The organism is Mycolicibacterium sp. XJ870, assembly GCF_053483975.1.
In genome coordinates this window covers 1-113,497 of the sequence record NZ_JBEFTI010000005.1, presented here as the reverse complement: position 1 = coordinate 113,497, position 113,497 = coordinate 1, and the positions used below count along the sequence as shown (strand labels likewise).

Sequence of the window (113,497 nt, the reverse complement as noted above, 5' to 3'; positions counted from 1 at the left end):
CACTCTCAGGCCAGCCGGGAGACGCCGATCGGGCGGGACGCCTCGAGCCGTTGCTTGATCTCGAAGGCCATCGTCTTGCCGGACACCCGGCGGCGGTGATTCATCTTGGCCAGGTCCATCCGCGCGAGCTGGTGCGCTGTCACACCCGCGGGCTCGGCATGCAGGAAGTAATGCAGGATGACCCCGTCGAGCATTTCCTCCAGCCAGATCTCCATCGTGCCGGTCAACGCCCCGGTAACCGCCCAGCGCTGCCCCTTGTCCGCCCGGTCCTCGACGACCGCCAGCCCGAGGTCGGGCCACCATCGCCGCCAACTAGCGGTATCGGCCACCGCCTCACCCACCGCGACCGGATCGGCGGCAACGAAGGTTTCGTCAGCGATCTGAATGCTGTTCATCGCCGAATAGCTTCACATATGCGCCGCCATCGGCGTACCCGGGCCGACTAGGCTGACCCGCAAAGCCACTACACCAAGCCTGGAGGGCAGGATCGTGCGTGAGTACATCCGTGAATACAGCGTGCCCGCATCATTTGCCGTCGGCGAGCGCGACAACATCGTCAGCTCGGTGTACGCCCATGAAGCTGACGACCCTGCCCATGTGATCTTCCGCCGGCTCGTCGATGGATCCTGGACCGACGTGACGTGCGCCCAGGCTGCCGACCAAATTCGTTCAACGGCACTGGGTCTGATCGCCGAAGGGGTTCAGCCCGGCGACCGCGTTGCGATCCTGTCGGCCACCCGTTACGAATGGCCCATCATCGACTTGGCGATCCTGTCGGTCGGCGCGGTAACTGTGCCGATCTACGAAACCTCCGCGGCCGAACAGGTGCGTTTCGTGCTCGAAAATTCCGCCGCGGCGGTGGTGTTCGCCGAGACCGACGCGCACGCCGACAAGGTCGAACAGCTCAACCTGCCCGGGCTCAAGGTGTTCACGGTCGACGGCGGGCGAACGCCTGCCCTGGAAGCGCTGGCAGAGGCGGGGCGCTCCGTCGACCGCTCCGAGCTTGAAGCGCGGCTGGCCGGAATCAAATCCGCTGATCCGGCGACGTTGATCTACACCTCGGGCACGACCGGACAGCCCAAGGGCTGCCAGCTGACCCATTCGAATCTGCTCTACGAGATCCGTGGCGCCAAGGCGTGCTTCCCCGACCAGCTGGCCAAGGGCGAGCGGATGCTGGTGTTCCTGCCACTGGCCCACGTGTTGGCCCGGGCCATCACCATCGCAGCGTTCGCCAACAAGGTCACGCTCGGTTTCACCAGCGACATCAAGAACCTGGTTCCGATCTTCGGGGTGTTCAAGCCGACGCTCGTGGTGTCGGTTCCGCGCGTGTTCGAGAAGGTGTACAACACCGCCGAGCAGAACGCCCGCAACGACGGCAAGGGCAAGATTTTCCAGATCGCTGCCGACACCGCGATCGAGTGGAGCCGCGCGCAGGACCAAAAGGGCACAGCAGGCCTGCTGCTGAGGGCCAAGCACGCGGTGTTCGACCGTCTGGTCTACGGCAAGCTGCGCGCCGCGCTGGGCGGCGAGTGCCGGGCGGCGATCTCCGGCGGCGCACCCCTGGGCGAACGGCTCGGGCATTTCTACCGCGGGGTCGGCCTGTCCATCTACGAGGGTTACGGGCTCACCGAGACCAGCGCCGCGATCACCGTGAACCGGGTCGACGACCTCAAGGTCGGCTCGGTCGGAAAGCTGGTGCCCGGCAACAGCATGCGCCTCGCCGACGATGGCGAGCTGCTGGTCAAGGGCGGCGTGGTGTTCGACGGGTACTGGAACAACGAGTCCGAGACGAAGGCGGTGATCGACGATGACGGCTGGTTCCATACCGGCGATCTGGGCGCCATCGACGATGACGGCTTCCTGACCATCGTCGGGCGTAAGAAGGAGATCATCGTGACCGCGGGCGGCAAGAACGTCGCCCCCGCGTTGCTCGAAGACCGGCTGCGGGCACACCCGTTGATCAGCCAGGCCATGTGCGTCGGCGACAAACAACCGTTCATCGCCGCGCTTATCACCATCGATCCGGAAGCCTTCGACGGGTGGAAGGAACGGAACGGAAAGAACGGCAACGCCTCGGTGGCCGACCTGGCCGAGGATCCGGATCTGACCGCAGAGGTCGACCTGGCGGTCAAGGACGCCAACCAGGCGGTGTCGAATGCCGAGGCAATCCGAAAGTTTCGGATCCTGCCGGTGGACTTCACCGAGGACACCGGCGAGCTCACCCCCACGCTGAAGGTCAAGCGCAAGGTGGTGGCCGAGAAGTTCGCCGCCGATATCGCTGCGCTCTACGGCTAGCGCGCCGCCAACAGTTCGGCGAGGCGGGCCCCTTTGGCCCGCCACTGCCAGTTGTCCACCGCCCAGTGCCGGCCCGCCACGCCCATGGCAGCAGCCCGGCCGGGGTCGGCGAGCAGATCCGCTACTCCCGTCGCGACAGCGTCGACATCGGTGCCGTCGACGACCGTGCCGGTCTTCCCGTCGAGCACGGTCTCCGGTGCACCTCCGGACATGCCCGCCACCACCGGCACCCCGCACGCCGAGGCCTCCAGGTACACGATGCCGAGGCCCTCGACGTCGAGTCCCGCACCGCGGGTGCGGCACGGCATGGCGAACACATCGGCCATCGCATGGTGTGCTGGCAGTTCCGCTGCGGGCACCCCGCCAGTGAACACGACGTGCTCGACCACGCCGTGGTGTTCGGCCAAGCGTTGCAACGTCGCCAGATACGGACCTCCGCCGACGATGGCCAGCGCGGTGTCGGGGACTTTCCGGCGGATCGCCGGCAGTGCCCGGATCAGCATGTCCTGTCCCTTGCGCGGCACCAGCCGCGACAGACACACCACCACCGGCCGGTCCCCCAGCCGATAGCGGTCGCGTAGCCGCGCGCGGGCCACCGGATCTGGCACGAACTTGTCGGTGTCCACCCCGGGCGGAAGGTGTTCCAGCGCGGCGTCGGGGCCGAACGCGGACGCGAACCTGCCGCGGGTGTAGCGGCTGACGAACGTGATCACGTCGGCGTCGTCACCGATGCGGCGCAGTGCGCTGCGCGCCACCGGCAGCATCGACCAGCCCACCTCGTGGCCGTGAGTGCTGGCCACCACGCGGGTTGCCCCGGCACGACGCGCCAGCGGGGCCAGTAGGGCAAGCGGCGCGGCCGCTCCGAACCACACCGTCTCGATGCCGTGCTCGCCGATGAGCCGGTGCATGCGGGCGGCGACGGTCGGCTCGGGCAGCATCAGGGTGCTGCGGTGCCGGACGATCCGGTAGCCCGCCTGCTCGTCGTACGCATCTGAGTTCTTCCACTTCGGCGCGTACACCGTGAGCTCGTGGGTTCCGGATCGGCTCAATTCACCGACGAGTGCCTCCAGGTAAGACTGGATGCCTCCGCGGCGCGGTGGAAAGTCGTTGGTGACCAACAAAACCCGCGTCATCGCACCGTCTCTTTACCCATCGGCGATCAGGCTAGCTTCTCAGCCACAGCCGCCAACCGGCGACTACCGCGTCGAGATCTGCGCCCAATGTGTCACGCACGGCGGTCGCCACGTCGGGATGGCCGAATCCGCACGCCCGCAGGTACAGCTCGCGCAGCTTCGGAGCACCGTAGACCTCGGCGACGTAGCGGCTGAACCACCAGGCCCGGTCGTAGGCCAACGACCGCGCGGCGCCCGGGCTGTCTAGGTCGGTATCGGTGGGCAGCTGTCCGAGTGCATCGGCCTGCTCCGGAGCGTCGGCAGGTGGGCGGCCGACGTAGTCGGCCACGCCCTCGGTGAGCCACCGGGGTGCATCCGCGGCCGTCTGCGATCTGGCAGCGTAGTGGAAAAGCTCGTGGCGCAGCACAATTCGTAGTGCGGCCGGGCTCATGCCGGCCGCCCCGGGAGCAAACATGATGCGGTCCGCCGTGGTGGTCGCAGCGATGTCTTCGACTCCGCCTGCAAGGACTCGGAACTGGTCAGCCGACCCGGCGACCGCGATCACGATGTCGCGTGGCCAGTCCGGGCCCCAGAATGCCGTCACCGCCTCGACAGCGCCGGGCAGCTCGGTGCGGATGCGGTCCAGTAGCGCAGCGCTGTGTTGACCGCCCAGCGCGACGAGTTGCGCGCTGCGCCCGTCGGGCAGCGCCATCGAGGTGTCCGGGGTCGCCGAGACCGTCGCGGTGCCAGGATTCACGTCCGGCGCAGTGGGCGGCGGCTGCGGCATGGCCAGCAGCGCCGCAGCGACGCCGATTTCGGCCAGCAGCACTACGGCAAGAACCGGGCGCCGGTAACCCGTCGGGTCAGTACCGGCGGACGTTGTAGATCGGCGCATTGTTGACCGGGGCGACCCGAACCGGGGTGCCATAGGTCGACGCATGCACCATCATCCCGTCGCCGATGTAGATGCCGACGTGCGAGGCGTCCGAGTAGTAGGTCACCACGTCACCGGGCTGCATCTGATCCGACGAGACCGGCTGACCGCCACGGGCCATCGCCTGGCTGGAGTGCGGCAACGAGATGCCGGCGTGCTGGAACGACCACATCACCAGACCCGAGCAGTCGAAGGCGCTGGGGCCCGACCCTCCCCATGAGTACGGTGAGCCGATCCGGCTCAGTGCGGCCTGGATGACGGTGCCGGAATGGCCGTTGGGCGAGCCACCCGGAATCGAGGCCTCGGGCGGGGCGATGTCACCGGGCGGAATGCCGTTCGGCGGGGCCGCCAACACGCCCGGATCATTGGCTGGTGGCAACGCACCCGGCGCCGGTGCCGGTGGGGCGGGTGGGGCAGCCGCGAGCGCCTCGCGCTGACCCGGCGTCAGCGCCTGGTACTGCGACTTGACGATCGAGATCTGAACTTGTAGTTGACTTTGCTTGGATTGCAGATCGGCGCGCACTGCGGCGGCCTGCTCGGCCGCTGTCTTGGCGTCGGCGGCCGATTTCGCCGATGCCTGCTCGGCGGCGGCGGCCTTCGCACCGACCGACCGGAAGTTGTGCATCTGCGCGGACATCTCGGTGGCCATCACCCGCTGCACCGCGAGTTGCTCGATCAGATTCTGCGGAGAATCCGCGGTCAGGATCGCGTCCACGCCGGAGGTGCGACCCCCCATGTACTGCGCGGCAGCAACTTTGTTCACCGAGGTCTGGAATGTTGCCAGCTGAGACTTGGCGAGATCTGCTGCAGCCTGGTCATCTGCGAGCTTCTTCTCGGCTGCTTCCTGTGCTGCCAGCTTGTTGTTGAGATCCAGCTGCGCGGAGTGCATGGCCTCGGTGGTCTGCTCGGCCTGCCGCGACAACTCATTGAGCTTTGCCAGCGCGTCCGCGGCGGGATCCGCCTGCACACTGCCCGCCAGAAGCCCGGAGAACAAGGCCAGGCTCGCTATTGCACCTACTACGGGTCGCTTGAAACGACTTGCGGGCCGGTGCGCGCGGGCATGCCTCAAGTTTTCGTCCTCACAACGGGAGTTAGCGAGCCGCCTAGAAACCGCTCTTAGGTCTCAGATAGGTTACGAAACGGCATCGGGCTTGTCCAACAGGAGCTGCAAATTTAACAGCCGCGCGGGAATATTTTCCTGTGGCGCAAGCATTACGTGTCGTCAGGCGACCCCCGATTTACCGTTCCGGTGAACCGGCACGAGCCGAAGCCGCGGCGCCAACCCCACGTCAGCGAGCACTTCCAGGGCCCGACGCTCGTCATCCAGCAACTTTTCGGGTACGCCGAGCAACACGCTGACGACACAGTCCTGACAGCCCGGTCCGCGGACCGCGCAATCGTCGCAGTCGATGGTCACGCTGCCCGGGTCCGGTTCCGCACCGCGGGAATACTGCCCATGTCTCATCTTGACCGTCCTCTCGATCGGTTTGCCCGCACGGTATCGACGAGGACCGACAAGCGTGTCGACCCGAAGGTGTCGGTGGCTGTCCCTACCGTCATCACCCATGGGCGACGTCGGGCAACTGGCCTTGGATTTCGGCTCAGCTCTGGACGCCGTATCCCTCGCCGACACCACCTTCGTGGTGGTGGACCTCGAAACCACCGGCGGGCGGGCGACCGCGGCGCAGCCGGGTGGCCCGCATGACGCCATCACAGAGATCGGTGCGGTCAAGATCCGCGGCGGCGAGGTGCTGGGTGAGCTGGCCACCCTTGTGGACCCGGGACGTGCCATCCCGCCCCAGATCGTCGAGCTGACCGGGATCACCACGGCGATGGTGCGTGACGCGCCGAAGATCGACGCCGTCCTACCCGCTTTTCTTGAGTTCTCCCGGGGTGCGGTGTTGGTGGCCCACAACGCCGGATTCGACATCGGTTTCCTGCGGGCCGCAGCGCAGCGGGCTGAGGTCACGTGGCCGAGGCCGCCGGTGCTCTGCACGGTGCGACTGGCGCGGCGGGTGCTCACGCGCGACGAGGCGCCAAGTGTCCGGCTTGCGGCGTTGGCGCGGCTGTTCGGCGCCTCGACGACCCCGACCCACCGGGCGCTCGACGATGCCAGGGCCACTGTCGACGTTTTGCATGGGCTGATCGAACGGGTCGGCAACCAAGGCATCCACACGTTCGCGGACCTGCGGTCGTATCTGCCCGACACCACCCCGGCTCAGCGCCGCAACCGGACACTGGCCGACCGGCTGCCCAACCGGCCTGGGGTGTACCTGTTCCGCGGGCCGTCCGACGAGGTGCTCTACGTCGGAACCGCTGTCGATCTGCGACGTCGCGTCCGGCAGTACTTCACCGGCGCCGACCCCCGGGCCCGGATGAAGGAGATGGCATCGCTGGCCACCGCGGTCGACCACGTCGAGTGCGCACACGAGCTGGAAGCCGGGGTGCGCGAGCTGCGGCTGCTGGCCGCCCACGCGCCGCCGTACAACCGGCGCTCCAAATCCCCCCGACGGTGGTGGTGGGTGGCGCTGACCGACGAGGCGTTCCCGCGGCTGTCCACCGTGCGAAACCCCAAGCACCGCACCGCGATCGGGCCGTTCTCCGCCCGGTCGGACGCGGTGGACACAGCGGCCCTCCTGGCCCGGTTCACCGGAGTGCGTACCTGCACGGGCAGGCTCGGCGTCGCCGCGGCGCATCACTGCCCAGAACGTGAGCTCTCCCCGTGCCCGGCGCCACAAGGCGTCGGCGCCGACGACTACGCGGTGGCCATCCGGCGCGCCACCGCGTTGATCGACGGCACCGACAACTCGGTGCTGGCAGCGGTACTGGCCCACATCGCGGAGCTGGCCGCGGCCAGCCGGTACGAGACCGCCGCCCGCCTACGCGATCACGCCGCCGTGGCGATCGAGGCACTGTGGCGCGGGCAGCGGCTTGCTGCCCTTGCCGCGCTGCCCGAGTTGGTGACGGCGCGAGGTGACGGCAACGGGGGCTGGCGCTTTTCGGTGATCCGCCACGGGCAGCTGGCCGCCGCGGGCACGGCGAGCCGGGGCGTGCCGCCCATGCCGGTCGTCGACGCGCTCTGCGCCGCCGCACAGGTGGTGCTGCCCACTCAGGGACCACTCGGCGGGGCACTCGTCGAGGAGACCGCGCTCATTGCGCGCTGGCTGGCTCAGCCGGGTGTGCGCATCGTGCGATCGAGCATCGGCTACGCCACGCCGGTTGGCGCCGCAGGCCGTTACGCGCAGTGGGCGGCGACGGCACGGTCGGCCCGGCTGGCCGCCCAACAGGAGACACGCTCAGAGTTGCTGACCGAGCCGCACCCAACGCGCGAGGAGCTGTTCGGCCGCACCGGAATCGATGGCCTCGGCGGCGCGCGCCAGACCAGACTCCCAGGCCGGCGTCCACTGGGCGTCGCTGGCTAGGCCTGCGTGCGCAACCATCGCCCCTGCTGCGTTGAGCACCACCGCATCGCGTACCGGACCCTTGGCGCCGCTGAGCACCGCACGCGCCTCGGCAGCGTTGGCCGCGGCGTCACCGCCGACCAGTTCACTGATCTCGGCCCGCCCGAAGCCGAACGCCGCGGGGTCGAACGTCAGCCGCTCCATCGTGCCGGCCTGGACGCGCCAGATCGTGCTGGTGGTCGTGGTGGTCAGCTCGTCGAGACCGTCGTCGCCGTGTACCACCAGCACGCTGGAACCGCGCGCGGCGAAAACACCGGCCATCACCTCGGCCAGGTCGGCCCAGGCGCAGCCGATCAGCCCGGCCCGCGGTGCCGCCGGATTGGTCAGCGGCCCAAGCAGATTGAAGACCGTCGGCACCCCGATTTCGCGGCGCACCACCGAGGCGTGCCGGTAGGACGGGTGGAACTGCGGCGCGAACGCAAAACCGATACCGACCTCGGCGACACTGCGGGCAACCTCGTCGGGACCGAGATCGATCCGCACCCCGAGCGCCTCCAGGGTGTCGGCACCACCCGACAGCGATGACGCCGCGCGGTTGCCGTGCTTGACCACCGGCACCCCACAGGCGGCCACCACGATCGCCGCCATTGTGGAAAGGTTCACCGTGTTGGCACCGTCGCCGCCGGTGCCGACGATATCGACGGTGTCGGTGCCGATCTGGTCGGTCGGTACGCGGCGGGCGTGCGACAGCATGATGTCGGCCAACTCCCGAACCTCGGACGACGTCGGGCGTTTCATCTTCATGGCCACCGCGAACCCGGCGATCTGGGCAGGGGTGGCGACACCGGTCATGATCTGGTCCATCGCCCAGGCCGCGTGGCCGTTGGGCAGGCTCTGTTCGGTGGTCAGCCGACCCAAAATGCGCGGCCACGACGGTGCCGCGTCGGGCCGGGAGGGAGACGGGGACAGCTGCGATGATCCGGATGCCACCGCCGAATGCTATCCCCCGGCGGACATCCCGTTCCGGATCCGTCCCTAAGAGAATCCGGCCAATTGCTCGACCCGGGTGGAGTTCGACAACTACAAAGCGTCATACTTGCGGATGTGACGAGCGCTGTAGGGACCTCGGGAACCGCCATCACGTCGCGTGTTCATTCGCTGAACCGACCGAACATGGTCAGTGTCGGCACCATCGTGTGGCTTTCCAGTGAACTCATGTTCTTTGCTGGGCTGTTCGCGATGTACTTCACCGCACGCGCCCAGGCTGCTGGGGACTGGCCGCCCGAGCCAACCGAACTCAATTTGGCCCTTGCCGTACCGGTGACGCTGGTCCTCATCGCGTCGTCGTTCACCTGTCAGATGGGAGTGTTCGCTGCCGAGCGCGGCGACGTCTTCGGCCTGCGCAGGTGGTACGTCATCACGTTCCTGATGGGCCTGTTCTTCGTGCTTGGCCAGGGCTACGAGTACCTGCATCTGGTCGAACACGGCACCACGATTCCGGGCAGCGCCTACGGATCGGTCTTCTATCTGGCGACCGGATTCCACGGACTGCACGTGATCGGCGGCCTGATCGCCTTCATCTTCCTGTTGGCCCGCACGAAGATGAGCAAGTTCACGCCGGCGCAGGCCACCGCGGCGATAGTCGTCTCGTACTACTGGCACTTCGTCGACATCGTCTGGATTGCGCTGTTCGCCACCATCTACTTCGTCAGGTGAGAAGGGGTTCAATGACCAGCAAGTCGCGCCGTCGGCTACGTCGGCGATTGTCGGCAGGGTTACTGCTGCTGATCGGACTGGCATTCGCGGGTGGTGTTGCGGCCACGCTGACGCCGACACCGCAGGTTGCCGTGGCCGATGAGTCGCAGTCGGCACTGCTGCGCACCGGCAAGCAGCTGTTCGAGACGTCATGCGTCTCCTGCCACGGTGCGAATCTGCAGGGTGTGGGTGATCGCGGCCCCAGCCTGATCGGTACCGGTGAGGCCGCGGTCTACTTCCAGGTCTCGACCGGCCGGATGCCCGCGATGCGCGGCGAGGCGCAGGCACCCGCGAAGCCCGAGCATTTCGACGAGTCGCAGATCGACGCGCTCGGCGCCTATGTGCAGGCCAACGGTGGCGGCCCCACCGTGATCCGCGACGAGCACGGCGCAGTGGCCCAGGAGTCGTTGATCGGCTCCGACGTGGCCCGCGGCGGTGACCTGTTCCGGCTCAACTGCGCGTCCTGCCACAACTTCACCGGCAAGGGTGGCGCGCTGTCCTCCGGCAAGTACGCACCCGACCTCGGCGACGCCAACCCGGCGCAGATCTACACCGCGATGCTGACCGGGCCGCAGAACATGCCGAAGTTCTCCGACCGGCAGCTCTCGCCGGAGGAGAAGAAGGACATCGTCGCCTACGTCCGCGAATCGGCCGAGACGCCCAGCTACGGCGGCTACGGGCTCGGCGGCTTCGGGCCCGCGCCCGAGGGCATGGCGATGTGGATTATCGGAATGGTTGCCGCCATCGGCGTGGCGATGTGGATCGGGGCCCGAGCATGAGCCAGGAAAGCCCAGACATGAAGGGCACCGACACCCCGGGCCAGCTCGGCGAACCTGGCCAGCCGAGCGACGCCCAGCTCGCCTCGATGTCGCGCGAAGAACTGGTCGAGCTCGGCGGCAAGATCGACGGTGTCGAGACCATCTTCAAGGAGCCGCGCTGGCCGGTGCCGGGCACCAAGGCCGAGAAGCGCAGCGAGCGACTGGTTTCGTACTGGCTTCTGCTGGGCGGGCTTTCGGGACTCGCACTCCTGCTGGTGTTCATCTTCTGGCCGTGGGAATACCAGCCCTTCGGTTCTGAAGGAGAGTTCCTGTACTCCCTGGCCACCCCGCTGTACGGCCTCACGTTCGGGTTGTCGGTGCTGGCCATCGGCGTCGGCGCGGTGCTGTTCCAGAAGCGGTTCATCCCCGAGGAGATCTCGGTCCAGGATCGCCATGACGGGCGCTCCCCCGAGTTGCACCGCCAGACCGTCGCCGCCAACCTGACCGACGCACTCGAGGGCTCAACCGTCAAGCGCCGCAAGATGATCGGCTTGTCGCTGGGTATCGGGCTCGGCGCGTTCGGGGCCGGCACGCTCGTGGCGTTCATCGGCGGTCTGATCAAGAACCCGTGGAAGCCCGTGGTGCCCACCGCCGACGGCATGAAGGCAGAGCTGTGGACCTCGGGCTGGACGCCGCGATTCCACGGCGAGACGATCTACCTGGCGCGCGCGACCGGCAACACGATCGGCGCACCGCTGGTCAAGATGCGGCCCGAAGACCTCGACGCAGGCGGTATGGAGACCGTGTTCCCGTGGCGCGAGTCCGACGGCGACGGAACCACCTACGAGTCTCAGCATCACCTGACCGATATCTCCATGGGCGTGCGCAACCCGGTCATGCTGATCCGCATCAAGCCGGCCGACATGCACAAGGTGGTCAAGCGTAAGGGCCAGGAGAGCTTCAACTTCGGCGAACTGTTCGCGTTCACCAAGGTCTGCTCGCACCTGGGTTGCCCGTCTTCGCTTTACGAGCAGCAGACCTACCGCATCCTCTGCCCGTGCCACCAGTCCCAGTTCGACGCCTTGCATTTCGCAAAGCCCATATTCGGTCCGGCTGCGCGCGCGTTGGCGCAGCTGCCCATCACCATCGATAAAGACGGGTATCTGGTCGCCAACGGCGACTTCGTCGAGCCCGTCGGACCGGCATTCTGGGAGCGCAGATCATGAGCCCTGACCTCGCCAAGATGGCAGCCGCGCAAGGCGATGCGATCGATTCGCGGTACCACCCGTCAGCCGCGGTACGCCGGCAGCTGAACAAGGTGTTCCCCACCCACTGGTCATTCCTGTTGGGTGAGATCGCCCTGTACAGCTTCATCGTGCTGTTGATCACCGGTGTGTGGCTGACGTTGTTCTTCGACCCCTCGATGGCGCACGTCACCTATGACGGTGTGTACCAGCCACTTCGGGGCGTGCAGATGTCGCGGGCCTACGAGACAGCGCTGGACATCAGCTTCGAGGTGCGCGGCGGTCTGTTCGTTCGCCAGGTACATCACTGGGCCGCCCTGATGTTCGCCGCCTCGATCATGGTGCACCTGGCCCGCATCTTCTTCACCGGCGCGTTCCGGCGCCCGCGTGAGGCCAACTGGGTGATCGGCTCGCTGCTGCTGATCCTGGCCATGTTCGAAGGTTACTTCGGCTACTCGCTGCCCGACGATCTGCTCTCGGGCATCGGCCTGCGTGCCGCGCTGTCCTCGATCTCGCTGGGCATGCCAGTGATCGGAACCTGGTTGCACTGGGCGCTGTTCGGCGGGGACTTCCCCGGCCAGATCCTGATCCCACGCCTGTACGCGCTGCACATCCTGCTGATCCCAGGCATCATCCTGGCGCTCATCGCCGCGCATCTTGCGCTGGTGTGGTTCCAGAAGCACACCCAGTTCCCGGGACCCGGCCGCACCGAGACCAACGTGGTCGGCGTGCGCGTCATGCCGGTGTTCGCCGTCAAGTCCGGTGCGTTCTTCGCGCTGATCACCGGCGTGCTGGGGCTGATGGGTGGTCTGCTGACGATCAACCCGATCTGGAATCTCGGTCCGTACAAACCTTCTCAGGTGTCGGCGGGTAGCCAGCCGGACTTCTACATGATGTGGACGGAAGGTCTGGCGCGTATTTGGCCGGCGTGGGAGTTCTACCCGTTCGGCCGCTACACGATTCCCGCGTCGACCTGGGTCGCGGTGATCATGGGTCTGATCTTCGTGCTGCTGATCGCCTACCCGTTCATCGAGAAGAAGGTCAGCGGCGACGACGCGCACCACAACCTGTTGCAGCGCCCGCGTGATGCACCGGTGCGCACCGCGATCGGTGCGATGGCCATCGCGTTCTACATGGTGCTGACCCTGGCGGCCATGAACGACATCATCGCGCTGAAGTTCCACATCTCGCTCAACGCGACGACGTGGATCGGCCGTATCGGCATGGTGGTGCTGCCGGCGATCGTCTACTACGTGACCTACCGGTGGGCGATCTCGCTGCAGCGCAGCGACCGCGCAGTGCTGGAGCACGGCATCGAGACCGGCATCATCAAGCGTCTGCCCCACGGCGCCTACGTCGAGCTGCATCAGCCGCTGGGACCGGTCGACGACCACGGTCACCCGATCCCGCTGGAGTACCAGGGCGCTGCCCTGCCGAAGCGGATGAACAAGCTCGGCTCGGGTGGCGAGCCCGGCAGCGGCAGCTTCCTGTTCGCCGATCCGACCGTGGAACACGAGGCGCTCACCGAGGCGGCACATGCGTCCGAACGCAAGGCGCTCACCGCACTCAAGGAGCACCAGGACCGTATCCATGAGGACGGGGAGACCAACGGTCATCACTGACCGCTCCCCCTGGCTTCACCCGATCGCCGCAGCCTCTCAAGAGAGGTTGCGGCGATCGGCTTTTGGGCTGGTGTTCGCCTCGGTTTGGTCCGACCGCCACCGAGATTGCATTCAGGGACAAATCCGGCGCCGCTTTTGTCCCTGAATGCAATCTCGGTGGCGGAGCGCGCCTCTGCGGCTACGCAAGTAACGCCATGGCGATTTTCGACGGCCGACAGCACCGTGGCGTTACTCACGCGAAGCGGCGGTCGAATATGTTGCAATCGTGACGTCGTTCTTCACCTCAGGTGGATCCGGTGCGTTGGTGCCGGAGAAAACCTCGGTAAGCGTATGGTCGGATACTCAGCTCGGCGGATACGCGGTCTGTGGAGCGCTGGCCCGCCAGATTGAACTGGACACTGCCACTGAAGGATTCATTCCGGCGCGCCTGACGGTTGATCTCTTCGCACCCGTGCGAACTGAGCCGCTAACCGTGAACTCATCCACCGTCCGCCGCGGGCGCCGGATCATCATGGTGGACGCCACCGTGACGCAGTCAGGTGAACCGCGCGCACGTGCCACTGCCATCTACATGCCCAAAACCGCAGATCCGCACGGAGACTTATGGCACAGCGCTGACCGGCCCCCTACCCCACCAGCAAAGAATGCCGAACCCGGTCCACCGCTGATCAAGAGCGGCCACGACGACTGGACCACCGACTTCGCCGCCGGCAACAATGCCGAGCGCAAGGCGATCTGGCAGAACTTTCCGCCCATTGTCGACGACGAACCACTCACGGCGTTTCAGAGCGCCGCCCTGATCGCCGAGAACACCAGCCTCGTCTGCAACTGGGGAACCCACGGTCCAGGATTCATCAATACCGACACCACGCTCATGCTGGCCCGCCTGCCCATCGGCCCGGGGATCGGCCTGCACGCCGACGATCATCTCAGCTGCAACGGCGTCGCAGTTGGCACGGCAACGCTATTCGATCGTCACGGCCCCGCCGGCAAATGTAGCGTCACAGCGCTCGCCAATGCCCGACGGCAACGCAACCTCGGCTGAAGAGCTAGGCAGACACCTGATCGAGCTGACGCAACGCCAGCACAGGCAAAGCGACCATGCCGACGGTGATCAGGCCGGCAACGCCGTACAGGCACCAGGCGACCACATCGCTGTCGGTGGCCATCAGGTAGGTCGCCAGTCCGATGGCGGCCGTGGCCACGCCGATCGCACACGTCATCGCGAGCGTGAAGCGCAGCCACACCTCCTCGACCGCGGCAGCGGCTCTGTCGTAGCCGAAGCGACTCGGCGGCGCCGGGCGCCGGGCGGGCGAACGGACCGGCTGCCGGTTATCCGCCTGGGCCCGTGCCCGCAGCAACAGCGGCACGGCAGCGACAATCACCACGACCGAGATTCCGATGACGGTGTAGAGCAGCCACGGCGTGTCTGCGGACTCCGCGCCCTGCGAATTCCCACGGGCCAGGTCCAAAAGCGCCACGACAGCGGCCACCGCTGCCCCCAGGGCGCACAGCCAGGCGACCGCGCCCGCACCGAGCAGAATCCGCTCGGTCCTGTCGAGTTCGGTGATCGGCCCGGTCATCAGCAGGCAGTCTGCGCTGAGTTGTTGGCATTGGACGACAGCACAGTCCCGTCGCTCGCGGTGATGGAGCAGTTCAACCTGCTCACCAGGAACAAGCTGGACGCCTCGACCGAACCGACGTCCGAGTTCGAGATCGGCGTCATCGTGAACGTCCACGGGATGTAGACGTTGCGCAGCGTGCGGCGGTTACCGTTCCCGTCGACGTAGGTGATCGTGATGATGTCGCCCGGCGCCTTGGTTCCGGTCACCGAGTAGGTGACCTGCCGCGGGCCGGCCTGCGTCGTCGTGGTCGGCGGTGCTGTCGTGGTGGCCGGTGGAGGCGGTGGCGCCTCGCCGCCAGGAGGGGGTGGTGGCGGAGGCGGCGGCTCGGTGATCGTCACGGTCTCCGGAGGCGGCGGCGGCGGCTCAACCGAGGTCGGCGGAGGCGGCGGAGGCGCGGGCGGTGTCGTCGTGGTGATCTCGTCCTGCACCGGCGGCAACGACGACGTCGTGCTCGGCTGGGGCGTCGCCAGGTTGGCGGTCTCGTCGTCGCGGGTTACCAACACGGCAACCGAGGCCACGAGCGCAATCGCGGCGAGGATGGCGGTGACACCGACGACCCAAGGCCAACGCGGTGGCGGCGGCTGATCAACCAGCTCGGTGGCCGGGTCGTAGCTGTCGTAGTCGTACAGTCCCGGATCGCCCGGCACGTACGGCCCGCTGCTGAACTGTTCGGACTCGGGCGCGGAGTACGCCTGCGAGTAGAACTCAGTCTCGCCGGTGGCCGGATCTGTTCCGGCGACCTGCGTGGGTTCCTCGGGTACTGAATGCTTCCCGGGTTGCTGATCCGGCAAATCCGAACCGGCGGCATCCGGTCCTGGGGGATTCGGCCCGCTCATCTACGCCTATCCTTCTCGACTGCTTCGCTGCCACGCGGGACGGTCGATGCCGTTTGCGGATGACAGTGCCACGGCAACATTACCGAACCCGCCGGCGTCAGTGAGTCCGGCGGTCCGGGTGTCGAGCGAACTGGTGTCCCGATCGTGACCTTGAACGGGTGGCGGTCGATCATCGTCCCCGATGCGGTCAGTGCTTCTCGGGGCCCCAGTAGTACTCGAAGACCAAGCCGCCTGCCGAAACCAGCACAAAGCATATTCCGGCCACGAGCAGCCACGGCAGCCACAGTGCGGCGCCCACGGCAGCGGTGGAGAAGGACAGCGCGATCAGGATCGGCCACCAGCTGTGCGGGGCGTAGAAGCCCAGTTCGCCGGCGCCGTCGCTGATCTCGGCGTCCTCGTAGTCCTCGGGGCGGGTGTCGAGACGACGCGCCACGAACCGGAAGAACGTACCGGTGAGCAGGGTCAGACCAGTGGTCAGCACCAACGCGGTGGTACCTGCCCACTCGACGCCGCCCTTGGCGAACATCGCGGTCAGCACGCCGTACACGACCGCGGACAGCGCGAAGAACGCCGTGAGGATCTCGAACAGCCGGGCTTCAATGTGCATGAGTGTCCCTACTTGCTCGCCTGCGGTGCCATTTCACCGCGTCGGGTATCGAACGGCCGTGTGGTGGTCGCCAGCGGATCCTGGTTGATCGCCTGCAGCGCTTCGGCATTGGTCCTGCCCGCAGTGCGCTGGTCGATGTATGCCTTGAAGTCGTTGGGCTCCACCACGCGCACCTCGAAGTTCATCATCGAGTGGTAGGTGCCGCACATCTCGGTGCAGCGCCCGACGAACGCTCCGGTCTCCTCGATCTTGCTGACCTGGAAGATGTGGTCGGAGTTGTTGGCCTCCGGGTTCGGCATCACGTCGCGCTTGAACAGGAACTCCGGAACCCAGAAGCCGTGGATCACATCGGCGGAGTTGAGCTGGAATTCGATGCGCTTGCCGACCGGCAGCACCAGCACCGGGATCTCGGTGGACGAGCCCAGTGTCTCGATCTTGTCGAAGTTCAGGTAGGTGCGGTCCTCGGGGTTCATGCCGCTCACCGCGCCGACCTGCTCCTGACCGTGCGCGTCCTCACCCTCCGGCGCCGACGCCATCGCGGCCTTGCGCTCGGGATCGGCACCGTCGTAGTTGAACGTGCCGTCGGAGTAGGCGATCTTCTGGTAGCCGAACTTCCAGTTCCACTGGAAGGCAGTCACATCGATGACGACCTCGGGGTTGGGCTCCTTGTGCAGCATGCGCTCCTGCACCACCACGGTGAAGTAGAACAGCACCGAGATGATCAGGAACGGGATGACCGTCAGCACGAGTTCCAGCGGCATGTTGTAGCCGAACTGGCGCGGTAGCTCGGTGTCCGTCTTCTTCTTCCGGTGGAACGCGCTGGCCCAGAAGATCAGTGCCCACACGATGGCGCCCACGACGAACGACGCGATCACCGAGCCGATCCACAGCTCGCGATTGAGTTTGCCCTCGGGGGTGATGCCCTCCGGCCAGCCCAGCGCCAATGCGTCGGACCAGCTGCAGCCGCTCAGCAATAGCGCCGAGCCACCCAGGACCAAGGACAACAACACCACCCGGAGCCCGCGAGGTGTCACGTTGGCGCCTCCTAGAAGTCGGTATGTCACGACCGCGAGCGGCCGGTCACTTCAGCGAATACTACGCAGCGTAGACCACGCCGGTGGGCACGAGCGAAGTGACCGGGCAATGGGCCATACTGGCGCGGTGTGCGGACTGCTGGCCCTGGTAACTGACCCGTCGAGACCCGCCCAGGACGATGCCTCTCCGAGCACCGAATCCCGGCTGGCCAGTGAGGTGGCCGACGCCTCGCACCTGATGCGTCACCGTGGCCCCGACGAGCCGGGAACCTGGTCGGCCGGCGAGGCGGTACTGGGCTTCAACCGGCTGTCGATCATCGACATCGCGCACAGCCATCAGCCCCTGCACTGGGGTCCCGCCGACGCGCCGGATCGCTACATGCTCGTGTTCAACGGCGAGATCTACAACTACGTCGAACTAAGGGCAGAACTGAAGGCCGAATTCGGTGCGGTGTTCCACACCGACGGCGACGGCGAGGCCATCGTCGCGGCATACCACCACTGGGGCGCCGACGCACTGCGCCGGCTGCGCGGCATGTTTGCCTTCGCGTTGTGGGACACCGTGGAGCAGGAGTTGTTCTGCGCACGCGATCCCTTCGGCATCAAGCCGCTGTTCATGGCAACCGGGCCGGGCGGCACCGCGGTAGGCAGCGAGAAGAAGTGCCTGCTGGAGCTGTCCGCGACGCTGGGCCTGGACCTCACGATCGACGAGCGGGCAGTGCAGCACTACACGGTGCTGCAATACGTCCCCGAGCCGGAGACGTTGCACCGGGGCATCCGCCGGCTGGAGTCGGGCAGTTATGCCCGCATCCGGCCGGGAACGCCTCCCGCGGTGACGCGCTACTTCGTGCCGAAATTCGGCGCTGTGCCGTTCAAGCCGGGCTCCGAACAGTCCCGCTACGACGAGATCACCGCTGCACTGGAGGATTCGGTCGCCAAGCACATGCGCGCCGACGTCACCGTCGGCGCTTTCCTGTCCGGCGGTATCGATTCGACGGCGATCGCGGCGCTCGCGATGCGCCACAACCCGCGGCTCATCACGTTCACGACCGGATTCGAGCGAGAGGGATTCTCGGAGGTCGACGTCGCGGTGGCGTCGGCCGAGGCGATCGGCGCCCGCCACATCACGAAGGTGGTAAGCCAGGCGGAGTTCGTCGAGGCGCTGCCCGAGATCGTCTGGTACCTGGACGAACCGGTCGCAGATCCGGCGCTGGTGCCGCTGTTCTTCATCGCCCGTGAAGCCCGCAAGCACGTCAAGGTGGTGCTGTCCGGCGAGGGTGCCGACGAGTTGTTCGGCGGCTACACGATCTATCGCGAGCCGCTGTCGCTGAAGCCCTTCGACTATCTCCCCCGGCCGGTCCGCAAATCGCTGGGCAAGGCGTCGCGGCCGCTGCCGGAGGGCATGCGCGGCAAGAGCCTGCTGCACCGCGGCTCGCTGACACTCGAAGAGCGCTATTACGGCAATGCCCGCAGCTTCTCCGACGACCAACTGCGCGCCGTGTTGCCGCGGTTCCGTCCGGAGTGGACGCACACCGATGTCACCGCACCCGTGTACGCCGCGTCGCAGGGCACCGATCCGGTGGCCCGCATGCAGCACATCGACCTGTTCACCTGGTTGCGCGGCGACATCCTGGTCAAGGCCGACAAGATGACCATGGCCAATTCGCTGGAGTTGCGGGTGCCGTTCCTGGACCCCGAGGTGTTCGCGGTGGCCTCGCGGTTGCCGGTCGATCAGAAGATCACCCGCTCGACGACCAAGTACGCGCTGCGCCGTGCGCTGGAGCCGATCGTGCCCGCGCATGTGCTCAATCGCCCGAAGCTGGGTTTCCCGGTGCCGATCCGGCACTGGCTGCGTGCCGGGGAGTTGATGGACTGGGCCTACGCGATGGTCGGCAAGTCAGCGGCGGGCGACCTGGTGGATCTGACCGCGGTACGCACCATGCTCGATGAGCACCGCGCCGGCGTCAGCGATCACAGCCGCCGGCTGTGGACCGTGCTGATCTTCATGCTGTGGCATGCGATCTTCGTCGAACACAGTGTGACGCCACAGATCAAGGAGCCGCACTACCCCGTGCAGCTCTAGGCGGCTCGCTAGCTCAGAGCTTCGGCGATCTCCGCACCGGCGTCGTCGCCGTAAGCATCGGTGAGTCGGCGCACGGCCTCGGCGCCGTCCCAGGTCCATTCCTGCGGCCCCGGCGCCTCCAGCACCAGGACGGCGACCAACGACGCGAGCTGAGCCGAACGTTCCAGGCTCAGCCCCGCGCTGCGGCCGGTCAGGAAGCCGGCCCGGAACGCGTCGCCGATTCCGGTCGGATCTTCCTTGTGGGTCTCGGGTACGACGTCGACGTGGACGAACGTGCCGTCGCGTCCGACGATGTCGACGCCCTTCTCGCCGAGCGTGGTGACCCGCAGCTCGATCTGCTGCATCACCTCGGCCTCCGACCACCCGGATTTCTGCAGAAGCAGATCCCACTCGTAGTCATTGGTGAACAGGTAGGTGGCGCCGTCGATCAGCTTGCGGATCTCATCGCCGGACAGTCGTGCCAGCTGCTGCGACGGATCGGCCGCGAAGGCCAGTCCGAGCTTTCGGCACTCCTCGGTGTGCAGGAACATCGCTTCGGGGTCGTTGGCTCCGACGATCACCAGTTCCGGAGCACCGTTGCGGCCGACCAGCTCGGCCAGCGAGATGTCGCGTGCCTCGGACATGGCGCCCGGGTAGAACGACGCGATCTGGGCCATGTCCTCGTCGGTGGTGCAGACGAACCGCGCGGTGTAGGCGGACGGCGAGACGAGCACGCTGTCGCAGTTCACGCCGTGCGAGGTCAGCCAGCCGCGGTATTCGTCGAAGTCCTTGCCTACCGCGCCGACCAACGTCACGTCGCCGCCGAGCAGGCCGATCGCGTACGCCATGTTTCCCGCGACGCCGCCGCGGTGGATGACCAGATCGTCGACCAGGAAGCTCAGCGAAACCTTCTGGAGATGATCTGCCAGCAGTTGTTCGGAGAACTTGCCGGGAAACTTCATCAGATGGTCGGTCGCGATGGACCCGGTAACTGCAATGGTCACGGAGCGTTGCCCTTCATTTCGTTAAGTCGTCTAGGTAATGCTACCCACGGGGTTGCGCTAACCTGCGTATAACCGTATGCCCGGTCACCGTAGACGTGTGACCCACCTCCAGATCACCCGGGGAGCGCCATTTGATGACTGGTTCCTACCAGTACCCCGAATCGGTTCCCTCCCAGCAGTATCCGGAGCAGGTGCCATCCGCGTATCCCGGGATGCTGCCACCCCCGGTGCCGTATCAGAAGCGTCGCCGCTGGCCCAAGATCGTCGCGGCTCTTGCCGCCGTAGCCGTGCTGGCCGCAGTGATCAGCGTGGTGGTCGTCATGGGACGCAGCGGCAGCGTCCAACCCGGGGTGATCTCCAACGAACGGGCGCAGGCTGCGATCCAGGAGTACCTGACGGCGCTGACGGACGGCGACGACGAGACGGTCGCCCGTCACACGTTGTGCGGATTGTTCGATGCCGTGAAGGAACGCAAGACCGATATGGCGGTGGCCGGCCTGGCCAGCGACGCTTTCCGCAAGCAGTTCAGCCGCGCGGAGGTGGCCGGCATCGACAAGATCGTGCCGTGGTCCACCACTCAGGCTCAGGTGCTGTTCACGATGCGGGTGGCGCCGGCCAGCGGCTCGGCACGCGGCCAGCGCGCACCGAATGAAGAACAACAGGGTGTCGCCCAGCTTCTGGTCGAGCGCAACGGCCAGACCGAGAACGTGCTGGTGTGCTCGTACGTGCTGCGAACCGGCGGTCAGTACTGACGGGCAGCACCGACCGCCCGCGCGTCAGTTGAAGGAATCGCCGCAGGCGCAGGACCCGGTGGCGTTCGGGTTGTCGATCGTGAAGCCCTGCTTCTCGATGGTGTCGACGAAGTCGATGGTGGCGCCCTGCACGTACGGCGCGCTCATCCGGTCGACGGTCAGCCGGACACCGCTGAACTCGGCGTTGAGGTCACCGTCGAGAGTGCGATCGTCGAAGAACAGGTTGTAACGCAGACCGGCACAACCGCCCGGCTGGACGGCGATGCGCAACGCCAGGTCGTCGCGGCCCTCCTGGTCCAGCAGCGCCTTCGCCTTGGCCGCGGCAGCGTCCGACAGGGTCACACCGTGGGTTTCGGTGGTGGTCGCGTCCTGAACAGTCATTGCTCTCCCTAAGCGTGATGCCGAAGTACTTGAGGACACTCGGGCATATTCGGTGGCATACCCGCGCATCCACTAACTCAACGGTACCTTGTTCCGCCGCTATTCCCGACTTATCCACAGGCCGGGGCATGTGGGCTGGGCGTGCGTGACGGGCAGTAACCTGGCGGGCGTGAAACTGCTGGGCCGTAAGAACGACGACGAGGGCGAGCGCCCCAACGACCTCGAGGCCAACCCCGACGGCACCAGCCTCGGCGGCGCCACTGCCCCGAAGGGTAGGCCGACTCCCAAGCGCAGCGAGGCGGCCAAGCGGCGCGGACCCGTCGCGCCTGCCCCGCTGACCGCCGCGGAGGCCCGCAAGCGCCGCAAGGAGATGCGCGGCCCCAAGTTGAGCCGCGAAGAGCGCAAGGCCGAGCGCCTGAGCCGGCGCTCCGAGATGGCCGGTCGCCGGGAGAAGATGATGGCCGGCGAGGACGCGTACCTGCTGCCCCGCGACAAGGGCCCGGTGCGCCGGTACGCCCGCGACATCGTCGACTCTCGCCGCAACGTGCTGGGCCTGTTCATGCCCGCCGCGCTGACGATGATCTTCTTCATGCTGGCGTTGCCTGCGGTGCAGTTCCAGCAGATTCTGTCCTACGCGATGCTGCTCCTGGTGCTGGTGATGGTGCTCGACGGCGTCGTCCTCGGCCGCAAGGTGAACCGGATGGTCGACGAGAAGTTCCCCGACAACATCGAAAGCGGTTGGAAACTGGGCTTTTACGCGGCCAGCCGGGCGTCTCAGCTGCGCCGGATGCGGGCCCCGCGGCCGATGGTCAACCGCGGCGACAAAGTCAACTGACCGCGCCGGTGCGCATTCTGGTGCTCGGTGGAATCCGGTCGGGCAAATCACAGTGGGCCGAGTCGGCGGTGCGCGATGCCGCCGGCGACACCACCCCCGTGCGCTATCTGGCCACCGGCCCGGCCGCCGACAGCGATCCGGCCTGGGCGGCTCGGGTGGCCGCCCATCGGGCCCGCCGCACCGCGCACTGGCACACCGTGGAGACCACGGATCTGGCCGCGGACCTACCCGCTGACCCGGCCACCCCGACACTGGTCGACGACATCGGCGGCTGGTTGACCGCGACGCTGGACCGCCGCGGCGGTTGGGCGGGCGCTTCGGTGAGCGATGACGTCGCCGCGCTGGTGGACGCCGTCGGCGCGTTCGCCGCTCCCCTGGTGCTGGTCAGCCCCGAGGTCGGGCTCACCGTGGTGCCCGCCACCGAGGCCGGGCGTCGGTTCGCCGACGAGCTGGGCACGGTCAACCAGCGGCTGGCAGAGGTGTGCGACCGGGTGGTGCTCGTGGTGGCCGGCCAGCCGCTGACCGTCAAGGAGCCGTCATGACCGAACTCGTGTTCGCCCCGGTGACGCCGCCGGATGCGGAGGTGGCTGTGGCGGCGCGGGAGCGTCAGAACAGGCTGACCAAGCCACCGGGTTCACTCGGTCGGCTCGAAGATCTGTCGGTCTGGGCTGCCGCGTGCCAGGGCGTCTGTCCGCCTCGGCAGCTGACCCGGCCGCGGGTCGTGGTCTTCGCCGGTGATCACGGCGTCACTTCGGCTGGGGTGTCGGCGTTTCCGCCGGCGGTCACCGGTCAGATGGTGGCCAACTTCGATGCCGGCGGCGCCGCCATCAACGTGCTGGCCGAGGTCGCGGGCGCCACGGTGCGCGTCGTCGACGTCTCGGTCGACTCCGCTGAACCGCTCTCCCCGGCGATCGGCGCCCACAAGGTGCGGCGCAGTTCCGGCAACATCGCGATCGAGGACGCGCTGAGTACCGACGAGGTGACAGCCGCGGTGGCTGCCGGTCGCCTGATCGCCGACGAGGAGGTCGACGCGGGTGCCGATCTGCTGATCGCGGGCGATATGGGGATCGGCAACACCACCGCGGCAACCACCCTGATCGCCGCGCTCACCGGAACAGAGCCCGTCGCGGCCGTCGGCCGGGGCACCGGCATCGACGATCTCGGCTGGATGCGCAAGACCAGTGCGGTACGCGACGCGCTGTACCGGGCTCGCGGCGTCACCGAAGATCCGCTCGGCCTGCTCCGGGTGTGCGGCGGTGCCGACCTGGCCGCGATGGCCGGATTCTGTGCCCAGGCTGCGTTGCGGCGCACCCCGGTGCTGCTCGACGGCGTGGTGGTGGCCGCGGCAGCACTGGTGGCCGATCGTCTGGCGCCCGGCGCGCGGGCGTGGTGGCAGGCCGGTCACAGGTCGACCGAGCCCGCACACAGCCTTGCGCTGACACAACTGGACTTGGATCCGATCGTCGATCTGGGAATGCGCCTGGGCGAGGGCACCGGGGCCGTGGTGGCGTTGCCGATCGTGCGTGCCGCGATCGCCACACTGTGCTCGATGGCGACTTTCGATGAGGCCGGCATTACCGAAACATCACCGTGATCCGTTCCCTCGCAGGCTCTTTCGCGTTCGGCACGGTGTTGCCGGTGCGGTCGTCTGCGGGCTTGGGCCGTGGCGCGCTGACGGCACTGCCTGTCGTGGGCGTTGCGCTCGGAGCGCTGGCCGCCGCGGCGGTGTGGGCGGGCCAGTGGGCGTTCTCTGCAAGCAGTCCGCTGCCGGGGGTGTTGGCTGTCGCGGCGCTGCTGCTGGCCACCCGCGGCCTGCACATCGACGGGTTCTGCGACACCGTGGACGGCCTGGGCTGCTACGGCCCGCCGGAGCGGGCCTTGGCGGTGATGCGCGACGGTTCAGCAGGACCGTTCGGTGTGGCGGCGGTCGTGGTGACGATAGCCATTCAGGCACTGGCGTTCTCGGAGCTCAGTCCCGTCGCGATCGTCACCGCGGTGGCGGCAGGCCGGGTCGCTGCAGTGGCGGCCTGCCGGCGGTCGGTCCCGGCGGCGCCCGGCAGTTCGCTGGGCGCCTTGGTGGCCGGGAGCCAGCCGGTCTTCGTCGTAGCGGCGTGGGTGGCGGCGCTGGCCGCGCTGGCGGCCTTCGCCGGTCCGCGGCTGTGGCAGGGCCCGGTCGTGGTGCTCGTTGCGGTGGGCTGTTCGGTGGTGCTGGTAGCGCACTGTGTGCGCCGGTTCGGCGGCATCACCGGTGACGTGCTGGGTGCAGCCGTCGAGGTGACGACGACGGTGGCCGCACTCGGACTTGCGATCGGTTAGTTCAGCCGGGCCATCCAGCCGTGCGTGTCGGCGAACGTGCCGCGCTGGATGCCGGTCAGGGTGTCGCGCAGCGCCATGGTGATCTCGCCGGGTTGGCCGTCGGCGATGGTGAATTCACCGTCGCCGTGCTTGACGTGTGACACCGGGGTGATCACTGCGGCCGTCCCGCACGCGAACACCTCGGTGATCTCCCCCGCGGCGGCCTTCTTCTGCCACTCGTCGACGTCGATCTTGCGTTCCTCTACCGCGAATCCGGCGTCGGTTGCCAACTGCAGCAAGGAATCCCGGGTGATGCCCGGCAACAGCGAGCCGGACAGCTCCGGGGTGACCAGCCGGGCGGAACCACCGCTGCCGAACACGAAGAACAGGTTCATCCCGCCCATCTCTTCGACATACCGGCGCTCGATGGCGTCCAGCCACACCACCTGATCGCATCCGTTGTCGGCGGCCTGCGCCTGCGCCAACAGTGACGCCGCATAGTTACCGCCGAACTTGGCCGCGCCGGTGCCGCCGGGCGAGGCGCGCACGTACTCGTGCGAGAGCCACACGCTCACCGGCTTGATACCGCCCTTGAAGTACGCCCCCGCCGGCGATCCGATGGCCAGGTAGCGGTACTCGTTGGCCGGCCGCACGCCGAGCCCGGGTTCGGTGGCGATGATAAATGGCCGCAGATACAGCGATTCCTCGCCGCCGGCCGCGGGCACCCACTTCTCGTCGACCGCGATCAGCTGACGCAGCGATTCGATGAACGTGTCCTCGGGAAGTTCCGGGATCGCCAGCCGTCGCGCCGAAGACCGCAGCCGCGCCGCATTGGCCTCCGGCCGGAACGACACGATCGAGCCGTCGGCCCACCGGTATGCCTTCAGCCCCTCGAAGACTTCCTGCGCATAGTGCAGCACGATGGCCGAGGGGTCGAGTTCGATCGGGCCGTACGGAATCACCTTCGCGTCGTGCCAGCCCTGGCCTTCGGTGTAGTCGATGGCCACCATGTGGTCGGTGTGGTATTTGCCGAAGCCGGGGTTCGCCAGGATCGATTCGCGTACCTCATCGGTCGCCGGATTCGCGTTGGCAGAAACCGTGAACTCGAGTGGGCCGCTAGTCATACAGCGATTGTATAGGCCGAGGCTAACGAGTTTTCGGGGCCACGAAGGGGGGCTTGACGACCTCGCATTCGACCGCTCTGCCACGCACGTCCACGGTGACGCGGTCACCGTCGGCGACCTCGTGGGCGGTGTCGATCAGCGCCAGCGCGATGCCGACTTTCAAGGTGGGCGAGAAGGTTCCCGACGTGGTGATGCCAACCGGGGTGTCGCCGTCCAACACCGCGAGGTCGGCGCGCAGCACACCGCGGCCCACGGCTTTGAGCCCACGCAAGACGCGGGCAGGCCCGGCCGCCTTCTCGGCCATCAGCGCGTCGCGTCCCCAGAACGCATCCTTGCGCCAACCGATCGCCCAGCCGCAGCGAGCCTGCAGCGGTGAGATGTCCAGGGACAATTCATGGCCGTGCAAGGGGTAGCCCATCTCGGTGCGCAACGTGTCACGGGCGCCCAGCCCGGCGGGTTCCCCGCCGGCGACCCGCACCGCGTGCACCAGCGCGTCGAACACCACCGGAGCGCGGTCCCAGGCCGGAAGCAGCTCGTAACCATGCTCACCGGTGTAGCCGGTGCGACACACGCGCACCCGAGTCGATTCCCCGGTCGCTGCGCTCCTGCCCGCCGCAGCACCCTCGAATTCCGCGTCCGCGTATCCCATGTAATCCATGTCCGTGGGCAGACCGAGCGCGTCGAGCACCTCGGTCGATTTTGGCCCCTGCACGGCCAGCACGGCATACGAGCGGTGCTCGTCGGTGATGGTCAGACCTGCTGGCGCATGCTTTTGCAGTTCGGCCACGACCGCCGCGGTGTTGGCGGCGTTGGGCACCAGGAAGATCTCGTCGTCGGAGACGTAGTAGGCGATCAGGTCGTCGATCACGCCGCCAGATTCGTTGCAGCACAAGGTGTATTGCGCCTTGCCCGGCCCGATCCGGTTGAGATCGTTGGTGAGTGCGGAGTTGACGTACGCGGCCGCTCCCGGTCCGCGCACCAGGGCCTTGCCGAGGTGGCTGACATCGAACAGGCCGACGGTGTTGCGGGTCGCGGCGTGTTCGGTGACGGTCCCCGCATAGGACACCGGCATCAGCCAGCCGCCGAACTCGGCGAAGCTGGCTCCCAGCTCGCGGTGGTGGTCTTCCAGCGGTCCGTGCAGCAGCTCGCCCATGGCGATCCACCTTAATCCGGCCGCCTGCGCTGGCAGACTCGGGTAGATGGTCGATTTCGATGCGCTGGAGGCGGCCGGGATCGCCGACGCGCGCCGGCGGGCGGCGCTCCTCGAATACCTCGACGGCCTGGGCTTCACTGCTGAGGAGATGGTGGACGCCGAGCGGCACGGCCGGTTGTTCGGTCTGGCAGGCGACTCGTTGCAGCGGTCCGGCCCGCCGACCTATAGCTTGCAGACGGCGGCCGAAGCGCTGGAACTGCCAATCGACGACGTCATGCGGTTCTGGGCCGTCCTCGGCCTCACGGTCAGCGACCCCGATCAGCTGACGCTGAGTCAGGCCGACGTCGATGCCCTGACGACCTGCGTCGCGATGAGGACCGGACTTGGCGATGACGCCGCGGCCGGTCTACTGCGGGTCATCGGTGCATCCATGGCCCGACTCGCCGAGGCCGAATCGGCGGTGGTCCGCGCCGGTAAGCCCGACATCTGGATCAGCCACAGTCACGACGAGCTCACCACGGCGCGGGCCTATCGCGGGGTCGCAGCGCTCATCCCCCGGATAGGTCGCCTGATCGACGCTGTGCACCGCCACCACCTGGCCGGCGCCCGAACCTACTTCGAGGGGATTCAGCCCAACCCGTCGGAAAGCGTGGTGTGTGGTGTCGGCTTCGCCGACCTCTCCGGTTTCACCGCGCTGACCCAGCTGCTCACCCCGGCCGAGTTGTCGAGCCTGCTCAACGAGTTCGGCGCCACCGTCACCGATGTGGTCCAGTCCGACGGCGGCCGGGTGGTGAAGTTCATCGGCGACGCGGTGATGTGGGTGAGCGCCACCCCGCAGCTGTTGGCCCAGGCGGCGCTCGACCTCATCGAGCATCCACGGGCCCGCGAAACCGGGTTGGACGTGCGCGCCGGGCTGGCATTCGGCACCGTGCTGGCGATCAACGGCGATTACTTCGGCAGCCCCGTGAATCTCGCCGCCCGGCTGGTCTCCGCGGCAGGTCCCAGCCAGATCCTCGCCGATGCCGCGCTGCGCGACGAACTGCCCGACTGGCCGGCCGTCGCGCAGGAACCGTTGACACTCAAGGGTTTCTATGCGCCCGTCGCGGCCTTCGACCTGCATCCGCACCCCGCCGACTAGCGGTTGGCTAGTGTTGGAGCTCGTGAGCAGCGCCCCTGGCTACCAGTCCCCGTCCGTCACCGTCAGCTCGACCCTGCCCAAGCGCAAGAGCGACGCCGTCCTACTCGTCCCGGTCGTGACGGACGACGGAAACGGTGACGGCTCCCCCAGAGTGCTCGACAGCGGGGCGTTCCTGGACGCCGACGCGGTCGCCGAGATCACCGCGGGCCTGCGCGCGCTGAACGCCACCGGAGGCGAAGGCCAACTGCACCGATTGGTGGTCGGATCGTTGCCGGTCGCCAGTGTGGTGACCGTCGGCCTCGGCAAGCCGCGGGACGAGTGGCCTGCGGATCTGATCCGGCGCGCCGCCGGCGCCGCGGCCCGTTCGCTGGACAAGGTGGAAACGGTCGTGACGTCGCTGTCTGCGATTGATCTGGAAGCAGCCGTCGAGGGGTTGATCCTCGGCGCCTACCGGTTCAGCGACTTCCGCAGCGAGAAGACCGCGCCCAAGGATTGCGGCCTGACCAAGATCACCGTGTTGGCTCCCGACGCGAAGGCCGCAACCAAGAAGGCCGCCGACCGTGCCGTTGATATCGCGACCGCCGTGGCGACTGCCCGCGACTTCGTGAACACCCCGCCAAGCCACCTGTTCCCGGCCGAGTTCGCCAAGCGGGCAAAGGCTTTGGGTGAGGCAGCCGGCCTCGAGGTGGAAGTGCTGGACGAAAAGGCATTGGCGAAGGCCGGTTACGGCGGCATCGTCGGCGTCGGCCAGGGGTCCTCGCGGCCGCCACGGCTGGTGCGGCTGACCCACCGGGGCGGCAAGAGCAACTCCAAGAGGGTCGCACTGGTCGGCAAGGGCATCACGTTCGACACCGGCGGCATCTCGATCAAGCCCGCCGCCAACATGCACCACATGACCTCCGATATGGGCGGTGCCGCTGCGGTCATCGCGACCGTGGTGCTGGCCGCGGTGCGCCAGTTGCCGATCGACGTGATCGCGACCGTGCCGATGGCCGAGAACATGCCGTCGTCGACCGCACAGCGCCCCGGCGACGTGCTGACCCAGTACGGGGGCATCACGGTCGAGGTGCTCAACACCGACGCCGAGGGCCGGCTGATCCTGGCCGACGCGATCGTGCGGGCCTGCGAGGACGAGCCGGATTACGTGATCGAGACGTCCACCTTGACCGGTGCGCAGACCGTGGCGCTCGGGGCTCGCACGCCCGGCGTGATGGGCAGCGACGAGTTCCGCGACCGGGTCGCCACGCTGTCCCAGTCCGTCGGCGAAAACGGCTGGGCCATGCCGCTTCCCGAGGAACTCAAGGACGACCTCAAGTCCACGGTCGCCGATCTGGCCAACGTCAGCGGATCACGCTATGCCGGGATGCTGGTCGCGGGTACCTACCTGCGCGAGTTCGTCGCCGACGGGGTGGACTGGGCCCACATCGACATCGCCGCACCGGCGTACAACACCAGCGGGCCGTGGGGTTACACCCCCAAGGGCGGCACCGGGGTGCCCACACGGACGATGTTCGCCGTCCTGGAGGACATCGCAGAGCAGGGTTAAAGCACCTGTGAGCGGGCGGCGCGACGCATCGCCGACGGTGCTAATCGCGAAATTCCGTATGCCGCATAGGCTTCCGGCGTAACGGGCCGCAGCGCCTGATTCTTGGACACCGCCGAGAGGATGGCCTTGGCCACCTTCTCGGGGCCGTAATTTCGCGCCTGGAAAGCCTTTTTGGCCTGGGCGCGGCGTTTCTCCACCTCGGCCACCCGGTCTTCAGGAACGTCGAAGCGCGTGGTGTCCACGATGTTGGTGTCGATCACGCCCGGGCAGATTGTCGTCAAACCGATTCCGGCCGAAGCCAATTCGGCCCGCAGACAATCGGAGAACATGAACACCGCGGCCTTGCTGGTGGCGTAGGCATTCATCGACCCGGCCGGCGTGTAGGCCGCCATCGAGGCGACGTTGACCATGTGCCCGCCGCTGCCGCGTTCGACGAGTCGACGGGCAAACGACCGGCAGCAGTTGACAACTCCGCCCAAGTTGACCTCGAGCACCCGGTCGAACTGCTCGGCCGGGGTGTCGAGGAAGTTTCCGCCATGGCCGATGCCGGCGTTGTTGACCACCACGTCGGGCACCCCGTGAGTGGCGCACACCTGCTCGACGAAGCGTTCCACCGCGTCGGCGTCTGCGACGTCGAGCCCGTAGGCATGCGCGACACCACCGCGCTCGGCGATCACGGCTGCGGTCGCCTTCGCGCCTGCCTCGTCGATATCACTGACCACGACCTCGGCGCCCTGCTCGGCGAATGCCAGCGCGGTCGCCTGCCCGATGCCACTTGCCCCGCCGGTCACCGAAACCAGCATGTCGCCGAACGCTTTCCGTGGCCGGCCGATCTGCGCGCGCCGCAGCGCGCGGGCGGCGGGCGCACCCCCGAGATGGTCGACGAGTTCGGTCACCGCCTGTGCGAGGACCTGCGGATGCGACATCGGCGACCAGTGCCCGGCTTTGATATTGCGCTGCCACAGCTGCGGCGCCCACCGTGACAGATCGTCGAGCGCGCGTTGTTTGACGACGGGATCGTGGTCGCCGACGATCGTCTGAACCGGGATCGACACGTAGTGGTCGGATCTGGTCCGGCCAACTGTGCGGAACAGCGCCCGATAGATCTTCAGCGAGTTGGCGGCGTCGACGTCGAACTGCTCAGACCGGAACTTGGGCCCATCGGGGGAGTCGATGTTCTGCAGCCGGCGAGCGAGGCCGGCGCGCATCAACGCGGGTGCTATCACCGGCACCGAGAACGGAATCCAGTAACTCATCCGCGATGCCAGGCCCAGCGCGCGCACGAATCGAACAGGCCGGTACGGCCGCGCCAACGCGCCGAAGATGAAACCGCCGTAATGATCGGTGCTGGGGCCCGACACCGACGTGAACGATGCGACGCGGTCATGGGCGCCGGGCCGGCTCAGATACTCCCAGATACTGACCGAACCCCAGTCGTGGGCCAGCACGTGCACCGGCGCGCCCGGGCTCACCTCGCCGATGACGGCTTCGAAGTCGTCGGCCAGCTTTGCCATCGTGTAGGCGGAAGAGGGCTTTGGTACATCGGAAGCCCCGGCACCGCGGTTGTCGTAGCGCACGATGTTGAACCGGTCCCCCAGTTCGGCGACCACGCCGTCCCACAGGACGTGTGAGTCGGGCCAGCCGTGCGCCATCACCAGAGTCGGGCGGTCCGGATCGCCCTGCTCGTAGACCGCGATGCGGGTCCCGTCCTGACTGTCGACGAAGCGCTGCATTGGTGACCCTCCGCGAGATTGTCTGTTACGGCCAGTACCCAATACCGTAGGTATCGGTTGCACTGACTTTAGCGCTCGTCGAGTTCCTGTCGAGCGGCGCGCTGCCGTTCGATTCGGCGACGCGCATCGTAGTCCCGCATCCGCTGCGGATAGCCGACCCTCTGGACGTCGTACACCGGAATCTGCAGCCGGTCGCTGAGCCGCCGCGCGCCGGCGTCACCGCCTGCCCGGCGTCTGGTCCACTCGCCGTCGGCGGCGACCAGCACGACGGTGACGTCTGTGACGGTGGTCCTGGGTTCGATGTACGCCTCGACCCCGATGTGCTCGGCTACCCACTGCCGCAAGTACCGCAGATCGGCAGCCGGATCGTTACCGACTCCGCGCGCCGAGCCGCGGCGGCGGAACCTGTCGAACAGCCCCAACGGAACGGTCTCCTAACTGTGGAACCCCTGATTCGATAGTGCCAGAGGTCCCGGGAGACATGAGTAACCCTGAGTGAGTGCGAATCGTCGAGCAGTGAAAGGATGGTCCGGACAATCCACCTAGGTGCCGTACCCAGTGCACCTTGCTGTGGTAAGCCAGAGTTCGAGTCGTCACAAGTGACCGTCCGAGGAGTCAAAACACATGGCCATCTCCGTCCAGATGCCCGCGCTAGGTGAGAGTGTCACTGAGGGGACCGTCACCCGTTGGCTTAAACAGGAGGGCGACACGGTCGAACTCGACGAGCCGTTGCTCGAGGTGTCCACCGACAAGGTTGACACCGAGATCCCGTCACCGGCCGCGGGTGTTTTGACGAAGATCGTCGCGCAGGAGGACGACACCGTCGAGATCGGTGGCGAACTCGCCGTCATCGGCGACGCCGGCGAGGGCGCCGCAGAAACTCCCGCCGCCGAGCCGGAGGCGAAGTCCGAACCGGAACCGGAGCCGGAACCTGCCGCCACCGAGCCTGAAGCGGCCCCCGCCGAAACCGCCGAGCCCGAGCCGGCCCCGTCGTCGGAGCCGGCAGCGCAGGCTCCGGCAGCCTCCGGAGAGTCCACCTCGGTCGTGATGCCGGAGCTGGGGGAATCGGTGACCGAAGGCACCGTGACGCGGTGGCTGAAGAACGTCGGTGACAGCGTCGGCGTCGACGAACCGCTCGTGGAGGTGTCCACCGACAAGGTCGACACCGAGATCCCGTCCCCGGTCGCGGGCACCTTGCTGTCGATCACCGCGGAGGAAGACGACACCGTCGCGGTCGGCGGCGAACTGGCCAAGATCGGTGAGGCCGGAGCCGCTCCCGCGCCGGAGGCCAAGCCTGAGCCGAAACCCGAGCCCAAGCCTGAGCCGAAGCCGGAACCCAAAGCCGAACCCAAGCCTGAGCCGAAGCCGGAACCGAAACCCGAGCCAAAGCCAGAACCAAAGCCGGAACCCAAAGCCGAACCGGCCGCGCCCGCGGCGTCCACGGACGGCTCGCCCTACGTCACCCCACTGGTGCGAAAGCTCGCTTCGGAGAACGGGATTGACCTCGCCACGGTGAAGGGCACCGGGGTGGGCGGCCGGATCCGCAAGCAGGACGTGCTTGCGGCGGCCGACGCCAAGAAGGCTCCCCCGGCCGCACCGGCGGCTGCCGCACCGGCCGCGGCGCCTTCCGCCCCGGCTGCCCCCGCACCTGCGTTGGCACATCTGCGCGGCACCACTCAGAAAGCCAACCGGATCCGGCAGATCACGGCGAAGAAGACGCGAGAGTCCTTGCAGGCCACTGCGCAGTTGACGCAGACCCACGAGGTCGACATGACCAAGATCGTGGCGTTGCGGGCCAGGGCGAAGGCCGATTTCGCCGAGCGCGAGGGCGTCAACCTGACCTACCTGCCGTTCATCGCGCGCGCCGTGATCGACGCGCTGAAGGCTCACCCGAACGTCAACGCCAGCTACAACGAGGACAACAAAGAGATCACGTACTACGACGCCGAGCACCTGGGCTTCGCGGTCGACACCGATCAGGGTCTGCTCTCGCCGGTGATCCACAATGCAGGTGACCTGTCGCTGGGTGGGCTGGCTCGCGCCATCGCCGACATCGCCGCGCGCGCCCGGTCGGGCAAACTCAAGCCTGACGAGCTGGCCGGTGGCACGTTCACCATCACCAACATCGGCAGCCAGGGCGCGCTGTTCGACACCCCGATCCTGGTCCCGCCGCAGGCGGCGATGCTGGGTACCGGCGCGATCGTCAAACGGCCGCGGGTGATCGTCGACGAGTTCGGCAACGAGTCGATCGGTGTGCGGTCGGTGTGCTACCTGCCGCTGACCTACGACCACCGGCTGATCGACGGCGCCGACGCCGGACGGTTCGTGACCACCATCAAGCGCAGGCTTGAGGACGGTGCATTCGAGGCGGACCTGGGGCTTTAAGGCCTTGGCCGTCGTCGCGATCGCGGGGTCCTCTGGGCTGATCGGCTCGGCGCTGGTGTCAGCGTTGCGGGCTGCCGATCACCGCGTGTTACGGATTGTGCGCCGGGCGCCGTCGAACGGCGATGAGTTGTTCTGGAACCCCGACGCCGGTGAGTTCGACGCCGGGGCACTGCGGGGCGTCGACGTCGCGGTGAATCTCTGCGGCGTCAACGTCGGCGCGAAACGCTGGTCGGGCGCGTTCAAGCAGAGCCTGCGCGACAGCCGCATCGGCCCCACCGAGGTGTTGGCCGGCGCGGTGGCCGAGGCCGGGGTGCCGGTGCTCGTCAACGCCAGCGCCGTCGGCTATTACGGCGACACCCGCGATCACGTCACCGACGAATCAGCCACGGCCGGAAGGGGTTTCCTGGCGCAGCTGTGTCAGGACTGGGAGGCTGCCACTGCCGTGGCCACTGCGGCCGGAACCCGGGTGGTGCTGCTGCGCACCGGCTTGGTCCTGGCTCAGTCCGGCGGCATGCTCGGCCGGCTCAAACCGCTGTTCTCGTTCGGGCTTGGCGCCCGGCTGGGCAACGGCCGCCAGTATCTGCCCTGGATCAGCCTGGAGGACGAGGTTCGAGCCGTTCTCTACACGATGTGGACCGACGCGCTGGCCGGTCCGGTGAACCTCACCGGCCCGGCCCCGGTTACCAACGCCGAGTTCACCGCCGCGCTGGGCCGGGCGCTGAACCGCCCCACTCCGGTGATCGTGCCGGGTTTCGCGCTGCGCGCGGCGCTCGGCGAGTTCGCCGAGGAGGGACTGCTGGCGGGGCAGCGGGCCATTCCCGCGGTTCTGGAGCGTTTCGGTTTCAGCTTCCACCACAACACCGTGCGCGAGGCGCTCGCCTACGTCACCGCCCCCAAGGACCTCTGACGGGTACCGTCGAGACTGTGACGTCCATCCGCGCCGCACGTGCGGCAATAGAGGTACGGCGGTTGGGCACCGTCGATTACCAGACTGCTTGGCAGATGCAGCGCGAGATCGCCGACGCCCGGGTGGCCGGCGGGCCCGACACCCTGCTGTTGCTCCAGCATCCCGCCGTCTACACCGCGGGCAAGCGCACCGAGACGCACGAACGGCCCGTCTCTTTGGGGAACGGGGTCCCTGTCGTCGACACCGACCGTGGCGGCAAGATCACCTGGCACGGCCCCGGCCAACTCGTCGGCTATCCGATCATCGGGCTTACCGAACCGCTGGACGTGGTCAATTTCGTTCGGCGCCTTGAAGAATCGTTGATCACGGTGTGCGCTGACCTCGGATTGCAAACCGGCCGGGTCGAGGGCCGCTCGGGTGTGTGGGTTCGGGGCGACGACATCCGTCCCGCCCGCAAGGTCGGGGCGATCGGGATCCGGGTGTCGCGCGCGACGACGCTGCACGGCTTCGCACTCAATTGCGACTGCGACCTGTCGGCGTTCTCGTCGATCGTGCCGTGCGGCATCTCCGATGCCGGGGTGACGTCGCTGACCGCCGAACTGGGCCGCCGGGTCACCGTGGACGACGTCACCGACCGGGTCGCCGCAGCGGTGTGTGACGCGCTCGACGGACGACTGGAAGTAGCATTAACACAGTGAGTGTCGTCCCAGAAGGTCGGAAGCTGCTGCGGCTCGAGGTGCGTAACGCGCAGACTCCCATCGAGCGCAAGCCACCGTGGATCAAGACCCGCGCCAAGATGGGTCCGGAGTACACCGAACTCAAGGGCCTGGTCCGGCGCGAAGGCTTGCACACCGTGTGCGAAGAAGCCGGCTGCCCCAACATCTTCGAATGCTGGGAAGACCGGGAAGCCACGTTCTTGATCGGCGGCGAGCAGTGCACCCGTCGCTGCGACTTCTGCCAGATCGACACCGGCAAGCCCGCCGAGCTGGACCGCGACGAACCGCGCCGGGTCGCCGAGAGCGTGCAGGCCATGGGCCTGCGCTACTCGACCGTCACCGGAGTGGCCCGCGACGACCTTCCCGACGGGGGCGCCTGGCTGTACGCCGAAACCGTCCGCCAGATCAAGGCGCTCAACCCCAATACGGGTGTGGAGCTGCTCATCCCGGACTTCAACGGCATCCCCGCGCAGTTGGAGGAAGTGTTCGAGTCGCGGCCGGAAGTGTTGGCGCACAACGTCGAAACAGTGCCGCGGATCTTCAAGCGCATCCGGCCGGCGTTCCGCTATGACCGCAGCCTGGCGGTGCTGACCGCGGCCCGCAACTTCGGGCTCGTCACCAAGTCCAACCTGATCCTCGGCATGGGCGAGACGATCGACGAGGTACACACCGCACTGCGCGACCTGCACGACGCGGGCTGCGACATCGTCACCATCACCCAATACCTGCGGCCGTCACCGCGTCACCACCCGGTGGAACGCTGGGTCCATCCCGACGAGTTCGTCGAGCTCTCGGCCTACGCCGAGGGCCTCGGGTTCGCCGGTGTGCTGGCCGGACCACTCGTGCGGTCGTCCTACCGGGCGGGCAAGCTCTACGCACAGGCCGCGCGGGTTCGGTTCGCCGCTCAGCCCCCAGTATCCTGAAGTAATGGCGAAATCCCGCAATGCCGCTGAAACCAAAGCGGCAAAAGCCGAGGCGAAGGCTGCCCGTAAGGCGGCCTCCAAGCAGCGCCGCAGCCAGCTGTGGCAGGCGTTCCAGATGCAGCGCAAAGAGGACAAGCGGCTGCTGCCGTACATGATCGGCGCGTTCGTGCTGATCGTCGGCCTAGCCGTGGCCGGTGGGGTGCTCATCGGCGGGTTCACCATGTACACGCTCATCCCGCTCGGCATCGTGCTGGGCGCGCTGGTGGCGTTCATCATCTTCGGCCGCCGTGCCCAGAAGTCGGTCTACCGCAAGGCCGAGGGCCAGACCGGGGCGGCCGCCTGGGCGCTGGACAACCTTCGCGGCAAGTGGCGGGTCACCCCGGGCGTGGCGGCAACCGGACACTTCGACGCGGTGCACCGGGTGATCGGCCGGCCGGGTGTCATCTTCGTCGGTGAAGGCTCCCCTACGCGGGTCAAGCCGCTGCTCGCGCAGGAGAAGAAGCGCACAGCGCGGCTCATCGGCGACACCCCGATCTACGACGTCGTGGTCGGCAACGGCGAGGGCGAGATCCCGCTGTCGAAGCTGGAACGCCACCTGACGAAGCTGCCCGCGAACATCACCGTCAAGCAGATGGATGCACTGGAGTCACGACTGGCCGCCCTTGGCACCAAGGTCGGGCCCGCCGCGATGCCCAAGGGTCCGATGCCGGCCGCGGCGAAGATGCGCGGTGTGCAGCGGACCGTGCGTCGACGGTAGGTTTTTCCCGCCGGATGTGAACAAGATCGCGAGAATCTTCGTCAACCTCGCGATCTTCTTCACATTCGGGCGAAGCTAGCGGCGCACCACCGCGGTGTGGCTGGCCAGGTCATGCAGGCCGCGAAGATCCTTGTCGGAAACCAACGGCGGGATCACCAGGGCGACGAGCACAACCCGGATGAAGGCCCGGACGATGCCGATGCGGTCGCGGCCGTCCGCGGGCACCACCACCAACCCGAGGGCCAACTGTCCGGGGGTGAACGAGAACAGCCGCACGGCGACCGTGCCCAACACCATCCAGATCACCAGCACCGCGGTCGAGAGCATTGCCATCGAGACGAGGCCGACGGACATCGCGAGCGCTGCCAGCCCGTAAGCCATCAGCCAGTCGACGCACAGCGCTCCGATGCGACGCCCCATCCGGGCCATCGACCCGGAGCCGTTTTCCGGTAGTCCGAGACGTTCGCCCGGATACATGGCGGGAGCGTCCGGGCTGCCGTCCCCGGAGTCGAAAGGTCCGGGACCGGACAGCCAGGTCCCCATCGTGCGGCCCATGGTGACAGGATAGGCGGGATCGCACGAGTAGCTGCAGGCCGCCGGCAAAGCGGATTGCGTAACGTCGGCGCAACATGCGGTTGATGACCGCGCAACATGGTGTCCTTAGCGTCAACCCGCGGGTTACCAGTAAAGGAGAACACTCAGTGGCAGAAAAGACGCCCGACGACATCATCAAGCTGATCAAGGACGAAAACGTCGAGTACGTCGACATTCGGTTCTGCGATCTGCCCGGCGTCGTCCAGCACTTCTCGATCCCGGCATCGGCGTTCGACGAGAGCGTCTTCGAGGACGGGCTTGCGTTCGACGGCTCCTCGGTCCGCGGCTTCCAGTCGATTCACGAATCCGACATGATGTTGCTGCCCGACGCAGACACCGCACGGATCGACCCGTTCCGGGCCGCCAAGACCCTCAACCTGAACTTCTTCGTGCATGATCCGTTCACCCGTGAGGCGTACTCCCGCGACCCCCGCAACGTGGCCCGCAAGGCGGAGAACTACCTGGCCAGCACCGGTATCGCCGACACCTGCTTCTTCGGGGCCGAGGCCGAGTTCTACATCTTCGACTCGGTGAGCTTCGACTCGAAGATCAACGGCACCTTCTACGAGGTCGACTCCGAGTCGGGCTGGTGGAACACCGGTGAGCCCTACGAGGCCGACGGCAGCGCCAACCGCGGATACAAGGTCCGTCCCAAGGGCGGCTACTTCCCCGTCGCCCCGTACGACCACTACGTCGACCTGCGCGATGAGATGGCCACCAACCTGATCAACGCCGGGTTCACCCTGGAGCGCGGTCACCATGAGGTCGGCACAGCGGGCCAGGCCGAGATCAACTACAAGTTCAACACGCTGCTGCATGCGGCCGACGATGTGCTGCTGTTCAAGTACATCATCAAGAACACCGCGTGGCAGGCCGGCAAGAGCGTCACGTTCATGCCCAAGCCGCTGTTCGGTGACAACGGGTCGGGCATGCACGCCCACCAGTCGCTGTGGAAGGACGGCCAGCCGCTGTTCCACGACGAGTCCGGCTATGCCGGCCTGTCCGACACGGCCCGCCACTACATCGGCGGCATCCTGCACCACGCGCCGTCGCTGCTGGCGTTCACCAACCCGACGGTGAACTCCTACAAGCGTCTGGTGCCGGGCTACGAGGCCCCGATCAACCTGGTGTACAGCCAGCGCAACCGCAGTGCTTGCGTGCGCATTCCTATCACCGGCAACAACCCGAAGGCCAAGCGCCTCGAGTTCCGTTGCCCGGACAGCTCGGGCAACCCGTACCTGGCGTTCGCGGCGATGCTCATGGCAGGTATCGACGGCATCAAGAAGAAGATCGAGCCGCTCGCCCCGGTCGACAAGGATCTCTACGAACTGCCGCCGGACGAGGCCGCCAACATCCCGCAGGCGCCCACCTCGCTGTCCGCGGTGATCGACAAACTCGAAGAGGATCACGAGTACCTCACCGAGGGTGGCGTGTTCACCGAGGATCTGATCGAGACCTGGATCTCGTACAAGCGGGAAAACGAGATCATGCCGATCCAGATCCGGCCGCATCCGTACGAATTCGCGCTGTACTACGACGTATAAGTCGTTGTCGTCAGGGGCCGGGTGGCGTTCGCGCTGCCCGGCCCCTTTCGCATGAATGCGTGTCTACCTGGGAAAATCTGGCGGATTCCAGCGTAATGTCTGCCGCATGAACTCCCCCGTGTTGATGGGCAGGTTTCTCTTCGTAATCGCACTGACGGCAGGCTGTTTCACGAGTATGACTACATCGGCGAATGCCGAGCCGGCGCCCGGCCGGGTCGTGGTGATCACCACCGGCGGGACCATCGCGACGAGCACCGACGCCAGCGGTGTGCGCCGCCCGACGGTCGGCGGTGCAGAACTGGCCGCGGGCCTCGACGTCCAGGTCGTCGATGTGATGCAAAAGGACAGTTCACAGTTGACGCCGCCGGACTGGGACGTGATCGGAGCGGCAGCAAAGAAAGCTGTGGCAGACGGGGCTTCGGGCGTGGTGATCACCCACGGCACCGACAGCATGGAAGACACCGCGATGTGGCTGGACGTCACGTACAACGGGTCCGCGCCGATCGTGCTGACCGGGGCGCAGCGCAGTTCCGACAGTCCCGACGCCGACGGTCCGACCAACATGCGGGATGCGATCACCGTCGCGTCCAGTCCCGCCGCACGCGATCAAGGCGTGATGATTGTGTTCGCGGGTAACGTGTTTCAGGCGTTGGGCACCCACAAGGTGAACACCCAGGATCTCAACGCGTTCGGCGGCACACCACCGATGGGGTCCGTCGCCAACGACACCTTCACGCTGAACCATCCCGCGCGGCGGCCATTCGTCGGTGAGGTCTCGGCGGCCGGTGCACCACGGGTCGCCGTTGTCGCGGCTTTTCCGGGTGACGGCCCCGGCCCCATCGATGCCGCCGTCGCCGCCGGAGCGCGCGGAATCGTATTGGAGGCACTGGGATCGGGCAATGCCGGTGAGGGCGTGGTGGACGCGGTGCGCCGCCACGCGCCGGCCGGCGTGGCCTTCGGCATCTCCAGCCGCGTGCCGGCCGGGCAGGTCCTCGATGAATACGGTCCGGCTGACGACATGGTCAAAGCCGGCGCGGTGATGGTCCCCAACCTGCGGCCCAGCCAGGCGCGGGTGCTGATGATGGCGGCTCTGGCCGCCGGCCGGCCGGTGGGTGAGGTCATCAACCGCTGGGGCTGATGGACAATTGATCCCGTGCGTGTTCTGGTGCAGCGGGTGTCCACCGCGCGGGTGTCGGTCGACGGCGATGTCGTCGGCGCCATCGAACCATATTCACAGGGTCTGCTGGCCCTGGTCGGGGTGACCCACGACGACGATGTGGCCAAAGCGAAGAGAATGGCCGAAAAGCTCTGGCAGTTAAGGATTCTCGACGACGAGCGGTCTGCCTCCGATATCGGCGCGCCGATCCTGGTGATCAGTCAGTTCACGTTGTACGCCAACACCGACAAAGGCAGGCGGCCGTCGTGGAACGCCGCGGCACCCGGCCCGGTCGCCGAACCGCTGGTAGCCGAATTCACCGACGCCCTACGCGGGCTCGGGGCGACTGTGCAAACGGGGGTTTTCGGTGCGGACATGCAGGTGGAACTAGTCAATGACGGGCCGGTAACGGTGCTCCTCGAGCTGTGAGATTCCTGGGAAATTCGGCGTATGGTCGGCCCATGACGACCAACTTCGACGCTCGGCTCGCGAGTTACTCCTCCCCGGTGTTGAGCATTTTCCGCATCATGTTCGGTCTGTTGTTTGCGCTGCACGGCAGCATGAAGCTGTTCGGCTGGCCGCTGGGCGCCTCGATTCCGGTCGGCACGTGGCCGTCCTGGTGGGCAGGCCTGATCGAATTCGTCGCCGGTCTGCTCATCGCGGTCGGGTTCTTCACGCGGATAGCGGCATTCATCGCGGCGGGTCACATGGCCGTCGCCTACTTCTGGATGCACTGGCCCCCGCTCGAGGGCCCCGCAGCGAGCTTCTGGCCCTTCGACAAGGCGATGGGCGGCAACGGCGGTGAGGCGGCGATCCTGTACTGCTTCGCCTTCCTGCTGCTGGCCACCACCGGCGCGGGAACCCTGTCGGTCGACGGCCGGCGTCGCGTCGGAGCGGCCAGGACGACGACCGCGGCCAGAGCGGGCGAACCGGCCTACCGCGGCGGGCTACTCAGCCGTTTCCGTCGCCGTTAGCCGTCGAGCGCGAGGTCTTTCCGGAAGCGCTTCAAACCGTCGATCTTCTCGGCCAGTGTGGCGTCAGGGCCGGTGTAGAACATCCACGGCATGGTCAGGATGTGGGTGATCCCGCCGGCCTCGGCACGTTGGTAGTCCGCGATGGTGACCGCGTCGACCAACGGGGTCAGGACGGTGAAATCGGCCATCGACAACCCGGCTTCGGCGCGCAGTTCACGGATGCGGGCAATCGAGTCGATGGCGCGGTCGGTGGTGATGAGATCGCCGATCCACCCGTCGTTGCGGGCCGCCCTTCGCAGTGCCAGATCGGACAGGCCGCCGACCCAGATCGGGATGGGTGGCGGCGTGGGTTCCATCTCGAGCCGTGGGGCGGAGTAGAACTCGCCGCTGAACTCGGTCCACCCGGGCGACCACAGCGCCTGCATCAGTTCCAGCATTTCGTCGGTGCGACGCCCCCTGGCGTCGAAGCGCTGCCCGACGAGGTCGAATTCGTCCTTGCACCACCCGACACCGACGCCGAGATCGACGCGGCCACCGGCCAGACACGCCGCGGTGCCGATGGCTTTGGCCGTCGCGTACGGGTCGCGCATGGCGGGGATGTACACCGTGGTGGTGAACCGCAACCGCGTGGTCACCGCAGCCAGCGCACCGACCAGCACCCACGGATCGGGCCAGTGGGTGAACGGCTGCCAGCGGCGCTCGCCGTCCCGCGTGTACGGGTACGGCGTTGACAGCGTCTCCAGATTGACGATGTGGTCGGGTATGCCCATCCCGTCGTAGCCGAGATCGTCTGCAGCTTTGGCGATTTCGATTAGCTCGGAGGTATCGACGAAACCGCTGGCGACATAGAACTTCATCCGGCGTTCCGGGCCCAGGCCGGCATGATGAATACGCCTTCGGCCTCGACGGTCACCCCGTCGGCGTCACTGAGCCGGCCACGCGCGAACGTCTTGATGCCCTCGGTGCGCTCGACGAACGCGTCGGCACGCAACTCCCCCAACGGCGTTCCGCGCACATACCGGCAAGTGATGGTCCCGGTGTAGAGCGGCTTGTTCAGCCCGCCACTGGCCACCTCACCGAGGATGTGGTCGAGCACAAGCGCGCAGATGCCGCCGTGTACCCAGCCCGGTGGCCCCTCATACGCCGCGCCCAGGGCGAACTCGCTCCAGCAGGTGCCATCGGGTTGGTGGTGGATGTCCAGCGGCGGGGCCAGCGCATTGCGCGCTCCGACCACCGGATTCGCCCACACCACCGGCCGGCCCGTCTCTGCGTGCCGCATCGCCTGCGGCCGGTCGGGCTGCTCACGGCGCAGCGCCTCGGTAACCGCCTCGATCGTCTGGGTGGCGCCGGCGATGGTGGCTTCGTCGGCTCCCGAACGGATGCCGGCGTCGACGAGCTCACGCACAGCCCGCGTCAACGGCTCGTAGAGAGCCGTGAGCCGGTCATGCTCATCAGCGGCGATAACGTCGAACGTGTAATCCACGCCTCCTTATTAACACCACTAACAATGTTGGGTCGCCCCGGGGCGGTCGGCGGCCCACTCGGGTGCCGGCTCAGACGATGCCCAAACGCCCGCTCAGGCGCCGAACACGTTGCGCACCACGGCCTTCGCGCGCCGGGTCACCCGCAGGTAGTTGTCAAGGAACTCGCTGCCGTCGTCGTTGTGCCAACCGGCGGCCAACGCCACCGCATTGAGTTGACGTCCCGGACCGGGCAGCTGATCGGTGGGCTTGCCGCGCACCAGCACCAGCGCGTTGCGCGCCCGGGTCGCCGTCAGCCACGCTTGGCGCAGCAATTCGACGTCTCCCTCGGCAACCAGTTCAGCGGCTCCGATGGCGTTGAGCGACTCCAACGTCGAGGTGTTGTGCAAGGCCGGCACCTTGTGGGCGAACTTCAGCTGCAACAGCTGCACCGTCCACTCGATGTCGGCCAATCCGCCGCGCCCCAGCTTGGTGTGCGTGTTCGGATCGGCCCCCCGTGGCAGCCGCTCGTTGGAGACCCGGGCCTTGATCCGCCGGATCTCCTGCACAGTTTCGGCCGAGGCTCCTCCCGGCGGGTAGCGGGTCTTGTCGACCATGACCAGAAAGCGCTCGCCCAGCTCGAGATCGCCGGCAACCCGGTGCGCGCGAAGCAATGCCTGGATTTCCCAGGGCTGCGCCCACTGCGCGTAGTACGCCTCATAGGACGCCAGCGTCCGCACAAGGGGGCCGTTACGGCCCTCTGGCCGTAGCCCGGTGTCCACCTCCAGTGGCGGGTCGGCCCCCGGCGTGCCCAGCAGGGCCCGCACCTGTTCGGCGATACTCACCGACCACCGCACCGCGACGGATTCCTCGACGCCGGAGACCGGCTCACAGACGAACATCACGTCGGCATCGGAGCCATACCCCAGCTCGCCCCCGCCCAGCCGACCCATGCCGATCACGGCGATGCGCGCCGGCACGCCGGCGTCCGGGGTATTGGCCCGGATGACCGCGTCCAGCGCGGCCTGCAGCACCGCCACCCACACCGCGGTCAGGGCCTTGCAGACCTCGGTCACTTCGAGCATGCCCAGCACGTCGGCCGACGCGATGCGGGCCAGCTCCCGGCGGCGCAGCGTGCGCGCGGCCGCGATGCCACGGACTGGGTCGGCGTAGCGCCCGGCAGAGGCCACCAGGGACCGCGCCCCGCTGTCCGGGTCGCCGTCGAGCAGCTTGGGACCGTTCGGGCCGTCGGCGTAGAGCTGAATGACCTCTGGCGCCCGCATCAGGAGCTCCGGGATGTAGGCCGAGACGCCCAGCACCCGCATCAGCCGCTTGGCCACCGCGCCCTCGTCCCGCAGGGTGGACAGGTACCAGCGCTGCTCTTGGAGCTCTTCGCTGATCCGGCGGTACGCCAGCAGGCCGGCATCGGGATCAGGGGTATCCGACAACCAGTCGAGCAGCGTGGGCAGCAGCACCTGCTGCACGCGGCCCTTGCGTCCGGTGGCACCGGTGAGTGCGGCCAGATGGGTCAGTGCGCTCTGCGGTCCCTCGTAACCCAGTGCAGCGAGCTGACGTTCGGCGGCCTCGGCGCTCATCCCGGCCTCGATGCCCAAGGCGGGCTGGCCCACCGACTCCAGCAGTGGTTGATAGAACAGCTTGGCGTGCAGGCGGGACACCCGCATGCTCTGGCGCTTGAGTTCCTCGCGCAGCACACCTTGCGCGTCGTGCCTGCCGTCCGGGCGGATGTGCGCGGCTCGCGCCAGCCAGCGGAACGCTTCGACGTCGGTGTCGTCGGGCAACATGTGCGTGCGTTTGAGCCGCTGCAGCTGCAACCGGTGTTCGAGCAGCCGCAGGAATTCGTAGGAGGCGGTCATGTTCGCGGTGTCATCACGCCCGATGTAGCCGCCGGCGCCGAGCGCGGCGAGGGCGTCCACCGTGGAAGCCACGTGCAGCGAGTCGTCGTTGCGCCCATGCACCAATTGCAGTAGCTGCACGGCGAATTCGACGTCCCGCAATCCGCCGGTGCCGAGTTTGATCTCCCTGGACCGCACGTCGGCCGGAACCAGCTCCTCGACCCGGCGGCGCATGGACTGCACCTCCGGCACGAAATCCGCGCGCTCGCAAGCCGTCCACACCATCGGCATCAACGCCTCGACATAAGCCTTGCCCAACTCGGAATCACCCGCGGCGGGACGGGCCTTGAGCAGTGCCTGGAACTCCCAGGTCTTGGCCCAGCGCTGGTAGTACGCGATGTGGGAGTCCAGGGTCCGCACCAGCTGACCGCTCTTGCCCTCCGGACGCAGCGCGGCATCGACTTCGAAGAAGGCGTCGGCGGCGAACCGCATCATCTCGCCCGCCACCCGCGTAGCCGTCGCCAGATTGTCGTCGGCGAGATCCTCACCGACGAAGATGACGTCGACGTCGCTGACGTAATTCAGTTCGCGCGCACCGCATTTGCCCATCGCGACGACTGCGAGCCGTAGCTCGTCGCATTCACTGTCACCGCATACCGCCCGGGTGGCCACCGTCAGCGCCGCGCCCAGCGCGGCGTCGGCGAGGTCGGACAGGTGCGTACCGACGGCGACGAACGGCAGCACCGGTTCGTTTTCGACGGTCGAGGCGACATCCAGTGCGGCCAGTACAAGCAGCCTGTCCCGGTACAGGTTGCGCATCGTCGGCACTGCCGCACTTCCGCCCCTGTCGAGGTCGACGCTGCGGGCCGCCGCCCCGAAGCTCTCGCGCAACTGCGCTGCGGTCGGCAGCGCCACGTTGCCCACCAGCAGACGCCAGGATTCGGGATGGGCCACCAGGTGGTCGCCGAGCGCGAGTGACGACCCGAGTACGCCGAACAGCCGGCCGCGCAGCGCCCGATCAGTGAGCAGTTCGCGGTTCAGTTCGTCCCAATCGCTGCCGAGCGCGTCGGCCAGCCGCACCATCGCCAAAAGCGCGGCATCGGCGTCCGGGGCGCGCGACAACGACCACAACAGCTCGACGTGTGCGTCGGTGTTCCAGCCGAGACGGTCGAGTTCGGCGGGAGCCTGCGGATCGACGAGCCCGAGGCGGCCGACGCTTGGCAGCTTCGGGCGTTCGGTTGCAGGTTTGGCCACGTCCCGAAGGTTACAACGACCGGTTACAAGGAGAGATAGGTCTTCAGCTCGTACGGGGTGACGTGGCTGCGGTAGTTCTCCCACTCGGCGCGCTTGTTGCGCAGGAAGTAGTCGAACACGTGCTCCCCCAACGCTTCTGCGACCAATTCGGAGCTTTCCATGGCTTCGAGTGCGTTGCCCAGACTGGACGGCAGCTCGCGGTAACCCATCGCGCGACGTTCCTCCGGGGTGAGGCTCCAGACGTTGTCCTCGGCCTGCGGGCCCAGCACGTAGCCCTTCTCGACGCCGCGCAAGCCGGCGGCCAGCAGCACCGCGAAGGTCAGGTACGGGTTGCAAGCCGAGTCGGGGCTGCGGACCTCGACACGCCGCGACGACGCCTTGCGCGGCGTGTACATCGGCACCCGCACCAACGCCGAGCGGTTGGCGGCCCCCCACGACGCGGCAGTCGGGGCTTCCCCGCCGTGCACCAGCCGCTTGTAGGAGTTCACCCACTGGTTGGTGACCGCGCTGATCTCGCTGGCGTGCTCGAGGATGCCTGCGATGAACGACTTGGCCACATCGGAGAGCTGCAGCGGATCGTCGGGGCTGTGGAAGGCGTTTGTGTCGCCCTCGAACAAGCTCATGTGGGTGTGCATCGCCGAACCGGGATGCTCGGCGAACGGCTTTGGCATGAAGGAGGCCCGCACCCCGTCGGCGAGAGCCACCTCTTTGACGACGTATCGGAACGTCATCACGTTGTCGGCCATCGACAGCGCGTCGGCGTAGCGCAGGTCGATCTCCTGCTGCCCGGGCGCGCCCTCGTGATGGCTGAACTCCACCGAGATACCCATCTGCTCCAGCGCGTCGATGGCGTGGCGGCGGAAGTTGGGGGCAGCGTCGTGCACGGCCTGATCGAAGTAGCCGCCGTTGTCGGCCGGGATCGGCTCAGTGCCGTCGTTCGGGCCGGGCTTGAGCAGGAAGAACTCGATCTCGGGGTGCACGTAGCAGGAGAATCCGAGGTCGCTGGCCTTGGCCAGCTGCCTGCGGAGCACGTGGCGCGAGTCGGCCCAGGACGGCGAACCGTCGGGCATGGTGATGTCGCAGAACATCCGCGCGGAATGGTGGTCGCCCTTGCTCGACGTCCAGGGCAGCACCTGGAATGTCGACGGATCGGGCCGCGCGACGGTGTCGGATTCCGACACCCGCGCGAAGCCTTCGATCGAGGAGCCGTCGAATCCGATGCCCTCCTCGAACGCCCCTTCGAGTTCGGCGGGCGCGATCGCTACCGACTTGAGGTATCCGAGGACGTCGGTGAACCACAACCGAACGAACCGGATATCGCGTTCCTCCAGCGTGCGCAGCACGAATTCCTTCTGGCGGTCCATGCCCGCAGCGTAGGCACCGGCTGTTAAATCTGTGTTACAGCCCTGCTCCGTTCGATTTTCCGCGTCGCTTCGCGCCCGCACCGACGACCTAGCAGCGGAGGTTGCCGGGCGGCTGTTTGCGGTCGATGAGGAAATTCAGCACGGCAGTGTCGACGCATGCGTCACCGTTGAACACCACGGTGTGCTGGGCACCGTCGAACGAGATGAGGGCCGCATCCAATTGCCGGGCCAGGTTCACGCCCGCCTCGTACGGGGTGGCCGGATCACCGGTGGTGGAAACCACCACGACCTTGCCCGGCCCCGGCCCGCGCACCTCTCGCGGCGCCGATGTCGACGGCACCGGCCACAGCGCGCAGATGTCGCGCGGCGCGTACCCGGTGTAGGCGCCGTACGCCAGGAACGGGGCCACCTCGCGGATGCGCCGATCGGCGTCGGCCCACACTGCGGGGTCGGTGGGATACGACGAGTCGACACACCGGATCGCAGTGAACGCGTCCTGCAGGTTCTTGTAGTGCCCGGCGTCGTCGCGATTCTGATAGTCGTCGGCCAGCAGCAGGAGGTCACCCGCGTCGGTGCCGCGCTGCAACCCGAGCAGCCCGCTGGTCAGATACGGCCAGTACCGCGCCGAATACAGCGCGTTGACCGTGCCGGTGTTGGCGTCGGCATAACTGAGTCCGCGCGGGTCGGAGGTGACGGCCGGTCGCCCCACGAGCGGCTCGACGAGTTGCCGGTAGCGGCCGGCGAACTGGGCCGGGTCGGTACCCAGCGGGCAGCCCGGAGACTTTCCGCAGTCTGCGGCGTAGGAATCGAAAGCCTTTTGGAATCCGGCCATTTGGCGGATGTTCTTGGTGATCGGGTCCACGCTGGGATCGACGGCGCCGTCGAGCACCATCGCGCGCACCCGGTCACCGAACTGTTCGGCGTAGGCCGCCCCCAACTCGGTGCCGTAGGAGAACCCGAGATAGTTGATCTCGTCCTCCCCGAGCGCGGCGCGCACCGCGTCCATGTCCCTGACCGTCGACGCGGTGCCGATGTTCGCCAGGAAAGGCGCCCCCATCCGGTCCAGGCACTGCTGTGCCAGTTGGCGATACAAGCCTTCGATGTGGGCGACGCCGGCCGGGCTGTAGTCGGCCATCGGTTCGCGACGGTAGGCGTCGAACTCGGCGTCGGTGCGACAGCGCAACTGCGGGGTGGAATGTCCGACGCCGCGCGGGTCGAAGCCGACGAGATCGAACCGGCGACCGATCTCGGTGTCGGCCAGCGCGGCGCCCATACCGGCGACCGTGTCGACCGCCGATGCACCCGGTCCGCCCGGGTTCACCATCAGCACCCCTAGGCGGTCGCCCCTGGCCGGCACCCGGATGACGGCCAATTGTGCTTGCGCGGCTTGAGGATTGGCGGAATCATTCCAATCGATCGGCACCGCGACGGTGCCGCACTGTGCGGTCGGGATGGCAGAAGGATCGGCAACCCATGGCGCGCAACTGCCCCACACCGGCGAGGCCACGGCGACCGGGGTGGTCACCGGCGCCACCATCGCCGAGAGGACAAGCAGCATCCCCAACACGATTCCGCCCACCCACCGCACGGCTGACATGGTCGCACGGCCGCCGGTGCCAGGTCTGCGGCCGACGCTGACCAGAGATCGCCCGGCAACCAGACGGTGACCTTGCGGCCCTAACAGCGGGTATCGGGTCCGGGCACGGTCACGTCGACGAGGTACGTCGCGGCGATGTCGTCGACGCACTTGTCGCCCTGGAAGACCACGGTGTGCTGGGTGCCCTCGAACGTGACGAGGGTGCCGCCGAGCTGGCGGGCCAGATCCACCCCGGCCTTGTACGGAGTGGCCGGATCGTTGGTGGTCGAGACCACGAGCAGCGGTGGTAGGCCGGTCGCCGAGATCTCATGCGGGTCGCTCGATGGCGGCACCGGCCAGAACGCGCACGCGCCAAGCGGTGCGTGGCCGGTGAACTCGCCGTAGCTCATGAACGGGGCCACCTCGCGCAGCTTTCGGTCCTGCTCGACGACCGTGGCGCGATCGGTGATGGCGGGCCTGTCCATGCAGTTGACCGCGACCCGCGCGTCGGTCGAATTGTTGTAGTGGCCCTGGGCATCCCGGCCCATGTACAGGTCGGCCAGCGCGAGCATGAGGTTGCCGTCGCCGTTCTTGAGAGAGGTCAACGCATCGGTCAGATGCCGCCATAGGTTGGGCGAGTACAGCGGCAGGATCGTGCCGACGGTGGCGTCGCTGTAACTCAGCCCGCGCCCGTCCCTGGTCTTGGCAGGGTTCTCGACCAATGGGTCGATCAGGCTCTTGTACACGTCGACGGCCTTGGCCGGGTCGGTCCCCAGCGGGCAGTCCGCATTCTTGGCGCAGTCGGCGGCGTAGTCGTCGAAGGCCTTCTGGAAGGCCGCGGCCTGACGGATGCTCTCCTCCACCGGGTCCGCATTGGGATCGACAGCACCGTCGAGGATCATCGCGCGGACCTTGTCGGGGAATTCTTCGGCGTACATGGCGCCGATGCGGGTGCCGTAGGAGTAGCCCAGGTAGGTCAGCTTCTCATCGCCGAGCGCGCCCCGGATGGCGTCCAGATCCTTGGCGACGTTCTCAGTTCCGACGTTGGCCAGGAACTCCGTACCCATCTTGTCGACGCAACGCTGAACGAAGTCCTTGGTCTCCTGCTCCAGGTGGGCCACGCCTTCGGGGGTGTACTCCACCGTCGGATCGGCACGCTGCCGGTCGTTGTCCGCATCGGAGTTGCACCACACCGCCGGATTCGACGAAGCCACACCGCGCGGATCGAACCCGACGACGTCGAACCGTTCCTTCACCGGTTGCGGCAGGCTGGGCAGCAGCGACAGCGCAGACTCGACTCCCGATTCGCCGGGCCCGCCCGGGTTGATCACCAGCGACCCGATCTTCTGACCAGAGGCCGGGAAGCGGATCATCGCGATGCGCGCGACGTCGCCGTCAGGCTTGGAGTAGTCCACCGGCACCGAGAGCAGCCCGCATTCGGCTCCGTCGGGGATGTTCACCTGGTCGCCCGCGCCGCCGTTGCACGGCAACCACTGCACCGGCGTGCCCGGCCGGGGCACCGCGATGATGGCGCGCCCATCGATCACCTGGCTGCAGCCGGCCACCACCAGCACCGTCATCGCCAGCAGCGCGCCGAGCCTGATCCTGAGCCTCATGGCTCCACATGCTGCCATGACGCGACATCGCCGCTGGCTGCGCCCGGTCGAAGGAGCTCGGAGTGAAGTTACCGGGTGGCGGCAATCAACTCGTCGAGTGCGATGGCGAAGTCGTCAGCCATGTCCCACAGGTCGGGTAGCAATTCCGGGCAGGAGATGATGCCGACGTCGAGCTTGCCGGTCAAGGACATCACCGTGATGTTGAGTCCGGAGCCGTGGAAGATCGGACCGAGCGGGTACATCGCCTTCACCTCGGAGCCCAGGAAGTACAACGGCACCTGCGGCCCCGGCACGTTCGAGATGACGAGGTTGTGCACCGGCTTGGCCCCCGACAGCCGGCTGGCCGCATAGACGCGCATGGCGATGCCGAAGACCGCCGGGGCGGCGAACTGCGTCCAGTCCTGCAACAGCGTCGCGCTGATTGCCGAACTATGTTGCTTGGCAACCGTATTCGCCTCGGCGATGGCCTTCAGCCGCTGCCCCGGCTCGTCGATGTGGGTCTGCAGGCTGGAGAACATCCCCGACACCTGGTTGCGTCCGGGCCTATCCGAACGGTCATGCACCGACACCGGCACCATCGCGACAAGCGAATTGTCCGGCAGTTCACCGCGATCGGCCAGAAACCTGCGGAGCACGCCAGACACCAACGCCATCACCACATCGTTGACCTTGACGCCGAAGTGGTTCTTCACGGTCTTGATGTCTTCGAGATCGAGCTGCGCGAACGCGATGTTGCGGTGGCCGGTGATGTTGGCGTTGAAGGCCGTCTTGGGTGCCGCGAACGGGGCCGCCATCGTCATCCCGCTGCGCGCCCGCCGGACCGTGTCGACCACCGAGGACACCGTCGTGGGCAACACGTTGACCAGCTTCAACGGCCTGGACGCGAACTTCACCGCGCCGCTTACCGCGATCTCCAGTTCCGAGGCCCGGCCTACTCCGTCAACGGGGTCGGGCGGGGGCGCGTCGGCTTCGGTGGTGCACAGCTGCGACATCAGATCGGCGCCGGTGACACCGTCGACTCCGGCATGGTGCAGCTTCGTCATCACCGCGAGCCGGCCACCGGCATGCGCGTCGGTGCCGGCGATGTTCTCGATGACCCACATCTCCCACAGCGGCCGCGTGCGGTCCAGCGGCAGTGATGCGATGTGGCCACAGATCTCGGCGAGTTCGGCGCGACCGCCCGGCCCCGGCAGCCCGATTCTGTGCAGATGCCGGTCGACGTCAAAGTCCTTGTCGTCCACCCAAACTGGATGGTCGAGGTTGAACCGGCTGTCGGCGAGTTTCTCCCGGAAATGCGGCATCGCCTTGATTTTCAACGTAAGTGCGTCGCGCATCCGGTCGAACGTGTACCCGCCCGGCATCGTCGACGTGTCGAGTTCGAGCACCGAACACACATGCATGGGCTGCGCCGCGGTTTCGAGGTACAGGAAGCTGGCGTCGAGTCCGCTGAGCCGTTGCATGTCGCTGATCGTATGGTGCCTGCCCGCAACTGTGAGGAAATCCACTCGAACGTTGCTTTCACCAACGTGTCGGCAGGTGGCAGACTGACAACTGTCAGCCGAACCCGGGGACCACGCAGTGGCCACGAGGATTCGAACCGACCATCAATTGAGGGACGACGATGTCTGAACAGTCTGTTTACGGTGCTGCCAGCGAAACCTCCGACTCCGCGCAGGCCGCCAAGCCACGCACCAAGGTGCGCACCGTCACGCTGCAGAAGTGGAAGGCCGAAGGCCACAAGTGGGCGATGCTCACCTGTTACGACTACTCCAGCGCGCGCATCTTCGACGATGCCGGTATTCCGGTGCTATTGGTCGGCGATTCAGCCGCGAATGTCGTCTACGGCTACGACACCACCCTGCCCATCTCCATCGACGAGCTGATCCCGTTGGCGCGGGCCGTCGTCAAGGGCGCCCCGCACGCGCTGGTCGTGGCCGACCTGCCGTTCGGCAGCTACGAATCCAGCCCGCAGCAAGCTCTTGAGACGGCGACCCGGTTCATGAAGGAAACCGGTGCACAGGCCGTCAAACTGGAGGGCGGTGAGCGCGTCGCCGAGCAGATCGCGACGCTGTCCGCGGCGGGCATCCCGGTGGTCGCCCACCTCGGCTTCACCCCGCAGAGCGTCAACGGGCTGGGCGGATTCCGCGTCCAGGGCCGTGGCGATGCGGGCGACCAGACCATTCACGACGCGATCGCCGTGCAGGAAGCCGGCGCCGTCGCGGTGGTGCTCGAGATGGTGCCCGCCGGACTGGCCACCCAGATCACCGGCAAGCTGACCATCCCCACGGTCGGCATCGGCGCCGGACCCAACTGCGACGCACAGGTGCTGGTGTGGCAGGACATGGCCGGCCTCACCAGTGGCAAGACCGCCAAGTTCGTCCGGCGCTTCGCCGATGTCGGTGGCGAATTGCACCGTGCCGCAACGCAGTACGCACAAGATGTGGCGGCCGGGGTGTTCCCGGCCGAAGAGCACTCCTACTAGGCGAATTCGGCCCGGCGCTTCGCGAGGAACGCGTCAACGCCCTCGCGGCCGTCGGCCGAATCAGCCCGCGCGGCGATGAACCTGCCCTCGGCCTCCATCTGCTCTTCGAGACTGTTCTTCAGCGACGACAGCAACAGCGTCTTGACCGCGCCGTTGGACCCGGCCGACCCGGCGGCCACCTGCTCGGCCAGTTCGGTGGCGCGGTCCGCCAGATCGGCGTCCGCGACGACCTCGGTGACCAGGCCCCACTCTTGCGCCTCGGCCGCCGACAGCGAGCGGTTGGTGAGCATCAGTTCCTGCGCTCGGCGCACACCGACCAGGCGGGGCAGGTAGTAGGACGAGCTTCCGTCGGGGCTGAGCCCCACCTTGGTGTAGGCCATGGTGAACGACGCCGATTCGGCCGCCAGCACCAGATCCCCGGTCACCGCGATGCTGAATCCAGCCCCCGCTGCCGTCCCGTTGACCGCGGTGATCAGCACGGCGTCCATCCGAGCGAATGACGAGATGGCCCGATGCAGGTCATCGGCGACACCCTTGATGTACTGCCCGCGTGCCGGTGCGGTGGAAAACGACTTCAGATCTCCCCCGGCGCAGAAGAACCGACCCGACCCGGTCAGCACCACGACCTTGGTCGGAGGAGTGTCGCAGCGTCTGGCGGCATCGGCCAGTTCGCGAGTCATGGTGTCGTTCATGCCATTTGCGGCATCCGGGCGATTCAGAGTGATGCGCGTGATGGCGCCGGACTGCTCGAAGGTGATGGCTTTATAGGAGGACTCGGTCACGGACCGGAACTCTAGCGGGCCGCCCGCTGGGGCGGTTGTACACCCAGCCTGGCTGCGGTCGCACGTACCACCGCAGCGAAGTCTCCGCCGAACCCCACGGCACGCAATGCGCCCTCCCCGATCACCCACGGCTGCTGCGGCGGGGCGTCGGTGTCGTCGGAGCGACAGTTGATCACCGACTCGACCAGGCGGAACGGTAGGTCGTCGGCGTCGGGCGGCCCGCCGCACTCGTCGATGACCGCGCCCGCCAGACGCTGGTAGGCACCGCGCAGTTCGGCACGCCGTCGGCGAAACGGCTCGAAACGGTCCGTGCGCAGCTCCGGCAGCAGATACAGCGCGCCCAGATTCCAGCAGCCCGTGCACAACTGCGTGGCATCGCCGACGACCAGCGTATGCAGCCGAGGCGCCGCCGGGCCGGGCTCTGCCAGCAGATCTGCGGCGAGACTCAGCGGCTCGTCCACCGTTCCGGACAGCAGCGCGTCGAGGATGTCGTCCTTAGTCGCGAAATGGTGATAGAGCGACGCCTGCCGAACCCCGACCTCGTCGGCGATCCGGCGCGTCGACGTACTGGCGTAACCGTGGTTGGTGAACAGTTCAGCCGCGGCATCGAGGATCTCCTCGCGGGCGGTCTTTCCGGGCCTGCGGGACTGCTCCAATCTCGGGCGGCCACGACCCGTGCCGTTCACCGCCCCGCTGTTCATCTCCACATTCTGGCATTGGGCTGGTGTGGCACGCTGATGCTCGAGTAGCCATGCCGGTGCACAACGAAGGTGAACATGGTCCCCAACACGTCGAAGACCGCCAGGTACACCGAGGTAGAGCGGAAGTTCGAGGTATCCGCGACGACGGTTTCGCCGTCGTTCGACGGGTTGTCAGCCGTAGGGCGCGTGGAACAGTCTGAAGCTCAGCAGCTTGACGCGGTCTATTTCGACACGCCGGCACGTGATCTGGCGGCCCACCGGATCACGCTGCGGCGCCGGACCGGTGGCACCGACGCCGGCTGGCATCTCAAGCTGCCTGCAGGACCCGACGCGCGGACCGAGGTGCGCACGCCGCTGAACGCCCACCCGGGCAGCGATGACGTCCCGGAAGAATTGCGCGACGTCGTGCTCGCGATCGTGCGGAATCAGCCGCTGCGCCCGGTCGCCCGGATCTCCACCCGCCGCAGCATCGACCTGCTGTACGGGCACAACGGGGCGGCGCTTGCCGAGTTCTGCGACGACCACGTCACCGCGTCGGCCGCCGGGCAGGAGGACGAGGCACAGCAGTGGCGCGAGTGGGAGCTCGAGCTGCTCACCGACAATCTGCCCGACGACTTGATGGACCGGCTGTCGAACCGGTTGACCGACGCCGGGGCGGCGCCGGCGGGGCACGGGTCGAAGCTGGCCAGGGTTCTCGACGCGGCCGGTGCCGCCGCCGAAGAGAGGCCGGTGCCTGCCGATCCCATGCACCGGGCCATCGCCGAGCAGATCGACCAGTTGGTTGTGTGGGACCGCGCGGTGCGCGCCGACGCGTACGACTCGGTGCATCAAATGCGGGTGACGACGCGCAAGATCCGCAGCCTGCTCCAGGCGTCCAAAGATGCTTTCCCATTGGCCGACAACGCCTGGATCCTCGATGAGCTGCGGGCGCTGGCCGCCATTCTCGGAGTGGCCCGCGACGCCGAGGTGTTGGCCGAGCGTTACCAACGCGCACTGGGCGAGCTTCCTGCCGAACTTGTCCGCGGCCCGGTGCGCGAGCGTCTGGTCGACGGCGCAAACCGGCGTTATGCGGCCGGCCTGCGTCGGTCGCTGCTGGCGATGCGCTCAGAGCGCTACTTCCGGCTGCTCGATGCCCTCGACGAGTTGGTCAGCGCCGAACCACCGGAGAAACCCGACGACGAGGGCTCGTCGGCGACCATCGACTCGGCCTACAAGCGGGTGCGCAAGGCCGCGAAAGCGGCCAGGGCCGCAGCAGATTCCAGCACGGCCGATGCCGAAGAAAAGGACGAGGCGCTGCACCGAATCCGCAAGGGCGCCAAGCGCCTTCGCTACACCGCTGCCGCCACCGGGGCAAGCAAGGTGTCCGACCGGGCCAAAGCCATCCAGTCGCTACTCGGCGACCACCAGGACGCCGTGGTGAGCAAGACCCATCTGAGCACGCAGGCCGAGGCAGCCCACGCGGCCGGCGAAGACACGTTCACCTACGGCCTGCTGTACCAACAGGAGGACGACCTCGCGCACCATTCCCGCGCGCTGCTGGAGGATGCGCTCAAGAAGCTGGACAAGGCGGTCCGCAAGAGCCACTAAAGCGTGTGCTGCGGAGGCGAACGAGTTGGCCTGTAAGCCGTAAATTGACTTTCGGTGTTTTCCCAGTTCATCCCAATTTGGTGCTAGTGGTGGCACGTAGCGGCAAACGGAGTGTTTGTGCAGTTCAGAGGCTCTTTTTCAACCGGCGACGAGCTGCCACCAGTGGTTGCAGAGGGGTGCTGTGCGTAGCGACTGCGTAGCACGGAGGGAGGTCGCGTTCGGTCCGCGCAGATCGCGTAGCTGCTGATGTCAAAGAAAACAGTCACGACTTCTCGTCAGGCGTGCTGTCTTCGCAAGTGACTCGACGTGCCACCCGGCTCACGGCCGTCGGGCTCATTGTCCGCGAGGACGCCACCCGCCTAGATACTTCTCGACCAAGGCAATCGTTTCGGCGAATGGGTCACTGCCGTCTCCCGCAGTCTGCGACGCAGATTCCAGGCCTCGACGGATAGCTTCGTCGTCACCATAGATTTTGATCAACGAGTCCCAGTACAACTCGGCTTGGATTCGCACAGCGCGGTCGCCTACTAAGTTGCTTCTGCTTTCGGTACGCGCTTTTTCGAAGATTCTGCGGTGCAACGCGGCCATGGCGATAGAGAAGTCAGTAACCACTGGACTCTGAGCTAGTTCCCAGTAGACGGGGGTGCTCAGTAATGTGAGTAAGTCCCACTCTTCGAGAAGTTCTATCGGATCGGCATCAGTGATCTGCCCTACGACACTCTTTTCAAAATTCGATGCATCCTCCTCATTGATAACGTTATGGCCGGTCCCTTCGCGGTGGCCAACCATACGTACAAGCAGAAATTTGGAAGATAACGATGCGACATTTGAAAGGATTTCAGATACAAGCGGCGCTGCCGCAATTGGATCATCAATGATTTTCAAGAGACGCCATATCGTACCGCGAAAAGTGGCCTCAGTGCCAAAGTCCAGAAAGCCGCTGCGCTCCCTCTCCGGAACTTCTGCAAGCAAATTTAAAAGGGCGGATACGCCAGGGACTACGTGCGCGGCTTGAAGTTGCGTCTCAAAATGAGTCATTGCTCCTATCACTTTTTCGACCCGTTCGCGTTGTAATAGCCGCAGGAAGTTTTCAAGCTCATTTCTATCCGACAGCAGTGTAAAGGCTTTTTCGGCGTCGATGAAGTCGGCTAGCGATTCTGGTTCTAAGCGTTCAATATATAAACTGAGTATGTCAGGGTGAACAACGCGACGTTCGCGCAACCAGACGCTGACGAAGTCATCGCCATACATTCCGCCACCGAGATGCCGACTTGCTACGGGGAAGACGCGATTGATGAGGGCCGTCAAGACCTCTTTCGCGAGTTCGTCATCGGCGAGACCGTCAAGCAGGTCAGTTACCTGCGCAGCCAATCGCGCATCACTTTGCCGCGCATTAGTCGTCAAACTTTCACGGTTTCGTATCAGCCGGTCAAACCGGTCTGGTAGGAAGACCTTTATAGCCTCTAGGGCGAGCAGATCGGTTACGTTGATCACTTGTCCGACGTCACGTACGGCACTCCCGAAAGAAGCGACATATCTTCGAATATCGCGGATATTGCGGATCAGCGGAAGCACAATCTCGACTAAGACATCTGTCCAACGATGTTGGTCGAAAAATGGAAATTCTTCTAAATCCCTAATCTCTCCGTTCAGTGAAGTTAGAAGCAGGCTCGCGAGGTCTGCTGTCGGTATTTCGGGCAAGCGCACGCCATGTTGGACGATCTTTTCGAGGTAGACGCGACCATCCAGACCAGATTCAGAAAGAGCTTGTTCGACTCGCAATCGGTCAAAGGCAAGCACATACACTAAATTGGGAAAATTGCCAGTCAGTCGTACGAGCTTGAACAAGTCTCGTATTTCGCGGCTGCTTAGACGATCAATGTCGTCAATCGTCACAACGATTGGTCGTTCAAGTTCCGACATCATATTCGTTAGTTCACGCCTCTTCGCGCTTATACTCGGGCGCTTAGAGTCGCTGAATTGTTTGGCTGCCTTAGCTGTCTTTAGAAAACGTTCATACCAAGCCCCAACCCAAGGGATTAATGTGATTGGACTAAACAAATTTGCATACGAGTCGACAGTGGTCGCTATTGTTCGGAACTTTTCATCTTTCGTCTCCCGTAACTGAGATGACAGTTCGTGAAAAAAAGCCTCAAGCAACTGTTCAGTTCCGGCGAACATCCAGGGATTGAACGTAATAACGGTTAGCGATGGTTCGGAGGCGAGCTCGCTCATCATCAAGTGCAACAATGAGGTCTTACCTGAGCCCCATGGCCCGACGACGCCAAACACATATCCTTCTGAACTGTCAGCACGCCGAACGTCACGCGCTAGAGCCGCCGCAACGCGCTGTCGCCCCAACAAGTCTTGATCAGGGATAGTTATGGGGTTATCGCCAACGGCTGACATTTGGCGACTGTAACTTGCGGCGCGGGCAGTTCTCGGGAGGAAACGCTACCGCAGTTCGCAGAACGCAACACCTGGCTAGCGCTTGACGACGGTGCCACTTTCCGCCACCGGACCGCCTTGCTTGTCTCAGAACCAAAGAACTGCGACACCGCTACCGACATCTACTGGGCCGAAGAGAATCCCAGGTCGGACCGCCGCATAACATGCCTCAAAAGTGCTGTCTCAAATTGAGGTGTTCTGATAGTTCTGCGACACTGTTCAGATGCCCGGCGCCGCTGGAACCGTCCTCGGATACGCCCGCGTCTCCACTGGGCATCAGTCCCTTGACCAACAAACTCATGCGCTCACCGCGGCCGGAGTGGATCCGAACCGCATCTACGACGACAAGCTGAGTGGCACCACCACCCGTGAACAGCGCCCGGGGCTCGCCGCTCTACTGGACTACGCCCGCGAGGGTGACGTGATCGTGGTGCTCGGCATCGACCGCCTGGGACGTTCTGCCGGTGAAGTCATGAGCACTGTTGCGGATCTCCTCAACCGGGGCATCATCATCCGTGCCATCCGCGAGGGTGTGGACTCGTCGACGCCTACCGGGCGTGCAGTGCTAGGCATCATGGCCTCATTGGCTGAACTTGAGCTGGAGCTGGGCCGGGAGCGCCGTACTGCGGCGCGTGAGGCGCGCAAAGCACGCGGGCAGGCAATCGGTCGCCCCAAAGCGTTGGACACGAAGAAGGCGTCTCTGGCGCAGCGTATGCACGCCAGCGGCGAGTCTGCGATCACGATTGCTGCCACGCTCGGCGTGAGTAGGGCAACCGTGTATCGGGTGCTGGCCAACGGTATTTCGCACTAGCCGTCCAACTGGTTAGCTTTCGGACTATGGACTGGCACGAGCACATCGTCTACGAGGCTCCGGAGCGGGATTACCTGGTTCAACGCAGGTACTACGTCGATGACGCGCGGTGGAGCTGGGTCGTCATTGGCGACGAACGCAAGATGACCATCACGGACAACATCGGCGATGTCCGTGTCCGTATGGCACGGCTCGGACGAAAGCGGATCTTGGCCGTGGCCGAGAAGGGGCCGAACCGCACCGACCCTTGGAAGGTCAGATTCCCTGCCGAATCGGGTCGCCAGGCCCGTGTGGCGGGTCGGTTGCATCTAGCTGTCGGTTGGATGCTGACAGCCCTGTACTGGGACTCACAAGCTGATGAGAGCGCCAGAGACTTCTACGCGCCGGAAGCTGTGGCACATCGACTCGCAATGCCACGGCCCGACGACCGTGCTGAGTACCGAACTGACGAGGACTACCAAGCGGCGCAAGAGGAACATCGGGCGATGCTGAAAGAGGCAGGGGATGCGATGTCAAGGATCTTTGACGGCATACTCGGCAATAAGAGCGACACTGCCCCAGATCCTCAGGCGGGCGTGTAGGACAGAGGCCAGCCTCTTCGCGATCCAAAGTGTCTGTGCCCTAATCGGTTGCGAGGGTGTGATCGGGGTGGGGGTTGCCCCTAATGGGCACCCCTGCACTGGCCTCGTACTGCCAGCGCCTCCCTCACTCTCCGCTAAATCTCAGCTGGCAATATCCCAGTATTCGCCCTTGAAACCGAGCTGGCAGGCAGCGTTGTACAGGTTGGACAAGGTGTAGCCGGCAGCCACACCCCAATTTGCGCACCTCGGCACCCTTGACCTTCGTATGCCCCTCAGCGCGTAGATCTTCCATGTGGTCTGCGTAGCGCCTGCGTAGCGCCAGGGCGTCATCACCATGTATTGCCTGGTAACTGGCTGTGGCGAACGAGTTGGCCTGTAAGCCGGATTCTGTCCCTCACCCCGGAGGGCGAAGCGGCGACCATCCATCTGGACACACCGTCGCCGGGTGCCTCAAGCGGCCTACCCGCAGGCTCGGGCGAGCAACCCTCAGGCGCCTGCGCGACCGCAACCAGGTTGCGGCCTTCTTGGCCTTGCTTCAGGTGGGGTTTGCCTAGCCACCCCGGTCACCCGGGGTGCTGGTGCGCTCTTACCGCACCGTTTCACCCTTACCATTGCTGGCGGTCTGTTTTCTGTGGCACTTTCCCGCGAGTCACCTCGGATTGCCGTTAGCAATCACCCCGCTCTGTGAAGTCCGGACTTTCCTCGAAGCCACAAGGGCCCCGCGGCCGCCCGGCCAACTCGTTCGCGCTGATCACCGTACTCTTAAATCCATGCCGCGGGTGCCACCGGCCCGATATTTGCTCCGGGCGAAGGATCTTGCCGACGCGCGGTACGCCGATCCGATCACCGTCGACGACCTTGCCGCGGCGGCCGGATTGTCCCGGGCGCACTTCAGCCGGATGTTCACCCGCACGTTCGGGGAGTCACCACGGGCCTACCTGCAGACGCGGCGGTTGGAGCGGGCCGCGGCGCTGCTGCGCAACACCGACCGCTCGGTTGCCGACATCTGCGTGATGGTCGGGCTGCAGAGCGTCGGCTCGTTCACCACGACCTTCGCCAAGGTGTACGGCAAGCCACCCGCAGCCTATCGCGCGGGCCTGCCGCCTGCGGCATTGCGGGCTCCGGTGCCCAGTTGCGTTCTGGCGCGCGATACCCGTCGGTTGCCGTCGAGCCGACGGAAAACAGCACACGGGAAGAAGACGGACGACGATGCCCGACCGTAGCGTCGGTCACATGATGAGAATCGCAAGCACTCACCTCTGGGTTCACGATCAGGACACCGCGCTCAAGTTCTGGACCGAGAAGGTCGGAATGGAAGTGCGCGAAGACGTTACGTTGCCCGATGTCGACGCCCCGTTCCGGTGGCTCACTGTCGGCCCGCCCGGCCAGCACGATGTCACCATCGTGCTGATGGCGGTGCCCGGCCAGCCCGTGATGGACGAGGACACTCGCAAGCAGGTGCTGGATCTGACCGCAAAGGGCTTCGCGGGCACCGTGTTTCTGACCACCGACGACTGCCAGAAGAGCTATGAGGACCTCACCGCCCGCGGCGTCGAGTTCACCGAGCCGCCTCATGAGATGCCGTACGGCTTCGACTCGGGATTCCGGGATCCGTCGGGCAACAGCATCCGCCTGACCCAGCGCACCGACGGCTAGGCGATCGTCGAGAACGACGCAGTGGTTGCTGACACTCAGTGCCAGCAACCATTGCGTCGGCCTCGGGGCGGTTAGCGGCGGCGTAGCACCATGACGTTGTCGATCAACGTGCCCGGCTGTCCATCCGGTCCTGTCGCCTCACGCTCGTCCTGGCCGACCCGCACCCGTTCCCACTGCTCGTCGGGCAGGTCGAGGTCGGCGACGACGGATTCGGCGCTGGGGAATTCGAACTTCCGGACATGCTCGGGCGCCCAGGGCGGGGCCGCCCCGTGGTCGACGATGATCAGCTGGCCGCCGGGCGCAACCACAGCGGCGGCGCGGCGCAACACACCGATGCGATCCATGGCGATCGGCGACTGCAAGAACTGAGCCGACACCAAGTCGAAGCTGCCGTCCGGAAAGCTCTCGGACAGCTCATGCCGTTCGAAGGTGATGCGATCCGTCACGCCCCGTGCCTGCGCTTCGGCGGTGGCGCGACCGATCGCGGTGTCCGAGACGTCGGTAGCCGTCACGCGCCAACCGTTCTCAGCGAGCCAGACGGCGTCGCCGCCTTCACCGCAGCCCAGATCCAGGGCCCGGCCCGCGGGCAAATCGGCGGCCAACTTCGCCAGCTGGGCATTGACCCGTCCGCTCCAGATCCGGCCGCGCTGCCCATAGTGGCGTTCCCAGAACTGCGCCGTGACAGCGGCGTTGGTCGGCCAGGGCGGTACCGGAAGCCCGAAGTCCTCGGCGCTCAGGCTTTGCACGACGGCAGCGCCGGCCTGGCTGCCGGCTGCGACGGCGGCCGCCACCTGCGGCATCTGCGCGCTCAGGTCGCCGGCGGCGAACAGGCCGGGCACCGAGGTGCGGCCGAACGCGTCCACGACAAGGCCATCCGCGACAACCGGTCCCGGTGCCGCGACGGCGCCGAGCTGTGCGGCCAGCGGGGAGCGCTGGTGCAGCGTGGTGGTCACCAGTGCCCCACGCCTGGCCAGACGGGTCCCATCGGTGAACTCCACCGCGGCCAATTCACCACCATCAGCGACGAATTGGGCGATCGAACGGTCGTCCACGGCGATCCCGGCGGCGTCCAGTTGCTTGACCTGTGCTTCATCCAATCCGCCGTCGCCGTTGGTGAGCACCACCAGGTCGTCAGTCCACCCCCGCAGCAGCAACGCGGAGTGCACGGCGCGATCGCCCTGGGCGACCACCGCCATCGGGGCGTCGCGCATCTCCCAGCCGTGACAGAACGGACAGTGGAAAACCGAAGCACCCCAGAGTTTTTCGAGTCCGGGGATGTTCGGCGGCCGGTATTCCATCCCGGTGGCCAACAACACGGTCCTGGCGCGCTCGCGGGTGCCGTCACCCAGTTCCAGCACGAACCCCCGCTCACCACGGACCACTTCACCGTCACGCACATGCACGCTCGGATAGGCGGCCAGTTCGGCGCGGCCCGCCGCGTAAAGCTCGGCGGGCGGTCGCCCGTCACTGCCGAGCAGGCCGCCGATCCCGTGCGCGGCCAGGTTGCTCTGGTTTCCGGCGTCGACCACCAGCACCCGGCGGCGGGCCCGGCCCAGTACCAACGCGGCGCTTAAACCGGCCGCGCCGCCACCGACGATGATGCAGTCCCATGGCTTGTCCATAACTTCGAGGTCCATGACCCCAGCTTGCCGACGCGACGCAAAACTGCCAAGCTATTTTGCCATGCAGGCAAAACCGGCCGAAGAGAACGTCGACTCCATGGTCCGGCGCCGGTTGCGCGAGCTGCGGTTGCAGCGCGGGCTCACGTTGGAGGATGTCGCGACCAGGGCACAGATCGACGTGTCGACACTGAGCCGGCTGGAATCCGGTAAACGCAGGCTCGCGCTGGATCATCTTCCCCGGCTGGCCACCGCGCTGTCGGTGACCACCGACGAACTGCTGCGCGCACCGGAGGCCGAGGACCCGCGGGTCAGAGGCAGCTCACACACCCACCATGACATCACTTACTGGCCGCTCACTCGGCACGGACCAGCAGGTGGGCTGCATGCGTTCAAGATCCGCATCAGCGCCCGGCGCCGCAAGCCGCCCGCCGAATTTCCGGTGCACGAGGGGCGGGACTGGATGTACGTGCTGTCCGGCCAGCTACGGCTCATCCTCGGCGAACAGGACTTCGTCGTCAAACCCGGTGAGGCCGTGGAGTTTTCGACGTGGACTCCGCATTGGTTCGGCGTGGTCGACGAGCCGGTGGAGGCGATCACGATCCTCGGACCACATGGTGAACAACTCCACCTGCACGCGTGACCTACAGGTATGCGGTCTGGTTCACCAGTCGCACCGAGGCCGCACCGTCGGCATAGAACTCGGCGATCGACAGCGAGGCCAGGTCGAGATGCAGCCGGTACAGGACGCCTTCCCCGGCGTCCAGCGCGAGCCGCAGGATGGTCTTGATCGGTGTCACGTGTGAAACCACCAGAACCGTTGCGGCACCGTGCTCGGCGATGATGCGGTTCCGGGCGCGGCGCACCCGGTGCGCCACGGCGTCGAAGCTCTCCCCGCCGGGCGGCTCGACGCTGGTGTCGCGCAGCCACTGCCGATGCAGCTCCGGATCACGTTGCGCCGCTTCGGCGAACGTCAACCCTTCCCACGCGCCGAAGTCAGTCTCGATCAGGTCGTCGTCGACGATGACGTCCAGGCCGAGCGCCTTGGCCGCTGCTGCGGCGGTGTCGTAGGCCCGCTGCAGCGGTGAGGTGACGACCGCGGCGACGCCGCCGCGCTCACCCAGATACCGCGCGGCAGCATCAGCCTGGCGACGGCCCTCGTCGGTCAGCGCCGGATTGCCCCGGCCGGAATACCGCCGATGCACGGACAGTTCGGTCTGACCGTGGCGCAGCAGCAACATCCGCGTCGGTGCGCCAGTGGCGCCGGTCCAGCCGGGAGCCACCGGCGTTTCGGCCGGTGCGGGCTTCGTCGCCGAAGCGGCGTCCTCGAGGGCCTCGGCAGCGGCATCCATGGCCTCGTTGGCCAAGCGGTCGGCGTGACTGTTCCGGGCCCGGGGTATCCAGCTGTAGCTGACGCGGTCGAACCCGGCCGCCAGCGCCGCCGCGCGGCGCTGCAACTCGATCAGGTCGGGGTGTTTGACGCGCCAGCGGCCCGACATCTGTTCGACCACGAGCTTGGAATCCATCGACACCGCGACGTCGGTGGCGCCTTGTGCGGCGGCCGCCTCCAAACCCGCGATCAGCCCCCGGTATTCGGCGACATTGTTGGTCGCACGACCGATCGCCTCCTTGCGCTCGGCGAGCACCGCACCGTGATCGGCGGTCAATACCACGGCCCCGTACCCTGCCGGGCCCGGATTTCCGCGTGATCCGCCATCGGCCTCGACGAGCACCTTCACGGCTTGACCCGCAACAGGATTGCCCCACACTCCGGGCAACGCAGCACGTCGTCGTCGTCCGCTGCCGTAATGCGCGCCATCTCACCGCGGTCGATCTCGATCCGGCAGGCTCCGCACCGGCGGCCCTGCAGCGGCCCCGCACCGGCACCACCGTTTGCGCGTTGCCGCTCATAGATGCCGACCAACTCGGGGTCGATGGCGTTGACCAACGCATCGCGGCGGGTCGCGCACTGGTGGCGCGACTGGTCGATAGCCACCAGAGCCTCATCACGCTCCTGTTGCGCCGCACTGAGCTTGGTCTGCAGCTCATCGATGCGGGTCAGTGCCTCGGCCTGTTGGCCCAGCAGCTCCTCGCGGCGCTCCATCACCTCCAGCAGGGAATCCTCCAGGCTGGACTGGCGGCGCTGCAGGGTTTCCAGCTCATGCTGGATCTCGGCGACCTGTTTGGCGCCTACCGTGCCGCCGTCGAGCAACGCACGATCCCGGTCTTCCCGCTGCCGTACCGAGTCGATCTCGGTCTCGAACTTGGCCACCTGGGCGCCCAGATCCTCCAGCGCGATCCCCAGTGCCGCCAGCCGGTCGTTGGCGGCGCCATGCTCGGCCTGGACCTCGTCGAGGCGCTGCTGCTCGGTCAGATGCTTGGCTCGATGGGCGAGACGCCCGAGCTCGGCGTCCACCTCGGTGAGCTCGAGCAGCGAACGTTGTTGGGATACTTGCGCTTTCATTACTTCCAGCTTCCTACGTTCGACTCTCGACATTCCATGGATCGGTGCGCACCGTACAGACGCGCACCGGCAGCGTGTCGCCGAAATGCCGGCGTAGCACGTCCGCCGCCTGGGCGCACCAGGGAAACTCGCTGGCCCAGTGTGCAACATCGACGAGCGCGACCGCCGACGCCCTGCGGTGCTCGTCGGCGGGGTGGTGGCGCAGGTCAGCGGTGACGTAGGCCTGCACATCGGCGGCGGTGACCGCCCCGAGCAGGGAATCGCCCGCTCCCCCGCACACCGCGACCCGCGATACCATCGCCTCGGAATCCCCGGCCGCCCGCACGCCCCACGAGGTTACCGGCAGCGCCGCACACACCCGGGATACGAACGCGGACAAGGGTTCCGGCGCAGGCAACGAACCGATCCGGCCGATTCCGACGTCGCCCGGGATGGGCGCAAGCGCGAAGATGTCGAACGCCGGTTCCTCGTAGGGATGCGCGGCGCGCATGGCGGCCAGGATCGCCGGGCGTCGCCGCGACGGCGCGATCACCTCGACCCGGTCCTCCGACACCCGTTCGACGGTGCCCACCTCACCGATCGTCGGCGACGCGCCATCGTGTGGCAGGAACTGACCGGTTCCGGTGACGCTCCAACTGCAGTGCGAGTAGTCGCCGAGCCGGCCGGCGCCCGCGGCGAACATCGCCTCGCGTAGCGGCGCGGCGTCCGCGGCGGGCACGAAGACCACCCATTTGTCCAGGTCCGGGCCCGCGGCAACGGGCGAGAGCACGCTCTGAACCGTCAGGCCGAGTGCGTCGGCCAATGCGTCGGACACCCCCGGGGAGGCCGAGTCGGCGTTGGTGTGCGCGGTGAACAACGCCCGCCCGGTCCGGATCAGCCGGTGGATCAGAGACCCCTTGGCGGTGCTCGCGGCGACGGTGTCCACCCCGCGCAACAGCAGCGGGTGGTGGGCCAGCAGCAACCCCCGGTCAGGCACCTCGGCGATGACGGACTCGGTGGCGTCGACCGCGATCGTCACCGAATCGACGGGTTCGTCCGGGTCACCACACACCAGGCCGACCGAATCCCAGTCCTGCGCCAAGTGCGGCGGGTAGGCAGCGTCCAGGACCGCGATGATCTCACTCAATCTGACACTCATCGCAGCACCTCCGTGACGGCTTCGACCAACGCCGGCCACTCCGGGCGCACCGCGGCACGCAGGTAGTTCGGGCGCAGGCCCACGAAAGTATCGCAACGGCGCACGGCAATGCCTTTGCTTTCCAGATGTTTTCGCATCAACTCCGCGTCGGGCACGGCGAACAGCACAAACGGTGCGGCCCCAGTCACCACCTCCAGGCCGAGCGCACCCAGCGCAGCCGCCATCTGCCCCCTCAGCACGGCCAGCCGCTGCGCGCCCTCCTCGGCCTCGGCGAGCGCCTGCGGTGTGTTGGCCGCGGCGATGGCTTCCAGCTGCAGGGTGCCCAGCGGCCAGTGCGCGCGGCGCGCGGTGAGCCGGGCCAGCACGTCCGGCGCGCCGAGCGCGTACCCGACCCGCAGCCCTGCCAGCGACCAGGTTTTGGTCAGGCTGCGCAGCACCAGCACATCCGGTAACGCGTCACCGGCCACCGATTCGGGCTCACCGGGGACGGCGTCGGCGAACGCCTCGTCGACCACCACCAACCTCCCCGGCCTGCGCAGCGCCAGGATGTCCTCGCGCGGATGTAGCACGCCGGTGGGATTGGTCGGATTGCCGACGACCACGAGGTCCGCCTCGTCCGGCAGTGAGGCGCCTGCCAGCGTGAACGGCGGCTCCAGCACCACGTGGTGCACCGGCACTCCGGCCGCCGCGAAGACCGCCTCAGGTTCGGTGAACGACGGCGCCATGAGCGCCGCGAGCCGTGGCCGCAGCCCGGCGAGCAGCGCGAACCCCTCAGCCCCGCCGGCCAGCAACACAACCTCCGCTTCGTCGCGGCCGTGGCGCGCGGCAACCGCCGCGACGGCGCGGCGCTCGTCAGCGACGCACGGATAACGGCCGAGGTCGCGCAGACGAGCGGCCAGCCGGTCGGTCAGCCACGCCGGTGGGGACCCGGCGCGGACGTTGACCGCGAAGTCCAGCATGCCCGGCAATGCGGCCTGGTCACCGTGGTACCGGGCGGCCGCGCGGGTTGGACTCGGAGGTGGGCACGGCACAGCACGACAGTAGTGGGCGGTGCCCCGTGGCGGGCAAGCCGGACCGCAGCGGTATAGGAGAGAATGAGCACGTGACTGACACGTTGGAGCTCACCCGTCCGCAGTTGGTGCTGTTCGATCTCGACGGCACCCTGACCGACTCGGCCGACGGCATCGTGTCCAGCTTCCGCCATGCGTTGCAGGCAGTGGGCGCCCCGGTGCCCGACGGTGACCTGACCGGCCGGATCGTGGGCCCGCCCATGCACCACACGCTGCGCGACATGGGGCTCGGCGACCATGCCGACACTGCCATCGCCGCCTATCGGACCGACTACACCAGCCGCGGCTGGGCGATGAACAGCCTGTTCGACGGCATTCCGGCGCTATTGGCAGACCTGCGAGCGGCCGGCGTGCGGCTGGCCGTCGCCACCTCGAAGGCCGAGCCGACCGCCCGGCGCATCCTCGCCCACTTCGCGCTCGACGAGTACTTCGAGGTCATCGCCGGTGCCAGCCCCGACGGCATCCGCGCAACCAAAGCCGAGGTGGTGGCCCATGCCCTGGGCCAGCTGCATCCGCTGCCACAACGGGTGCTGATGGTCGGTGACCGGATGCACGACGTCGAGGGTGCTGCCGAACACGGCATCGAGACGGTGGTGGTCGGCTGGGGCTACGGCAGCGGGGACTTCGTCGAGCCCGCCGCCGTCGCCGCGCGCGCCCATGTCGATACCGTCGAAGCCTTACGCGAGGTGCTCGGTGTCTGACCTACACGTCACATTCGTCTGCTCGGGCAATATCTGCCGCTCGCCGATGGCGGAGAAGATGTTCGCCCACCAGATCAGCGAACGCGGGCTGGCCGGGCGGGTCCGGGTGAGCAGTGCAGGCACCGGCGGCTGGCATGCCGGCGGCGGCGCGGACGCTCGCGCCTGCCTGGTGCTGTCCGAGCACGGCTATCCCAGCACGCACGTCGCCGCTCAGGTCGACGACGACCACCTGGACGCCGATCTGGTGGTCGCGCTGGGCCGCAACCACGCCCGGATCCTGGCCCAACTGGGTGTCGAGGCGGACCGGCTGCGGATGCTGCGATCGTTCGATCCGCGCTCGGGTGCGCACACCCCGGATGTCGAGGACCCCTACTACGGCACCCGCGACGATTTCGAGGCCGTGTTCACCGTGATCGAGGCGGCACTGCCCGGCTTGCATGACTGGGTCGACGCGGCGCTGGCCGCCCGGGTGGCCTGATGAAGCGGCTCGCGTTCCTCCTCCGGCCACAGTGGCTGGCACTGTTCGTCGTGGTGCTCGCGTTCGCCTACCTCTGCTTCACCGTGTTGGCGCCCTGGCAGCTGGGCAAGAACACCAAGACGTCGCGGGAGAACAGCCAGATCGCGAACTCCCTGCAGGCCGACCCCGTTCCGGTGACGAGCCTACTGCCGCAGCAGGATTCGGCCGCGCCGGACGACCAGTGGCGTCGCGTGACCGCGACCGGGCGTTACCTGCCCGAGGGCGAGGTGCTGGCACGGTTGCGGGTGATCGAGGGTGATCCGGCGTTCGAGGTGTTGACACCGTTCGCGGTCGACGGCGGTCCGGTGGTACTCGTCGACCGCGGCTATCTGAAACCCGAGCAGGGAACCGGGGTGCCGCATGCCGCCGCCCCACCGACTGGGACGGTGACGATCACCGCGCGGCTGCGTGATTCCGAGGGCGTCGCCACCGGAAAGGAACCGTTCCGCACCGATGGGGTGCAGCAGGTGTACTCGATCAGCACCGCACAGATCTCGTCGGTGACGGGGATGCCGCTGGCCGGCTCGTACCTGCAGCTGGTCGACGGCCAGCCGGGCGGGCTCGGCACAATCCCCCTACCTCAGCTCGACGCCGGACCGTTCCTCTCGTACGGCATCCAGTGGATCGCGTTCGGCATCGTCGCCCCGATCGGGTTGGGCTACTTCGTCTACGCCGAGATCCAGCAGCGCAGGCGCGAGCGGGCCGCCAAGCCCACCGGGTCCGCCGCCGAGTTCACCCCGCAGGAGAAGCTCGCCGACCGCTATGGACGGCGGCACTGAGCGCTACCGCAGACAACGCTGCAGCGGCTTGCACCACCCGCGACAACCGCACTGCGCGACCCACATCCGCGACTTCGGGGATCCGCCCATCTCCCAATGTGGGCCGGATCTCCAGCTGATGCGCGTACTGCGTCGGACCTCCCAACCGGACCCCCAACGCACCGGCGAACGACGCCTCGACCACGCCGGCGTTAGGACTGGGGTGACGCGCCGCGTCGCGCCGCCAGGCCCGTAGCGCCGCCCGCGGTGACCCACCGACCACCGGCGCGCATACCGCGACAAGAACCCCGGTCAGCCGGGCCGGGATGTAATTCAACACATCGTCGAATCGAGCTGCAGCCCAACCGAATCGGCCATACCGCGGGGATCGGTGCCCGATCATCGCGTCCAGCGTGTTGGCACCCCGGTACACCAATACGCCCGGCGCACCGCCGACCGCCGCCCACAGCAGCGGCGCCACCTGTGCGTCGGAGGTGTTCTCCGCCAACGACTCCATGGTCGCGCGGGTCAGGCCCGCGGCATCGAGCGCGGCGGGATCCCTGCTGCACAGCGACGGCAACAACCCGCGGGCACCGTCCAGATCGTCACTTTCCAGCAGGCCGGCCATCTGCCCGCCCACCCGATTGAGCGAGGTGCCACCGAGTGCGATGAATGTCGCCACCGCGGTCACCGGAGCCGAGCGGCCAGCAGCCAACCCCAACAACCCAAGCCCGGTCAGCAGCAGCCCGGTGTGCACCATCCCGGCCCGACGACTGTCGGCGTAGGTGAACCCCTCCAACCGGCCTGCGGCCGCTCCGAAGACCGCCACAGGGTGGCCCCGACGCGGATCCCCCAGCAGCAGGTCGGCGAGATATCCCGTGGCGATGCCGGCAGCCCGGGCGCGACATGTCGGCTCAAACACTTCGGCAGCGTCTCACAAGGTGGTGTACTCGAACTCATGAGGCTGGGTCCACCACGGCGGCCACGACGCGTGACTGATCTCCTCAACCCGGCGGCGGTGTTGCTGCCCGCGGCCAACGTCATCATGCAACTGTCGGCGCCCGGCGTCGGTTACGGCGTGTTGGAGAGCCCGGTCGACAGCGGCAACGTCTACAAGCATCCGTTCAAACGGGCCCGCACCACCGGAACCTATCTGGCCGCGGCCACCCTCGGCACCGACGCCGACCGAGCGCTGATCCGCGAGCAGGTGGACAGGGTGCATGCACTGGTCCGGTCGAAGACCTCAAGCCCAGTGTCCTACAACGCATTCGACCCCACGCTGCAACTGTGGGTGGCAGCCTGCCTGTACCGCTACTACGTCGACATGCACGAGTTTCTCTACGGTCGGCTCGACGACTCCTCCGCCGACGCGGTCTATGCCGATGCCCGCACCCTCGGCACCACGCTGCAAGTTCCGGAGGACATGTGGCCGGCGGACCGGGCGGCCTTCGACGCCTACTGGAAGAAATCGTTGGAGGGCCTGCGGATCGACCCGCCGGTACGCGAACATCTGCACGGGGTGGCCGGGATGGCGTTCCTGCCCGCCCCGCTGCGGCTACTCGCCGGCCGCTTCAACCTCTTCGCCACCGCCGGGTTCCTGCCTGAGGAGTTCCGTGCACACATGCAGATGACGTGGACGGCTGAGCAGAACCGGCGCTTCGAGTGGTTGCTGACCGGCCTGCGGGTCGCCGACCGGGTGATCCCGCGGGAGGTGTGGCTGCTGGGGTACCAGCTCTACCTGTGGGATATGCGGGCCCGTAACCGCCGGGGCAAGCGCGTCGTATAACAGTTGGAGGTAGCCATGGCATTTCCGTCGCTCAACCATGTGGCGGTCACCGTCCGCGATCTCGCCGTCAGTGGCCCGTGGTACCGCGCCTTGATCAGCAGCGAACCGGTACTCGACGAGCACACCGATGCCGGTTTCCACCACGTGGTGTGGGAGCTCGACGGCGGCACGCTGTTCGGCATCCACCAACACGACACGTCAGCTGCCGACGAACGTTTCACGGAGTTCCAGGTGGGGTTGGATCACGTCAGTTTCGGCTGTGCTACCCGTTCCGACCTGCAGCAGTGGGCCGGCAGGCTCGACGAGCTGGGCATCGCCCACGGTGGAATCGTCGATGCCCCGTACGGTTCTGGGTTGAGCTTCCGGGATCCCGACGGCATCGCATTGGAGTTCTTTGCCCCTAGTTGACCGGCCACGACTTGCGGGAAAGTGGACTGACCATTTCACGGATAAGATCCGACACGGGAGGACATCCGTGAAGAACCTCGCCGTGAAAGACCTCGTAGTCGGGGTCGCCACAGCAATGATCATCGGATTTGTGATTGGCGGCATCAAGGCATCTGGGCCCCATTTCCCCGCACCGGCGGTTCCAGCGCCACCGCTCCCCCAGCCGGGGGCCTACACCGTCATCGAGAGCACACCCGAGAGCACCTGGCCGCCTTACGACTGGACGTTGTCGGACTGTGGACCAGAGTGCGTCCACGTGCTCTCGCAATCCTCGGACAACAGGTGGCAGCTGGAGTTGTCGTGGAGCTCCACCGCCGACGCCAACCGCGGCGCCTGGGTCGGTGAGCGCACCAACCCTGGAATGAGTTGCAAGCTCGGCGCGCCGGAGGAATACCGGACCGGCCCCTTCACGATGAAGTACATCATCAGGCCCGACCTCACGGGCTTCATCAATATGAAGTTCTCCCAAGACAATCCGTCCTGTTCCGGCGACACCGATATGCGCAGCCGCGAACTCACGCTGCGGAAGGCCCCGACCGTGTGGTCGTAAGCTCACGTTCTTGACCTCTCGCGCGTCTACAAGGTGAAGGTATACGCACGAGCAAGGAGCCAGCCCATGGATCGATGCCGATGAAGACACCATTCGAGAGCGTCGTCAGCACGCACGGCCCGGCCGTGTTGCGGGTGTGCACCTTCGTCCTCGGCAGCACCGATGCCGAGGACGCCTGGTCGGAGACCTTCCTGGCCGCCCTACGCGCCTATCCCGAGCTCGCCGAGGATGCCAACGTCGAGGCCTGGCTGGTGAGGATCGCCCACCGCAAGTCCATCGACATCATCCGGCGGCGGCAGCGCGACGCGATCGCCGTCAGCGACGTGCCCGACCAGGTGTCGTCGCTCGGAACGCCCGGCGCGGGTGACGACGAACTCACCGATGCGGTGAAAGCGCTGCCGCCCAAACAACGCCAGGCCGTCGCATACCACTACCTGATCGGCCTGCCGTACGCCGAGATCGCGGCGATCCTCGGTGGCACCACCGCAGCTGCGCGTAAGGCCGCCTCCGACGGAATCGCCGCCCTACGAACCAAATTCCCGGACGCACTCACGGAAGGAGGGCCCCGATGAACGACATCCTGACGCGCCTGCACCGCAGGCTCGAGGAGCAAGCAGCCGAGCACGGCCTGCTCGACATCGCCTACACCACCATCGACACGCCCGTCGGGTCATTGCTGTTGGCCGCCACGGAGATCGGGCTCGTACGGGTCGCCTACGACTCCGAGGATCACGACACAGTGCTCGACGCGCTGGCCACCAGGCTGAGTCCACGCGTGCTGCGTGCCCCGAAGCGCCTCGACATCGCCGCGCGCGAAATCGACGAGTACTTCACCGGTGTGCGCCGGCGGTTCGACGTGCCGTTGGACTACTCGCTATCCAGTGGGTTCCGGCAGGTGGTGCAGCGTCAGCTGTCGCACATCCCGTACGGGCAGACCGAGTCCTACAAGACGGTCGCGCAGACCGTCGGCAATCCCAACGCCGTGCGCGCCGTCGGTACGGCGTGTGCGACCAATCCCCTGCCGGTCGTGGTGCCGTGCCACCGCGTACTGCGTTCCGACGGCACGCTCGGCGGATACATCGGCGGAGCGGCCGCCAAAACCACGCTCCTGACCCTGGAGCGGGCCGCATGAACCGGTGGCAGAAAAAGGTCGACTCCGGAGATTGGGAAGCCATCACGGCCGAGGTCAACGAATACGGCGGTGCGCTGCTGCCCAAGCTGTTGACCGGCGCCGAAACCCAGCGCCTGCGGGCCATGTACGCCAACGACCACCGGTTCCGCAGCACCATCGACATGGGCCGTTACCGGTACGGCGAAGGCGAGTACCGCTACTTCGACGCCCCGTACCCCGAGCCGATCGAGCAGCTCAAACAGGCGCTGTATCCGCGTCTGTTGCCGATCGCTCGGGATTGGTGGACCAAGCTGGGCCGCCGGCCACCCTGGCCCGACACCCTCGACGAGTGGCTGCAGCTGTGCCACCGCGCAGGGCAGACCAAGGCGACGGCGATCCTGCTGCGGTACAGCGAAAATGGCTGGAACGCCCTGCACCGCGACCTCTACGGGGATCTCGTCTTCCCACTGCAGGTGGTGATCAACCTCAACAAACCGGGCACCGATTACACCGGCGGCGAGTTTCTTCTGCTCGAACAACGACCGCGAGCTCAATCACGGGGTACTGCAACGCAATTGCCGCACGGGCACGGCTACGTGTTCACCACCCGCGACCGTCCGGTCAAATCCGTGCGGGGTTGGTCGGCAGCGCCGGTGCGACACGGTGTTTCGGTGATCCGGTCAGGCGAGCGCACCACGCTCGCGCTGGTTTTCCACGACGCCGCATGAGGATTGGGCATCGTGCTCTATACCCATTGCGTCGACCGCCAAGAGCTGCGGGCGCGAATCTTGCCCAAGTCGCGATTCATGATCCCCGGATAGTTCTTGCCGGGATACCAAGGCTGTCTCGTGACTTGGTCGAAGCCGGGCATGGTGTGCATGTGCTCGACCATCCGGGCGCGCATGTCAGCGTCGGGCAGAGACCCCAGGCAAGCTGCCATGTTGTCGATGAGGTGCTCGGGATCTGAGGTGGCCGGCAGGGCGACGGTAACCGCAGGGTGCGAGATCACCCACTTGAGGAAGTACTGCGACCACGTGCGTATCCCCAAGTCGCCGGCGAAATCCGGCAGCGGTCGGTCCCCCACGAAGTGGTGCAGCCTCCCCTTCTCCAGGGGCATGTTCACTGTCACCGCAACACCATTGTCGGCTGCCAGTGCCATGATCACGTCCTCGGCCTGCCGTTCGGCGATGGAGTAGCGGATCTGCACGAAATCGAGGTTGCCACCGGAGATCCAGGTCGCCAGCGGGCTGAAGTAGGCCGGGTCGTGATGGGTCACGCCAAGTCGGCGGATGCGGCCTTCGGCCTTCCACGCGTGCAGCAGCGGCATGATCATGTCGACGTTCACCAGCGCGTGGCATTGCATGACGTCGATCGGAGCTGTTCTCGACAGTCGCCTCATCGAGGTGTCGAGGCTGGCTTCGGCGTGTGAGGCATCGCCGAGGTGGTCCCCTGTCGACCAAATCTTGTTGGTGACGAAAAGGTCGTTCTGGATGCCGTCTTCGACGGCGGAGCGTGCGATGTTCTGCTCGGCCAGTCCGTACAGCGGGGACGTGTCCACCACCCGGCCCCCGCTCGCCCAGAACCGGCGCAGCACCTCGTCGCGAACACTGCGAGCCTGTTCGGGAATCGCATCGAAGGTCTGAAAGGTACCCAGGCCGATGGCAGGCAGCGCGACGTCGGTGCCCGGAATCGTGCGAGTCACCATGCCGGCGGGCAATTGTGGCGGGGGTGCTTGAGGTCGATCGACGCCACGGCTCGCGCCGGCCTCAGGCGTCGAGAGGTGCTCATCGGCGACGGCGGCGTAGATCCCCCCTCCAGCTAGTGCCGCCGCGGCGCTCAATCCGCCGACTTGAAGCAGGCGGCGCCGAGATGGTCGCCAGGGCATGTCGGAATTCACGGATCCGATCCAACACATCGAAGTCCGAACCAGCCAGGGATCGCCGATCCCTGGCGGGTGCCGTGCAGCTACACCACAATGACGACGTGGCACGAATGGACCGGGATACGCTAGCGGACTTTCTGCGGGGACGACGTGAGGCGCTGTCCCCCACCGACGTCGGTCTGCCGTCGGGTCCGGGTCGGCGGGCCCCGGGGTTGCGCCGGGAGGAAGTCGCGCAGATCAGTGGAATGTCCGTCGACTACTACGCACGCCTGGAACAGCGTCGTTCGCCACAGCCGTCGACCAACATACTGTCGGCGCTTGCCCGCACGTTGCGGCTCTCCCGCGATGAGCGCGACTACTTGTACCGGATCGCCGGCCATCATGCCCCCGGCGGCAGCGCACCGAGTTCCTTCGTGCGGCCGGCGCTCATTCATCTGCTCACCCAACTCGACGACTGCGCAGCATTTGTCGTCTCCGACTTGGAGGTCATGCTCGCCCAGAACCGCCTATCCGTCCTGCTGATGGGTGATCGGCGCGCGAAGCGCCAAGATGCGGCATCGAGCATGACCTGGCAGTGGTTCATCGAACCGAAGTATCGCGAGCTGTACCCGCCGGAGGATCACGACGAACAATCACGCGTCCGCGTCGCCGACCTGCGCGCCACGTGGTCGCGGCGCCGAGCCGACGCCGACGTCGCCGCACTGGTCGACGGGCTGCTCGTGCGCAGCCAGGAGTTTCGTTCACTGTGGGACCGTCAGGACGTCGAGGTCCGCCACGCCCACCGAAAAACGTTGACGCATCACGAAGTTGGGCGTTTAACCGTCGAATGTGAGCTGCTCGCCACCTACGACGACGGTCAGCGACTGGTCATCCTCAGCGCCGATCCCACCTCGGAGTCGTACAGCAAACTACAACTGCTCGGTGTCGTCGGCGACCACAAGGTTGGCACCGTCATGACCCCCGACCAATGACGGTCGAGCAATTCGGGATCAGCTGCCGTGTGTGCGGGTCACGGGGTAGCGGGTCGATCACCAGGCGATCACTTCGCCCTGCCAGTTGAAGAACTGGCCGGTGGGAGACTCGGCGGCCAGTGCAATGGCCACAATGCCGGCCGCACCTTCGGCAGGATCGCCGGCGCCCGGCATGGGTTCGCCATTGCTGAGGCCTGTTGCTCGATAACCGGGGCTCACCGAAAGTACGGAGATCTCCTCCTGTGCAAGCTCTTTGGCGTAGAGCACGGTCAACATGTCCAGGGCGCTCTTCGACGCCTGATACGCGGCCGCGGCAACCGAGCTGTGCGCCCAGTCCGGATCATTGACCAGGCGGGTCGATCCCAGTTCGCTCGACACGTTCAGAATCCGCGGGCGTCCAGACTTCCGCAACAGGGGCAGGAACGCATTGGTGACGGCGGCGATGCCGGCGGTATTGGTGTCGAACGTCTGCAATAACGACGCCCGGCTCACCTGTGAAGCCGTCAGCCCGTCTCCCACGATGGCGGCGTTGTTGATCAAGATGTCCAACCGACCGTAAGTGTCGGCGACGTGCTCGACGGCCGCCGCGATCGTCTGGTCATCGGTCACGTCAATGGTCAGCTGATCCACCGCGAGCCCGTCCGCGACCAACTCACCGGCAGCGGACGCACCGCGCGCCGGATCGCGGGATCCCATGAGCACACGCACACCGGTGCGTGCGAGTTGTTGCGTCATGTGGAAGCCGATACCGGCGTTGGCTCCGGTCACCAGGGCGATGAGGTTGTCGTTGTTGGTCATGGAACGAGTACAGCGCAGATCAGTCTGCACAGGCAGGGAGCAGTTGTGCCCCTGTAGACGGGAATACGTGACCTCAGGCCAGATGGGACAATTCACTGCGTTTAGCGTTTGCGGCAATTTGCGACGTCCTCGAGATCTGCCGAGTGAGTCCGCGTCGACCGTTCTGTCTCGTTTCCGGATCGTCCGCCGACCAGCACCCGCAGTGCATCGAACCACCGACCGCTGGTGTGTGAATGCCTTTGACCAGCACTTATAGCGTCTCCGTGCGCCTATTCTGTCCGCATAAGTCCAGCTCAGGTGTCTGGACCCGCGGCCTGGTGGCTGCTGCCATCAGCGCCCCTGCGGCGGCGATCGCACCGAGGGCAACGAACATGGCGGCGTACCCGCCGAGGAGAGTGGCCAGGGCCGCGCCGACGAACGGGCCGACCGCGGTGGCGATCATGATCGGTGCGTTCAGGATGCCGCTGAGATGGCCGTAATGGGTTACGCCCCAACGCTCGGTGACCGCGGTCGCTTGCAGCAACGTCATGATGCCGCGTATTACGCCGGCGCCGATCGCCACTACCAGCAACGCGGCGTAGCTGCTGAAGACGCCGAGAAGCGCAGTAGTGGCCGCGACGCCGACCATGATGATCACCGTGCGTGGCACCACGCCGATACGGCGGACGAGTGTTTGGTAGCCCAAGCGGCCGAGCACTTGCCCTGCGCCGCCCAGGCCAAGCGCGACCGCCGCGGCGCCGGTGCTGATACCGCGTTGGCTCATCAACGGCACCAGGTTCGCGATCACCGCATACGACGCGAGTCCGGCGAGCGCGAATGCCGCTATCAACGCCAGGAAGGGCCCGCTGCGGGCGGTGCGGGTGGGCGCCTCCACCTCATGTTTGGTTGTCGCTGCCGGCCACGGGCGCCGAAGACCGAAGAAATGGGCCGGAATGGTGATCACCGCCATGATCGCCGCCAACACGAGATACGTTTCGCGCCAACTCATGTGAGCTGAAATGGCCGCGGTCAGCGGTGCGAACACCGTGCTGGCGAAACCCGCCACCAGGGTCAAGATCGTCAATGCGCGCACCGCGTCGGTGCCGAAGAACCGAGTCAACGCCGCGAACGCGGGTGCGTAGAACACCGCGCTCATCGCCACACCGGCGACGACCCAGGCCGCCACGAACCAGCCGTAGTTCGGCGCCGCTACGACCGCGATCACCGCGAGGGTGCCCAGCACCGAGCCGGCGGTCATGATCCAGCGCGGGCCGACGCGGTCCAACCACCGCCCGACGGGGATCCCCACCAGTGCTGAAGTCACCAGGCCCGCCGAGAACGCGGCGGTCACCGTCGACGCCGACCAACCGGTGTCGGCGCTGATCTGCTCCGACATCACGGTGAAGGCGTAGTACAACACACCCCAGCTGGTGATTTCAGTGACGCACAGAGTCAACAGGACCCAGCGCAGCCCGTGGGCTGCGCTGGGTGCCGGGAGAGGATCCGTCGTGGTCATCCGCCAATGGGGTTGAGCGACAGCGTGAGCGGTTGCAGCGTTGATGGCTGCGATGTCGGGGCTGGCCCGCAGCACCCGCCGCCGGCGTTCTCATCCTCGGGGCTGTCGAACAAGCCCGCGCCGTTGCACACCCCGGTGTCGGGGAGGGTCAGCTCGACGCGGCGTGCGGCCTCGTGGTCGCCGGCAAGTTCCGCGGCGATGCTGCGGACCTGCTCGTAGCCGGTCATCGCCAGGAAGGTCGGCGCGCGCCCGTAGGACTTCATCCCCACGATGTAGAGATTCGGTTCGGGATGGGCCAATTCGGCTGCGCCGTGCGGCAATACGCTGCCGCAGGAGTGCATGTTCGGATCTATCGAAGGGGCCAAGTTGACCGGGGCCTGCAGAATCGGGTCCAGCTCGATGCGCATCTCCGACAGGAACGACAGATCCGGCCGGAAGCCGGTGAGGACAACAACGTGATCGGCGGCCGGCAACACCCGACCGTCCTCGGCTGTCACCACCGCGCGTTCGTCCACCAGGTCGATGCGCTCAGTGCGGAACCCGGTCGACAGCGACACCCGGCCCGCCTCGACCGCTTCCTTGGATCGCACACCCAACGCGCCGCGCTGTGGGAGTTCATCGGCTGCGCCCCCGCCGAAGGTGTCCTCGGAGACCCCGCGGCGCAGCACCCACGTCACCGTCGTCGACGGATCCTTGCGCACCACCTCGCCGAGCTGGATCACCGCGGTCATCGCCGAGTGCCCGCTGCCGACCACCACCACATGCTGGCCCGCCAGACCCGAGGCCTCCGCCAGCGTCGGCGGGATATAGGTCAGCACGCCGGAGGCCGCAGCCGCAAGTTCCCCGATTGCGGGAACACCATCAGCGCCAGCAGGATTGGGCTGACCCCACGTGCCCGAGGCGTCAATGACCGCCCGCGCCTGCACCCGACACTGCGTCCCGTCTGCCTTACTCACGTGCACGACGAACGGCGTCTCAGCACGGCCCGGGCTGACCAGCCGGTCCCGGCCCAGCCGGGACACCGCCTCAACTCGCGCGCTATATTGCACGCGCTTGCCCAATGCGTCCGCCAGCGGCGCCAAGTAACTGTCGATCCATTCTCGTCCGGTCGGGAACCCAGACGCGGCGGCCGTCCAGCCGGTCGGCTCGATCAGCCGTGCAGCTGCGGGATCTACCAATTCGGGCCACGGCGAGAAGGTGCGCACATGTTCCCATTGCTCGACCGCCGATCCTGGACCTTGGCCGGCCTCCAACACCAGCGGTGTGAGTCCGCGCTCCAGCAGTTGCGCGGCCGCCGCCAAACCCAGCGGTCCGGCCCCGATCACCACGACAGGCAGCTCTGACATGCCCACTCCTCTCATCGACAACCTTCGATGGGATCGATCGTTCTCGATGCATCGATGTTTGTCAATGCGTGTGCCATGATGGATGACATGGCAACGGCGACCGCTCCCCTGAGCACCGCAGATGTGACTGCTTGCTGCTCTCCGCTAACTGGGGGCGTGCTGGATACCGCCGCCGCGGAACGCCTCGCCTCGGTGTTCAAAGCGCTCGCCGACCCGGCACGGGTCAAACTGGTGTCCCTCATCGCGGCAGCAGAGGGCGGCGAAGCCTGCATCTGCGACCTGACTGAACCGCTCGGACTGAGCCAACCCACGGTGTCGCACCACATGAAGTTGCTCGTCGACGGCGGCTTGGTGAGCCGTGATCAGCGCGGCAAATGGGCCTACTACCGAGTCAACTCCGAAGCCCTGGACCGCATCGCTGCCGCAGTCTCAACTCAACCGGGATAAGCAACCTCGCGTTGATGACCGCGCCCGCCTGTTACCCGACCAGGCCAGCCGGGCAGTGCAGAGGCGCTGGGATGAAACTGGCGATGCGTAGCTTGGACTCGGTCCGCGCCCGGTGCCACGGCCGACGAGGTGGCGCGACGACTGAAATGACCGCGAAAAGTCAACAGCCGCCCCACGATCCGCACACCGCTCACTGGAGATCAGGTGAGTACCCCCGCCTTGACAGCTGCGGTGACTCCCCCGTCGACGATGAGGTCGGTGCCGGTGACGAAACTGGCCGCCGGACTGAGGAGAAATTCGACGGCTGCGGCGACATCGTCGGGTGTACCGATCCGACCACAAGGCGACGCGCGAACGTGTTCGAATCGGTCGGACCCCGCGTACCCCGCGCGCAGCACCTTTGCTGATATGCCTGCGTGCAGTAGGAGCAGCACGCGAAGCACCCACGGCGTGCTTGTGGTCAGTATCAGCCATCGGAGGCAGCTCACGTACCTGAAACAGGCTGCAACGTATCAGGGTAACGACATCCGGATCGGTTTTCCTGATCGCGTTACGACACAAGGCTTTTGCCAAAGGAGGGCCGCCGCCACATATCAAAACTCTGGTGGACCACACCAGATTTGACGTTCCAGGTGACGCAGATCCGCGTCACATCGTCACCGTAGCAATCCCAGACAGTCGCACGAGACCGTCGGAATCTACGGCTAAGTAGTACTAGCCCGCGCCTCAACCCACTTGATCAAGCGGCGACGGCGTTCTGCGATGCGCTCGGGATTCTGCTCTGCGTCACGCTCGGCGGCGTCGGCTTCCTCCCAGGCACGACGCATATCGGCGTCGTGGAACTCCACAGTCTTCGCCATCACTCACCCCTTTCGGACGACGCCAGCATAGCTGCGCTCACCGACAAAACGCGTTAGGCACATTCTAGTTCCCTCGCTGCTGGGAGGCCTTGGTGATGCGGGCGGGCGTCATCGTCGTCGCTTCGGCGGCGGCAAGCAGGTGTGCCAGCACCTTGATGGATGCGACATCCGAGTCCGAGAACCCGTCAGCTTCGAGCGTGTTGGCTGTCAGCATCCCGAAAGCGAGTCTGTCTGCACGAACAGCGACCGACACAAACGACCTGTACTGCCGATTCCTAGAGACGTCCCATGAGGCGGGAACCGCGGCGCCCGTGTCGTTACTCAACTCGACCTCGCCAATGTCTATCAGGTCCCATACCCCCTGATCACCGCCGTGGCCCTCGACGAACTCGCTGGTGAAGGAGTCTTCGCGATTTCGCGAGTCACTGTAGGTGCCCGACTGCATCACCCGGGATTGTGCACTTAGGTCTTGGACCCGAAAGTAGGCGGCCCGCGGCGCTTCGCTCTGGACGAGATCGCAGACCTTGCTGACAATTGACGTGCGAAACCCGCTGATCTCCACATCCTTGGATGCCTGATCCAACACGGAGAGCCGGCGCAGCTTGTCGGCAGTGCCGAGCATGGCTCCGTTGATGAGCAATGAGGTGCGACGAGACTCTGCCTTCAAGGCTTGGTCGAGCGAGACCCGCTCCTCCTCCTGCTGACGCTTGAAAGCGCGCTCGTTCCTGAACTTGAAGAAGCCGACAACAGCGGTCGCTACCGCGAAGCAGCCGGCCACAATGCGGATACCGACGAGCCAATAGCCCGGCGGGATGAGACTGATCGCAAAGGTGGCCGCAGCGGTCAGTACAGCCAGCGCCGTCAGTGTGAAGTTGAAGGCGACCGCCTGGTCCTTGACAGCCTTCGTCTGCTCCACCCCCACCGCGGCAGCATCTCACACAGGGCCGACGTAAACGAGCAATGAATGCCTACTCGCGCAGTGTCGGATCGGTGCCGCCGCCCGTTGGGTCGCGAGTTCGAATCTCTTGGCACAACGGGGGTTTTGAAATCGCCGGAAATTCTTGGCCGTAAGCCTCTGACCTGCAATAACTTTGGTGGGCGCGGACGGTATCGAACCGCCGACCGCTGGTGTGTAAAACCAGAGCTCTACCACTGAGCTACGCGCCCCGTCGCAGGCACGGTACACGGCGTTGACGTGGGACCGGAAATTCCGGTGGAGAATTCACCCCCGCAGTGCCGCCAGCGCCTGTGTCCATACCGTCTGATCCCGGACCTGCCCCGGTTCCATCATCTCGGCGAAGCGGATGGTCCCGGTGCGGTCGACCACGAACGTGCCGCGGTTGGGATATCCGGCGTCGGAGTTGAACACGCCGTAGGCCTGGGTCACCGCGCCGTGCGGCCAGAAATCGGAGAGCACCGGAAACGTGAATCCGCTTTCGATGGACCAGATCTTGTGCGTCGGCGGCGGTCCCACCGAGATGGCAAGGGTGGCCGTGTCGTCGTTCTCGTAGACCGGCAGTTTGTCCCGGATCTCGCCGAGCTCGCCCTCACAAACGCCAGTGAACGCGAGGGGGAAGAACACCAGCAGGACGTCCCTGGCACCCCGGTATCCGCTGAGGGTGACGGGCCTGCCGTTCTGGTCCCTGAGGGTGAAATCCGGCGCGGGGGCGCCGACGGCGAGCACTATCCCCGCTTTCCGGCGGCCTTCGATTTCGGCTGTACCAGCCGGCTGGCCGACCAGTCCCCCAGTTTGGCCGACGAGGTCTGCATCAGGCCCGCGGTCGGGGCCGATTCGGCGATCTCGGCGGGCTGCACGTGCCCGGGCTTGCCGGTCTTGGGGGTGATCACCCAGATCACGCCGTCCTCGGCCAGGGGGGTGATGGCGTCCATCAGCCGGTCCACAAGATCGCCGTCGCTGTCTCGCCACCAGAGCACCACGACGTCGACCACATCGTCCGCATCCTCGTCGAGCAGCTCAGAGCCGCACGCGTCCTCGATGTCGGCCCGGATGTTGTCGTCGGTGTCCTCGTCCCAACCCAACTCCTGGACGACCTGTCCATTCTCGATGCCCAGAATCTGGGCGTAGTTCGGGTCAGAGTCCTTCCCCGCCGCGACCACCGTCGGTCCTCCTCAACCTTTTAGAGCCTTGCCTTGTGCTGCTCGTCGTGTGCGCCCTATCGTCGCACGCCGGTGTCCAAGTGCGGGTGTCCGGCAGGCAGGTTCGTCGAACCGCCCTCAATACGCGGCATCGCATCTGTCCAATGCGTTGGTCCGCGCGGTGTTGGACCGGTTGGATGCGGCGTTGAACTCGTCGGGCGGGGCGTTGCCGGAAATGGCCCCGGCAACCGCTCGCGCGGAGTCCACCCACTCGGTCAGGGCGCCCCGCAGATCCGGTGACAGCGCGTCGGACATGCCGGAACTGACCAGATCAGCGCTGCGGTTCAGCGCGGCGACGGCGGGACCGGCTTTGACCTGCACATCGGCCGAGTCGTTGTTGACGGCTTCGACGTAGACATTCACTGCGTCGACCGCGTCCACGGCCGAGGTGCTCAGATCCTCGCAAACGGTGTGAACGGCACGGGTCGTCAACGACGCCTGACGCTCCGACTCACGAGCCGCCGAACTCACCGAGGATTCCTCGATCGACGCCGAAACCGACGCCCGGTACACCGGAGCAGCCTCCGGATCGACCTGCGCGGTCCCGCCGGTCACCGACGAGCAGCCCACAACCACGATGGCGATTGCCGCAACGCCACCGAGCGCTGACGCGGCGATTCTCAGCCTTGCTCCCGCCCTTGCACCCAACTGCGAACCGATCGGCACGATCTGCAGACGTTACCGGTTCTTCATCGCGGCGACCGGTTCATTCCACTCGCCACCCCCAGCGAAGCGGATGCGGCACGATAGGGGGACGATAGAAGGTGCCACAAGCACCTATCGATTAGTAACCGCCTAACAAGGAGCGGAAGTTGACCACCGAGTTCGTGCGCCAAGACCTGGCCCAAAACTCCAGCACCGCAGCAGAACCCGACCGGGTCCGGGTGATCCGCGAGGGTGTCGCCTCATATCTGCCCGACATAGACACCGACGAAACCAGCGAATGGCTCGAATCGTTCGACGAGTTGCTCGAGCGCTCCGGCCCGGCGCGGGCGCGGTATCTGATGTTGCGACTGCTCGAGCGCGCCGGCGAACAACGGGTGTCGATTCCCGCGCTGACATCCACCGATTACGTCAACACCATCCCGACCGAGCTGGAACCCTGGTTCCCCGGTGACGAGGACGTCGAGCGACGCTACCGGGCATGGATCAGGTGGAACGCCGCCATCATGGTGCACCGCGCACAGCGACCGGGAGTCGGTGTGGGCGGCCATATTTCGACATATGCCTCCTCGGCCGCCCTCTACGAGGTCGGGTTCAACCACTTCTTCCGCGGCAAATCCCACCCGGGCGGTGGCGACCAGGTCTTCATCCAGGGCCACGCCTCGCCGGGCATCTACGCGCGCGCCTTCCTGGAAGGCCGTCTGACGACCGACCAACTGGATGGTTTCCGCCAGGAGCACAGCCACAAGGGCGGCGGCCTGCCGTCCTACCCGCACCCGCGGTTGATGCCGGACTTCTGGGAGTTCCCGACGGTGTCGATGGGGCTGGGCCCCATGAACGCCATCTACCAGGCGCGGTTCAACCACTACCTGCATGACCGCGGCATCAAGGACACCTCGGATCAGCACGTCTGGGCGTTCCTCGGGGACGGCGAGATGGACGAGGCGGAAAGCCGCGGGCTGACGCACATGGCCGCCCTGGAGGGCTTGGACAACCTGACCTTCGTGATCAACTGCAACCTGCAGCGCCTGGACGGCCCGGTGCGCGGCAACGGCAAGATCATCCAGGAGCTGGAGTCGTTCTTCCGGGGTGCCGGCTGGAATGTCATCAAGGTGGTGTGGGGCCGCGAGTGGGACGCCCTGCTGCACGCCGACCGCGACGGCGCGCTGGTCAATCTGATGAACTCGACGCCCGACGGCGATTACCAGACCTACAAGGCCAACGACGGCGCGTACGTGCGCGACCACTTCTTCGGCCGCGACCCGCGCACCAAGGCGCTCGTCGAGCCGATGACCGACCAGGAGATCTGGAATCTCAAGCGCGGCGGCCACGACTACCGCAAGGTGTACGCCGCCTACCGCGCGGCGATGGAGCACAAGGGTCAGCCGACGGTGATCCTGGCCAAGACCATCAAGGGCTACACGCTCGGCCATCACTTCGAGGGCCGCAACGCCACGCACCAGATGAAAAAGCTTGCGCTGCAAGACCTCAAGGATTTCCGCGACGTCACCCGCGTCCCGGTCTCCGATGCGCAGCTCGAAGAGGACCCGTACCTGCCGCCGTACTACCACCCGGGACCGGAGACACCCGAGATCCGCTACCTGCTGGAGCGGCGTCGCGCGCTCGGCGGTTTCCTGCCTGCGCGCCGCACCAAGAGCACACCGCTGCCGCTGCCCGCATCCGACACGTACAAGGCGTTGAAGAAGGGGTCGGGTAACCAGGCGGTGGCGACCACCATGGCAACGGTGCGCACCTTCAAGGAACTGTTGCGGGACAAGAACATCGGGCCGCGGCTGGTGCCGATCATCCCCGACGAGGCCCGCACGTTCGGGATGGACTCGTGGTTCCCCAGCCTCAAGATCTACAACCGCAACGGGCAGCTCTACACCGCGGTGGACTCCGAGCTCATGCTGGCCTACAAGGAAAGCGAAATCGGCCAGATCCTGCACGAGGGCATCAACGAGGCCGGCTCGACGGCGTCGTTCACCGCGGTGGGCACGTCGTACTCGACCCACAACGAGCCGATGATCCCGATCTACATCTTCTATTCGATGTTCGGGTTCCAGCGCACCGGCGACGGTCTGTGGGCCGCGGCCGACCAGATGGCGAAGGGTTTCGTGCTCGGGGCCACTGCCGGCCGCACCACGCTGACCGGTGAGGGCCTGCAGCACGCCGACGGGCACTCGCTGCTGCTGGCGTCCACCAACCCGGCTGCGGTGACCTACGACCCGGCGTTCGCCTACGAGATCGCCTACATCATCGAAAGCGGCTTGAACCGCATGTACGGCGAGCATCCGGAGAACGTGTTCTTCTACCTCACGATCTACAACGAGCCGTACGTCCAGCCTGCCCAGCCCGAGGATCTCGACACCGAGGCACTGCTGCGCGGGATGTACCGGTACCGGCAGGCCCCCGAAAAACGTACGAATATCGCGCAGATCCTGGCCTCCGGCGTGGCGATGCCCGAGGCGCTGCGGGCGGCCGACATGCTCGCCGAGGACTGGGACGTGGCCGCCGATGTGTGGTCGGTGACGAGCTGGGGTGAGCTCAACCGCGAGGGCGTCGAGATCGAGAAGCACCGGCTGCGCCATCCCGATCAGCCCGCCCGGACCCCGCACGTGACCAACGCCCTGGCCGACGCGGCCGGGCCGGTGATCGCGGTGTCGGACTGGATGCGTGGGGTTCCGGAGCTCATTCGGCCGTGGGTGCCCGGCACCTACATCACGCTGGGCACCGACGGGTTCGGCTTCTCCGACACCCGGCCTGCCGCGCGGCGGTACTTCAACACCGACGCCGAGTCGGTCGTCGTGGCGGTTCTGGAGGGGCTCGCCCGGGACGGCGAGATCGATCCGTCGGTGGCGGTCGCGGCGGCCCGGCAGTACAAGATCGACGACGTGTTCGCCGCTGGGGTGTCATACGCCGATACGGGTAGCGCCTGACGTCCCAGCGCGAGCGCTTGGAGGAATCCACCAGAAATTCGGCGTAGCTTTTAGGGATGGTCGACAATCGGTTCGTTCCGCCGAAGTCCACGGTCGAGGTTCTGGAGAACGTGCCCGACTCGGTGTTGCGCCGGCTGAAGCAGTACTCCGGCCGGCTCGCCACCGAGGCGGTGCACGCCATGGAGGACCGGTTGCCGTTCTTCGGCGATCTCGACGCCTCGCAGCGGGCCAGCGTGCAACTGGTGGTGCAGACCGCCGTCGTCAACTTCGTCGAGTGGATGCGCAACCCGGCCAGCGATGTCGGCTACACCGCGCAGGCTTTCGAAGTGGTGCCCCAGGACCTGCGGCGTCGGGTCGCGCTACGCCAGTCGGTGGAGATGGTCCGCACGACCATGGAGTACTTCGAGGAGGTCGTGCCGCTGCTGGCCCGGTCGGAGGAACAGCTGACCGCACTGACCGCGGGCATCCTGCGCTACAGCCGCGACCTGGCGTTCGCGGCAGCCAGCGCCTATGCCGACCAGGCCGAGGCCCGCGGCGCCTGGGACATCCGGATGGAGGCCAACATCGTCGACGCCGTGGTGCGCGGCGATACGGGCACGGATCTGCAGTCTCAAGCGGCGGCACTGAACTGGGATGCCACCGCCCCCGCAACGGTGATCGTGGGACTGCCACGCCCTGACCGCATGGATTCGGCGCGCGACGACGTCCACGATGTGGTGCGACGCAACAACCGGGCCGCCCTGTCGGATGTGCACGGCACCTGGCTGGTGGCGATCGTGTCGGGTCCGCTCTCGGCGACCGACCGGTTCCTGGCCGAGCTGCTGACGGTGTTCGCCGACGGTCCGGTGGTGATCGGCCCGACGGCCCCGACGCTGACGGCTGCGCACCGCAGCGCGACCGAGGCCATCTCGGGGATGAACGCGGTGGCCGGATGGACCGGGGCACCCCGGCCGGTGTCGGCGCGCGAACTTCTGCCAGAGCGGGCGCTGCTGGGCGACGCGACCGCAGTCGCAGCGCTGGATGCGGAGGTCATGCGGCCACTGGCCGACGCCGGACCGGCGCTGACCGAGACCCTCGACGCGTATCTGGACTCCGGCGGGGCGATTGAAGCTTGCGCCCGCAAATTGTTCGTTCATCCAAACACCGTGCGTTACCGGCTGAAACGGATCGCCGACTTCACCGGGCGCGATCCCGCCCTACCGCGAGATGCGTACGTATTGCGGGTGGCCGCGACGGTGGGCCGGCTGAGCAAACACGAGTACCATCCGAGCGCGCCAACCAGCGCTTGGAGTGCAGTACCGGCAATTCGGCCGGCCGGCGTGGGCGGTCGTCGGGCCCGATAGGGCCGCTGCCGGGCATGTCACACGTCGCGCTGCGGTATCGGCCGCGTCGCATCACATACGCTTTTGTGGAGAACCTACAAAAACATAAGACAAGGTTCATAATCTCTTACACCGCGCAAACCCATCTTCACAGTGTTCTCTTAAAGACGTGCCTCAAGGACCCATGCTTGCATTGCTTGCCCCCGGACAGGGGTCGCAGACGCCCGGCATGCTCGCCCCCTGGCTGGAACTGGCGGGCGCTGCCGACCGCCTGGTGACCTGGTCGCAGATCAGCGGACTCGATCTGGCCCGGCTGGGCACCACCGCGACCGCCGAAGAGATCACCGATACCGCGGTGACGCAGCCGCTGGTGGTGGCCGCAACCCTGCTGGCCCACGAGGAATTGACCAAGCGCGGATTACTCGGCGACGCCGACGCGGTGGTCGCCGGACATTCCGTCGGCGAGATAGCCGCCTACGCCATCGCCGGCGTCATCTCCGCTGACGATGCGGTCAAGCTGGCCGCGACCCGCGGCGCCGAGATGGCCAAGGCCTGCGCGATCGAGCCCACCGGCATGTCGGCGGTGCTCGGCGGCGACGAGGCCGAGGTGTTGGCCCGCCTGGAATCACTGGACCTGGTGCCCGCCAACCGCAACGCGGCCGGCCAGATCGTGGCGGCAGGCGCACTGTCGGCGCTGGAGAAGCTCGCCGAGGATCCGCCGGCCAAGGCACGGGTGCGCCCGCTGGCCACCGCGGGCGCGTTCCACACCCGCTACATGGCCCCTGCGCTGGACGGTTACGCCGCTGCGGCGGAATCTGTAACAATCGGCGAGCCGACCGCGACACTGCTGTCGAATGCTGACGGTCAGCCGGTGATTTCTGCCGCCGACGCCATGGAGAAGCTCGTGGCGCAGCTGACAAGGCCGGTTCGGTGGGATCTGTGCAGCGCGACGCTGCGCGAGCGGAACGTGGCCGCGATCATCGAGTTCCCGCCCGCGGGGACGCTGGCCGGCATTGCCAAACGCGAATTGAAGGGCACCCCGACGCGCCCGATCAAATCCCCTGCAGACCTGGACGGTCTGGACGAGCTGTAGGTCCCGACCACACCCGGCATCTAAGAACGCACAACAGAACGCCCGAAATAGTCCTCCGTACCGGAGGGCGTCTCAACAACAAGAAGGAGCCATCGTGGCCGCCAGTCAAGAAGAAATCATCGCCGGTCTCGCCGAGATCATCGAAGAGGTCACCGGTATCGAGCCTTCCGAGGTGACCCCGGAGAAGTCGTTCGTCGACGACCTGGACATCGACTCGCTGTCGATGGTTGAGATCGCGGTGCAGACCGAGGACAAGTACGGCGTGAAGATTCCCGATGAGGATCTCGCCGGTCTGCGCACCGTTGGTGACGTGGTCTCCTACATCCAGAAGCTCGAGGAAGAGAACCCCGAGGCTGCTGCTGCCCTGCGTGAGAAGTTCTCGGCAGACCAGTGACCAGGCCTTCCACTGCCAACGGCGGTTACCCCAATGTTGTGGTAACCGCCGTCACGGCGACGACGTCGATCGCGCCTGACATCGAGAGCACGTGGAAGGGCCTGCTGGCAGGCGAGAGTGGTATCCGCGTCCTCGAAGACGAGTTCGTCGAGAAATGGGACCTGGCGGCGAAGATCGGTGGCCACCTCAAGGAGCCGCTCGATCCGCTGATGTCCCGGTTGGACATGCGCCGCATGTCGTACGTGCAGCGCATGGCCAAGTACCTCGGCAAACAGCTGTGGGAGTCTGCAGGCAGCCCTGAGGTCGATCCCGATCGCTTCGCGGTCGTGATCGGCACCGGACTCGGTGGCGGCGAGAAGATCGTCGAAACCTACGACGCCATGAACGAGGGCGGGCCCCGCAAGGTGTCACCGCTTGCCGTGCAGATGATCATGCCCAACGGTGCCGCCGCGGTCGTCGGCCTCGAGTTGGGCGCCCGGGCCGGGGTCATCACCCCGGTGTCGGCCTGCTCGTCGGGTTCGGAGGGCATCGCACACGCGTGGCGTCAGATCGTCATGGGTGACGCCGACATCGCCGTGTGCGGTGGCGTCGAAGGTGCCATCGAGGCGCTGCCGATCGCGGCGTTCTCGATGATGCGTGCGATGTCCACCCGCAACGACGACCCCGAAGGCGCGTCACGGCCGTTCGACAAGGACCGCGACGGCTTCGTGTTCGGTGAGGCTGGTGCGCTCATGGTCATCGAGACCGAGGAGCACGCCAAGGCCCGTGGCGCCAAGCCGCTGGCCCGTCTCATGGGTGCCGGTATCACCTCGGATGCGTTCCACATGGTGGCTCCGGCAGCTGACGGTCTGCGGGCCGGCCACGCGATGAAGCGTGCGCTGGAGACCGCCGGCCTGGACGCCAAGGACATCAACCACGTCAACGCACACGCCACGGCCACCCCGATCGGTGACACCGCGGAGGCCAACGCCATCCGTGTCGCCGGTGTGGAGCACGCCGCGGTGTACGCGCCGAAGTCGGCCCTTGGCCATTCGATCGGTGCAGTCGGTGCTCTCGAATCGGTGCTGACCGTTCTGTCGCTGCGCGACGGCGTCATCCCGCCGACGCTCAACTACGTGACACCGGATCCGGAGATCGATCTCGATATCGTTGCAGGCGAGCCTCGGTATGGCGACTACCAGTACGCCATCAACAATTCGTTCGGGTTCGGTGGCCACAATGTGGCCCTGGCCTTCGGGCGGTACTGAGGTCAGTCGGGGGAAGACCGCGAAAGGAAAGACTCAGTAGATTATGGCGGGATTATCCACGGGTGGGGGTCTACCCAATGTGGTTGTCACCGGCGTAGCCATGTCAACGGCGCTGGCAACTGATGCAGACAGCACCTGGAAGAAGTTGCTGGATGGCCAGAGCGGCATCCGGACGCTCACTGATCCGTTCGTCGAGGAGTATGACCTGCCGGTTCGCATCGGCGGGCATCTCCTCGAGGAGTTCGATCATGAGCTGACCCGGGTCGAGCTGCGCCGGTTGTCATATCTGCAGAAGATGTCGACGGTGATCGGCCGCCGGGCCTGGACCAACGCAGGGTCCCCGGAGGTCGATACCCGGCGACTGGCAGTGTCGATCGGCACCGGCATGGGTTCCTCCGAGGAACTCGTGTTCGCCTATGACGCCATGCGCACCAAGGGACTTCGTGCCGTTTCGCCGCTCGTCGTCCAGATGTACATGCCCAACGGACCGGCGGCGGCCGTCGGGCTCGAACGCGAGGCCAAGGCCGGGGTGTCCACCTCGATCTCGGCGTGTGCTTCAGGATCCGAGGCAATCGCCAACGCCTGGCGCAACATCGTTCTCGGCGAGGCAGACATCGCCATCTGCGGTGGTGTGGAGACCAAGATCGAGGCGGTGCCCATCGCCGGGTTCGCCCAGATGCGCATCGTGCTGTCCACGACCAACGACGATCCGGCAGGCGCCTGTCGCCCGTTCGACAAAGACCGCAACGGCTTTGTGTTCGGCGAGGCCGGTGCGCTGATGGTGATCGAGACCGAGGAGCACGCCAAGGCGCGCGGCGCCACGATCTACGGTCGCCTGATGGGAGCCAGCGTCACCTCCGACGGCTACCACATCGTGGCGCCGGACCCCAACGGCGAGCAGGCCGGTCACGCCATGACCCGCGCCATCGAACTGGCGGGCCTGCAACCCACGGACATCGACCACGTCAACGCCCACGCCACCGGCACCAGCGTCGGCGACGTGGCCGAAGGTAAGGCAATCAACAACGCCATGCGCGGCCACAAGCCGGCCGTCTACGCGCCCAAGTCCGCGCTCGGCCATTCGGTCGGCGCGGTCGGTGCGGTGGAGTCCATCCTCACGGTCCTGGCTTTGCGGGATGGCATCATCCCGCCGACGCTCAACCTGCGCAACCTCGATCCGGAGATCGATCTGGATGTGGTAGCCGGGGAGCCGCGACAGGGCGATTTCAAGTACGCGATCAACAATTCGTTCGGATTCGGTGGGCACAACGTCGCGCTCGCCTTCGGAAAGTACTGAGACACAGCACTTTCCACTACAGGAGGTTTGTATGACGATCATGGCCCCCGAGGCGGCTGCCGAGTCGCTCGATCCGCGTGATCCAGCTTTGCGCCTGAGGATGTTCTTCGACGACGGCAGCGTCGAGCTGCTGCACGAGCGGGATCGCTCAGGCGTGTTGGCCGCGGCCGGCACGGTCAACGGCGTTCGTACGGTTGCGTTCTGCACCGACGGCACCGTCATGGGCGGCGCGATGGGCATCGAAGGGTGCGCCCACATCGTCAATGCCTACGACACCGCCATTGAGGAGCAGAGCCCGATCGTGGGCATCTGGCACTCCGGCGGCGCGCGACTGGCCGAGGGCGTCAAGGCACTTCACGCGGTCGGCCTGGTCTTCGAGGCGATGATCCGTGCGTCGGGCTACATCCCGCAGATCTCGGTGGTGGTCGGCTTCGCGGCCGGTGGCGCCGCCTACGGGCCCGCGCTGACCGACGTGATCGTCATGGCCCCGGACAGCAAGGTGTTCGTCACCGGTCCGGACGTGGTGCGCAGCGTCACCGGCGAGGACGTCGACATGGTGTCGCTCGGTGGACCGGAAGCCCACCACAAGAAGTCGGGCGTGTGCCACATCGTCGCGAACGACGAGCTTGACGCCTACGAGCGTGGCCGTCGCCTGGTCGGATTATTCTGCCAGCAGGGCCATTTCGACCGCAGCAAGGCCGAGGCCGGCGACACGGACCTGACCGCGCTGCTGCCGGAATCGGCCCGCCGCGCTTACGACGTGCACCCGCTGATCTCGGCGCTGCTGGACGAGGGCGTGCCGTTCGAGGAATTCCAGGCCAAGTGGGCGCCCTCGATGGTCGTGGGTCTTGGCCGGCTGGCCGGACGCAGCGTCGGCGTGCTGGCCAACAACCCACTGCGGCTTGGCGGCTGCCTGAACTCCGAAAGCGCGGAGAAGGCAGCACGTTTCGTGCGGTTGTGCGACGCGTTCGGCATTCCACTGGTCGTCGTCGTCGACGTGCCGGGCTACCTTCCCGGTGTCGATCAGGAGTGGGGTGGCGTGGTGCGCCGCGGTGCCAAACTGCTGCACGCCTTCGGCGAGTCGACGGTCCCCCGCGTCACGCTGGTCACCCGCAAGATCTACGGCGGCGCCTACATCGCGATGAACTCGCGGTCGTTGAACGCCACCAAGGTGTTCGCCTGGCCGGACGCGGAGGTCGCCGTGATGGGCGCCAAGGCAGCCGTCGGCATCCTGCACAAGAAGAAGCTGGCCGCCGCAGCTCCCGAGGACCGCGACGCACTGCACGAACAGCTCGCCGAGGAACACGAGCGCATCGCAGGCGGCGTGGATGCCGCGATCGAGATCGGCGTGGTGGACGAGAAGATCGACCCGTCGCACACCCGCAGCAGGCTGACGCAGGCCCTGGCCGAGGCACCGCATCGCCGCGGTCGGCACAAGAACATCCCGCTGTAACCTTTCTTTCCTGCGCGAGCAGACGCAAATGTGCCCCAAATCGCTTGATTTGGGGCACATTTGCGTCTGCTCGCCGGTCAACTGTGCACGGCAAGCATCTCCGCTGCAACGGCCGCGGCACGCTCCCGGTCCGCGGCGACCAGGCCGATGCGGGTACGCCGGTCCAGGATGTCGTCAGCGTTCAGCGCCCCCTCGTGGGTGACCGCGTACTCGAATTCGGCTCGGGTGACGTCGATTCCGTCGGCCACCGGATCGATGGGGCGCTCACAACTGGCCTGCGCGATCACGTTGTGCGCCTCGGCGCCGTAGCGGGCCACCAACGAACCGGGCAGCTCGGTCGACGAGCGCAGCGTGGTCACGGGATTGGCCGGCGCACCCACCAGCGGGAGATTGCGGGTGCGGCACGCCGCAGCCGCCAGGCCGCGCAGGGCCACCGCACGATCCAGCACATCCTCTGCCATGTACCGGTATTCGGTGAGCTTCCCGCCAATCACGCTGATGACGCCGTTGGGTGATTCGACGACCGCGTGCTCGCGCGATACGTCGGCGGTGTGGCCCTGTCCCTTGTCGATCAACGGCCGCAGCCCCGCGTAGGCACCGCGCACGTCGTCGGTCGTCAACGCGGTGGACAGGGCGGTGTTCACGGTGTCGAGGAGGAACGAGATCTCGTCCGTAGTCGGATGCGGCACATCGGGTATCGGCCCCGGCGCATCCTCGTCGGTGAGACCCAGATACACCCGGCCCAGCTGCTCCGGCATGGCGAACACGAAGCGGTTCAGCTCGCCTGGAATCGGAATCGTCAGGGCTGCGGTGGGATTGCCGAATGCTTCGGCATCGAACACCAGGTGCGTGCCCCGGCTGGGCCGCAGCCTGATCGACGGATCCACCTCCCCGGCCCACACCCCGGCGGCGTTGATGACGACGCGGGAGGTCACGTCGAACGATTCCCCGGTGAATTGGTCGGTGAGACGCACCGAATTCCCGTGAGCGTGGGCGGCCGATACCCGGGTGAGGATGCGGGCGCCGTGCTGGGCAGCGGTCCGCGCAACGGCGGTGACCAACCGGGCGTCGTCGATGAGTTGACCGTCATAGGCCAGGAAGGCGCCGTCGAGGCCCTCGCGGCGCACGGTCGGCGCCAGTTCGACGGCACGTTGCGCGTCGACGCGGCACGACCGGGGCAATGTGGCGGCGGGCGTGCCTGCAAGTTTGCGCAGCCCATCGCCTGCCGCGAAGCCGAACCGAACCAGAGCACGCGAGGACCGGCTCATCGACGGCAGCAGCGGGACCAGCTGCGGCATGGCCTTGACGAGATGAGGAGCGTTACGGGTCATCAGGATTCCGCGTTCGACGGCACTGCGGCGGGCGATGCCGACATTGCCGGTGGCCAGGTAACGCAGCCCGCCGTGCACGAGCTTGGAGCTCCACCGGCTGGTGCCGAACGCCAGGTCGTGTTTCTCCACCAGCGCCACGGTCAACCCGCGGGTGGCGACGTCCAGCGCGATGCCTGCCCCGGTGATGCCGCCACCGATGACGATCACGTCGAGACGCTCGCCGTCGGCCAGCGCGGTGAGTTCGGTGGTGCGGCGGGCGCCGTTGAGTGCAGTCTGGCCGGTCACGGCTTCAGGTATCCGTTCAGGGAATGGGTCAGTTCGGTGGCGAGCGCGTCCGCGTCGAGGATCGGCTCGACCATCTGCGCGGACTGGATGGCGGACTGCGTGATCAGCAGGCACATGGTGGCGAGCTGATGCGGATCCCCCTCGCGCACACTGCCGTGTTCTTGGGCGAGTTTCAGCTCGCCGGCGACCGCGTCGATGAGGATCTGCTGACTGGTACCCAGCCGCTCGGCGATATAGACCATCGCCACTTCCGGCGCGGTGTGCAGCACCGCCATGATCACCTCGTCGTGGCGCAGCCGTTGGGCCACCGTGACGATCCGCGTCACCAGGGCCTCCCGATCGCAACGTGCACTCTCGACTTCGTCGAGCACACGCACGATCCGGGCGGTCAGCAGCGCGGCAAGGATCGAGCGGGTATCCGGGAAACGCCGGTACACCGTGGGCCGGCTGACTCCGGCACGGCGTGCGATCTCGGCCAGCATGACCCGCTCGACGCCGAAGGCCAGCACGCAGCTGGCGGCCGCCTCGAGAATCCGGTCGCCGAGCGATTCATCGTTACTGATTGACGCCATGTGTAATACTGTAACGCATGATGCAGCCGGACGAGCAGTTGTTGCCCCCGATGAAGTGGAACGCCTGGGGAGATCCGCAGGCAGCCAAGCCGCTGTCCGACGGCATTCGCGCCCTGCTGAAGCAGGCACTCGGCGTCGACGACGCCCCGGCAACCGAGTTGACGCCCGACCAGGTGCGACTGCGGCCTTCCGCACTGGCCGATGCCGATCGCGACGCGCTGGCCGCCATCGTGGGCGCCCCGTACTGCGGCACCGACGACACGTCCCGGCTGCTGCATGCAGGCGGCAAGTCCACGCTGGACCTCTTGCGCCGCAAGGATTCCGGTGTGCAGGATGCTCCCGACGCGGTACTGCTCCCCGCCGACGAAGACGAGGTCGCCGAGGTGCTCCGGTTCTGCAGCGAGCACAGGATCGCGGTAGTGCCCTTCGGCGGCGGCACGAGCGTGGTGGGCGGGCTGGATCCGCTGCGCGGCGAGTTCGGTGCGGTCCTCACGCTGGACCTACGCCGACTCGACGCATTGCACAGCATCGACGAGGTATCCGGCGAAGCTGAGCTCGGAGCCGGGGTAACCGGACCTCAGGCCGAGAAACTGCTTGGCGCGCACGGATTCTCGTTGGGCCATTTCCCCCAGAGCTTCCAGTTCGCCACGATCGGCGGATTCGCCGCGACCAGATCATCCGGGCAGGATTCGGCAGGTTACGGCCGCTTCGACGACATGGTCCGCGGACTGCGCGCGGTCACCCCGGCCGGCACGCTCGACTTGGGCCGGGCACCGGCCTCGGCGGCGGGCCCCGATCTGCGCCAACTCATCGTCGGCTCCGAGGGCGTGTTCGGGATCATCACGCGGGTGCGGGTCCGGGTACACCGCGTTCCAGAGTCGACGCGCTATGAGGCATGGTCATTCCCGGATTTCGCCACCGGCTCCGCCGCGCTGCGCGCAGTCACCCAGACCGGCACCGGGCCGACGGTGATCCGGCTCTCCGACGAAGCCGAGACCGGGGTGAATCTTGCTACCACGGAAAACATTGGGCAGCAGAGTATTACCGGAGGATGCCTGGCCATCACGGTGTTCGAGGGCACTGCAGCGCACACCGAGAGTCGCCACGCCGAAACCCGTGCCGTCCTCGAACAGCACGGCGGCACCTCGCTCGGGGAGGCTCCCGGTCTGGCCTGGGAGCACGGCCGCTTCGGTGCGCCGTATCTGCGCGATTCGCTGCTGGTGGCGGGCGCGCTGTGCGAGACACTGGAGACCGCAACCAACTGGTCGAACGTCGCCGCGCTGAAAACTGCCGTCACCGAGGCACTGACCGCCGAACTCGAGCCTGCCCTTGTGCTGTGCCACATTTCGCATGTGTACCCCACCGGCGCCTCGCTGTACTTCACGGTCGTCACTGCCCAACGTGGTAGCCCGATCGAACAGTGGCGCAAGGCCAAAGCCGCGGCGTCAGAGGCCATGGTGCGGAACGGCGGCACCATCACGCACCACCATGCGGTCGGCGCCGACCACCGACCGTGGATGCGCGACGAGATCGGCGACCTCGGTGTCGAGGTCCTGCGCGCAGTCAAGGCCACGCTGGATCCGGCTGGAATCCTCAACCCCGGCAAGCTGATTCCGTGATTCCGCGCACGCGAGGAGCAAAATGAATATCAGCCGGGTCACGGTGCTGACCAACCCGCTGTCCGGGCACGGCAATGCGCCGCACGCCGCCGAGCGGGCGATCACCCGGTTCCAGCAGCGCGGGGTCGACGTATGCGCGATCGTCGGAACCGACGCCGCACACGCCCGCCGCCTGGTCGACGAGGCGCTGGAGGCCGGCACCGACGCGTTGGTGGTGGTCGGGGGTGACGGGGTCATCTCACTGGCACTGCAGGCGCTGGCCCAGGGCGACGTCCCGCTGGGCATCGTGCCGGCCGGGACCGGAAACGACCACGCCCGCGAATATCGGCTCCCGACAGGCAATCCCGAGGCCGCAGCCGATATCGTGGCCGACGGCCATACCGAAACCGTCGACCTGGGCCGCATCGAGAGCGCGGACGGGGCGGTCAAATGGTTCGGCACGGTCATGGCCGCCGGGTTCGACTCACTGGTCAGCGACCGGACCAACCGGATGCGGTGGCCGCACGGCCGGATGCGCTACAACGTCGCGATGGTCGCCGAGATGTCCAAGTTGCGGTTGCTGCCGTTCCGGCTCACGTTCGATGACGGACCCGAGATCCGTACCGAGTTGACCCTCGCCGCATTCGGCAACACGAAAAGCTACGGCGGCGGCATGCTGATCTGCCCCGGTGCCGACCACTCCGACGGACTGCTCGACGTCACGATGGTGTCATCGGCTTCTCGCACCAGATTGATCCGATTGTTTCCGACAGTGTTCAAGGGCACGCACGTCAACCTCGACGAGGTCACCACGAAACGGGCCGCGACGGTCAGAGTGGATTGTCCCGGCAACTCCCCGATCATCAACGCCTATGCCGACGGGGATTTCGCTGCCGCACTCCCGGTGACCGTGTCGGCGGTGCCCGCCGCGCTGAAGATCCTGGTGGCCCAGTCCGACAATCGCTGATTTGGGCGTGTTTGCTGCGCACTCCGCGCGGGACGCGGTACCTTTCGATCGGGCCGGGGCGAATCGACACACAGCGGAACGGGTGCGGAGCGTCATGGATTCAAGTAAGTACATCGGTCGCGTCGGCGCTCTTGCGGTCGCGCTGGGCATCGGAACCGCGTTGACGTCGGGAACGGCCGTCGCATGGGCCGACGAGGGCAGCAGCTCCGACAAAGCCAGCACCAGCAGCACCGACGGCGAGTCCGCCCCCAAGAAGCCCGCCGAATCCGGCGCTGCGACAAAGCCGACCCGCACGGGCCCTCTGTCGAAACTCGGCGAGCGGATCCGCAAGGACGTCGAGTCGGGCATCGACGGCGCGACAGACGCTTTGAAGCGCAGCCAGAGTCGACTCGAGAAGCCACGGAGGGCCACCAGGCCCGGCGCCACCGAGTCTGAGCCGGTCGGCAAGCCCACCCGCGCTCGGCAGCACGTGCGCGTCGAGAAATCCGAGACCACGATCACCCCGGCGGCCGCGGACAAAGTGCCCGAGCTGGACAGCAGGCAGCGTCGCGACACCGTGGTCGTCAAAGTCGAAGAGGCCGGCCAGAAAATCACCGAAAACATCAAAGAGAACCTCGTCGAGCCCGTCGCCAAGACTGTCGCCGAAAACGTTGTGCCGCGCGGCTTGACCGCCCCGGCCACCGCACAGGCCAGTGCCCCTGTTGAGCCGCCCAAGATCACCGCAGTGCCGGTGGTCTCGGCGCTGCTCGCGGCCGCCGGCCTGTCCCCGGTGGGTGCGGGCACCAGCCCCGTGGCGCCCTCCCAGTCGCCTGCGATGTGGGCCGTGATGGCCTGGGCACGACGGGAATTCGAGCGTTCGATCAACCCGATCGGCACCAGTCTGGTGTCGGCCAATGATGCGGCGTCCGTGGTGGCCGAGGGCACGGCCGACAGCGAGATCCAGCCGATGGCGGCAGTCGCGGTGCCGACCGACGATCTGACGCCCAAACCCCAGGTCCCGTCGTCGCTAACCGACTTCACGAGCAAACTCCCGTGGGTCACCGGTCCCGGTGAAACCGACCACTGGTACGTCGCGGGCACTGACCTCGGCATCATGTGGGTCAGCGGATACACCGATCCTGAAACTGGAAAGGCGATCATCTACACGCTGTTCGGCGATACCTACAGTGGGCCGAACATGACCGGGGACTGGCGAAACAACGTGCTGTTCCGGACCAGCGACACCGACCTCACCGACGGCCTCCAGTTCAGCGACGCGCTGATCCACGCCGGCGCGGGTCCCGGTGTCCCCGGCACGCCCGAGTGGTACGGCACCGACGGTCCGCCGGCCGGCGCCGCCCAGATCATCTACGACCCCGGCTACGACGGCCTGTTCGGCCGGACCTACACGATGATCCCGACCTCGGCAATCGCGATAACCGACGACGAAGGGAACATCACCCAGTACGCGACGGTGATGTCGATCCGCACCTGGGACAACCCCGGCAGCTGGACCACCAACTACGCGGCCATCGCGTACTCCACCGACGGCGGCGAGACCTGGACGGTCGACGAAGACACGGTGCGCTCGTCGGGTTGGCTGCGCGCGGGCCCGGCCTACGTGCCCGGCGACGAGCATTTCCAGCAGAACGCCCTGGTGATGTCGGACGACCCCGCCGACCAGTACGTCTACGTGTACGGGACGCCTTCCGGCCGGCAGGGCTCGGCTTACCTGGCGCGGGTCGAGAAGGACCAGATCACCAACTTGGATGCCTACGAGTACTGGTCAGGCGAGGATTCGGCCGGCCAGGGCCAGTGGGTGACAGGCGATCCGTCGGCCGCCGTTCCGGTGTTCGGCTCAAGCGAAACCGATTTCCTGCCGCGGCTGTACAACGTCATCGACTGTTTCACGTTCGGCTTCTTCAGCAAGATCGCCAACGGCATCTGGGTCGGCGGCCTGCCCACCAACGGCCATGTCAGCGAGATGTCCGTGCAGTACAACGAATACCTGGACCAGTACGTGGTGCTCTACACCGACAGGGGCAACAACGTGGTGATGCGGGTGTCGGAGTCACCGCAAGGCGAGTGGTCGGATACCACCACTCTGGTGAGCAACAACCTGGCCACCAATACCGGCATGTACGCGCCGATGGTGCATCCGATGTCGGGCACCGACTACTTCAACACCACCGACGCCGACGGCAACGTCGTCGACAACTCGCAGTACATCTACTACAACCTGTCCTACTGGGGTGAGTACAACGTGCGCCTGATGCAGACCGACCTGGAGCCGATGAAGACGATGTCGGTGTAGATGAACGGCCCACTTGCGTGGACTGCGGCGGCTTTTATGCTGGGCGCCGCGGTCGGCGCGAGTGCGTGCGCGCAGGCCAATCCGGAACCGCCGCCGCCCGGCCCGCCCCAGAGCACACCGCCGCGGGCGGACTCGCCCTGCTCGGAGAGCTTCGAGGGCGTCTTGACGCGCCCCGGACCGAGTGCCGGACAGCCGCTGCTGCACTGCAACGGCGGCGTCTGGCAGCAGTTGCACAATCCGTATCCGTCGTCGGACCGCTGGTTGACCACAGGTCCCGAACTGATCGTGCACGGTCAGGGTCGACGGAATCCAGAGGCCAAGGCGGGCGCGTGGACAGGCACCCCGCAGACTGCCGAAGCACGATGCAGCGCCGAGCGCGTCGACGTTGTAGCCGCAGGCGAGACGTCCGCACCGGAGAAGCTATCGGCCGATCCGGGCCGACCGCTGACGTTCGAGGTCAGCGATCACATGTTCACCGTCACATTCAGCGGCTATTGCCTCTGGCAGCGTGGCTGAGGAAGTTATCCCACGCCCCTGTTGAGCCAGCTGACCTCGCCACTGTCGCCGCCGTCGCGGTAGGGCTCCAAGGATTCGTCCCATGCCGTGCCGAGCACGGAGTCCATCTCGGCGGCCAGCATGTCCGCACCGCCGGCCATGAGCGTGCGCAACCGCATCTCGCCGACCATCACGTCACCGTTGGCGCTCATGACACCGCTCCACAGACCGAGTTGCGGGGTGTGGCACCACCGGTGACCGTCGACGCCCGCGCTGGGGTCTTCGGTCACCTCGAACCGCAGCACCGACCAGGACCGCAGGGCGTTGGCCAACTGCGCTCCGGTGCCGACCGGTCCAACCCAGTTGGTGACCGCGCGTAGCTGGCCTGGCATGGCCGGTTGCGGGGTCCACTTCAGGTTGGCCCTCGCCGACAGGGTCGACGACAACGCCCACTCGACATGCGGGCATACCGCCGCGGGTGAGGCGTGGATGTACACCACGCCTGTCGCCGCGTCGGCGAACTGGTTCGATGCACGCATCTGCTTCTCCTTCGGCTCCACGAGGGACGTCTTCCCCAACGACCTGGCGTTACCAAAGAGATGCAGTTGTGCCGTGCGTGTCTATTGTGCCTTGTGTGGCGCCTGTTGCGCTAGTCTGTGCCGATTTCTCTCAGCACACCGTCAGAAATTGACGGCCACAGCGTGTATGCCCAGTCCCCGAAGTCCCGGTCGGTGAGTGCTACCAACGCCACGTCAGCGCTCGGGTCAACCCACAAGAACGTCCCTGACTGGCCGAAATGCCCGAATGTGGCCGACGAGTTCGCCGATCCGGTCCAATGCGGGGATTTGCTGTCGCGGAGTTCGAAACCCAGCCCCCAGTCGTTGGGCCGCTGCGACCCGAACCCCGGCAGCACACCTGCCAGACCCGGAAACTGAACCGAGATCGCCTCGGTGTGCATGGCTTGGGACACCAGAGCCGGCCGCAGCAACTCCCCCGCGAACGCCGCAAGGTCGGAGACCGTCGACACCCCGCCGAATCCGGCGGCCTCCGCGCCGCCCAGCAGCTTCGACGCCGACATCCCGAGCGGCTCGAACACCGCCTCGGTCAGATAGCGGCCGAACTCGATCTCAGCGGCCTCCTCGATGGCCCGCGCGAGCAACTCGAATCCGTAGTTGGAGTAGACGCGCCGCTGACCCACGCGGGCATTCACCTCGGCTGAATTCATCGAGACCCCGGATGCGTGCGCCAACAGGTGTCGCACCGTCGAGCCGGGCGGACCGGCCGGGGTGTCGAGTTCGACGACACCCTCCTCGATCGCGATCTGCGCGGCCCGGGCCACCAACGGCTTGGTCACCGAAGCCAACGCGAACGGCTTGCCGGCGTCGCCGTGGGTGGCCAACACGCCGGACGGCCCGACCACTGCCGCGGCAGCAGTCGGGACCGGCCAGTCGTCGAGTACATCGAGCGCCTTCATCGCGCTGGAGCCTAGTCGGCTCCCGGCGACTACTTGCGGGCGATGTAGTAGTAATTCATCGCGTCGGAATCGACTTCGGTCACCGTGATGTCGCTGAAACCGGCGTCACGCAACATCGCGGTGGCCAACTGCCGGCCCCAGGCCGTGCCCAGGCCCGCACCGTCGTAGGCCAGTGACACAGACATGCAATGGATCGTCGACACGGTGTAGAAGAACGGCCGGAGCGGCACGCCGACGTTGTCCTCGAGTTGGCTTGAGGCCTTGATATCGACCATCAGGAAGACGCCGCCGGGTTTCAGCGCGCGGTACACATTGCTGAGAACCTGTGCCGGTCGGGCCTGATCGTGAATGGCGTCGAACGCCGTGACGACGTCATACGCCTCGGTCAGGCCGAGTTCGGCCACATCGTGCGCCTCGAACGTCGCATTGGTCAGACCCAGGCTGGCCGCCTCGGCGGTTGCCACCGCCAGGCCCTCGTCGGAGAAGTCGATTCCGGTGAACCGGCTGGCGGGGAAGGCATGCGCCATCAGGTTGATGGCATGGCCGCTGCCGCAGCCGAGGTCGGCGACGTCGGCTCCAGCGCGCAGCTGCTCCGGTAGGCCGTCGACGAGCGGGAGAATCGCGTCGATCAAGGCGGCGTCGAACACCTCGCCGCTCTCCTCGGCCATCAGCGCGTGGAATCGTGGGTACTGGTCGTACGCCAATCCACCACCGTTGTGGAAGCAGCCGATGATTCTCTGTTCCACCTCGCCGAACAGCGAGATGAACTGCGCCACCCGGGCGAGATTGTCCGGTCCGGCCGACCGGGTCAGCGCCGCCGCTCGGTGGGGCGGCAGGTGGTATGTCGAGGACCCCGGGTCGTAGGCGACGATCCCACCGGATACCAAGCCGCCCAACCATTCCCGCACATAGCGTTCGTTGAGCCCAGCGGCATCCGCGATCTGTTCGCTGGTGGCCGACGGTAGCGCGGCCATGGCGTCGAGCAATCCGGTCTGGTGTCCGATGCTGATCAGAACGGCAAGACAGGCACTGTCGATCGTGTCCATCATCCGTTCGGCGAAATCTTCGGCGCCTTCGGGCTGGGCGCCTTGCGTTGTGTCGAGTGTCGTCATGGATTGACGGTAGGCCGCCCGGGCGCTCACCACATCGGCCAAACCATGCAGATGTGCGGGGTCGGAACTGGCGCAAATGATGTAGCTACAGCACGTGGTTGGCGTGCGCCCACGCCACCGCAGCGGTTCGGCTCGACACCCCGAGCTTGGCGTATATGTTGGCCAAATGCCTGCCGACGGTCTTCTCGCTGACGACCATCTGCTGCGCGACCTGACGATTGGTCGCTCCGCTTGCGATTGCCCGCAGCACCTCGACCTCGCGCCGGGTAAGCCCGCCGGGACTGCCCCGCCCACACACTCCGCTGGGTTGCACGGCCAGTTGCTCGTAGATGTTCTCCGCAGTCGCGATATCGGCAGCCGCGGCGGATTCGTCGCCAAGGCCCCTGTGCGCCAAGGCCATCCACTCGTATACCTCGGCGATCTCGAATCGCGCCTGTTGCGTCCGGTACTCGCGCAGCGCGGCTCCCAGGCTCGCCAGGGCGGCGCTGTGCTCGCCAAGCCGCACCTGCAGCGCGCCACGCGCGTGCGCGGCCCAGGCGCGGTATCCCGGGGTGCCGAAAGCCTCGGCGCCTTCAGTGAGTTCACGACTGTGCCGCTGCGCCTCGTCGAGGTCGCCGCGGGCCAACGCCACCACCACGGCGGCCCGTAGCATCCGCATCCGGTCCAGCCGCCCGGCCCCGGCCAGCGCGACCCGCAGGTCCGCCCAGGCGGCCTGGCTCTGCCCCAGACTGCAGCGCAGCAGGGCCTCACCTGGTTGCGGGTCGACGCCGAGGCTGCGGGCCTTCGCGAACGCGGCCAGCGCGCCGTCGGAGTCACCGCGCAGCCTTCGCACCTCCCCAAGCTGATAGAAACCCTCGCCACCGACCCAGGCGTTTACTCCTTCCAATGCCGAACTGGCGGTGAACAATTCGTCCTCCAGCCGGCGATAGTCGTCGTCAGCTGCGGCGAGCTGCAACCGGTGCACGTCGCAGACCCGGTAGTAAGTAGAGGTGCTGTTGACATCGCACCACCGCTCCATTGCGTCCGTCCAGGACCGCATTCTGGGCCGGTCGGCAAGCTTGTGGCACAGGTTGAGCACCACGCAGTAGATGTCCCCCGCCCATTCCACCCGCACGTCACCGGCCAGCAGCGGCAGGAACGCCTCGTCGACGAGCGCATAGCCGTCGGCGACGCGCGCGTCGTAGAAAGCGGCCATCGCCTGGGCCACCAGGCACAGCGACGTCAGTGACGGATCCTCCAACGGTTCACACAGGGCCCGCATCTGCTCGGCCCGCCTCGTGAGCTCGTCGAGGTCCTGCTGCGCGACTGCCAGGAAGGCGTCGAGGTAGGCCAGGTAGCCGTGAGTGGGCCCCGCCGCAGTATCCGCCAGCAGCCTGCGGGCCCGGTTCATCCAGCCTTGGGCGATGTTCACGTCGCCGCGAGTGAGCCATTCCAGCGCGATGTCGAGTGCCTTCATCGCGGCGGCGGGCGGGTCGGAGCGCACCATCTGTCCGTAGACCCGCTCGGCGAGTCTGACCGCCTCTCTGCTGTGGCCCAGCCGCCACGCTGCGGTGGCGTACGCGTCAAGGTCGTCGAGTGTCATCGGCCCGACACTGTCGGCCCGGACGTACGCCTCATAGACAGCAGGCCAGTCACCACGCGCGAACGCGGCCCGCCCCTCGTTCAGGGTGGGATCGTTCTTTGCCCGAGCCGCTGATCCTGGGGCCGTCATGATTGCTGCCCACGGTATTACGCGAGAGGCTCCCGCGACAGGTCAACGGGCCACCGCTAGGTTATGAGCCATGCCTCAGACTGTGCGTGGTGTGATTTCCCGGAGTAAGAAGCAGCCCGTCGAGTTGGTCGACATCGTCATCCCGGATCCGGGTCCAGGTGAAGTGGTGGTCGACGTGATCGCCTGCGGGGTCTGCCATACCGACCTCACCTACCGCGAGGGCGGCATCAACGACGAGTATCCATTCCTGCTCGGTCACGAGGCGGCCGGCACCGTGGAGGCCGTCGGCGAGGGCGTCACAAACGTCGAGCCCGGCGATTTCGTCATCCTCAACTGGCGTGCGGTCTGCGGCCAATGCCGGGCGTGCAAACGCGGCCGTCCGCACCTGTGCTTCGACACCTTCAACGCCGCGCAGAAGATGACCCTGACCGACGGCACCGAACTGTCCCCCGCGTTGGGCATCGGCGCGTTCGCCGACAAGACCCTCGTGCACGAGGGGCAGTGCACCAAGGTCGACGCTGATGCCGACCCGGCGGTGGCCGGGCTGCTCGGCTGCGGGGTGATGGCAGGCATCGGCGCAGCCATCAACACCGGCGCGGTCACCCGCGATGACACCGTCGCGGTGATCGGCTGCGGCGGCGTGGGCGATGCGGCCATTGCCGGTGCCGCACTGGTCGGCGCGAAGAAGATCATCGCCGTCGACACCGACAACAAGAAGCTGAACTGGGCGCGCGACTTCGGCGCCACCCACACCATCAATGCCCGCGAACTGGACCCCGTCGCCACGATTCAGGATCTGACCGACGGCTTCGGGGCCGACGTGGTGATTGACGCCGTCGGCCGCCCGGAAACCTGGAAGCAGGCGTTCTACGCCCGCGACCTGGCCGGCACCGTCGTGCTCGTCGGCGTACCCACCCCGGATATGACCCTGGAAATGCCGCTGGTGGACTTCTTCTCCCGCGGCGGGTCCCTGAAGTCCTCGTGGTACGGCGACTGCCTGCCCGAGCGCGACTTTCCCACCCTCATCAGCCTCTACCTGCAGGGCCGGCTGCCGCTGGAGAAGTTCGTCTCCGAACGCATCGGCCTGGACGGTATCGAGGACGCATTCCACAAGATGCACGCCGGTGAGGTGCTGCGCTCGGTAGTGGTGCTCGACCGATGAGCGCTCGCGCGAAGAGGAGACAAGCATGAGCAACATCCAGCGGGTCGTGACCAGCGGCAAATTCGAACTCGACGGCGGCAGCTGGGACGTCGACAACAACATCTGGATCGTCGGAGATGCGTCTGACGTCGTGGTGTTCGACGCTGCCCACACCGCAGCCCCGATCGTCGAGGCCGTCGGCGGTCGCAACGTGGTCGCCGTGGTCTGCACGCACGGCCACAACGACCACATCACCGTCGCCCCCGAGTTGGGCGCGGCGCTGGACGCCCCGGTGCTGCTGCACCCGGCCGACGAGATGTTGTGGCGAGCTGTCCACCCCGACAAGGACTTCCGCACCGTCGAGGACGATACGGTGTTGCGCGCGGGCGGCATCGAACTGCATGCCCTGCACACCCCGGGGCACTCCCCCGGATCGGTCTGCTGGTCGATCCCCGAGCTGAACGCCGTGATCTCCGGTGACACCTTGTTCCAGGGCGGCCCGGGCGCGACCGGCCGGTCGTTCTCGGACTTCCCGACGATTCTGGACTCGATCTCGAAACGGCTGGGCAAGCTACCGGGCGAGACGGTCGTCTACACCGGTCACGGGGATACCACGACCATCGGCGACGAGATCGTCCACTACGACGACTGGGTGGCCAGGGGGCACTAGCCTGGACGAATGGTCGGGCGACCGGTGGGCAGGGTGGTTTGTCTGTGCATGGCCGTGATGCTCGCGGTGGCCTGCTCGCCACCGCCTCCGCGACCCTCGGCGCCGTCCCCGCCCACGAGCACTTCATCGCCCAGCCCTCCACCGCCCATCCCTCGGCTCGGCGTATCGGGAACCTCGCTGACCCTTGGGGGCCAACCTTGGTGGCCGATCGGTATCAACGCCTACTCGCTCGGCACCAATTGGGACATCAACGTGGGCTGCGGCTCGGAGGTGGCGCTCGACGGCTACTTCCGCAGCCTGCCGCCGCACTCGCTGACGCGGGTAGCCATCAATTCCAGTATGGCCGTGAACAAAACGACCGGCCGGCTCGACTTCACCGCACTGGACGCCGTCTTCGACGCGGCCGACTGGCACGGACAGTTGCTGATCCCGGTACTCACCAGCCACGAAGGTTCTTGCGAGCACGGCTATATCAAGGACCACGACTGGTACGCCGGAGGGTGGCGCACCGACATTTCGCACGGGCTGCCGATGTCGTTCGCTGACTGGTTGGACACCGCGGTCAAGCGGTGGGGACGCTTGCCGGCCGTCGCGGGCTGGAGCGCGGTGGGCGAGCCCACACCCGCCTACTGCATGGACCACGAGTGCCATTGGTCCAACACGGCATGCCCGTCCGATTCCGCGACGGTATTGCGCCGCTTCTTCGATGACACCGGGGCACGGATCCGCGAGCTGGATCCCGACACCCTGATCTTCAGTGGCCACGCCGGTGGCGGGCAGTGCGGATCCTCCGGCGACGACTTCGCGCTGGTGGGCGCATCTCCCGGTTTGGACGTGCTGGAGTATCACTACTACGAGGCCACCGATGACCTGCCCGGCGATCCGTACCACGGCCTGCAGTTGCGTGTCGAGCAGGCCCGTGCGGTCAACAAGCCACTGCTCGTCGCCGAACTCGGTTTGGAGGCAGGGTCATGCCGGTCGCCGGAGGACCGCCAGCGAGAACTGAGCGGGACAATCACCGCCTTGCGCGAGCACGGCGCCGCGGGCGCGCTGTTCTGGGCGTACATGCCCGACCCCCGGCCCGACGAGTGCACCCTCGACATCGGGCCGGCCGATCCTTTGATGGACATGGTCGGCACCGCGCCGCCCGCATAGCCCAGGAGGTCAGATGGCCCGCGACGAAGTAGCCCCGCCGGTCGGTGGGCCGGTCCGCCGGTTCGCGCTGCGCTACTGGGTGGCCCTGATCCTCGTCGCCTTGGCAGCGATCTTCGTCGCGCAGAACCGCAGCCGGGTGGGGGTGCACGTGCTGTGGGTGACCGTCGAGTCGCCGATGTGGCTCATCTTGGTCATCATTTTCGTTGTGGGACTTCTCATCGGACTGCTGCTGCATCGGCGACGACGGAACTAGCCATGCCGGAATCCAGAGTCACCGCCCGACCGGATCTGACCGGCGGCGGTAAGCGTCAGAGACCGACACCTCGGCTGCAGGCCGCGGGGTTGAGTTCTACGATCAAGCTTTTCGAACAGGCGGCTCGCGCCGTTCCCTTGCCGGCCGCGCCGAACCCGATCGTCATCGCCGACTACGGCTCGGGCGACGGCCACAATGCGATGCAGCCGATCGGAGCGGCCATCACGGCGGTTCGCGGCCGCACCAGGCCCGAACATTCAATTCTTGTGACGCACACTGACACTCCCGGCAACGACTTCACCACGATGTTCCACAACCTGTCCGACGATCCGGATTCCTACCTGCGCAAGGATTCGGCGACATATACCTCCGCGGTGGGCCGGTCCTATTACACCCAGATCCTGCCGTCGAACAGCGTGAATCTGGGTTGGTCAGCGTGGGCCATTCTGCGACTCGGCGAGGTGCCGATGCCAGTCACCGACCACATCGTGGTGGCCTATAGCACCGATGCACAGGTCCGTGCCGCCTACGCCAGGCAGGCTGCGTTCGACTGGCACGAGTTCGTGGCGTTCCGTGGCCGCGAGCTGTCTCCCGGCGGTCGCCTCGTGGTGCTGACGATGGCTCTCGGCGAGGACGGCGATTTCGGTTACCGGGCCCTGTTCGGCGCGATCATGGACACGCTGCGGGAGCTGGCCGCCAACGGGGTGGTGCGACCCGATGAGATGGCGCGCATGACGCTGCCGTTAGTGGGCCGTCGCGCGGCGGATTTCGCCGCGCCGTTCGCCCCGTCGGGCCGGTTCGAGCGTCTGTCGATCGACCACCTCGAGGTGTTCGACGCCGAGGACAGGATCTTCAATCTGTACCGGACCGACAAGGACGCCAATGCTTTTGGAGCCCGCTGGGCAGCGTTCTGCCGGTTCGCGGTGTTCGGCGAGCTGGGCCAGGCAATCGACGACGACCCTGCGAGACTCACCCAATTCTTCGACCGGCTGGAAGCCGGGATCGCCAGTCGACTGGCCGCCGCACCAGAGGAGATGCGAATTCCGTTGGCCCAGCTAGTACTGGAGAAACGCCCACGGGCCAGTTGATCAGCCGGCTCGAGGTCTGAGGCTACGTCAGCACGGCGTCGATGAGGTGCGGCCCCGGTTCGGCCAGCGCGGCGCTGAATTGTGCCGCCAGGTCCTCGGCGGTGGCAGCCCGGGTGGCCGGCACCCCGAAACCCTGTGCGATGGCGACGAAGTCGATGTCGGGATTGCCGATGTCGAGCAGCGACTGGGATCGCTCACCGGTGGCACTGGTCCCGACTCGCTGCAGTTCCATCTGCAGGATGGCGTAGGCATGGTTGTTGAGGATCACCACAGTGATGTCGAGGTGCTCGCGGGCCATCGTCCACAAAGCCGAAATGGTGTACACCGCACTGCCGTCGGCCTGTAGAGCGATGATCGGCCGGTGCGGCGCGGCGACCGCCGCGCCGACCGCGACCGGCAGACCCTGCCCGATCGCACCGCCTGTGAGTGTCAGCACATCATGTGGCGGTGCGGTCGCGGTCGCTGCCGGCAGGAGAAACCCGCTCGTGTTGGCCTCGTCGGAGATGATGGCGTTCTCGGGCAGCAACGCGCCGATGACCTGAGCCCAGTTCTGCACGCTGAGTGGCCCGCGGGGCAGATCGCCCGGGACTGCGTCAGGTTTCCGCGCGAGGATGCCACCGAGTTTGTCGGCAAGCTTCTCCACATCGGCGACGGCCAAGGTATGCACCTGTGCATCCGCCGGGACGAGATCGCTCGGCTTGCCCGGATAGGCAAAGAACGAGACCGGTCTGCCAGCTCCCGCCAGGATGAGTTGTGTTGTGCCGCTGAGTTGTTCGGTTGCCATTTCAGCGAGATACTGCAGCCGGTCGATCGCGGGTACACCCCGCCCCCTGGCCAGGCGGGCAGGGAATGTTTCGACCAGCACGCGCGCACCGGTGGCCTCGCGGATACGCGCCGCGGCGGTCAGCCCGGCTGCGGTGGTGGCGGCACCGCCCAGCAGGATCGTCACTTTGTCGCCGTGGTTGCGAAGCAATTCCGCGGCCCCGGTGAGGTCGATATCGCCGACCGGCTCGTGGGGCACATCGACGTCGGGCAGCGGATTCTGCACTGCGGCGCCCCAGGAGAAGTCGGCCGGCAGGATCACCGTGGCCACCCGCCCGGGTGGGCCGATAGCGCTGCGGACCGCGTCACGGACCGCCACACCGAGGTCTGCGGCCGAGCCCGGCCGGTGCACCGAACCGTTCAGCCACGTGCCGAGGGCATCGATGTCCGATTCCAGCGGTGCGTCAAGGGATTTGTGATGCGTGGCGTGGTCGCCGACGATGTTGACGACCGGAGTGTGGGCCCGCCGGGCGTTGTGCAGATTCGCCAGTCCATTGGCCATCCCCGGACCGAGGTGCAACAGGGTGGCCGCGGGAGTGCCCGTGATCCGCGCGTACCCGTCAGCTGCCCCGGTGGCCACGCCCTCGAACAGACACAGCACCGGGCGCATCGACGGGGCAGTGTCCAGCGCTGCAACGAAATGCATCTCCGACGTGCCGGGGTTGGCGAAGCACACCTCGACACCCTCGGTGAGCAGCTGCTGTATCACCACCTGGGCACCCGTCTTCACAGGCGCCCACACATGTCATTCCACCTGTCACGCATCCGTCCATAGTGGTCGGCATCCCCGTCGGGCACCAGTATTCGGCCTGCGGCACGACAGCTGCCTCCTTCATTTCGGAAGTTGACTGATTATCAGTCAGTGTGCAACGGTGGCTCGGAACCCACCGGCTTTCTACGGAGTAGATATGCGGAAACGACGGATGGACCTGCACGGCAAACGCGTAGTGCTGACCGGCGCATCGAGTGGCATCGGTCGTGAACTGGCCCTCGGATTGGCGCGCAAGGGAGCGACGCTCGGGCTCGCTGCCCGTCGCGAGAATCTGCTCGACCAGTTGGCAGATGAGATTGCCGATGGCGGCATGCGTCGCCCGATCGTGCTTCGGGCCGACCTGGCCGAACCCGGCTCAGCCGCTGCCCTGGGTAATCGGGCGTTAGAGGCTCTAGGGGGCGGGGTGGACATCCTGATCAACAATGCCGGCGCCAACCTGACCGGGCCGCAGTCACTGCTCACCGATTCGGCGGCAGCGCGGGAAGTGTTCGAGGTCAACCTGTGGTCCCCACTCGCGCTCACAGCCGCCCTGCTGCCCGCCATGCACGCGGCCGGCGCCGGCACGATCGTCAATGTCACCTCGACCGTGCAGGCGGTGCCACTACCGCTGCTTGGCTATTACGCAGCGTCGAAATCCGCACTGGCCCAGGCCACCCGGTCACTGCGCCTGGAACTGGCCGAGACGCCGATCAGGGTGCTGGAAGTGGTGCCGGGCGCCACCGATACCGCGCTCCGTGACATCGACGAACTGCCCTGGAAGACAACACCTCCGCGGACTCTGACACCAGTGTCACCGGCCTCCACCGCGGCTGCGGTCGTGCGGGCATTGCAGCGCAACGCAACACGCGTCGTCTACCCCGGCTACTCCCTCCTCCCCATCGAGATTCCAGCCATTGGTCGGCTCGTCGCCACCATCGGCGGCCGACGAGTCAATACCCGAGACGCACTGGCCGATCCGGTGAGCCCGAACTGATGGGTCCCAAACCGGCCGTCGCCGATCGGCGTCAGCTGATCATCGACGCAGCCCGAAAGCTCTTTGTCACCCGGCCCTACGAGCAGGTCACCACGTCGGCGATCGCGAAGAACGCCGGTGTCGCCTACGGGTTGATCGCGCACCACTTCGACAACAAGCGTGGCTTGTACCTGGCTGTGATGAACGAGATCGCGGCCGAGATCGCGGCCACGCAGCTGTCTGCGTTGCCCGCTGGCGCCCCGCTGATCGAACAGTTGCGCCACGGGTTGCGCGCTCACATCGCCCACATGGATTCGTACTCCGACAGTTTCGTCGCGCTGTTACGGGGCGCACTGGGTGCGGATGCCGAACACCAGGCTGCGATCGAACGCCTCCGCTGGATGGGCGCAGAACGGATCCTATCGACGTTGGGCATCATTGAGCCCGTGGCACCGGCACTGCGCACGGCCATGCACGGCTGGGTCGGATACCTTGACGAGATGATGATCGACCGCATCACCCAGCGTGACATCGAGGTGGAAGCACTCGTCGAGTTCGCAGCTGCCGCACTGGTTGCGACGCTGCGTACCGCCGCCGCGGTGGACCGCTCGATTGTCTACTCCCCCGATGTCGCCGACGCGCTGAGATCCTTCGGATGATCGCGGCGGTTCTCAAACGGTTGCATTATTGAAGATGCTGCGCCACAGGGATATCCAGGTACATGCCCGCCGGGCGCGCCGCGCGGCACTGGTAAGGTTCGCGGTGCTCGCTAACCTTGTATTCAATGTCAACGTCGACGGGGATCAGACGGCCGAACAATCCAAGGCAGGACGATTATCGCGCTCCGCCGTGACGGGCACGCGCTGGGTGTATCAGGTTGGTTGACAGTCTGTTTCGCCGTCGTCCTT

The 113,497-nt window shown here is 66.6% G+C and carries 108 protein-coding genes, 1 tRNA gene, 1 other RNA gene and 2 pseudogenes; 60 read left to right on the top strand and 52 right to left on the bottom strand.

Going from position 1 to position 113,497, the window contains the following annotated elements; genetic code table 11:
- Nucleotides 1–5 precede the first annotated feature (5 nt).
- The gene (locus ABQF30_RS19625; protein WP_448466812.1) at nt 6–395 is read right to left on the bottom strand and encodes a polyketide cyclase / dehydrase and lipid transport; all 390 of its coding nucleotides are present in this window, start codon (nt 393–395) and stop codon (nt 6–8) included.
- A 106-nt stretch (nt 396–501) separates the two neighbouring features.
- Here ABQF30_RS19625 and ABQF30_RS19620 point away from each other — a divergent pair, with 106 nt between their 5' ends.
- A complete protein-coding gene (locus ABQF30_RS19620) occupies nt 502–2,295 on the top strand; it encodes an AMP-dependent synthetase/ligase (RefSeq protein WP_448467251.1) in 1,794 nt (597 codons plus the stop codon).
- On the opposite strand, the gene pimB is transcribed toward ABQF30_RS19620, so the two are convergent.
- The 4 genes from pimB to ABQF30_RS19600 form a co-directional block, all read right to left on the bottom strand.
- Nucleotides 2,292–3,428, bottom strand: coding sequence for a GDP-mannose-dependent alpha-(1-6)-phosphatidylinositol monomannoside mannosyltransferase (gene pimB, locus ABQF30_RS19615; protein WP_448466810.1), 1,137 nt, complete (start codon nt 3,426–3,428; stop codon nt 2,292–2,294). The genes ABQF30_RS19620 and pimB overlap by 4 nt on opposite strands.
- A 31-nt stretch (nt 3,429–3,459) precedes the next feature.
- Nucleotides 3,460–4,302, bottom strand: a complete 843-nt coding sequence (locus ABQF30_RS19610; protein ID WP_448466808.1) for a peptidase — start codon at nt 4,300–4,302, stop codon at nt 3,460–3,462.
- Nucleotides 4,271–5,410 carry a peptidoglycan hydrolase RipC gene (gene ripC, locus ABQF30_RS19605; protein ID WP_448466806.1) on the bottom strand — a complete coding sequence of 380 codons (1,140 nt, stop codon included), beginning with the start codon at nt 5,408–5,410 and terminating at the stop codon, nt 4,271–4,273. Before ripC ends, ABQF30_RS19610 begins: the two co-directional genes overlap by 32 nt.
- A 153-nt stretch (nt 5,411–5,563) precedes the next feature.
- Complete coding sequence (locus ABQF30_RS19600) at nt 5,564–5,806, bottom strand: hypothetical protein (RefSeq protein WP_448466804.1); 243 nt, start codon at nt 5,804–5,806, stop codon at nt 5,564–5,566.
- On the opposite strand from ABQF30_RS19600, the pseudogene ABQF30_RS19595 reads away from it, so the two are divergent.
- A pseudogene (locus tag ABQF30_RS19595) lies at nt 5,751–7,700 on the top strand (DEDD exonuclease domain-containing protein); the annotation flags it as partial. The gene ABQF30_RS19600 and the pseudogene ABQF30_RS19595 overlap by 56 nt on opposite strands.
- Here ABQF30_RS19595 and trpD read toward each other — a convergent pair.
- Nucleotides 7,638–8,732, bottom strand: a complete 1,095-nt coding sequence (gene trpD / locus ABQF30_RS19590; RefSeq protein WP_448466802.1) for an anthranilate phosphoribosyltransferase — start codon at nt 8,730–8,732, stop codon at nt 7,638–7,640. The pseudogene ABQF30_RS19595 and the gene trpD sit on opposite strands and share 63 nt — an antisense overlap.
- Nucleotides 8,733–8,846: 114 nt before the next feature.
- Here trpD and ctaE point away from each other — a divergent pair, with 114 nt between their 5' ends.
- The 5 genes from ctaE (at nt 8,847) to ABQF30_RS19565 (ending at nt 14,166) form a co-directional block, all read left to right on the top strand.
- Nucleotides 8,847–9,458: an aa3-type cytochrome oxidase subunit III gene (gene ctaE / locus ABQF30_RS19585; RefSeq protein ID WP_448466800.1), complete on the top strand. Its 612-nt coding sequence runs from the start codon at nt 8,847–8,849 to the stop codon at nt 9,456–9,458.
- Nucleotides 9,459–9,469: 11 nt separating this feature from the next.
- Nucleotides 9,470–10,276, top strand: a complete 807-nt coding sequence (gene qcrC, locus ABQF30_RS19580; RefSeq protein WP_448466798.1) for a cytochrome bc1 complex diheme cytochrome c subunit — start codon at nt 9,470–9,472, stop codon at nt 10,274–10,276.
- The gene (qcrA, locus tag ABQF30_RS19575) at nt 10,273–11,481 is read left to right on the top strand and encodes a cytochrome bc1 complex Rieske iron-sulfur subunit (RefSeq protein WP_448466796.1); all 1,209 of its coding nucleotides are present in this window, start codon (nt 10,273–10,275) and stop codon (nt 11,479–11,481) included. Before qcrC ends, qcrA begins: the two co-directional genes overlap by 4 nt.
- Nucleotides 11,478–13,121 carry a cytochrome bc1 complex cytochrome b subunit gene (gene qcrB, locus ABQF30_RS19570; protein WP_448466794.1) on the top strand — a complete coding sequence of 548 codons (1,644 nt, stop codon included), beginning with the start codon at nt 11,478–11,480 and terminating at the stop codon, nt 13,119–13,121. The genes qcrA and qcrB overlap by 4 nt, the downstream gene beginning before the upstream one ends.
- A 304-nt stretch (nt 13,122–13,425) precedes the next feature.
- The gene (locus ABQF30_RS19565) at nt 13,426–14,166 is read left to right on the top strand and encodes an acyl-CoA thioesterase domain-containing protein (RefSeq protein ID WP_448466792.1); all 741 of its coding nucleotides are present in this window, start codon (nt 13,426–13,428) and stop codon (nt 14,164–14,166) included.
- 4 nt (nt 14,167–14,170) lie between these two features.
- Here ABQF30_RS19565 and ABQF30_RS19560 read toward each other — a convergent pair whose 3' ends face one another.
- The 4 genes from ABQF30_RS19560 to ctaC all read right to left on the bottom strand — a co-directional run bounded on the left by ABQF30_RS19560 (nt 14,171) and on the right by ctaC (nt 17,253).
- Entirely contained in the window at nt 14,171–14,704 is a 534-nt protein-coding gene (locus ABQF30_RS19560) for a DUF2561 family protein (RefSeq protein WP_448466790.1), read from the bottom strand.
- Entirely contained in the window at nt 14,704–15,582 is an 879-nt protein-coding gene (locus ABQF30_RS19555; protein ID WP_448466788.1) for an MmpS family transport accessory protein, read from the bottom strand. The genes ABQF30_RS19560 and ABQF30_RS19555 overlap by 1 nt, the downstream gene beginning before the upstream one ends.
- 187 nt (nt 15,583–15,769) lie before the next feature.
- Nucleotides 15,770–16,189: a cytochrome c oxidase subunit 4 gene (locus ABQF30_RS19550; protein ID WP_448466786.1), complete on the bottom strand. Its 420-nt coding sequence runs from the start codon at nt 16,187–16,189 to the stop codon at nt 15,770–15,772.
- Between the two features lie 8 nt (nt 16,190–16,197).
- On the bottom strand, nt 16,198–17,253 hold the full coding sequence (ctaC, locus tag ABQF30_RS19545; RefSeq protein WP_448466784.1) for an aa3-type cytochrome oxidase subunit II: 1,056 nt from the start codon (nt 17,251–17,253) through the stop codon (nt 16,198–16,200).
- 97 nt (nt 17,254–17,350) lie between these two features.
- On the opposite strand from ctaC, the gene asnB reads away from it, so the two are divergent.
- Nucleotides 17,351–19,306 carry an asparagine synthase (glutamine-hydrolyzing) gene (asnB, locus tag ABQF30_RS19540; protein ID WP_448467249.1) on the top strand — a complete coding sequence of 652 codons (1,956 nt, stop codon included), beginning with the start codon at nt 17,351–17,353 and terminating at the stop codon, nt 19,304–19,306.
- Between the two features lie 8 nt (nt 19,307–19,314).
- On the opposite strand, the gene ABQF30_RS19535 is transcribed toward asnB, so the two are convergent.
- Nucleotides 19,315–20,289 carry a carbohydrate kinase family protein gene (locus ABQF30_RS19535; protein ID WP_448466782.1) on the bottom strand — a complete coding sequence of 325 codons (975 nt, stop codon included), beginning with the start codon at nt 20,287–20,289 and terminating at the stop codon, nt 19,315–19,317.
- A 134-nt stretch (nt 20,290–20,423) separates the two neighbouring features.
- On the opposite strand from ABQF30_RS19535, the gene ABQF30_RS19530 reads away from it, so the two are divergent.
- A complete protein-coding gene (locus tag ABQF30_RS19530; protein WP_448466780.1) occupies nt 20,424–21,041 on the top strand; it encodes an Rv0361 family membrane protein in 618 nt (205 codons plus the stop codon).
- Nucleotides 21,042–21,065: 24 nt separating this feature from the next.
- Here the strand turns inward: ABQF30_RS19530 and ABQF30_RS19525 are convergent, their stop codons facing one another.
- Nucleotides 21,066–21,422: a HesB/IscA family protein gene (locus tag ABQF30_RS19525; protein WP_448466778.1), complete on the bottom strand. Its 357-nt coding sequence runs from the start codon at nt 21,420–21,422 to the stop codon at nt 21,066–21,068.
- 169 nt (nt 21,423–21,591) lie between these two features.
- Here ABQF30_RS19525 and ABQF30_RS19520 point away from each other — a divergent pair, with 169 nt between their 5' ends.
- The 4 genes from ABQF30_RS19520 to ABQF30_RS19505 are packed head-to-tail and all read left to right on the top strand — an operon-like array spanning nt 21,592 to nt 24,573.
- Nucleotides 21,592–22,257, top strand: coding sequence for a DUF3043 domain-containing protein (locus ABQF30_RS19520; RefSeq protein WP_448467247.1), 666 nt, complete (start codon nt 21,592–21,594; stop codon nt 22,255–22,257).
- 8 nt (nt 22,258–22,265) lie between these two features.
- The gene (locus ABQF30_RS19515; protein WP_448466776.1) at nt 22,266–22,799 is read left to right on the top strand and encodes a bifunctional adenosylcobinamide kinase/adenosylcobinamide-phosphate guanylyltransferase; all 534 of its coding nucleotides are present in this window, start codon (nt 22,266–22,268) and stop codon (nt 22,797–22,799) included.
- The gene (gene cobT / locus ABQF30_RS19510) at nt 22,796–23,851 is read left to right on the top strand and encodes a nicotinate-nucleotide--dimethylbenzimidazole phosphoribosyltransferase (protein WP_448466774.1); all 1,056 of its coding nucleotides are present in this window, start codon (nt 22,796–22,798) and stop codon (nt 23,849–23,851) included. Before ABQF30_RS19515 ends, cobT begins: the two co-directional genes overlap by 4 nt.
- Nucleotides 23,848–24,573, top strand: a complete 726-nt coding sequence (locus ABQF30_RS19505; protein ID WP_448466772.1) for an adenosylcobinamide-GDP ribazoletransferase — start codon at nt 23,848–23,850, stop codon at nt 24,571–24,573. Before cobT ends, ABQF30_RS19505 begins: the two co-directional genes overlap by 4 nt.
- Here the strand turns inward: ABQF30_RS19505 and ABQF30_RS19500 are convergent.
- Together ABQF30_RS19500 and gcvT are read right to left on the bottom strand one after the other, a co-directional pair.
- Complete coding sequence (locus ABQF30_RS19500; protein WP_448466771.1) at nt 24,570–25,676, bottom strand: branched-chain amino acid aminotransferase; 1,107 nt, start codon at nt 25,674–25,676, stop codon at nt 24,570–24,572. The two genes, ABQF30_RS19505 and ABQF30_RS19500, sit on opposite strands and share 4 nt — an antisense overlap.
- Nucleotides 25,677–25,698: 22 nt before the next feature.
- A complete protein-coding gene (gene gcvT / locus ABQF30_RS19495; protein WP_448466769.1) occupies nt 25,699–26,829 on the bottom strand; it encodes a glycine cleavage system aminomethyltransferase GcvT in 1,131 nt (376 codons plus the stop codon).
- Nucleotides 26,830–26,875: 46 nt separating this feature from the next.
- On the opposite strand from gcvT, the gene ABQF30_RS19490 reads away from it, so the two are divergent.
- Together ABQF30_RS19490 and ABQF30_RS19485 are read left to right on the top strand one after the other, a co-directional pair.
- A complete protein-coding gene (locus ABQF30_RS19490) occupies nt 26,876–27,967 on the top strand; it encodes an adenylate/guanylate cyclase domain-containing protein (RefSeq protein WP_448466767.1) in 1,092 nt (363 codons plus the stop codon).
- Nucleotides 27,968–27,989: 22 nt separating this feature from the next.
- The gene (locus ABQF30_RS19485) at nt 27,990–29,513 is read left to right on the top strand and encodes a leucyl aminopeptidase (RefSeq protein WP_448466765.1); all 1,524 of its coding nucleotides are present in this window, start codon (nt 27,990–27,992) and stop codon (nt 29,511–29,513) included.
- Here the strand turns inward: ABQF30_RS19485 and ABQF30_RS19480 are convergent.
- Together ABQF30_RS19480 and ABQF30_RS19475 are read right to left on the bottom strand one after the other, a co-directional pair.
- Nucleotides 29,510–31,246: an SDR family oxidoreductase gene (locus ABQF30_RS19480; RefSeq protein ID WP_448466763.1), complete on the bottom strand. Its 1,737-nt coding sequence runs from the start codon at nt 31,244–31,246 to the stop codon at nt 29,510–29,512. The genes ABQF30_RS19485 and ABQF30_RS19480 overlap by 4 nt on opposite strands.
- Nucleotides 31,247–31,314: 68 nt before the next feature.
- A complete protein-coding gene (locus ABQF30_RS19475; RefSeq protein ID WP_448466762.1) occupies nt 31,315–31,668 on the bottom strand; it encodes an oxidoreductase in 354 nt (117 codons plus the stop codon).
- A 202-nt stretch (nt 31,669–31,870) separates the two neighbouring features.
- On the opposite strand from ABQF30_RS19475, the gene sucB reads away from it, so the two are divergent.
- The 5 genes from sucB to ABQF30_RS19450 are packed head-to-tail and all read left to right on the top strand — an operon-like array spanning nt 31,871 to nt 36,934.
- Entirely contained in the window at nt 31,871–33,631 is a 1,761-nt protein-coding gene (sucB, locus tag ABQF30_RS19470; RefSeq protein WP_448466760.1) for a 2-oxoglutarate dehydrogenase, E2 component, dihydrolipoamide succinyltransferase, read from the top strand.
- Nucleotides 33,603–34,538 carry a TIGR01777 family oxidoreductase gene (locus ABQF30_RS19465; RefSeq protein WP_448466758.1) on the top strand — a complete coding sequence of 312 codons (936 nt, stop codon included), beginning with the start codon at nt 33,603–33,605 and terminating at the stop codon, nt 34,536–34,538. The genes sucB and ABQF30_RS19465 overlap by 29 nt, the downstream gene beginning before the upstream one ends.
- Nucleotides 34,539–34,555: 17 nt before the next feature.
- Nucleotides 34,556–35,236, top strand: coding sequence for a lipoyl(octanoyl) transferase LipB (lipB, locus tag ABQF30_RS19460; RefSeq protein WP_448466756.1), 681 nt, complete (start codon nt 34,556–34,558; stop codon nt 35,234–35,236).
- The gene (gene lipA / locus ABQF30_RS19455; protein ID WP_448466754.1) at nt 35,233–36,177 is read left to right on the top strand and encodes a lipoyl synthase; all 945 of its coding nucleotides are present in this window, start codon (nt 35,233–35,235) and stop codon (nt 36,175–36,177) included. Before lipB ends, lipA begins: the two co-directional genes overlap by 4 nt.
- 4 nt (nt 36,178–36,181) lie before the next feature.
- Nucleotides 36,182–36,934, top strand: a complete 753-nt coding sequence (locus tag ABQF30_RS19450) for a DUF4191 domain-containing protein (protein ID WP_448466752.1) — start codon at nt 36,182–36,184, stop codon at nt 36,932–36,934.
- A gap of 75 nt (nt 36,935–37,009) precedes the next feature.
- Here the strand turns inward: ABQF30_RS19450 and ABQF30_RS19445 are convergent, their stop codons facing one another.
- Nucleotides 37,010–37,489: an RDD family protein gene (locus tag ABQF30_RS19445; RefSeq protein WP_448466750.1), complete on the bottom strand. Its 480-nt coding sequence runs from the start codon at nt 37,487–37,489 to the stop codon at nt 37,010–37,012.
- Between the two features lie 146 nt (nt 37,490–37,635).
- Between ABQF30_RS19445 and glnA (ABQF30_RS19440) the strand changes: the two genes are divergently transcribed.
- From glnA (ABQF30_RS19440) to ABQF30_RS19425, 4 genes are all read left to right on the top strand, one after another.
- Nucleotides 37,636–39,072, top strand: a complete 1,437-nt coding sequence (gene glnA / locus ABQF30_RS19440) for a type I glutamate--ammonia ligase (protein WP_448466748.1) — start codon at nt 37,636–37,638, stop codon at nt 39,070–39,072.
- 175 nt (nt 39,073–39,247) lie between these two features.
- The gene (locus ABQF30_RS19435) at nt 39,248–40,210 is read left to right on the top strand and encodes an asparaginase (RefSeq protein ID WP_448466746.1); all 963 of its coding nucleotides are present in this window, start codon (nt 39,248–39,250) and stop codon (nt 40,208–40,210) included.
- Nucleotides 40,211–40,225: 15 nt separating this feature from the next.
- A complete protein-coding gene (gene dtd / locus ABQF30_RS19430) occupies nt 40,226–40,657 on the top strand; it encodes a D-aminoacyl-tRNA deacylase (protein ID WP_448466744.1) in 432 nt (143 codons plus the stop codon).
- Nucleotides 40,658–40,689: 32 nt separating this feature from the next.
- The gene (locus ABQF30_RS19425; RefSeq protein ID WP_448466742.1) at nt 40,690–41,202 is read left to right on the top strand and encodes a DoxX family protein; all 513 of its coding nucleotides are present in this window, start codon (nt 40,690–40,692) and stop codon (nt 41,200–41,202) included.
- Here ABQF30_RS19425 and ABQF30_RS19420 read toward each other — a convergent pair.
- From ABQF30_RS19420 to ABQF30_RS19390, 7 genes are all read right to left on the bottom strand, one after another.
- On the bottom strand, nt 41,199–42,059 hold the full coding sequence (locus tag ABQF30_RS19420; protein WP_448466740.1) for a TIGR03619 family F420-dependent LLM class oxidoreductase: 861 nt from the start codon (nt 42,057–42,059) through the stop codon (nt 41,199–41,201). The two genes, ABQF30_RS19425 and ABQF30_RS19420, sit on opposite strands and share 4 nt — an antisense overlap.
- Nucleotides 42,056–42,685, bottom strand: a complete 630-nt coding sequence (locus tag ABQF30_RS19415) for a PaaI family thioesterase (protein ID WP_448466738.1) — start codon at nt 42,683–42,685, stop codon at nt 42,056–42,058. Before ABQF30_RS19415 ends, ABQF30_RS19420 begins: the two co-directional genes overlap by 4 nt.
- A gap of 93 nt (nt 42,686–42,778) precedes the next feature.
- On the bottom strand, nt 42,779–45,769 hold the full coding sequence (locus ABQF30_RS19410; RefSeq protein WP_448466736.1) for a bifunctional [glutamine synthetase] adenylyltransferase/[glutamine synthetase]-adenylyl-L-tyrosine phosphorylase: 2,991 nt from the start codon (nt 45,767–45,769) through the stop codon (nt 42,779–42,781).
- Nucleotides 45,770–45,792: 23 nt separating this feature from the next.
- A complete protein-coding gene (gene glnA, locus ABQF30_RS19405) occupies nt 45,793–47,133 on the bottom strand; it encodes a type I glutamate--ammonia ligase (protein WP_448466735.1) in 1,341 nt (446 codons plus the stop codon).
- 88 nt (nt 47,134–47,221) lie between these two features.
- Complete coding sequence (locus ABQF30_RS19400; RefSeq protein ID WP_448466733.1) at nt 47,222–48,730, bottom strand: alpha/beta hydrolase; 1,509 nt, start codon at nt 48,728–48,730, stop codon at nt 47,222–47,224.
- Nucleotides 48,731–48,810: 80 nt separating this feature from the next.
- Nucleotides 48,811–50,325, bottom strand: a complete 1,515-nt coding sequence (locus tag ABQF30_RS19395; RefSeq protein ID WP_448466731.1) for an alpha/beta hydrolase — start codon at nt 50,323–50,325, stop codon at nt 48,811–48,813.
- 68 nt (nt 50,326–50,393) lie between these two features.
- On the bottom strand, nt 50,394–51,785 hold the full coding sequence (locus tag ABQF30_RS19390; RefSeq protein WP_448466729.1) for a WS/DGAT/MGAT family O-acyltransferase: 1,392 nt from the start codon (nt 51,783–51,785) through the stop codon (nt 50,394–50,396).
- Between the two features lie 161 nt (nt 51,786–51,946).
- Between ABQF30_RS19390 and panB the strand changes: the two genes are divergently transcribed.
- Entirely contained in the window at nt 51,947–52,807 is an 861-nt protein-coding gene (gene panB / locus ABQF30_RS19385) for a 3-methyl-2-oxobutanoate hydroxymethyltransferase (protein ID WP_448466727.1), read from the top strand.
- On the opposite strand, the gene ABQF30_RS19380 is transcribed toward panB, so the two are convergent.
- Together ABQF30_RS19380 and ABQF30_RS19375 are read right to left on the bottom strand one after the other, a co-directional pair.
- Nucleotides 52,804–53,589: an enoyl-CoA hydratase/isomerase family protein gene (locus ABQF30_RS19380; RefSeq protein ID WP_448466725.1), complete on the bottom strand. Its 786-nt coding sequence runs from the start codon at nt 53,587–53,589 to the stop codon at nt 52,804–52,806. The genes panB and ABQF30_RS19380 overlap by 4 nt on opposite strands.
- Nucleotides 53,590–53,600: 11 nt before the next feature.
- Nucleotides 53,601–54,290, bottom strand: a complete 690-nt coding sequence (locus ABQF30_RS19375) for a TetR/AcrR family transcriptional regulator (RefSeq protein ID WP_448466723.1) — start codon at nt 54,288–54,290, stop codon at nt 53,601–53,603.
- A gap of 75 nt (nt 54,291–54,365) precedes the next feature.
- On the opposite strand from ABQF30_RS19375, the gene ABQF30_RS19370 reads away from it, so the two are divergent.
- Nucleotides 54,366–55,877, top strand: a complete 1,512-nt coding sequence (locus tag ABQF30_RS19370) for a CYTH and CHAD domain-containing protein (RefSeq protein ID WP_448466721.1) — start codon at nt 54,366–54,368, stop codon at nt 55,875–55,877.
- Between the two features lie 333 nt (nt 55,878–56,210).
- Here the strand turns inward: ABQF30_RS19370 and ABQF30_RS19365 are convergent, their stop codons facing one another.
- Complete coding sequence (locus tag ABQF30_RS19365; protein ID WP_448466719.1) at nt 56,211–58,286, bottom strand: KAP family P-loop NTPase fold protein; 2,076 nt, start codon at nt 58,284–58,286, stop codon at nt 56,211–56,213.
- Between the two features lie 262 nt (nt 58,287–58,548).
- On the opposite strand from ABQF30_RS19365, the gene ABQF30_RS19360 reads away from it, so the two are divergent.
- Nucleotides 58,549–59,136 (top strand): recombinase family protein, encoded by a 588-nt coding sequence (locus ABQF30_RS19360; protein WP_448466717.1) that lies wholly within the window; start codon nt 58,549–58,551, stop codon nt 59,134–59,136.
- A 26-nt stretch (nt 59,137–59,162) separates the two neighbouring features.
- Nucleotides 59,163–59,717, top strand: coding sequence for a hypothetical protein (locus tag ABQF30_RS19355; protein WP_448466715.1), 555 nt, complete (start codon nt 59,163–59,165; stop codon nt 59,715–59,717).
- A gap of 360 nt (nt 59,718–60,077) precedes the next feature.
- Here ABQF30_RS19355 and rnpB read toward each other — a convergent pair.
- An RNA gene (gene rnpB / locus ABQF30_RS19350) (RNase P RNA component class A) lies at nt 60,078–60,458 on the bottom strand.
- Nucleotides 60,459–60,487: 29 nt separating this feature from the next.
- Here rnpB and ABQF30_RS19345 point away from each other — a divergent pair.
- Nucleotides 60,488–60,940 (top strand): helix-turn-helix transcriptional regulator, encoded by a 453-nt coding sequence (locus ABQF30_RS19345; protein ID WP_448466713.1) that lies wholly within the window; start codon nt 60,488–60,490, stop codon nt 60,938–60,940.
- A gap of 10 nt (nt 60,941–60,950) precedes the next feature.
- A complete protein-coding gene (locus tag ABQF30_RS19340) occupies nt 60,951–61,373 on the top strand; it encodes a VOC family protein (protein WP_448466711.1) in 423 nt (140 codons plus the stop codon).
- A gap of 71 nt (nt 61,374–61,444) precedes the next feature.
- Here ABQF30_RS19340 and ABQF30_RS19335 read toward each other — a convergent pair whose 3' ends face one another.
- Entirely contained in the window at nt 61,445–63,010 is a 1,566-nt protein-coding gene (locus tag ABQF30_RS19335) for an FAD-dependent oxidoreductase (protein WP_448466709.1), read from the bottom strand.
- A 46-nt stretch (nt 63,011–63,056) separates the two neighbouring features.
- On the opposite strand from ABQF30_RS19335, the gene ABQF30_RS19330 reads away from it, so the two are divergent.
- Entirely contained in the window at nt 63,057–63,635 is a 579-nt protein-coding gene (locus tag ABQF30_RS19330; RefSeq protein WP_448466707.1) for a type II toxin-antitoxin system RelB family anti-toxin, read from the top strand.
- A gap of 1 nt (nt 63,636) precedes the next feature.
- On the opposite strand, the gene ABQF30_RS19325 is transcribed toward ABQF30_RS19330, so the two are convergent.
- Genes ABQF30_RS19325 through cobC form a run of 4 tightly spaced genes read right to left on the bottom strand, consistent with a single transcriptional unit; the run spans nt 63,637 to nt 67,625 of the window.
- Nucleotides 63,637–64,731 (bottom strand): bifunctional RNase H/acid phosphatase, encoded by a 1,095-nt coding sequence (locus ABQF30_RS19325; RefSeq protein ID WP_448466705.1) that lies wholly within the window; start codon nt 64,729–64,731, stop codon nt 63,637–63,639.
- Complete coding sequence (locus tag ABQF30_RS19320) at nt 64,728–65,456, bottom strand: zinc ribbon domain-containing protein (protein WP_448466703.1); 729 nt, start codon at nt 65,454–65,456, stop codon at nt 64,728–64,730. The genes ABQF30_RS19325 and ABQF30_RS19320 overlap by 4 nt, the downstream gene beginning before the upstream one ends.
- 13 nt (nt 65,457–65,469) lie before the next feature.
- Nucleotides 65,470–66,594, bottom strand: coding sequence for a Nif3-like dinuclear metal center hexameric protein (locus ABQF30_RS19315; protein ID WP_448466701.1), 1,125 nt, complete (start codon nt 66,592–66,594; stop codon nt 65,470–65,472).
- Nucleotides 66,591–67,625, bottom strand: a complete 1,035-nt coding sequence (cobC, locus tag ABQF30_RS19310; RefSeq protein WP_448466699.1) for an Rv2231c family histidinol phosphate aminotransferase CobC — start codon at nt 67,623–67,625, stop codon at nt 66,591–66,593. The genes ABQF30_RS19315 and cobC overlap by 4 nt, the downstream gene beginning before the upstream one ends.
- 71 nt (nt 67,626–67,696) lie before the next feature.
- Between cobC and ABQF30_RS19305 the strand changes: the two genes are divergently transcribed.
- From ABQF30_RS19305 to ABQF30_RS19295, 3 genes are read left to right on the top strand one after another with little or no spacing between them, the layout of a single operon-like run.
- Entirely contained in the window at nt 67,697–68,365 is a 669-nt protein-coding gene (locus tag ABQF30_RS19305) for an HAD-IA family hydrolase (protein WP_448466697.1), read from the top strand.
- Complete coding sequence (locus ABQF30_RS19300) at nt 68,322–68,843, top strand: arsenate reductase/protein-tyrosine-phosphatase family protein (protein ID WP_448466695.1); 522 nt, start codon at nt 68,322–68,324, stop codon at nt 68,841–68,843. Before ABQF30_RS19305 ends, ABQF30_RS19300 begins: the two co-directional genes overlap by 44 nt.
- Nucleotides 68,843–69,661 (top strand): SURF1 family cytochrome oxidase biogenesis protein, encoded by an 819-nt coding sequence (locus ABQF30_RS19295; protein ID WP_448466693.1) that lies wholly within the window; start codon nt 68,843–68,845, stop codon nt 69,659–69,661. Before ABQF30_RS19300 ends, ABQF30_RS19295 begins: the two co-directional genes overlap by 1 nt.
- Here the strand turns inward: ABQF30_RS19295 and ABQF30_RS19290 are convergent.
- A complete protein-coding gene (locus tag ABQF30_RS19290) occupies nt 69,615–70,562 on the bottom strand; it encodes a cobalamin biosynthesis protein (protein ID WP_448466691.1) in 948 nt (315 codons plus the stop codon). The genes ABQF30_RS19295 and ABQF30_RS19290 overlap by 47 nt on opposite strands.
- Before the next feature lie 36 nt (nt 70,563–70,598).
- On the opposite strand from ABQF30_RS19290, the gene ABQF30_RS19285 reads away from it, so the two are divergent.
- The 6 genes from ABQF30_RS19285 (at nt 70,599) to ABQF30_RS19260 (ending at nt 74,262) form a co-directional block, all read left to right on the top strand.
- A complete protein-coding gene (locus ABQF30_RS19285; protein WP_448466689.1) occupies nt 70,599–71,426 on the top strand; it encodes an oxygenase MpaB family protein in 828 nt (275 codons plus the stop codon).
- Nucleotides 71,427–71,441: 15 nt separating this feature from the next.
- The gene (locus ABQF30_RS19280) at nt 71,442–71,834 is read left to right on the top strand and encodes a VOC family protein (RefSeq protein WP_448466687.1); all 393 of its coding nucleotides are present in this window, start codon (nt 71,442–71,444) and stop codon (nt 71,832–71,834) included.
- An 82-nt stretch (nt 71,835–71,916) separates the two neighbouring features.
- Nucleotides 71,917–72,423 carry a hypothetical protein gene (locus tag ABQF30_RS19275; RefSeq protein ID WP_448466685.1) on the top strand — a complete coding sequence of 169 codons (507 nt, stop codon included), beginning with the start codon at nt 71,917–71,919 and terminating at the stop codon, nt 72,421–72,423.
- A gap of 80 nt (nt 72,424–72,503) precedes the next feature.
- Complete coding sequence (locus ABQF30_RS19270; RefSeq protein ID WP_448466683.1) at nt 72,504–72,995, top strand: RNA polymerase sigma factor; 492 nt, start codon at nt 72,504–72,506, stop codon at nt 72,993–72,995.
- On the top strand, nt 72,992–73,555 hold the full coding sequence (locus ABQF30_RS19265) for a methylated-DNA--[protein]-cysteine S-methyltransferase (RefSeq protein ID WP_448466681.1): 564 nt from the start codon (nt 72,992–72,994) through the stop codon (nt 73,553–73,555). The genes ABQF30_RS19270 and ABQF30_RS19265 overlap by 4 nt, the downstream gene beginning before the upstream one ends.
- Complete coding sequence (locus tag ABQF30_RS19260) at nt 73,552–74,262, top strand: 2OG-Fe(II) oxygenase (RefSeq protein WP_448466679.1); 711 nt, start codon at nt 73,552–73,554, stop codon at nt 74,260–74,262. The genes ABQF30_RS19265 and ABQF30_RS19260 overlap by 4 nt, the downstream gene beginning before the upstream one ends.
- A gap of 17 nt (nt 74,263–74,279) precedes the next feature.
- On the opposite strand, the gene ABQF30_RS19255 is transcribed toward ABQF30_RS19260, so the two are convergent.
- Nucleotides 74,280–75,431 carry an aldo/keto reductase gene (locus ABQF30_RS19255; protein ID WP_448466677.1) on the bottom strand — a complete coding sequence of 384 codons (1,152 nt, stop codon included), beginning with the start codon at nt 75,429–75,431 and terminating at the stop codon, nt 74,280–74,282.
- Between the two features lie 95 nt (nt 75,432–75,526).
- On the opposite strand from ABQF30_RS19255, the gene ABQF30_RS19250 reads away from it, so the two are divergent.
- On the top strand, nt 75,527–76,387 hold the full coding sequence (locus ABQF30_RS19250; protein ID WP_448467245.1) for a helix-turn-helix transcriptional regulator: 861 nt from the start codon (nt 75,527–75,529) through the stop codon (nt 76,385–76,387).
- A 57-nt stretch (nt 76,388–76,444) separates the two neighbouring features.
- On the opposite strand, the gene ABQF30_RS19245 is transcribed toward ABQF30_RS19250, so the two are convergent.
- The 3 genes from ABQF30_RS19245 to ABQF30_RS19235 all read right to left on the bottom strand — a co-directional run bounded on the left by ABQF30_RS19245 (nt 76,445) and on the right by ABQF30_RS19235 (nt 80,026).
- Complete coding sequence (locus ABQF30_RS19245) at nt 76,445–77,185, bottom strand: SDR family NAD(P)-dependent oxidoreductase (protein ID WP_448466675.1); 741 nt, start codon at nt 77,183–77,185, stop codon at nt 76,445–76,447.
- Nucleotides 77,186–77,435: 250 nt separating this feature from the next.
- Entirely contained in the window at nt 77,436–78,680 is a 1,245-nt protein-coding gene (locus ABQF30_RS19240; protein ID WP_448466673.1) for an MFS transporter, read from the bottom strand.
- A complete protein-coding gene (locus tag ABQF30_RS19235; RefSeq protein WP_448466671.1) occupies nt 78,677–80,026 on the bottom strand; it encodes an NAD(P)-binding domain-containing protein in 1,350 nt (449 codons plus the stop codon). Before ABQF30_RS19235 ends, ABQF30_RS19240 begins: the two co-directional genes overlap by 4 nt.
- A gap of 156 nt (nt 80,027–80,182) precedes the next feature.
- On the opposite strand from ABQF30_RS19235, the gene ABQF30_RS19230 reads away from it, so the two are divergent.
- Nucleotides 80,183–80,473, top strand: a complete 291-nt coding sequence (locus ABQF30_RS19230; protein WP_448466669.1) for an ArsR/SmtB family transcription factor — start codon at nt 80,183–80,185, stop codon at nt 80,471–80,473.
- Nucleotides 80,474–80,673: 200 nt separating this feature from the next.
- Here ABQF30_RS19230 and ABQF30_RS19225 read toward each other — a convergent pair.
- From ABQF30_RS19225 to ABQF30_RS19195, 7 genes and pseudogenes are all read right to left on the bottom strand, one after another.
- Nucleotides 80,674–80,829, bottom strand: a pseudogene (locus ABQF30_RS19225) (SDR family oxidoreductase); the annotation flags it as partial.
- A 348-nt stretch (nt 80,830–81,177) separates the two neighbouring features.
- Nucleotides 81,178–81,333, bottom strand: coding sequence for a hypothetical protein (locus tag ABQF30_RS19220; RefSeq protein ID WP_448466667.1), 156 nt, complete (start codon nt 81,331–81,333; stop codon nt 81,178–81,180).
- Between the two features lie 64 nt (nt 81,334–81,397).
- Nucleotides 81,398–82,255 (bottom strand): hypothetical protein, encoded by an 858-nt coding sequence (locus tag ABQF30_RS19215; protein ID WP_448466665.1) that lies wholly within the window; start codon nt 82,253–82,255, stop codon nt 81,398–81,400.
- A gap of 170 nt (nt 82,256–82,425) precedes the next feature.
- Nucleotides 82,426–82,500: transfer RNA gene (locus tag ABQF30_RS19210), tRNA-Val, on the bottom strand.
- A gap of 55 nt (nt 82,501–82,555) precedes the next feature.
- Nucleotides 82,556–83,017, bottom strand: a complete 462-nt coding sequence (locus ABQF30_RS19205; RefSeq protein ID WP_448466663.1) for a peroxiredoxin — start codon at nt 83,015–83,017, stop codon at nt 82,556–82,558.
- A complete protein-coding gene (locus ABQF30_RS19200) occupies nt 83,017–83,451 on the bottom strand; it encodes a DUF3052 domain-containing protein (RefSeq protein ID WP_448466661.1) in 435 nt (144 codons plus the stop codon). Before ABQF30_RS19200 ends, ABQF30_RS19205 begins: the two co-directional genes overlap by 1 nt.
- Nucleotides 83,452–83,568: 117 nt before the next feature.
- Nucleotides 83,569–84,156 carry an Rv2240c family protein gene (locus ABQF30_RS19195; protein WP_448466659.1) on the bottom strand — a complete coding sequence of 196 codons (588 nt, stop codon included), beginning with the start codon at nt 84,154–84,156 and terminating at the stop codon, nt 83,569–83,571.
- Nucleotides 84,157–84,302: 146 nt separating this feature from the next.
- Between ABQF30_RS19195 and aceE the strand changes: the two genes are divergently transcribed.
- The 7 genes from aceE (at nt 84,303) to ABQF30_RS19160 (ending at nt 93,898) form a co-directional block, all read left to right on the top strand.
- Nucleotides 84,303–87,092 carry a pyruvate dehydrogenase (acetyl-transferring), homodimeric type gene (gene aceE / locus ABQF30_RS19190; protein WP_448466657.1) on the top strand — a complete coding sequence of 930 codons (2,790 nt, stop codon included), beginning with the start codon at nt 84,303–84,305 and terminating at the stop codon, nt 87,090–87,092.
- A gap of 56 nt (nt 87,093–87,148) precedes the next feature.
- A complete protein-coding gene (locus ABQF30_RS19185; protein WP_448466655.1) occupies nt 87,149–88,435 on the top strand; it encodes a PucR family transcriptional regulator in 1,287 nt (428 codons plus the stop codon).
- A 163-nt stretch (nt 88,436–88,598) separates the two neighbouring features.
- The gene (locus tag ABQF30_RS19180; protein WP_448466653.1) at nt 88,599–89,507 is read left to right on the top strand and encodes an ACP S-malonyltransferase; all 909 of its coding nucleotides are present in this window, start codon (nt 88,599–88,601) and stop codon (nt 89,505–89,507) included.
- Between the two features lie 94 nt (nt 89,508–89,601).
- The gene (gene acpM / locus ABQF30_RS19175) at nt 89,602–89,901 is read left to right on the top strand and encodes a meromycolate extension acyl carrier protein AcpM (RefSeq protein ID WP_064941450.1); all 300 of its coding nucleotides are present in this window, start codon (nt 89,602–89,604) and stop codon (nt 89,899–89,901) included.
- Entirely contained in the window at nt 89,898–91,148 is a 1,251-nt protein-coding gene (gene kasA / locus ABQF30_RS19170; RefSeq protein ID WP_448466651.1) for a 3-oxoacyl-ACP synthase KasA, read from the top strand. Before acpM ends, kasA begins: the two co-directional genes overlap by 4 nt.
- Before the next feature lie 43 nt (nt 91,149–91,191).
- The gene (gene kasB, locus ABQF30_RS19165; RefSeq protein ID WP_448466649.1) at nt 91,192–92,445 is read left to right on the top strand and encodes a 3-oxoacyl-ACP synthase KasB; all 1,254 of its coding nucleotides are present in this window, start codon (nt 91,192–91,194) and stop codon (nt 92,443–92,445) included.
- A gap of 31 nt (nt 92,446–92,476) precedes the next feature.
- Entirely contained in the window at nt 92,477–93,898 is a 1,422-nt protein-coding gene (locus ABQF30_RS19160; protein WP_448466647.1) for an acyl-CoA carboxylase subunit beta, read from the top strand.
- A gap of 77 nt (nt 93,899–93,975) precedes the next feature.
- Here ABQF30_RS19160 and ABQF30_RS19155 read toward each other — a convergent pair whose 3' ends face one another.
- Both ABQF30_RS19155 and ABQF30_RS19150 read right to left on the bottom strand, forming a co-directional pair.
- The gene (locus tag ABQF30_RS19155) at nt 93,976–95,514 is read right to left on the bottom strand and encodes a glycerol-3-phosphate dehydrogenase/oxidase (protein ID WP_448466645.1); all 1,539 of its coding nucleotides are present in this window, start codon (nt 95,512–95,514) and stop codon (nt 93,976–93,978) included.
- Complete coding sequence (locus ABQF30_RS19150) at nt 95,511–96,086, bottom strand: TetR/AcrR family transcriptional regulator (RefSeq protein WP_448466643.1); 576 nt, start codon at nt 96,084–96,086, stop codon at nt 95,511–95,513. Before ABQF30_RS19150 ends, ABQF30_RS19155 begins: the two co-directional genes overlap by 4 nt.
- A 50-nt stretch (nt 96,087–96,136) precedes the next feature.
- Here ABQF30_RS19150 and ABQF30_RS19145 point away from each other — a divergent pair, with 50 nt between their 5' ends.
- The 4 genes from ABQF30_RS19145 to ABQF30_RS19130 all read left to right on the top strand — a co-directional run bounded on the left by ABQF30_RS19145 (nt 96,137) and on the right by ABQF30_RS19130 (nt 101,460).
- A complete protein-coding gene (locus ABQF30_RS19145; RefSeq protein ID WP_448467243.1) occupies nt 96,137–97,705 on the top strand; it encodes an FAD-binding oxidoreductase in 1,569 nt (522 codons plus the stop codon).
- A gap of 22 nt (nt 97,706–97,727) precedes the next feature.
- A complete protein-coding gene (locus tag ABQF30_RS19140) occupies nt 97,728–98,651 on the top strand; it encodes a diacylglycerol kinase (RefSeq protein ID WP_448466641.1) in 924 nt (307 codons plus the stop codon).
- Nucleotides 98,652–98,745: 94 nt separating this feature from the next.
- Nucleotides 98,746–100,944 (top strand): glycoside hydrolase family 183 protein, encoded by a 2,199-nt coding sequence (locus tag ABQF30_RS19135; protein ID WP_448466639.1) that lies wholly within the window; start codon nt 98,746–98,748, stop codon nt 100,942–100,944.
- Entirely contained in the window at nt 100,945–101,460 is a 516-nt protein-coding gene (locus ABQF30_RS19130; RefSeq protein ID WP_448466637.1) for a hypothetical protein, read from the top strand.
- A gap of 5 nt (nt 101,461–101,465) precedes the next feature.
- Here ABQF30_RS19130 and ABQF30_RS19125 read toward each other — a convergent pair whose 3' ends face one another.
- From ABQF30_RS19125 to ABQF30_RS19110, 4 genes are all read right to left on the bottom strand, one after another.
- Nucleotides 101,466–101,978, bottom strand: a complete 513-nt coding sequence (locus tag ABQF30_RS19125) for a DUF3145 domain-containing protein (RefSeq protein ID WP_448466635.1) — start codon at nt 101,976–101,978, stop codon at nt 101,466–101,468.
- A 110-nt stretch (nt 101,979–102,088) separates the two neighbouring features.
- Nucleotides 102,089–102,913 (bottom strand): serine hydrolase domain-containing protein, encoded by an 825-nt coding sequence (locus tag ABQF30_RS19120; protein WP_448466633.1) that lies wholly within the window; start codon nt 102,911–102,913, stop codon nt 102,089–102,091.
- Between the two features lie 29 nt (nt 102,914–102,942).
- The gene (locus tag ABQF30_RS19115; protein WP_448467241.1) at nt 102,943–103,962 is read right to left on the bottom strand and encodes a class I SAM-dependent methyltransferase; all 1,020 of its coding nucleotides are present in this window, start codon (nt 103,960–103,962) and stop codon (nt 102,943–102,945) included.
- Nucleotides 103,963–104,110: 148 nt separating this feature from the next.
- Nucleotides 104,111–105,736 (bottom strand): LuxR C-terminal-related transcriptional regulator, encoded by a 1,626-nt coding sequence (locus ABQF30_RS19110; RefSeq protein ID WP_448466631.1) that lies wholly within the window; start codon nt 105,734–105,736, stop codon nt 104,111–104,113.
- Between the two features lie 70 nt (nt 105,737–105,806).
- On the opposite strand from ABQF30_RS19110, the gene ABQF30_RS19105 reads away from it, so the two are divergent.
- From ABQF30_RS19105 to ABQF30_RS19085, 5 genes are read left to right on the top strand one after another with little or no spacing between them, the layout of a single operon-like run.
- A complete protein-coding gene (locus ABQF30_RS19105) occupies nt 105,807–106,898 on the top strand; it encodes an S-(hydroxymethyl)mycothiol dehydrogenase (protein WP_448466629.1) in 1,092 nt (363 codons plus the stop codon).
- Between the two features lie 25 nt (nt 106,899–106,923).
- The gene (locus tag ABQF30_RS19100; protein WP_448466627.1) at nt 106,924–107,547 is read left to right on the top strand and encodes an MBL fold metallo-hydrolase; all 624 of its coding nucleotides are present in this window, start codon (nt 106,924–106,926) and stop codon (nt 107,545–107,547) included.
- A gap of 48 nt (nt 107,548–107,595) precedes the next feature.
- The gene (locus tag ABQF30_RS19095; protein ID WP_448466625.1) at nt 107,596–108,702 is read left to right on the top strand and encodes a glycoside hydrolase family 5 protein; all 1,107 of its coding nucleotides are present in this window, start codon (nt 107,596–107,598) and stop codon (nt 108,700–108,702) included.
- A 13-nt stretch (nt 108,703–108,715) separates the two neighbouring features.
- Entirely contained in the window at nt 108,716–108,955 is a 240-nt protein-coding gene (locus ABQF30_RS19090) for a DUF1049 domain-containing protein (protein ID WP_448466623.1), read from the top strand.
- A gap of 2 nt (nt 108,956–108,957) precedes the next feature.
- Nucleotides 108,958–110,043, top strand: a complete 1,086-nt coding sequence (locus ABQF30_RS19085; RefSeq protein WP_448466621.1) for a class I SAM-dependent methyltransferase — start codon at nt 108,958–108,960, stop codon at nt 110,041–110,043.
- A 22-nt stretch (nt 110,044–110,065) separates the two neighbouring features.
- Here ABQF30_RS19085 and ABQF30_RS19080 read toward each other — a convergent pair whose 3' ends face one another.
- On the bottom strand, nt 110,066–111,607 hold the full coding sequence (locus ABQF30_RS19080) for an acetolactate synthase large subunit (protein ID WP_448466619.1): 1,542 nt from the start codon (nt 111,605–111,607) through the stop codon (nt 110,066–110,068).
- A gap of 166 nt (nt 111,608–111,773) precedes the next feature.
- Between ABQF30_RS19080 and ABQF30_RS19075 the strand changes: the two genes are divergently transcribed.
- A complete protein-coding gene (locus ABQF30_RS19075; protein WP_448466617.1) occupies nt 111,774–112,610 on the top strand; it encodes an SDR family NAD(P)-dependent oxidoreductase in 837 nt (278 codons plus the stop codon).
- Nucleotides 112,610–113,248: a TetR/AcrR family transcriptional regulator gene (locus tag ABQF30_RS19070; protein WP_448466615.1), complete on the top strand. Its 639-nt coding sequence runs from the start codon at nt 112,610–112,612 to the stop codon at nt 113,246–113,248. Before ABQF30_RS19075 ends, ABQF30_RS19070 begins: the two co-directional genes overlap by 1 nt.
- The last annotated feature ends 249 nt before the right edge of the window (nt 113,249–113,497 follow it).

What these genes read in the sequence shown, in the direction of transcription:
- ABQF30_RS19490 (WP_448466767.1), top strand. Translation starts at nt 26,876, where the DNA reads ATGGTCGATTTCGATGCGCTGGAGGCGGCCGGGATCGCCGACGCGCGC.
- ABQF30_RS19270 (WP_448466683.1), top strand. Translation starts at nt 72,504, where the DNA reads ATGAAGACACCATTCGAGAGCGTCGTCAGCACGCACGGCCCGGCCGTG.
- ABQF30_RS19185 (WP_448466655.1), top strand. Translation starts at nt 87,149, where the DNA reads ATGGTCGACAATCGGTTCGTTCCGCCGAAGTCCACGGTCGAGGTTCTG.
- ABQF30_RS19095 (WP_448466625.1), top strand. Translation starts at nt 107,596, where the DNA reads ATGGCCGTGATGCTCGCGGTGGCCTGCTCGCCACCGCCTCCGCGACCC.
- ABQF30_RS19445 (WP_448466750.1), bottom strand. Translation starts at nt 37,489, where the DNA reads ATGGGCCGCACGATGGGGACCTGGCTGTCCGGTCCCGGACCTTTCGAC.
- ABQF30_RS19345 (WP_448466713.1), top strand. Translation starts at nt 60,488, where the DNA reads ATGCCGCGGGTGCCACCGGCCCGATATTTGCTCCGGGCGAAGGATCTT.
- ABQF30_RS19525 (WP_448466778.1), bottom strand. Translation starts at nt 21,422, where the DNA reads ATGACTGTTCAGGACGCGACCACCACCGAAACCCACGGTGTGACCCTG.
- ABQF30_RS19280 (WP_448466687.1), top strand. Translation starts at nt 71,442, where the DNA reads ATGGCATTTCCGTCGCTCAACCATGTGGCGGTCACCGTCCGCGATCTC.
- ABQF30_RS19600 (WP_448466804.1), bottom strand. Translation starts at nt 5,806, where the DNA reads ATGAGACATGGGCAGTATTCCCGCGGTGCGGAACCGGACCCGGGCAGC.
- ABQF30_RS19140 (WP_448466641.1), top strand. Translation starts at nt 97,728, where the DNA reads ATGAATATCAGCCGGGTCACGGTGCTGACCAACCCGCTGTCCGGGCAC.
- glnA (WP_448466735.1), bottom strand. Translation starts at nt 47,133, where the DNA reads ATGGACCGCCAGAAGGAATTCGTGCTGCGCACGCTGGAGGAACGCGAT.
- ABQF30_RS19115 (WP_448467241.1), bottom strand. Translation starts at nt 103,962, where the DNA reads ATGATGGACACGATCGACAGTGCCTGTCTTGCCGTTCTGATCAGCATC.
- ABQF30_RS19120 (WP_448466633.1), bottom strand. Translation starts at nt 102,913, where the DNA reads ATGAAGGCGCTCGATGTACTCGACGACTGGCCGGTCCCGACTGCTGCC.
- ABQF30_RS19075 (WP_448466617.1), top strand. Translation starts at nt 111,774, where the DNA reads ATGCGGAAACGACGGATGGACCTGCACGGCAAACGCGTAGTGCTGACC.
- ABQF30_RS19250 (WP_448467245.1), top strand. Translation starts at nt 75,527, where the DNA reads ATGGACCGGGATACGCTAGCGGACTTTCTGCGGGGACGACGTGAGGCG.
- ABQF30_RS19530 (WP_448466780.1), top strand. Translation starts at nt 20,424, where the DNA reads ATGACTGGTTCCTACCAGTACCCCGAATCGGTTCCCTCCCAGCAGTAT.
- ABQF30_RS19625 (WP_448466812.1), bottom strand. Translation starts at nt 395, where the DNA reads ATGAACAGCATTCAGATCGCTGACGAAACCTTCGTTGCCGCCGATCCG.
- ABQF30_RS19330 (WP_448466707.1), top strand. Translation starts at nt 63,057, where the DNA reads ATGCAGGCAAAACCGGCCGAAGAGAACGTCGACTCCATGGTCCGGCGC.
- ABQF30_RS19150 (WP_448466643.1), bottom strand. Translation starts at nt 96,086, where the DNA reads ATGGCGTCAATCAGTAACGATGAATCGCTCGGCGACCGGATTCTCGAG.
- ABQF30_RS19245 (WP_448466675.1), bottom strand. Translation starts at nt 77,185, where the DNA reads ATGACCAACAACGACAACCTCATCGCCCTGGTGACCGGAGCCAACGCC.
- ABQF30_RS19100 (WP_448466627.1), top strand. Translation starts at nt 106,924, where the DNA reads ATGAGCAACATCCAGCGGGTCGTGACCAGCGGCAAATTCGAACTCGAC.
- gcvT (WP_448466769.1), bottom strand. Translation starts at nt 26,829, where the DNA reads ATGGGCGAGCTGCTGCACGGACCGCTGGAAGACCACCACCGCGAGCTG.
- ABQF30_RS19420 (WP_448466740.1), bottom strand. Translation starts at nt 42,059, where the DNA reads ATGAAGTTCTATGTCGCCAGCGGTTTCGTCGATACCTCCGAGCTAATC.
- ABQF30_RS19105 (WP_448466629.1), top strand. Translation starts at nt 105,807, where the DNA reads ATGCCTCAGACTGTGCGTGGTGTGATTTCCCGGAGTAAGAAGCAGCCC.
- ABQF30_RS19135 (WP_448466639.1), top strand. Translation starts at nt 98,746, where the DNA reads ATGGATTCAAGTAAGTACATCGGTCGCGTCGGCGCTCTTGCGGTCGCG.
- ABQF30_RS19560 (WP_448466790.1), bottom strand. Translation starts at nt 14,704, where the DNA reads ATGACCGGGCCGATCACCGAACTCGACAGGACCGAGCGGATTCTGCTC.
- ABQF30_RS19295 (WP_448466693.1), top strand. Translation starts at nt 68,843, where the DNA reads ATGAAGCGGCTCGCGTTCCTCCTCCGGCCACAGTGGCTGGCACTGTTC.
- ABQF30_RS19090 (WP_448466623.1), top strand. Translation starts at nt 108,716, where the DNA reads ATGGCCCGCGACGAAGTAGCCCCGCCGGTCGGTGGGCCGGTCCGCCGG.
- ABQF30_RS19500 (WP_448466771.1), bottom strand. Translation starts at nt 25,676, where the DNA reads ATGACTAGCGGCCCACTCGAGTTCACGGTTTCTGCCAACGCGAATCCG.
- ABQF30_RS19180 (WP_448466653.1), top strand. Translation starts at nt 88,599, where the DNA reads ATGCTTGCATTGCTTGCCCCCGGACAGGGGTCGCAGACGCCCGGCATG.
- ABQF30_RS19220 (WP_448466667.1), bottom strand. Translation starts at nt 81,333, where the DNA reads ATGGCGAAGACTGTGGAGTTCCACGACGCCGATATGCGTCGTGCCTGG.
- ABQF30_RS19300 (WP_448466695.1), top strand. Translation starts at nt 68,322, where the DNA reads ATGTCGATACCGTCGAAGCCTTACGCGAGGTGCTCGGTGTCTGACCTA.
- ABQF30_RS19375 (WP_448466723.1), bottom strand. Translation starts at nt 54,290, where the DNA reads ATGAACAGCGGGGCGGTGAACGGCACGGGTCGTGGCCGCCCGAGATTG.
- ABQF30_RS19160 (WP_448466647.1), top strand. Translation starts at nt 92,477, where the DNA reads ATGACGATCATGGCCCCCGAGGCGGCTGCCGAGTCGCTCGATCCGCGT.
- ABQF30_RS19130 (WP_448466637.1), top strand. Translation starts at nt 100,945, where the DNA reads ATGAACGGCCCACTTGCGTGGACTGCGGCGGCTTTTATGCTGGGCGCC.
- ABQF30_RS19400 (WP_448466733.1), bottom strand. Translation starts at nt 48,730, where the DNA reads ATGTCAGCCGTGCGGTGGGTGGGCGGAATCGTGTTGGGGATGCTGCTT.
- qcrA (WP_448466796.1), top strand. Translation starts at nt 10,273, where the DNA reads ATGAGCCAGGAAAGCCCAGACATGAAGGGCACCGACACCCCGGGCCAG.
- qcrB (WP_448466794.1), top strand. Translation starts at nt 11,478, where the DNA reads ATGAGCCCTGACCTCGCCAAGATGGCAGCCGCGCAAGGCGATGCGATC.
- ABQF30_RS19480 (WP_448466763.1), bottom strand. Translation starts at nt 31,246, where the DNA reads ATGCAGCGCTTCGTCGACAGTCAGGACGGGACCCGCATCGCGGTCTAC.
- ABQF30_RS19070 (WP_448466615.1), top strand. Translation starts at nt 112,610, where the DNA reads ATGGGTCCCAAACCGGCCGTCGCCGATCGGCGTCAGCTGATCATCGAC.
- ABQF30_RS19395 (WP_448466731.1), bottom strand. Translation starts at nt 50,325, where the DNA reads ATGAGGCTCAGGATCAGGCTCGGCGCGCTGCTGGCGATGACGGTGCTG.
- ABQF30_RS19110 (WP_448466631.1), bottom strand. Translation starts at nt 105,736, where the DNA reads ATGACGGCCCCAGGATCAGCGGCTCGGGCAAAGAACGATCCCACCCTG.
- qcrC (WP_448466798.1), top strand. Translation starts at nt 9,470, where the DNA reads ATGACCAGCAAGTCGCGCCGTCGGCTACGTCGGCGATTGTCGGCAGGG.
- ABQF30_RS19425 (WP_448466742.1), top strand. Translation starts at nt 40,690, where the DNA reads ATGACGACCAACTTCGACGCTCGGCTCGCGAGTTACTCCTCCCCGGTG.
- ABQF30_RS19365 (WP_448466719.1), bottom strand. Translation starts at nt 58,286, where the DNA reads ATGTCAGCCGTTGGCGATAACCCCATAACTATCCCTGATCAAGACTTG.
- ABQF30_RS19355 (WP_448466715.1), top strand. Translation starts at nt 59,163, where the DNA reads ATGGACTGGCACGAGCACATCGTCTACGAGGCTCCGGAGCGGGATTAC.
- ABQF30_RS19260 (WP_448466679.1), top strand. Translation starts at nt 73,552, where the DNA reads ATGAACCGGTGGCAGAAAAAGGTCGACTCCGGAGATTGGGAAGCCATC.
- ABQF30_RS19550 (WP_448466786.1), bottom strand. Translation starts at nt 16,189, where the DNA reads ATGCACATTGAAGCCCGGCTGTTCGAGATCCTCACGGCGTTCTTCGCG.
- ABQF30_RS19610 (WP_448466808.1), bottom strand. Translation starts at nt 4,302, where the DNA reads ATGCGCCGATCTACAACGTCCGCCGGTACTGACCCGACGGGTTACCGG.
- ABQF30_RS19145 (WP_448467243.1), top strand. Translation starts at nt 96,137, where the DNA reads ATGAAGTGGAACGCCTGGGGAGATCCGCAGGCAGCCAAGCCGCTGTCC.
- ABQF30_RS19335 (WP_448466709.1), bottom strand. Translation starts at nt 63,010, where the DNA reads ATGGACCTCGAAGTTATGGACAAGCCATGGGACTGCATCATCGTCGGT.
- pimB (WP_448466810.1), bottom strand. Translation starts at nt 3,428, where the DNA reads ATGACGCGGGTTTTGTTGGTCACCAACGACTTTCCACCGCGCCGCGGA.
- ABQF30_RS19370 (WP_448466721.1), top strand. Translation starts at nt 54,366, where the DNA reads ATGGTCCCCAACACGTCGAAGACCGCCAGGTACACCGAGGTAGAGCGG.
- ABQF30_RS19340 (WP_448466711.1), top strand. Translation starts at nt 60,951, where the DNA reads ATGATGAGAATCGCAAGCACTCACCTCTGGGTTCACGATCAGGACACC.
- ABQF30_RS19240 (WP_448466673.1), bottom strand. Translation starts at nt 78,680, where the DNA reads ATGACCACGACGGATCCTCTCCCGGCACCCAGCGCAGCCCACGGGCTG.
- ABQF30_RS19360 (WP_448466717.1), top strand. Translation starts at nt 58,549, where the DNA reads ATGCCCGGCGCCGCTGGAACCGTCCTCGGATACGCCCGCGTCTCCACT.
- ABQF30_RS19555 (WP_448466788.1), bottom strand. Translation starts at nt 15,582, where the DNA reads ATGAGCGGGCCGAATCCCCCAGGACCGGATGCCGCCGGTTCGGATTTG.
- sucB (WP_448466760.1), top strand. Translation starts at nt 31,871, where the DNA reads ATGGCCATCTCCGTCCAGATGCCCGCGCTAGGTGAGAGTGTCACTGAG.
- ABQF30_RS19265 (WP_448466681.1), top strand. Translation starts at nt 72,992, where the DNA reads ATGAACGACATCCTGACGCGCCTGCACCGCAGGCTCGAGGAGCAAGCA.
- ABQF30_RS19315 (WP_448466701.1), bottom strand. Translation starts at nt 66,594, where the DNA reads ATGAGTGTCAGATTGAGTGAGATCATCGCGGTCCTGGACGCTGCCTAC.
- panB (WP_448466727.1), top strand. Translation starts at nt 51,947, where the DNA reads ATGTCTGAACAGTCTGTTTACGGTGCTGCCAGCGAAACCTCCGACTCC.
- kasB (WP_448466649.1), top strand. Translation starts at nt 91,192, where the DNA reads ATGGCGGGATTATCCACGGGTGGGGGTCTACCCAATGTGGTTGTCACC.
- ABQF30_RS19320 (WP_448466703.1), bottom strand. Translation starts at nt 65,456, where the DNA reads ATGAAAGCGCAAGTATCCCAACAACGTTCGCTGCTCGAGCTCACCGAG.
- ABQF30_RS19450 (WP_448466752.1), top strand. Translation starts at nt 36,182, where the DNA reads ATGGCGAAATCCCGCAATGCCGCTGAAACCAAAGCGGCAAAAGCCGAG.
- ABQF30_RS19125 (WP_448466635.1), bottom strand. Translation starts at nt 101,978, where the DNA reads ATGCGTGCATCGAACCAGTTCGCCGACGCGGCGACAGGCGTGGTGTAC.
- cobT (WP_448466774.1), top strand. Translation starts at nt 22,796, where the DNA reads ATGACCGAACTCGTGTTCGCCCCGGTGACGCCGCCGGATGCGGAGGTG.
- ABQF30_RS19235 (WP_448466671.1), bottom strand. Translation starts at nt 80,026, where the DNA reads ATGTCAGAGCTGCCTGTCGTGGTGATCGGGGCCGGACCGCTGGGTTTG.
- ABQF30_RS19435 (WP_448466746.1), top strand. Translation starts at nt 39,248, where the DNA reads ATGACTACATCGGCGAATGCCGAGCCGGCGCCCGGCCGGGTCGTGGTG.
- ABQF30_RS19390 (WP_448466729.1), bottom strand. Translation starts at nt 51,785, where the DNA reads ATGCAACGGCTCAGCGGACTCGACGCCAGCTTCCTGTACCTCGAAACC.
- ABQF30_RS19085 (WP_448466621.1), top strand. Translation starts at nt 108,958, where the DNA reads ATGCCGGAATCCAGAGTCACCGCCCGACCGGATCTGACCGGCGGCGGT.
- ABQF30_RS19285 (WP_448466689.1), top strand. Translation starts at nt 70,599, where the DNA reads ATGAGGCTGGGTCCACCACGGCGGCCACGACGCGTGACTGATCTCCTC.